Consider the following 113,725-nt stretch of genomic DNA (forward strand, 5'->3'; position numbering starts at 1 on the left):
AACTTCCATCCGGCCCACCAGAGCGGCGTCGTGCACACGAGGAAGATGAGGCCCAGCATCCAGTTCATCGACATGAGGATGCCGACGCCGACCACGATGATCACCAGGTTCGCACCGGTCAGCACGAGGCCGAAGCTCAACCAGCGCCGGATGAGGCCGAGGTCGCTCACCGCGCGCGAGAGCAGCTGGCCGCTCGGCCAGCGATCGTGGAAGCTCACGGGCAGGTCCTGCAGCTTCGCGTAGAGGGCGTTGCGCATGCGCGCCTCGACCTTGGTGCCCGGCCCGACGACGAGCCAGCGGCGCAGGGCGTAGAGCAGCGACTCGGCGGCGCCGAGTCCGAAGACGAGGAGCGCCAGCGGGATGACGGCGTCGGCCTCGCCGTCGGCGAGCGGGCCGTCGACGATCTGCTGGAGGACCTGCGGGATCGTCAGCGCGATGAGCTGCGCGACGAGCGCAGCGGCCATGCTCGCGCCGAACGCCGGCATCGCGGGTCCTGCGTATTCGCGCAGGCGCCAGAGCGCGCGGAGCGCTCCGAGCTGCTCGTGCGCGGGAGGTTCGGTCGCAGCGGGCTGCTGCGGCTGGACGGTGTCGGACAAAAGCCGGATTCCTCTCGGAGGAGTGGCCGATGGGGTCGCGGCGCGACCGGACTCGGCGTGGAGTGAACGGAGATCATGGACGCGGAACACGCGTCGGGCGCGGCACGGCCGCGCAACGTGCAGGCAGAGCGCCTGCGGCTGTCGGGGGCGCTACCCCGCGGACGGCGCGACCGGGGACGGACGGCGGGCAGCGCCATCGACCGCGACCTGGCGGGCGTTGATGTCTGTCTGCATGGTGTCCTCCTGCGTCATCGTCTTCGATACCCTCGAGGCCGCCCGCGTAGGGATGCGGCGGCCAGCCCTTCAGAATATGGGGATCTCGCGCTGGTATGCAAGACCGGCTTCAGGAGTAGAGTGTCCGAATTCGTCGCCACGCGGGACCGCGTGCCGCCGCCGCATCGAGGCGACCGCATGCCAGGCCCTGCACCGCCCGCGTGCCGTCCCGATCGATGAGGAGAGCCCGCGTGGGAACTGCACGGACGGCGTTCGCCCGCGCGAACGCCCGTCTCGGGGTGCTCGGCGGCATCGCGGCCGTGGTGCTGCTGCTCTCCGGCTTGGGCACGGCGGCGCTCGACACCCTCGCCGGGGCCGCGACGAGCGGGCTGCGCACGGGCCTCGAGTCGGCGACCGGCGTCGCCGGGGCGGCGAGGTGGCAGATCCGGCTCGCGAGCGATGCGGCCGCCCAGTCCGAGGCGGCCGCCGCCGTGCTCGACCGCATGATCGTGCCCCACGGCGCGCGCTGGCAGCGGAGTGCGCAGGCCCTGCCGTCGCCGGCGAGCGCCGGCGACGAGGACTTCGAGGCCGTGCTCACCGCCGATCCCGCCGTCGCGGACCGTGCGGACCTCCTCGCGGGCGAGTGGCCCGGCGCCGGCACGTCGGCCGAGGACGCGAGCGCGGAGGGTGCGGTGCCGACCGCGGTCAACGCGGCCGCCGCGACGGCGCTCGGCCTCGAGCCCGGCTCGCTCGTGACGGTCGACGACGGCCCGACCCTGCTCGTCGTCGGCATCTGGGAGCCCCTCGACCCAACCGACCCGTTGTGGTTCGGCGAGGCGGTCGTGGCGACCGGCGTCGCCGACGGGGGCGCCGGCCCGTTCCTCGTCGACGAGGCCGCCGTCGTCGCGGCGCCCTCCGCCGCGATCGTGCGCTGGACCGCGATCGTCGACCCCGCGACGACATCGCCCGACGAGGCGGCCGCCCTGCGTGCCGCGCTGCCCGACGTCGAGCCGGCCTTCCGCAATCAGGACGCGCTCGGCACGAGCGGGCTGGCCGCGTCCGGGGGCCTCCACGGCACGCTGAGCCGCCTGCTCGCCGGACTCGGCGCCGTGCGCGCGCTCGCCCCGGTGCCGGTCCTGCTGCTCGCCATCGCCGGCATCGCGGCGCTCTCCCGCCTCGCCGCGCTCCTCGGGGCGGCGCGCCGCGGCGAGACCCTCCTGCTCCGCGCGCGGGGGGCCTCGGCGACGCGCCTCGCCCGCGACACGGCGGTCGAGGTGCTCGCGGTGGGCGTCCCGGCCGCGGCGATCGGCGCCGCCTCGGCGGCGGTCGCCCTCTCGATGCTGCGCCCGGGCGAGGCCCGCGACGCCGTCATCGGCTGGCTCGTCGCGGCGGCGAGCGTCGTGATCGCGGTGCTGCTCGTCGCCGGCCGCGCGTTCGGCGACGCGCGTCGACCGGTCCAGCGCGGTTCGGGCGACGAACAGGGCCGGATGCCGCGGACGGCCGTCGCGGGCGGCGTCGTGCTGATCGCGGTCGCCGCCGCGATCTCCCTCTGGCAGTTCCGGCTCTACGGCTCGCCCCTCGTGACCGGCGCCTCGGGCGCGGTCGAGGTCGATCCGCTCGCGGTGCTCGCCCCCGTCCTCGTGCTGCTCGCGCTGTCGCTCCTCGCACTCGGCCTCTCGCGCCCGATCGGGGTGCTCTTCGAGCGGCTGGCCGCCGCCCGCCCGGCGCTGATCCCGGCTCTGCCGATGCGGCAGCTCGCGCGACGCGGTTCGCTGTTCGCCTCCGCCTCCCTCGTCACGATGCTCGCGGTCGCCGGCCTCACCCTCGCCGCGGTGTTCGCGGGCGCCTGGCAGTCCGTCGACCGTCAGGCCGCGGCGCTCGCGACCGGGGGCGAGGTCCGCGTCTCGTTCCCGGGGCGCGACGTCGTCCGCGGCGTCGACCCGCTCGCGTCGGGCGAGCTCTTCGCCGAGGTCCCCGGCGTCGTGGCCGACGGCCCGGTCTTCCGCGGCGAGGTGCGGCTCGGCTCCGACGCCGCGACCCTGGTCGCCGCGCCCGCGAGCGGCTTCGAGGCGATCGCCCCTGGCACCGGCCTCGCACGGGCCGCCGGCGAGCTGGCCCCATCCGCCGGGGCCGCCGCGGTGCCGCTGCCCGATAAGGCCGCCACGCTCGAGATCGAGGTCGGCGTCCGCGCTCCCGGCGGCACGCCGGGACAGGTCGGCGTCTGGGTGTGGCTCCTCACCGAGGATGGCGCCGCGACGCGCCTGCCCGCGGGCTCGGTCGGCATCGCCGAGGGCGGCGGCCTCGCCCGGCTCGAGCTCCCCGATGCCCCCGGACTCCGCCTCCTCGGCCTCACGGCCGGTCTCGTCGACTCCCCCGGCGCCCGCGGCGTGCAGGTCTCGTTCGGCGGCATCGGCGTCGATGGCGAGGCCCCGTCGCGCGAGCTCGCCGGCGCGTTCGAGACCGTCGAGCTCTCCGCGAGCGACCCCGAGGTACGGGCGCCCCTCGCCGGCGGCGGGGAGCCGCTGCAGATCGTGCTCGGCTCCGAGCTCGCGACCCGGATCTCGGCGGAGGCCGGCGACGAGGTGGACTTCCGGATCGTGACGGGCGGCGCCGAGATCGACGCCGTCGTCGTCGGGATCGTCCCCGCAGTGCCCACCGCCGGCGGCGACGCGATCCTCGCCGATCTCGGCGCGCTCGAGCGGGCCGCCTTCGACTCGGGTGCCGGCGTTCCGCAGTTCGGCGAGCGCTGGCTCGCGTCGAGCGACCCGTCGGAGACCGCGGAGTCGATCGATCGCGGGCAGCGCACCGCCGCGACCTCGACGACCCGGGCCGACGCCTCCTCGGCCGAGCTCATCACCCCGGCGATCGCGACGTTCTGGCTCGGCGCGGCCGGCGCCCTCCTGTTCGCCCTGATCGCGCTCACGGCGCTCGCGAGCGCGCTCGCCGGCAGCCGATTCGGCGAGATCGTCGTGCTGCGCGTGCTCGGCGTCGCCCCCGGGGTGCAGGCGCGCGCACGTTTCGCCGAGCTGGCCGCGACCGTGGTCGCGGCGATCGCGATGGGCGCCGTCATCGGAGTCGCGACGGCGTGGCTGACGGCACGCGAGCTCGCCCGCGCGACCGTCGCCGACGCCCCGGCCTCGCTCGTGGCCGACTTCGGGTTCGAGCTCTGGCCCTGGCTCGCCGTGCTCGCGGCGTTCACGCTGGTCGCAGCGCTCATCGCGGCGGCGGCGGCTCGCGCGGTCCGACGGACGGCAGGACGCCCCGGGCTCCGGGAGGAGGAACGATGAGCGCGCGGCACCACTCGACGCTGACCTCCGTCGGCCTCTTCCGCCGGCAGTTCTTCGCCGCGCCGGTCGCCTCCGTCATGCTCGCCCTGCTCGTCGCGGCGGGCGCGCTCCTCGCGACCGCGCTCCCCCGGGCCGTCGCGGCGATGCACACCGCGGCGCTCGCCGAGCACCTCGCCGAGTTCCCGGCCCGCGAGCTCGACCTCCTGTCGGCGAACCGCTCCGCCCTTCCCGAGCTCGGTCCGTCGACGGGCGCCACGACCCTCGCCGACGACGTCGATGCGGTGTGGGGCGGTCAGGAGGAGCGCCTCCTCGCGATCCGCGACCAGATGCCCGCCGAGCTCGCGCGGGTGACCGACGACCCCCTGCAGGCGGTCATCGCCGGACCGAACTCCGCGAAGCCCGACGGCGCGGGCCCCGGCTCGACCGACTACGTGCTCTACGCCGGCTTCGACCCCCGGCTCGACGAGCACATCGAGCTGACCGCCGGCGCCTGGCCGACCGCGCTCGACGCGCCCGAGCCGGTCGAACCGACCGAGAGCGATCCGGGCGTGCCGGCCGTCTACGAGGAGCCGGCCGGGCCGGCCCCGAGCGCCGAGCCGCTCGAGTTCGTGGCCTCCGAGGCGTTCGCGCGCGAGATGCACTGGGAGATCGGCCAGGAGCGAGGCATCCCGCTCGGCGCCGACTCGCAGCGGGTCGTCCTCGTCGGCACCTTCGCGGCGAAGGACCCCGACGACGGGTTCTGGACCCACCTGCCCGTGCCGCTCGAACCCTCGGTCGCCTTCACGGCCGACGGCACCCTGCGCATCACCGGTCTCGGCTTCGCGCACCCGAACTCGTGGGCGGCGCTCGAGCGGTCGCAGCTGCCGACCACCCTCGAGATGTGGTTCCCGGTCGCCGACGATCGCATCCGGGCCGACCGCTCGGCCGAGCTCCGCAGCGACCTCGACGAGTTCACGAGCGTGGGCTACCCGGTCGGCTCCGGCGAGTGGGAGTACTACTTCTCGACGATCGGGGTCGTCGGGTTCTCGAGCGGGCTCGGCGACGCCCTCGCGACGGCCGCGACGGCGGCCGGAGCGAGCGACACGGTGCTCGCGACCGTCGCCTCTGGCCCCATCGGCGTGATGGTCGCGGTGCTCGTGCTCGGCGCGCGGGTCGTGTTCGAACGGCGCAGGCAGGGGCTCGAGCTGGCCGCGGCGCGCGGCGCGTCGACCGGGCAGCTCCGTGGCATCCTCGCCGTGGAGGGCGCCGTCATCGGCGTGCCCGCCGCCGCGCTCGGCGCCGTGCTCGGCACCCTCGCCGTGCCCGCCGACGGCGGCTCGGCCGGCCTCGTGATCGCCGCGCTCTTCGCCCTGACCCCGGCCGCGCTCCTCGTGAGCTCGGCGCCCGCGCTGAGCCCGCTGCGCCGCGCCCGCGCCGACTTCGCCGCTCGCGGCGGCGGGCGTCTCAGGTGGATCCTCGAGGCTCTCGTCGCGATCGTCGCCGTCGCGGCGGTCGTGCTCCTCCTCCGGCGCGGCCTCGCGACCTCGGCGGCCGACGTCGGCGTCGATCCGCTGCTCGCGGCGGTGCCGCTGCTGCTCGCCGTCCTCACGTGCCTCATCGTGCTGCGGCTCTACCCGATCCCGCTCGCCGCGATCGTGCGCGCCGCCTCGCGCGGCCGAGGGCTCGTGGCGTTCCTCGGCTCGGCCCGGGCGCTCCGCGACCCCTCCGCGGGCGTCGTGCCCGTGCTCACCGTGGTCGTGGGCGTCTCGATCGCGATGTTCTCCGCCGTGCTGCTCGGCACCGTGCAGACCGGCGTCGACGACGCCGCCGACGCGCGGGTCGGCGCCGACGCCGCCGTGGCGGGCACCCCCTTCACGCTCGAGCAGCAGGAGGCGTTCGCGGCGGTGCCCGGGGTCGAGGCGATCGCGCCGGTGTACGCGACGGACTCGATCCAGGTCGGCATCGACGGGCGGCTGCGCACGACGACGCTGATCGTCGTCGACGCCGACGAGATGCGCGCCGTGCAGGCCGGGCGCTCTGGCGCGACCCCGCTGCCCGACGAGCTGTCGGAGACGGGTGCCGACGCCGTCCCCGTCGTCATCTCGAAGGTCATCGCCGACTCCATCGAGGGTGCGGAGGACGTCGAGCTCGACCGGGACGCGTTCGAGGTCGTCGGCGTCGTCGACGGGCGCACCGCCTACTGGCCGCGCACCAGCTGGGTGCTCATGGACCGCGACAACGCCGACGGCTTCGTCGGCACCTTCGTGCCCGATCGCGTGCTCGTGCGGTTCGAGCCCGGCGCCGATGCGGCTGCCGTGACCGCCGCGCTCGGCGAGATCGCCGGCGAGGACGCCACCGTGACGACGCCGACGATGCTCCGCGACGAACTCGCGTCGACCTCGGTGACGCAGGGGCTCGTGGTCTCGCTCGTCGGCGCCATCGTGCTGTCGAGCCTGCTGACGGCCCTCGCGATCGTGCTCACGCTCGTGGTCGGGCGGCCCGCCCGGGAACGGCTGCTCCCGCTGCTCACGACGCTCGGCCTGCGCCGTCGCGGTGAGCGCGCGCTCGTCGCGTGGGAGGTCTGCCCGGTCGTCGTCGTGGCGCTCGTCGCCGGAGCGCTGCTCGGCGTCGTGCTGCCCTTCGTGGTGTTGCAGGGCATCGACCTGCGCGCCTTCACCGGGGCGGACCAGCAGCCCGGGGTCGTGTTCGACCCGTGGCTGATCGGCGCGGTGCTCGTGGGCTCCGTGGTCGTCACCGGTCTCGCGGTGCTGCTGGCGTCGCGCGTCGGCGGCGAGGCGAGCGCGGCACGCGCCATGCGCAAGGAAGAGGAGGGCTGACCCATGCCGATCGACCAGGAACCGCACATCCTGTGCACCGACCTCGTGCGCATCTTCACCGCCGACGGCGTCGAGGTGCAGGCCCTGCAGGGGCTGAACCTGCGGGTCGAGTCGGGCGAGATGGTCGCCGTCGTGGGTGCCTCGGGCTCGGGCAAGTCGACCCTGCTGACGATCCTCTCCGGGCTCGACACCGCCACCGCCGGTGTCGCCCGGGTCGCGGGCCACGACCTGCTCACGATGGGCTCGCGCGAACGCGTCGCCTACCGCCGGCGCACCGTCGGCTTCGTCTGGCAGCAGACCTCCCGCAACCTCCTCCCCTACCTCACGGCAGCCGAGAACGTCGCGCTCGCGATGAACGTCGCCCGCACGCGCCGCGGGGCCGAACGCGCCCGCCGCGTCGACGAACTGCTCGAGCTGCTCGAGGTCGGCGCCGAACGCGACCGCCGGCCCGGCGAGCTCTCGGGCGGTCAGCAGCAGCGGGTCGCGATCGCCGTCGCGCTCGCGAACGACCCCCTGGTGCTGCTCGCCGACGAGCCGACCGGCGAGCTCGACGAAGCCATGTCCGCGGCCGTGCTCGAGGCGATGCGGAGCGTCAACGAGGAGCTCGGCGTCACCACGCTCATCGTCACGCACGACCCGACCGTGTCGGGTCACGTCCGGCGCACCGTGCAGATCCGCGACGGCCGCACCTCGACCGAGGTGCTGCGCTCGACGCGCGTCGACGAGCACGGCGAGGAGCAGCACGTCGCCGAGGAGTTCGCGGTGCTCGACCGCGTCGGGCGGCTCCAGCTGCCGCAGGACTTCATGCACAGCCTCGAGCTGCGCGATCGCGTGCGACTCGCGCTCGAGAGCGATCACGTCGGCGTCTGGCCCGGTCATGAGCGACGGCCGGAGACCCCCGCGCCTGCGCCGACCGCGACGCCCGGCGGGGAACCCGCCGCTCCCGGCGCCCGGGCGCACGGGCGACGGGCGCGGCACGCCGCCGAGCCCGCCACCGGGCCCGCGTCCGAGGCCGAGGCCGAGGCCGAGGCCGAGGCATCCGATCGAACCGAGGAGGAGCGATGAGCGCGCTGCGCGCAGAATCCGTCAGCCGGGTCTTCGAGGGCCGCGGCGGCGCCGTGCACGCGGTCGACGGCGTGTCCCTCGAGGTGCACCCCGGCGAGCTCGTCGTGGTCACCGGCCGCTCGGGCGCCGGCAAGACGACCCTGCTGAACCTGCTCGGCGGGCTCGACCGCCCGACCTCGGGCACGGTGCGGCTCGGCGACGACGACCTGTCGAAGCTCGGCGAGGAGGCGCTCGCCGCCGTGCGGCGCGACCGGGTCGGCTACGTGTTCCAGTCGTTCGGGCTCATCCCCGTGCTGTCGGCCGCGGAGAACGTCGAGGTGCCGCTGCGGCTCCAGCGCACGCCGCCCGCCGAACGCTCCGCACGCGTCGCCGAGGCGCTCGAGCTCGTCGGGCTCGGCGGCCATGCCGCCCAGCGGCCGTACGAGTTGTCCGGCGGCCAGCAGCAGCGCGTCGGCATCGCGCGTGCGCTCGCGGCGCGTCCGCAACTGCTCCTCGCCGACGAGCCCACCGGCCAGCTCGACAGCGGCACGGCGAGCACCGTCATGGATCTCATCGGCGATCTCGTGCACGCCCGGGGCGTCGCCGCCGTCGTCACCACGCACGACGCGGCGCTCGTCAGTCGCGCCGATCGCGTGATCGAGCTGCACGACGGGCGCGCCGTCGGCTGAACCCCGCCTGCTGCTCGTGCAGGAGAATGGTCGACATCCCCGCGGTGGGGCAGGCATCGGGCCCATTCTCCTGCAGGAGCAGCGCGCGCAGCGCACGCAGCGCACGCAGCGCACGGCGAGGCCCGGATCGCGGCGTCAGCGCACCCGCACCGACAGGCAGGTCACGCAGCCCTCGAGCTTCTCGAACTCGCTGATGTCGACGGTCACGACCCGGTAGCCGAGCCCGGCGAGCATCGCCGCGGTCCGCGGGGCCGACGCCGACATGAGCAGCGACGTCGCCGACAGCGCGACGACCGCGACGCCCTCGGGCTCGGGCACCGGCAGGAACCGCGGGAACAGCTCGGTCACGTCGAGGAGCGCCGGGTCGCCGATCACGGTGCCGTCGGGCAGAGCCGTCGCGGCGCTCTTGAGGTGGAGGGCCTTCGACATCGGCACGCCGACGACGGTGTAGCCGTGCGGTGCGAGGAGCCCGCGGAGCTGACGGATGCCCTCGGCGTTCGTGCGCGAGGAGGCGCCGACGTAGACGACGTCGCCGACCTTCAGCACGTCTCCGCCGTCGAGGGTGCCCGGAGCCTCGATGCGCGCGACGCTCACGCGCGAGATCGAGCGCACCGCCCGCTCCACGGCCTCGACCTCGGGGCGGCGCGACTCAGCACCGGGCAAGGTGATCAGGGCGAGGTCGTCGAACATCACGACCGTGTCCTCGACGAAGACCGAGTCGGCCAGCTCGGGCGCGGCGTCGACCTCGACGGTCTCCCATCCCTCGGCGACGAGGGCGGCGCAGTAGTTGTCCCACTGCTCGTCGGCGAGCGACTGGTCGACGGGACGGCGCTCGACGTGGGTCAGCTCGGCCTCGTCGAGGTTCGACGCGGGGATGCGCACCAGCGCGATCCGCCGCGGCTCGCGCACGGGCGCGTAGCTCAGCACGCCGTGGACGACGCGGGGCGCGAGCAGCACCTGGCCGAGCACGACGGCGATCACGAAGATCAGGTTGAGGCTCACGAGCGAGCCGATGACGAAGAGGAACGCCTGCGGCCCGAACGGCGAACGCGCGGTCAGGGCGACCATGATCGTCGTCGCGATGAGGGCCGCGAGGCAGGCCGAGGTGATGCCCGTGATCAGGGCGAGGAACCACGCGCGCGTGGCGCCGAGCGCGTTCGCGATCGAGAGCAGCGCCCAGGCGAAGAACGCCGCGAGGGCGAAGTGGCCGAACACCTGCGCGAAGACGGTCGGCGACTGGCCGTTGCCGATGAAGAACGCGAGCACCGCGACGCTCATCGCGATGATCGCGACGACGGCGGCGGAGACGAGGGCCGCCGCCGTCCGGCGCCCGCGGGTCGCGGCGGGCGTGAAGCGAGCCGCGAGGCGGGTTGCGGGCAGGGGGGAAGCCGGCGGGACGGGGGAGGTCATGGCACGAGCCTAGCGGCGCGGGCGGGCGCCGCCTCGCGGTCGACGGCTCGGGGCGACGGCCGAACGCCTGCGGAACGCCCGTCCGGTGGGCACGCCGTGGCATGCCCACCGGAGGCGATCAGCGACCGGCGTCGAGGCGGGCGCGGGCGAGCCGCTCGGCGGCGTCGAGCGTCGTCGACCCGGTCGACACGGCGTCCTGCAGCACATCGGCGACGACGTCGCCGATGCCGGCGATGCGCGCGTCGAGGGCGGCCTGGTCGGCGCCGGGCTGGCCGGCGACGTCGAGGTAGATCACACCGCCGGCGTTGACGACGAAGTCGGGCGCCCAGACGATGCCGCGATCGCGCAGCAGCTCGGCCACGTCGCGCGAGGCGAGCTGGTTGTTCGCGGCGCCGACGACGGCGGCGACGCGCAGCTCGCCGACGACCTCGGGCGTGAGCACGCCGCCGAGCCCGCAGGGCACGAAGACGTCGGCCTCGACGCGGTGCGCCTCGGCGGGGTCGACCCATGCGGCACCGAGCTCGTCGGCGAGCGCACGCTTCGACTCCGCGACATCCGTCACGGTCAGGCGCGCGCCCGCGGCCGCGAGGCTGCGCGCGAGGCGGCCGCCCACCTGGCCGAGACCCGAGATGACGAAGTGGCGGCCGGCGGCGTCCTTCGAACCGAACACGTGGCCGAGCGTCGCGAGGATCGAGGCGTGCACGCCGGCCGCGGTCGCGTCGGCGGGCTCGCCGACGCCGCCCTGCTCGGGCGGCAGTCCGCAGACGTGCTCGGTGCGCTCGTGCACGACGGCCATGAGCTCGGCGCTCGTGCCGACGTCTTCGGCGGTCATGTACGCACCGCCGAGCGACTCGACGGCGTCGCCGAGGTCGAGCATCGCGTCGCGGCGCTGCACCTCGTCGAGCACGACGCCCGAGGGCACGACGACGACCGACTTGCCGCCGCCGCGCATGAGGCCAGCTGCGGCGTTCTTCATCGTCATCGCCTGAGAGAGGCGGAGCGCGTCGGCGAGGCCGTCGGTCCAGTGCCCGTAGTTCCAGACTCGGGCACCGCCGAGCGCCTGGCCGAGGCGCGTGGAGTGCACGGCGACGATGACGGTGAGCCCCGAGCGGGGACCGCGGGTGATGAGCACCCGTTCGTGGTCGGGGGCGTCGCTCGGCAGGGTGGCGCTGACCTCGGCGGCTCGCGCCGGGGCGTGGGTGATCGACATCGATCGTTCTCCTCGAATCATCCGCTTCGTGGGCGGAACCTGGCCCGCGCGTGGTGTGCGCAGGGTCGATTCAAGGGTACCGCCGGGCGGATGCCGCGGGGCGCATGCCGTGCACCCCGCGGAACCCGGCCGATCAGTGGAAGAAGTGCCGCTCGCCCGTGAAGTACATCGTGACGCCGGCCGCCGCGGCGGCGGCGACGACCTCGTCGTCGCGCACCGAACCGCCCGGCTGCACGACGGCCTTCACGCCTGCGTCGAGCAGGATCTGCAGCCCGTCGGCGAACGGGAAGAACGCGTCGGACGCCGCGACCGAACCGGCGGCGCGGTCGCCGGCCCGCTCGACCGCGAGCTTGCACGAGTCGACGCGGTTGACCTGCCCCATGCCGACGCCGACCGAGGCGCCGCCCGAGGCGAGCAGGATCGCGTTCGACTTCACCGCGCGGCACGCGCGCCAGGCGAACTCGAGGTCGGCGAGGGTCTCGGCGTCGGCCGCCTCGCCCGCGGCCAGCGTCCACTCGGAGGCCGCGGCGAAGTGCCGGTCGGCCTGCTGCAGCAGGACGCCGCCCGAGATCTGCTTGAGCTCGACCGCGGTGGGCGCGAAGCCCTCGGGCAGGGTGAGCAGGCGGATGTTCTTCTTCTGCGTGAGGAGCTCGATCGCCTCGGCCTCGAACGCCGGCGCCACGAGCACCTCGGTGAAGATGCCGGCGACCGTCTCGGCCATCTCACGGGTGACGACGCGGTTCGCCGCGATCACGCCGCCGAACGCCGAGACCGGGTCGCACTCGTGCGCGCGGCGGTGGGCGTCGGCGATCGTGTCGGCCGCGCCGGCCGCGGCCACGGCGATGCCGCACGGGTTGGCGTGCTTGATGATCGCCACGGCGGGCTCGTCGAAGTCGAAGGCGGCCCGCACCGCGGCATCCGCGTCGACGTAGTTGTTGTAGCTCATCTCCTTGCCGTGCAGCTGCACCGCCTGGGCGATGCCCGGCCGCCCGCCCTGCGAGGAGTAGATCGCCGCCTGCTGGTGCGAGTTCTCCCCGTAGCGGAGGTCGGCGTCCTTCGTCCAGGTGCCGCCGACCCACGCCGGGAACGGCGAGACCTCTGCCGCCTGGTCGGGGGCGACGACGCTGCCGATCCACGAGGCGACCGCGACATCGTACGAGGCGGTGTGCCGGAACGCCTCGCGGGCGAGCTCGCGCCGCTGCGCGAGGGTGGTGCCGCCCGCGGCGAGCGCGGCCACGACCTCGTCGTAGCGCTCGGGCGAGACCACGACCGCGACGTTCGCGTGGTTCTTCGCGGAGGCGCGCACCATCGCGGGCCCGCCGATGTCGATCTGCTCGACCACGGCGTCGGGCTCGGCACCCGAGGCCGCCGTCTCGACGAAGGGGTAGAGGTTCACGACGACGAGCTCGTAGGGCGCGATGCCGAGGCCGGCGAGCTCCTGCTCGTGCGACTCGAGGCGCAGGTCGGCGAGCAGGCCGGAGTGCACGGCCGGGTGCAGCGTGCGCACGCGGCCGTCGAGGTGCTCGGGGTAGCCCGTGACCTCGGCGATCTGCGTGACCGGCAGGCCGGCGTCGGCGATCGCCTTCGAGGTGCCGCCGGTCGAGACGATCTCGACGCCGGCGCCGACGAGTGCGGTCGCGAGTTCGACGAGGCCGCGCTTGTCGCTCACGGCGATGAGCGCGCGACGCACGGGCACGAGGTCGCGTTCGCGGTAGAGGCTGGGGTCGATGGCGTGGCCGCTCATGATCGTGCGAGGTCCTTCAGGTCGAGGTGCGAATTGGCGATGTCGAGCACGGCCTGGATGAGGAGGCGCCGCTCGACGGGCTTGATGCGGTCGTGCAGGGTCGACTCGGTGTCGCCCGGCAGCACGGGGATGCGCTCCTGCGCGATGATCGGGCCGCCGTCGACGGAGTTGTCGACGACGATCAGGCTCGCGCCCGTCTGCGCGACGCCCGCGGCGAGCGCGTCGCGCACGCCGTGCGCGCCCGGGAACTCGGGCAGGTACGCCGGGTGCGTGTTGATGAGCTGCGGCGAGAAGGCGTCGACGACCGTGGGCGGCACGAGCCGCATGAGCCCCGAGAGCACGACGAGGTCGGGCTCCCAGCGGCGTACGGCCTCGATCAGCGCGGCGCCCCACGCGTCGCGGTCGGGGTAGGCGGTGTAGGGCACGGTGAAGGTCGGCACTCCGAACTCCTCGCCGAGCACGAGACCGGATGCCTCGCGGTCGGCGCCGATCGCGACGACGCGGGCCGGGAACTCTGCGTCCTCGGCGGCTTCGAGCAGGGCCCGGAGGTTGGAGCCTCCGCCGGAGATGAGGACGACGAGCTTCAGCACCCCTCGAGCCTACCGGCCGCCGGAGGCGGCCACGACGGCGCCGGACGCCGCCTAGCGGCCCGAGTACTCGGGAGCGCGCTCGCGGAGGCGCACCCATGCCGCCACGCCGCCCGCGACGGCGCCCACACCGACCGTCACGGCGGCGACGAGGCCGACGGCCCACGGGTCGGGGCCCACGACGGCCAGTCGGCCGGGACCGGCCGCGCCGCCCGACCACCAGGCGAGGAGCGCCATCACGATGCCGGCGACGGCGCCCGACCCCACGCCGACGGCAACCGGGTACCACCACGGCTCCGAGCCGACGTCGCCGCGGGCATCGGTGCTCACCAGGGTCGCGGCGTCGCGCCCGAGCACGAACCACGCGCCCGCGAAGCCGAGCACCACAGGGACGAGGAGCCAGAGCACCCCGAGCACGGGGGCGTCGCCCGGCAGGGCCCCGAGCAGCGGGACGCCGGGGATCGGCCCGAGCACCGTGCCGCCCGGCGCGACGGTCGTGCCCGCGCCGATCGCGAAGCCGGGGCCGAGCAGCCACGCCGCAGCCCAGATCACGAAGTTCGGGATGAACGCGAGCTCGACGACGGTGAGCAGGATGCCGCCGTCGACGCCGGCGCCGAGCGACTGGCCGAGGCCCGCGATGGTCGCGTAGTCGACGGCGATGAGCGAGGCAACGAGCACCGCCGCGACGCCGAGCACGCCGAAGGCGGCCGCGCCGCCGATGCGCGCCGCCCGTCGCACGGCGTCGACCCAGGCCGGCGGGAGGTCGTCGAGGCGCTCGCGCACCCAGCCGCCGGCGAGGTCGCCGAGGTTCGCCTCGCGCAGCGTCTCGAGCACGGCGCCGATGACGACGCCGAGGGCCATCACGAAGGCGGGGAGCACGATCGCCTGCCAGAACGAGGCCCGCGCCGCCTCGGATCCGGCGGCGAGCCCGAGCACCGCGCCGATGAGCGCGTAGACCGCGATCGCCGAGACCGACCCGGTGATCGAGTGCCCGGCGGCGGCCGAGCGGCGGCCGATGCGGCGGCCGACGGCGACTGAGGCGAGCGCGAAGCCGAGCAGCGCGATCGTGATCGGGAACGGATCGCCCGCACCCGGGAGCGCCATGCGCGCCGCGGTGACGGGGTCGAGCTGGAGCACGAGGTCGACGCCGTGGCCGAGCAGCCAGAGATCGGCCGCGGCCCGGAAGAACGCGGCGGCATCGACCGCGAGGCCGAAGTGCACCGCCCAGACGATGAGCAGCGGCACGAGCACGACGCCGAGACCGATGAGCGCGGAGACGGCGGCTTCGAGGGCGGCCAGCAGGGCGATCGTCGTACGTCTCATGACCTCGCCGAGCCTAGCGGAACCCGGCGCCGAAGCCGCCCGCCACGGCGACGGGCGGTCAGTTGGTGCGGCCCGACACGCGGTCGCCCGTCACGAGCGCCCCTCGGCCATGAGCGCTTCGTCCGACTCCTCATCGTCGGCGCGCGCCGAATCCGCGTCGCCATCCCCGATCTCGGCGGTCTCACCGGTCTCGCCCGTATCGGCCACCGGAACGGTCGCATCCGCGGCCTCGGGCTCGTCGACCGGTCGACGCAGGATCTCGAGGACGAGGAGCGCGAGGAGCGCGAGGAGCACGGTCGTCACGACCGTCGCCGTGGTCACGGGGCGGTTGAACAGGATGACCGCCGCGGCGATCAGCGCGATCGCCCCGGCGATCAGCCCGTGGGAGCGGTCGAGCGCACGGCCGAACGCCCCGGTCGAGAGCCCGTGCCGGTCGCCCGCTCGGCGGAGCGCCGCGAAGCCGCTGCCGGCGAAGCCGCGGAGCGAGCGCGCCGGCGCCCAGGGGCCGGCGAGCCACGCGATCAGCGCGGCGAACAGGCCGAGCACGAGCAGTGCCACGGTCGTCGAGCGCATCAGCTCGGTGAGCTGCGCGTAGATCGCCTCGGCGGCATCGCCCGGAATGGGGCTCGGGCTGACGGTCGCGATGAAGACGACCTTGCCGATCTCGAAGCCCGCCGCGAGGAGGGCCATCACGAGGGCGAAGCCGCCGGCCGTCCAGACGAATGCCGTCGAGCGTCGCTTCGCGACGAGGACGCCCGCGACGAGGAAGGCGAGCGCCACCCACGGCAGCCAGGTGCCGATGCCGACCGCGACCGCGTACAGCGTGGTGACCAGCGCGAGGGCGTCGCCCTGGGCGATGACGATGCTCTGCTCGACCACGGGGATCGCGTCGGCGAACCCGACGCCGCGGTCGGAGAGCCGCTGCTTCACCGCCTCGATGATCGGCCCGATCTGCACCGCCAGCGTGCCGTCGCCGCCGACCTCGAGCATCGCGTCGGGGTCGCCCTGCATCGCCGCGATGAACTGCGTATGGCTCGTCTGGAGCGCCGTGCGCCAGATGTCGGCGAACGCGTCGGAGGCGACGAGCCGGTTGACCACGTCGGCGACGAGCGACTGCAGGCCCTGGGTCGCGGGCGCCTCGAGGAGGCCGAGTGCCGCCTCCGCGCGGGGCGGCAGGTCGAGGGCGCGGATGCCGTCGAACAGGTCGGCGGTCAGCTGCGGGATGTCGACCTCGCGTTCGATGGCCGCGGTCACCTGGTCGGCGACGAACTCCTGCACCTCGGGGTCTTCGGCGAGGGGCGCGAAGGTCTGCACGAACCGGTCGGTGTCGACGAGCTCGAGCCGGGCCCACCCCGCGACGACCGCGACAGGCGCGAGCAGCAGCCCGATCACGACGAGCAGCACCGCGGCGACGGTGCGGCCGCGCCCGCGACCGCGCGGCTTCTCGACGACGACGGCGTCCGGCGTGCCGGGCACCTCGATCGTCTCGGCGGTCCGCAGTCGTGCGTTCTCGGCCTCGAGCTCGGCGATCCGCGCTTCGAGGTCGGCATTCGTCATCTTCGGCATCGTGGCCCCCCTTGGCATGACGATAGCGGTTCGGGGCCCGCCCGCGCATCAGTGGATGAAGGCCTTCAACACGATCATGACGAGGCCGAACGCCGCCGTGGTGAGCGCGCCGAGGAGCTGCATGTGCAGCGGCGCACCCCGCCGGCGGTACGCGACGAATCCGAGCACGGCGAGCACCAGGACGCCCGCCCAGAGCGCCAACCAGATCGTGAGCGCGTCAGGCACCACCCGCAGGGCGCCGAGCAGGAGGATCAACGACGGCAGCGTCGCCGAGGCGAGCAGGCCCAGCGAGTGGTTCAGCGCCGCATCGAACGCCTGCCGCAGCGGCATCACGTTGTCGATCGCGAGGCCGTGCCGGGAGACGGTGCCGGCGTAGACGTGGGCGGCCCAGAACACGACGACGGTGGTCGCCACGATCCAGAAGACCTGCCACGAGGTCGAGCCGTGGGTGCCGGCCACCACGATCATGCCCGAGACGAGGACGACGCCGTAGACCGACTCCTCGGTCACGAAGGCGGTTCTGACGAGATGGTCCCGCAGCTCGGCGGGTTTCCTGCGGGCCGACCGATCGCGCGGGGCATCCGATTCTTCGATGCTCATGCCGTCACTCTCTCACGCCGACGCCGCCGTGACCCCCGTTCTGGGTTATGAGAAATACTCAGATACTCTGTCGGGGCGGTGCCCATCGGAGTAGCGTGCGTGGTGAAAACCTGAGACTCCCCCCGGGTCTGATGCATCCCGCCCCGCCTCACCCACGGCGGCGGGAGACGACCGTCACCCGCACGCCCTGCCACGCCCGCGCACTGCCGCCCCCAACACATCGCTCCCGCCGGGACCGTCCGGTCCGCCCGGCCCGGACGACGTTGCGCAATCCCTGGAGGCGACGATGCCCATGCGCACCCAACCCGAGTCCTGTCCCACCCCGCCCCCACAGCGTCGACGGAGATCTCCGCTGATCGCCGTGGCCGCTGCGGCAGGGCTCGTCATCAGCGGCCTCGCGGTCGCCCCGGCCTATGCGAGCCATGTCCCGTTCGGCACGAGCACGTTCGAGATCGACACCAATGCGAACCTCGTCGTCGACCATACGGGGAACCTCGACTGGGCAGCCGTCACCGAGGAGCGGACGACCGATATCGCCAACCCGAAGACCGACAACTCGTTCGGCCAAGGAACGAAGGAAGACACCGAGATTCCCTCGGTCGTGACCGGCAGCATCCCGCCGAACAAGAGCGACCTCAAGAACTTCGGGTTCTACCTCGAGACGACCGCTGGCGGACACCAGTACCTGCACCTGTTCTGGCATCGCGTCCAGGATCCGACCGGCACGACGAACATGGACTTCGAGTTCAACCAGTCAGGCGAGGACTCGGGCAACGGCGTCACACCGGAACGGACCCACGGCGACGTGCTGATCCAGTACGACCTGTCGAACGGCGGCGTCAACCCCCAGCTCTCGGTGTCGAGATGGCTCACCGCGTTCGAAGCGTCGCCGCTCAACGCCTGCGAGGCGGGGAGCCTTCCGTGCTGGTCGACGAAGGTCAACTTCACCGCACAGGGACTCGCGACCGGGTCGATCAACACCTCCGCGATCACGAGCGGCAACGCCGACGGGCTCGGCTCGATCTCGGCACGCACCTTCGGGGAGGCGACGCTCGACTTCACGGCGCTCGCCAGCACCCTCGACGAGTGCGCGACGTTCGGCAGCGCGTACCTGAAGAGCCGGTCCTCCGACGCCTTCACCGCCGCGCTGAAGGACTTCATCGCCCCGATCGACACCAACTTCCCGACCTGTGGCGGCGTCATCATCAGGAAGCAGACCGACCCTGACGGCGCGACGAAGCTCTTCGATTTCACGAAGTCCTTCTCGAGCGATCCGGCTGATGCGAGCTTCCAGCTCGCCGATGGCGAATCGAAGTCGTTCGCGAAGGTGCCGATCGGTGAGACCGGAACGGTGACGGAGACCGCTCCTACCGGCGGCTGGGACTTCGACAGCATCGACTGCAGCGCCAGCACCGACGGAGCGAACTTCCAGATCAGCGGGAGAACGGTCACCTTCGACCTCGAGAGCGCCGACGATACGCTCGACTGCACCTACCACAACAAGGCGCGTGGAACCCTCGTGGTCGAGAAGGTCACTGATGACGGAACGGGCACGTTCGGCTACACGTCGAACACGCTCAGCCCGGCATCGTTCGACCTGACCACCGTCGCTGCAGATACCGCGGTGTCGAAGACCTTCACGAACCTCGTGCCCGGTGCCTTCGACGTGAGCGAGGTCGTCCCTGCGAACTGGCACCTCGTGAGCGCGAACTGCGACGGGGGCTCGCCCTCCGGAACGGGAACGGCTGCCTTGACCGGCATCGACGTCGGCCCGGGTGAGACGGTCACGTGCACCTTCCACAACGCACGCGACGTCGGCGCGATCAAGATCGTGAAGACGCGCAAGCACGCGGCCGCAGGCATCGGAGGGGACCACCCGCACGCGGGCGTCACCTTCACCGTCTTCGGCGGCGAACTGCCCGACGCCGGAACGACCGTCCAGACGAACAGTGAGGGCGTCGCATGCGTCCCTGGCCTGCTCGTGAGCGCGTTGCTCGAAGCGGGTGACGAGTACGTCGTCCACGAGACCGTACCCGCCGGGTACGTACTCGATACGGGCGATCAGGATCAGGTGGCCACGGTCGTCGAGAGCGACTGCGCCGAGAACATCTCGGATGCCGATCTGGTCGCATTCCACAACACGCCGTTGACGAACATCACGGTGAGCGTCAACTCGCAGGTGGATGGCGGCACGTTCTCGAGCGTCGACTGCGAACCCAGCGCCGTCGACCCCGATCTGCCACTCACCAGCGGTGACGGCGACGGGAGCGTGACGCTGCCGAACCTCCTGCCCGGCACCTACGTGTGCACGGTCGTCGTGGACCCGTGATCGGAGGCGCAGCAACGGAAATGAGGTGATCGACGCGACGGGCGCCCCCGATTCAGCCCGTCGTACGCAGAACCCCGCAGGCCGGTGGCCTGCGGGGTTCTGTCGTTCCAACCGGGATGCCCCGGCTGCGGTCTCGTGCTTACGCGCCGAGCGCCGCGTACACCTCGCGGAGGAGCTGCGCCGTCTCGGACGGCGTCTTGCCGACCTTGACGCCGGCGGCCTCGAGGGCCTCCTTCTTCGCCTGGGCGGTGCCGGCCGAGCCGGACACGATCGCGCCGGCGTGGCCCATCGTCTTGCCCTCGGGGGCGGTGAAGCCCGCGACGTAGCCGACGACCGGCTTGGTCACGTTCGCCTTGATGAAGTCGGCAGCGCGCTCCTCGGCGTCGCCGCCGATCTCGCCGATCATGACGATCGCCTTGGTCTCGGGGTCGGCCTCGAAGGCGGCGAGCGCGTCGATGTGCGTGGTGCCGATGATCGGGTCGCCGCCGATGCCGATGGCGGTCGAGAAGCCGAGGTCGCGCAGCTCGTACATCATCTGGTACGTCAGCGTGCCCGACTTCGAGACGAGGCCGATCGGGCCCTTGCCGGTGATGTTCGCCGGGGTGATGCCGACGAGCGACTCACCGGGGCTGATGATGCCGGGGCAGTTCGGGCCGATGATGCGGGTCTTCGCGCCCTTCTCCTTGGCGTAGGCCCAGAACTCGGCCGAGTCCTGCACGGGCACGCCCTCGGTGATGATGACAAGGAGGGGGATCTCGGCGTCGATGGCCTCGACGACCGCGTCCTTCGTGAAGGCCGGGGGCACGAAGGCGATCGAGACGTCGGCACCGGTCTGCGCCATGGCCTCGGCCACGGAGGCGAAGACGGGGAGCTCGACGGGGTTGCCCGAGGCATCCGTGTGCAGCACCGTGGTGCCGGCCTTGCGGGCGTTCACGCCGCCGACCACCTGGGTGCCGGCCGCGAGCATGCGCGCGGTGTGCTTCGAGCCCTCGCCGCCGGTGATGCCCTGGACGATGACCTTGGAGTCCTTGTTGAGGAAGATCGTCATTTCTCGTACGCCCCTTACGCGTTCGCCAGCTCGGCGGCCTTGTCGGCGCCCTGGTCCATGTTCTCGGCGAGGGTGACGAGCGGGTGCGCCGCCTCCTCGAGGATGCGGCGGCCCTCGACGACGTTGTTGCCGTCGAGGCGCACGACGAGGGGCTTGTTCGCGGCCGAGCCGAGCTCGGCGAGCGCGCCCACGATGCCCTTCGCGACCTGGTCGCACGCGGTGATGCCGCCGAAGACGTTGACGAACACGCTCTTGACCTGCGGGTCGCCGAGGATGATGCCGAGTCCGTTGGCCATGACCTCCGCCGAGGCGCCGCCGCCGATGTCGAGGAAGTTCGCGGGCTTCACGCCGCCGTGGTTCTCGCCCGCGTAGGCGACGACGTCGAGCGTCGACATGACGAGGCCCGCGCCGTTGCCGATGATGCCGACCTCGCCGTCGAGCTTGACGTAGTTGAGGTCGAGCGCCTTCGCGGCGGCCTCGAGCGGGTCGGCCGCGGCCTTGTCTTCGAGCAGCGCGTGGTTCTGGTGACGGAACTCGGCGTTCTCGTCGAGCGTGACCTTGCCGTCGAGGGCGATGACGTTGCCGTCCTCGTCGAGGATGAGCGGGTTGACCTCGACGAGCGTCGCGTCCTCCTTGTCGTAGACCTCGTAGAGCTTCACGAAGACCTCGGCGACCTTGTCGACGAGCTCGGCCGGGAAGTTCGCGGCGACCGCGATCTCCTTCGCCTTGTCGAGCGTGACGCCGGCGATGGGGTCGACCTCGATACGCGCGAGCGCCTCGGGCTTCTCGACGGCGAGCTGCTCGATCTCCATGCCGCCCTCGACGCTCGTGAGCGAGAGGTACGAGCGGTTGGCGCGGTCGAGCAGCACCGAGAAGTAGAACTCCTGCGCGATGCGGGCGCCGCCGGCGACCATGACGCGCTTGACGACGTGGCCCTTGATGTCGAGGCCGAGGATCGCCTTCGCGGCCTCGTATGCCTCATCGGGGGTCTTCGCCACCTTGACGCCGCCGGCCTTGCCGCGGCCGCCCGTCTTCACCTGGGCCTTGACCACGACGACGCCGCCGAGCTTCTCGGCCGCGGCACGCACCTCGTCGGGGGTGTCGGCGACGATGCCCGGGAGCACCGGGACCCCGTACTGCTCGAACAGGTCTCTGGCCTGGTACTCGTAAAGATCCACGCTCTACTTCCAATCGGTCCGCACGCGCGGTCGCGCACAGGGGCTGGTGGGTTTCGGCCCGGAGGGCGACGAAAAACATCTCGACGTCAAGATAAGTGGGCCACCCTCCATGCTACTCCCCGTGCAGCGGGGCCGAGAATCGGGCGGATGCCGCGGTGTCCGGCCGGCCGGACGGCAATCCCCTGTGCACTCCGGCGGCATCGCGCGAGACTGGCCGGATGCTCTCCACGCGCGAACGTGCACAGCCGCCCGAGGTGCGGATCGGCATCTCCGGCTGGGTGTATCCGCGATGGCGGCGCGCCTTCTATCCGCCGGGCCTCCGCCATGCGGACGAGCTCCCGTACGCCGCGGCCCGCATGACGGCGATCGAGCTCAACGGATCGTTCTACTCGCTCCAGCGGCCGAGCAGCTGGGCGCGCTGGCGGGCATCGGTCCCCGACGGCTTCATCTTCGCCGTGAAGGGCCCGCGCTTCATCACCCACATCAAGCGGTTGCGCGAGTTCGACGCTCCGCTCGCGAACTTCTTCGCCTCGGGCGTGCTCGACCTCGGCCCGAAGCTCGGCCCGGTCCTCTGGCAGCTCCCGCCGACCTTCCCGTACGACAGTGCGCTGCTCGACCGCTTCATCGGTGCGCTCCCGGCCTCGCGCGCGCAGGCTGCGCGCCTCGCCGCCCGGCATGACGAGCGGATGCGCGGCCGCGCCTCCTTCTCGGTCGGCGACGACGCCCCGATCCGGCACGCGATCGAGGTGCGACATCCCTCGTTCGAGGCGACGATCGACGAATGGGCCGACCTCCTCGCCGCACGCGGGGTGGCAAGCGTCGTCGCCGACACTGCAGGCCGGTACCCGCGCATCGATCGCGTGACCGCGGACTTCGCGTACGCCCGCCTGCACGGCGAGGAGGAGCTCTACGCCTCCGGCTACGACGCCGAGTCGCTCGACCGGTGGGCGGAGTGGGCACGCGGGCACCTCTCCACCGGCCGCGACGCCTACCTGTTCTTCGACAACGACGCCAAGGTGCGCGCACCGTTCGACGCGATGGCCCTGATCGAGCGACTCCCCCGCCCCGGCTGAGGCGAGCCTCGCCATGCTGGCGCGCCGCATGCACGGCTGCGAGACTGCCGACATGACGGATGCCACGACCGAACCGGTGCACGGCGCAGACCCCCACGACGCCAAGGTGCACGAGAAGCTCAACTGGCTGCGCGCGGGGGTGCTCGGTGCGAACGACGGAATCATCTCGGTCGCCGCCCTCGTCGTCGGCGTCGCCGCCGCGACCACCGACCTCGGGGCGATCCTCGTGGCGGGCGTCGCGTCGGTCGTCGCCGGCGCCATCTCGATGGGACTCGGCGAGTACGTCTCGGTGTCGACGCAGCGCGACACCGAGCGTGCGCTCATCGCGAAGGAGACGCGCGAGCTCGCCGAGATGCCCGACCAGGAGCTCGCCGAGCTCGCGGGCATCTACCGCGCGAAGGGCCTGAGCGACGAGACCGCCGACCGGGTCGCGCGCGAACTCACGGCGCACGACGCGCTCGCGGCGCACCTCGAGGCCGAGCTGCACATCTCCGAGGACGACGTCGTGAACCCGTGGCACGCGGCCGGGGCATCCGCCCTGTCGTTCCTCATCGGCGCGGTGCTGCCCATGCTCGCGATCCTGCTGCCGCCGCCCGAGTGGCGCATCGCGACGACCTTCGTCGCCGTCGTGCTGGCACTCGCGATCACCGGGTGGCTGTCGGCGTGGATCGGCGGCGCCCCCCGCGGTCGGGCGGTGCTGCGCGTCGTCGTCGGCGGAGCGCTCGCGCTCGTCGTCACCTGGGCGATCGGTGCGGCGCTCGGCGGGGTGGTCTAGCCCCGATCCAGCACGTCAATCGCGCAGCGGGCCGATGCTCGGGGTCGCCGTCGTCGGAGGCGGCATGGGCACGACCTCGACGAAGCGCCGCGCGGCGAGCACCATGACGACGCCCGCCGCCGCGCCGAGCACGGTCTCGAGCACGCGGTCGCCGATGAGCCCCGCGATCGGCGCCGGCGAGGCGAGATGGGCGACGGTGAGCGCGAGCGGGGTCACGAACACGAGCGCCGTGCCGTAGTGCTTCGTGACGAGCAGTTCGGCGCCGAACTGGCAGACCGCGACGACCACGACGAGCACCCAGACCGACGGCTCGGGCCACAGCACGAGCGCGGTCACGATCACCCCGCCGATCGTGCCGAGCACCCGGTGCACCGCGCGCGAGACGGTGTGCGCGGCGCGTGCCGGCGGGATGACGGCGATCGCGCTGACCACCGCCCAGTACGGATGCCCGATGCCGAGCGCGAGCGCGGCGGCGCCGGCGAGGAGGGCGGCCAGCACGTTCTGCGCGACATTGAGCCAGAGGCGCGGATCGGCGTGTCCTCGACGCCGTGTCGGCGTGCGTCGCGGCAACGACTTGAACGCGCGCTCGGCGCGGCGCCCTGAGAGCCGGCGCAGCAGCCAGCCCGACATCGCGAGCAGCCAGGCGAACGCGGCCGCCGCCCATGCGACGCCCCAGCGCTGCCAGCCGGTGCCGTCGTCGACGGGCTGCGCCGCGCAGACGAGCAGCCCGAACACGGCGAACAGCGGCGTCGACGGAGTCACGCCGAGGAGGTTGAAGGCGACGATCACGACGATGATGACGAGTGCGAGCGCACCGGCCTCGACCACGACCGGCGCGTCGGCGATCGACAGCAGGATGCCGAGTCCGGTCGCGGCGAGCTGGGCCGCCGCGGCCACGCTCACGGTGCGCAGCCGGGTGCGGTAGGGCTCGCTGCGCCCGAAGATGGCGACCATGCCGCCGAACGCGGCGTACGAGGCCAGGTCGACCCGGCCGACGGCCACGAGGATCGCGAGCGGCACCGCCGCCGCGATCGCCGCCCGCAGCGCCACCTCGACGTCGAGCGCGCGCACCGTTCCCGCCCAGCGGACGAGTCGGTCGCGGGCCGCGCTCACAGCTTCTCGATGGGTGCGATCTTGATGAGGAGCTTCTTCTGCCCGGCGCGGTCGAACGACACATGTGCGATGCGCTTCGTGCCCTCGCCGGTGACCTGCGTGACCTTGCCCTCGCCGAAGTCGGCGTGCCGGATGCGGTCTCCGGCCTCGAGGGTGAGGTCGCCGTTGTCGCGCACGGTGCCGGTCACCTTGTTGGCCCACTCCGTCTTCGGCTTCTCGGACCGCGTGACGCTGAAGCGCTCGAGGTCGCGGTCGCGGGTGCCCCACGCGCCGCCCTGCCCGAAGCCGCGTCGGGCGTTGAGCGCACGCGGCTGCGAACCGCCGCGGCTCGTCGCCATGCCGGGCGACTGGCGCCAGTCGATGAGCCCTTCGGGGATCTCCTGCAGGTATCGCGACGGCATCGCCACGGCGACCTCGCCGAACTGGGCGCGGCTCATCGCGAGCGAGAGGTAGAGGCGCTTGCGCGCGCGTGTGATGCCGACGTAGAACAGGCGTCGCTCCTCGGCGGGGCCGCCGGGCTCGGAGGCCGACATCTGGTGCGGGAGCAGCCCCTCTTCGATGCCGGTGAGGAAGACGGCGTGGTACTCGAGCCCCTTCGCGGTGTGCAGCGTCATCAGCGAGACCGTGCCCGAGGCGTCGTCGAGCTCGTCGGCCGCGGCCACGAGCGACACCTGGGTGAGGAAGTCGACGAGCGTCGCGCCGGGGTTCTCGCGATCGAAGTCGCGGGTCTGTGCGACGAGCTCCTCGACGTTCTCGGCGCGGGTCTCGTCTTGCGGGTCGCGGCTGTTGCGCAGCGCGTCGAGCAGCCCCGAGCGCTCCATCAGGAAGACGAGCACCTCGGAGATCTTCGACGCGCCCTCGTTCGTGCCCGCATCGATGCCGGCCTGCGAGGGAACCAGCATCGCGGCGGCCTCGTCGAGCACGTCGGCGAGCGCGGAGATGGCCGCGGTGACCTTCGGCCCGAGCCCGAGCCCGCCGGCCGAGCGCATCGCCTGCCGGAACGTGAGCTCGTTCTGTTCGGCGAACTGCGCGATCGTCGTCTCGGTCGCCGGACCGATGCCGCGCTTCGGCGTGTTCAGGATGCGGCGGAGCGCCAGCTCGTCGAGCGGGTTCGCGACGGCGATGAGGTAGGCCATCGCGTCCTTGATCTCGGCCCGCTCGTAGAACTTCGTGCCGCCGACGACCCGATAGGGCAGCGCCGAGCGCACGAAGATCTCCTCCAGTGCACGGGTCTGCGCGTTGGTGCGGTAGAACACGGCGATGTCGCGGTAGGCGACGCCCGAGCGGTGCAGCGACTCGATCTCGTCGGCGATGAACTGGGCCTCGTCGTGCGCCGTGTACCCGGTGTAGCCGACGATCCGATCGCCGTCGCCGTCGGCCGTCCAGAGCTTCTTGTCTTTTCGGTCGAAGTTGTTCGAGATGACCGCGTTCGCCGCCGACAGGATGTTCTGGGTCGAGCGGTAGTTCTGCTCGAGGAGCACGACTCGCGCGCCGGGGAAGTCGCGCTCGAACTCGACGATGTTGCGGATGTCGGCGCCGCGGAACGCGTAGATCGACTGGTCCGAGTCGCCGACCACCGTCAGCGAGGCGCCCGGGATCGCCCCCGCCGCATCGGTCATGCCGCGCACGAGGATGCCGTGCTCGTCGAGCTCGCGGACGATCGGAGGCTCGACGGGACGGGTGAGCTCGCGGATGAGCGAGTACTGCGCGTGGTTCGTGTCCTGGTACTCGTCGACGAGGATGTGCCGGAACCGACGCTGGTAGAGGGCCGCGACCTTCGGGAAGGCGCGGAACAGGTAGACCGTCTCGGCGATCAGGTCGTCGAAGTCGAGGGCGGATGCCTCGCGCAGGCGCCGCGTGTACTGCCGGAAGATCTCGAGGAACATGACCTCCTGCGGGTCGTTCATGTTCGCATTGCGCGCGTAGGTCTCGACGTCGGCGAGCTCGTTCTTGAGCTTCGAGATCTTCGCCTGCGCGCTCGCGGGCGTGAAGCCCATCGTGTCGGCGTCGAGGCCCTTGATGATGCGCTTCAGGATGGTGCGCTGGTCGGCCGAGTCGTAGATCGTGAACGTCGACGAGAGGCCGAGCGACTCGGCCTCTCGACGCAGGATGCGCACGCACGCGGAGTGGAACGTCGAGATCCACATGCCGGAGGCGCTGTCGCCGAGGAGCGCCTGCACGCGCTCGCGCATCTCGGCGGCGGCCTTGTTCGTGAAGGTGATCGCGAGGATCTGGCTCGGCCAGGCCTCGCGCGTCTCGATGAGGTGCGCGATGCGGTGCGTGAGCACGCGGGTCTTGCCCGAGCCCGCACCCGCGACGATGAGCAGCGCGGGGCCGCGGTACTCGACGGCCTCCTTCTGCTGCGGGTTGAGGCCCTCGGTGAGGGGCGAACCGGCACCGGAGGGGTCGTCGGAGCGTGCCGGGGGCGCCTCGCGCCAGCCGGCCGGGTCGTCGGGGTCGAGGATCAGCGTCATGTCGCCTTCAAGTCTAGGCGCGGCCTCCGACACCCGGCCCTGCACGGCCGCCGGCGCTCAGGCGCGTGCGGCCAGCCAGTCGCCGCGCGCCTCGACGCCGAGGTCGGGGTGGTCGACGAAGACGCCGTCCACCCCGGTCGCGAGGACCTCTCCGAACTCGGCGGCCCAGTCGCCGTAGCCGGCCCGGGAGGTGCCGCGACGGCGCGACGGCGTCAGGAATCGGTTCTCGGGCCGCAGGGTCCACGTGAAGACCTCGAGGCCGGCGGCGTGCGCCGCGGCGACGAGGGCGGCGCCGCGCAACGGCGACCCCGTGGCATCCGGCGAGCGCTTGGGCGTGCCGACGAGCCGAGGGGTGCCGACGCTCACGCCGTCGAAGCGGCCGGCGAGGCCGCGCAGCCCGCGCTCGGTCACGAAGTCGTCGTAGCGCGGCGCGCGGCGCCCCTCCGCCAGCACGAGGTCCCATGGGGATCCCGAGTTCTCGATGAGGAACACCCGGCGCCCCCGGATGCCGCGTTCCCCGAGCCGGTCGAGCAGGGTCGGCTCGAACGCCTCCATGATCAGGCGCTCGTCGCCCGTGCCCCAGCCGGCCGCGGCGAGCTCGGCGGCGAACAGCTCGTCGAGCGGCAGCCCGAGCGCGGCGAAGTGGGCGGCGTGCTTGAACTCGGCGACCATCCGCAGCATCCGCCGCTGCTCGTCGGCCGCCCGGTCGATGAGGGCGAACAGCTCGCGGAGGCGGATGATCGGATAGCGCCCGTCGAAGCTCGCGCTCGCGTGCCTGATCGCGCCCAGCCGTTCGCGGGAGCGCAGGGTCGAGAGCTCGGCCCACGTGAAGTCCTCGGTGAACCAGCCGGTGAGCGGGGTGCCGTCGATCTCGCGGGTCGTGCGGCGACCCGCGAACTCGGGGCGCGTCGCGACATCCGTGGTGCCCGAGATCTCGTTCTCGTGCCGCAGCACGAGCACGCCGTCGCGCGTCGCGACGAGGTCGGGCTCGACGGCGTCGGCGCCGAGCGCGAACGCGAGCTCGTACGCCGAGCGGGTGTGCTCGGGGCGGTATCCCGGTGCGCCGCGGTGGCCGATGACGAGCGGGCGCGGGGCCAGGTCGGGCTGCATGGGCCCAGCGTAGCCAGCGCCGCCGTCGCCGCCGCGGAATTCCGCGAGAACTCACGGCGTTGTCACGGAGTATTCGGGTAGGTTTGTCACTGGCGCGGATGCCGCATCCGGTCGCCGATCCCCCGCATCCGACGACAGCCGAAAGCAGAGGAACCCATGGCTCTCGACAATCCCGCGTTCTCGCGGAACTCCGCCTTCTCGCAGCAGGGAGCCGTGGCCGCAGCGCAAGACATCTCGGCCCAGCAACTGCAGGAGATGTACAACCAGCCCTCGACGCCGCCCGCGGGCGAGACGATGTCGGTGGAGTCGACGATCGGCAAGTCCGTCGCCGGCTTCGGACTGCTGCTCGTCGGCGCCGCGCTCGGCTGGCTCACGGTCGAGAGCGTGCCGTTCCTCTGGATCGGCGCCGGCATCGTCGGCTTCGTGCTCGCCCTCGTCAACACGTTCAAGCGCGAGCCGTCGCCCGCGCTGATCCTCGCCTACGCGGGCGTGCAGGGCGTCTTCGTCGGCGGCATCTCGGCCTGGTACGAGATGATGTACGGCGGCGGCATCGTCGCCCAGGCCGTCATCGCGACGCTCGTCGTCGTGGGCGTCACGCTCGCGCTCTTCGCCTCGGGCAAGATCCGCGCGTCGAAGAAGGCGACGAAGGTCTTCCTCATCGCGATGGTGGGCTACCTCGTGTTCTCGCTCGTCAACTTCGGCATCATGATCTTCGGCGGCGCCGACGGCAACCCGTGGGGCCTGCGTGGCGTCGACTTCTTCGGCACCGGCATCCCGTTCGGCCTCGTCCTCGGCGTCCTCGTCGTGATCATGGCCGCCTACTCGCTCGTGCTCGACTTCGACTTCATCCAGCAGGGCGTGCGCAACCGCGCCCCGAAGAAGTACGAGTGGACCGGCGTGTTCGGCATCATGGTCACCGTGATCTGGCTCTACCTCGAGATCCTGCGGATGCTCGCGATCGCCCGCGACTAGCGATCCTCGCACCCAATCGAACGGCCGCCCTCGGGCGGCCGTTCGTCGTTTCCGGGTGTGCCGGCAGCCGGCCCGGGCGAGTGACGCGCACCGGATGTCGGACCGATGTCCCGACGCGCCGCCGGAACTGGATCGCCGGCGGCGTGTCGCCCGACCCGTCCGACAACTGGCACGGCGAGTCCCGTCACGTCAGCGTCGTCGCCGCGCCTCAGTACCCGAAGAGGACCGCCGCCGCCCTGATCGCGTCGGCCGAGGCGGCGAGCTGCGCCCGCTCGCGCTCCGAGAACGGGGTGCCGTGGATCGGCCGCGCGCCCTCGCCGTCGACGATGCTCGGCAGCGACAGCGCGACCCCCTCGAGCTCGGGGATCTCGGGCCCGTGCACGGTGCTCACCGGCAGCACCGCGTGCTCGTCGCGGAGCACCGCCTCGACGATGCGCGCGCCCGTGAGTCCGATCGCGTAGTTCGTCGCGCCCTTGCCGCGGATCACCGCATAGGCGGCGTCGCGCACCTCGTGGGCGATGGCGTCGAGCTCGCCGGCCGTGAACCGCTCGCCGCCCGTCCAGTCGAGGATGGGCACCGGGCCGATCCGGGCCTCCGACCAGAGCGGGAACTCGGTGTCGCCGTGCTCCCCGACGATGTTGGCGTGCACGCTCGAAGTCGAGACGCCGGCGCGCTCGGCGAGCAGCCAGCGCAGCCGCGAGGTGTCGAGCACCGTGCCCGAACCGAAGACCCGCTCGGGCGGCAGCCCGGTGATGCGCTGGGCGGCCACGGTGAGCACGTCGACCGGGTTCGTCACGAGGACGATCACGGCGCCCGGAGCCCGCTCGACGAGGGTGGGCAGCAGCCGCTCGAGGATCCCGACGTTCGTCGCCGCGAGATCCATGCGGCTCTGGCCGGGCAGCTGCTTCGCGCCGGCGGTGACGACGATGACGTGCGAGCCCTCGACGACCGCCGGATCGGCTCCGCCCGTCACCCGTGAGCGGGTGAACTGGGTGCCGTGGGCGAGGTCGAGCACCTCGGCCTCGACCTTCTCGGCGGCGATGTCGTAGAGCGCGACCTCCGCGGCGGAGTCTCGGATGAGCGCGGCATAGGCGAGGCTCGACCCCACCGCGCCCGCGCCGACGACGGTCAGCTTGCTGTTCTCGACGACACCCATGGGACCATCCTCTCGAACACGGACGCCGGCGGCCACCGACGAGACCTCATCCGTGCGGACCCCGCACCCGCGCCCCGGCGCCCCGGCGCCCCGGCGAGTCGCAGGACCGGACGGGCGACGCGCCGCCCGACCTCCTGGGATCCCCCGTCCCATCCTGCGACCCCGCCACCATGCACTCGCGCCTCGGACGTCCGCAGACGCCGAAGGGCGCCGGCCGCACGGCCGGCGCCCTTCGCGCACGTCAGGAGCGGGTCACTCCCACTCGATGGTCCCCGGCGGCTTCGACGTGACGTCGAGCACGACGCGGTTGACCTCGCGCACCTCGTTGGTGATGCGGTTCGAGATCTTCGCGAGCACGTCGTACGGCAGGCGGGTCCAGTCGGCGGTCATCGCGTCTTCGGAGGAGACGGGACGCAGCACGATCGGGTGACCGTAGGTGCGGCCGTCGCCCTGCACGCCCACCGAGCGCACGTCGGCGAGCAGCACGACGGGGCACTGCCAGATCTCCTGGTCGAGCCCGGCGGCGCTGAGCTCTTCGCGGGCGATCGCGTCGGCGTCGCGCAGCAGCTCGAGCCGGTCGCGCGTGACCTCGCCGACGATGCGGATGCCGAGGCCGGGGCCGGGGAACGGCTGGCGGCCGACGATCGCCTCGGGGAGTCCGAGCTCGCGGCCGATCGCGCGCACCTCGTCCTTGAAGAGGGTGCGCAGGGGCTCGACGAGCTCGAACTGGAGGTCTTCTGGCAGGCCCCCGACGTTGTGGTGGCTCTTGATGTTCGCGGTGCCCGAGCCGCCGCCCGACTCGACGACGTCGGGATACAGCGTGCCCTGTACGAGGAACTTGATCGGCTGGCCGTCGGCGGCGGCCTCCGCGATGAGGTCGCGCTCGGCGGCCTCGAACGCGCGGATGAACTCGCGGCCGATGATCTTGCGCTTCTCCTCGGGGTCGGTGACCCCGGCGAGGGCGTCGAGGAAGGTGTCCTCGGCGTCGATCGTGACGAGGCGGACGCCGGTCGCGGCGACGTAGTCGTTCTGCACCTGCTCGCGCTCGCCCTTGCGGAGGAGGCCGTGGTCGACGAAGACCGCGGTGAGCTGGTCGCCGACCGCCTGCTGCACGAGCGCCGTCGAGACCGCCGAGTCGACGCCGCCCGAGAGCGCCGAGATGACGCGGGCCGAGCCGACCTGCTCGCGGATGCGCGCGACCTGCTCGGCGATGACGTTGCCCGGGTTCCAGTCTGCGGGGATCCCGGCGGCACGGTGCAGGAAGTTCTCGATGATGCCCTGGCCGAACGGCGAGTGCTTCACCTCGGGGTGCCACTGCACGCCGTAGAGCTTGCGCTCGTCGTTCGCGAAGGCGGCGACCGGGGTCGACTCGGTCGAGGCGAGCACCTCGAAGCCCTCGGGCGCCCGCGAGACCGAGTCGCCGTGGCTCATCCACACCGTCTGCGCGGCGGGCTGCTCAACGACGAGGGGGTTGCCCGAGGCATCCGTCACCGTCGCCGACGTCGCGCCGTACTCGCGCTGGCCGGTGTGCGCGACCTCGCCGCCGAAGTGCTGGGCCATCACCTGGAAGCCGTAGCAGATGCCGAGCGTCGGCACGCCGAGCTCGAGCACCGCGGGGTCGAGCGCGGGCGCACCCTGCTCGTAGACCGACGACGGCCCACCGGACAGCACGATGCCGATCGGGTTCTTCGCGCGCACCTCGTCGGCGGTGATCGTGTGCGGCACGATCTCGGAATAGACGGATGCTTCGCGCACGCGTCGTGCGATCAGCTGCGCGTACTGCGCGCCGAAGTCGACGACGAGTACCGGCCGGTGCTCGGTCTGCTGCTCGGTCACTGCTGGGCCTCCACGGAGTCGGGGGTGGTTTCTGGTGCCTCGGGGGCGGCGCTCGCGGCGGCCGCCTCCGCGGCTTCGCGGCGGTCGAGGTAGGCGGTCACCTCACGGGCGACGCGGACCTCGAGGAAGAACGAGAGGAAGGGGATGATGCCGCCGAGGGCGATCAGGACGAACCGGCCGAAGTGCCAGCGCATGAGGCTCCAGAGCCGGAAGTCGCTGAAGAGGTAGACGACGTAGAACCAGCCGTGGGCGATGAGGATGCCGGTGGAGAGGTTGACGCCGGAGCCGGTCGACTCGAGGCCCGCGGCCGTCTCGATGACCGGCTCGAAGCTCAGGAGGCCGTTCGGGCCGAAGGCGTAGAGCTCGAGGTGCCACACGTACTTCAGCAGCATCTCGGCGCAGAGCAGCAGCAGCATGACGCCGGTGATCACCGAAGCGACCTTGTAGAACTTCAGTGCCCCGCGAATGCGCGGCAGATCGGCGGATTTCGGCTCGAGGGGCATGCGTACAGTCTACGTGGCCGCGGCTGGGCGCAGACCCAGCAGGAACCGGCCCAGGGTCTCGACGGCGTCGTCGATGCCGCGGGCGGGGTCGGACGAGGCGGCGTTCGCGATCGCGACCTCGTTGAGGGCGCCCGAGAGCATCGTCGAGACGGTGCCGAGCGAGCGAGCGTCGATGAGTCCGGCGGCGGCGAGCTCGGCGACGCCCTCGTCGAGCAGCCGCACGCTCGTCTCGAGGTCGCCCTCGCGCCAGTCGCCCCAGCCGAGCACGGCCGGGCCCTCGATGAGCAGGATGCGCCGCACCTCGGGGGCGAGGCTCGCCTCGAGGAAAGCGCGGCACCCCGCGAGGAAGTCGTCGAGCACGTCGTCGTGGCCGGTCGACGCGTGCTCGACCGCCTGCGCGACGCCGCGCTGCGCGTGTTCGACGACGGCCTGGAACAGCCCCTGCTTGCTGCCGAAGTGGTGGTAGAGCGCGCCGCGGGTGAGCCCCGCCTCCGACATCAGCTCCTCGAGCGCGACGCCCGCGTAGCCGTGCTCGGCGAAACGCGCCGTCGCGAGTCGCACGATCTCGGCGCGCGTGCGTTCGCGCTGCTCGGCCTTGGTCGCCATCGCACCCTCCCACTTGACATACACACTGTACGTCAGTCACGCTGGACGGGGATACATACACACTGTATGTATCTCTGAAGGGAGAGATCCATGCTCACCGGTTGCTACCCCGTCCTCTGCACCGACGACGTTTCGGCGAGCGCCGCGTTCTACCGCGAGCACTTCGGCTTCGCGACCGCCTTCGAGTCCGACTGGTACGTGAGCCTCCGCCACCCCGACCGCGGCCACGAGCTCGCGCTGCTCGACGCCGGCCACGAGTCCATCCCCGCCGGGTACGGCGAGGTCGCCCGCGGCATGCTCGTGAACCTCGAGGTCGACGACGTCGACGCGCTCGCCGAACGGCTCGCCGCGGCGGGAGTGCCGACCGTGCAACCGCTCCGCAGCGAGGCCTTCGGGCAGCGTCACGTGATCGTGCGCGACCCGGGCGGGGTGCTCGTCGACGTGATCACGGAGATCGAGCCCGCCCCCGAGTTCGCGGCCGCGTTCGGCGGCTGACCGGCGAGCGCCGGCACGAGGACTCAGCCGGCGTCGACGGGCGTGCGATCCGCGGCGGCGGCGGCCTCGGCCGCCTCCTCGCGCTCGCGCTCGACGGCGTCGCGCACGAGCCGGTACCAGAGGTAGATCGCGAAGCCCGCGAACACGACCCACTCGACCGCGTAGAAGATGTTCAGCCAGTTGAGCTCGGTGTTCTGCTGGGGCGGCGGCGAGTAGATCGCCTCGAGCCCGTCGACCGGCTCGGCCGCGGTCACGTACCCGAAGTACACGGGCCGGTCGTCGTAGTCCGCCCAGACGTTCACGAGCTGCGCGACCGCCACCGAGCGCATGAGGAACGGGTCCTCGTCGTCGGCGGGTGCGACCGGCGCTTCGCTCGGCAGGAAGCGACCGACGATCGCCACCGTCTCATCGGGATCGATCGCGGCGTCGAAGCGGTCGGCGGCGGCTTGGGCCGCCGCCGCATCCGGGGCCCAGCCGAGTGCGACCGGCAGGCCTCCCTGCGGGGCATCCGCGACCTCGAGATGCGCGACCGCCCAATACCCGGAGGCGCCGTCGTTGCGACGGTCGGCGACGAGCACGGTGTCGCCCGGGACGAACGCTCCGGCGACCTCGACCTTCTGGCCGGTGACGGCCTGCGCGGTCGGGGTGCCGGGTTCCGCGACGCCCGCGAAGGGCCTGAGCTCCTCGGTCGGATGCTCGACCACTTCGGCCTGCTCGACGGCCCGCTCGAGCTGCCACTGGCCGAGCACCGCGAACGCCGCCGCGATCCCGAGTGCGAGGAGGAGCGCGAGCACCCAGCGAGGGCGCACCATCATGCGCACGGTGGCGCGTCGGGACTCGGCTGACACGATGGACAAGCCTACCCGGCCGCACCTGTGCCGCCGCTGCGGGCGCCGGGAGACGGCAGCGCCTCAGCGGCGACGCGGAGGCGAGCCGCGAGCGACGGCCGTGCCCCTCAGTCGACCTTCACGATGTCGGGCGCCTCGAGCCGCACCCGGTCGGCCGACTCGTCGTCGGGCTGCTCCTGCGAGGCGCGCTCCGCGGCGACGCGCTGCAGGTAGCGCTCGACCTCGAGCGTCTCGCGGGCGGCGTCCCAGCCGAGGACCTCGCCCATGAGCTTCGCCGCGACCGGCGCGGCCGAGACCCCGCGGTCCCACGCCTCGATCGAGATGCGGGTGCGCCGCGCGAGCACGTCGTCGAGGTGCAGGGCGCCCTCGTGCGAGGCGGCGTACACCACCTCGGCCGCGAGGTAGTCGTCGGCGCCCGGCAGCGCCTCGCCGAGGCGGGGGTCGCTGCGGATGAGGTCGAGCAGCTCGTCGGTCATGGTGCCGTAACGGTTCAGCAGGTGCTCGATGCGCACCTTGTGCACGTCGAAGGCCCGTGCGATCTTGCCCCGCTTGTTCCACGCCGCCTGGTACCCCTCGGCGCCGAGCAGCGGGATGTCCTGCGTCGTCGACGGCGGGACGCGCCCGTCGAGGGCGTCGACGGCCGCGTCGATCGCGTCCTTCGCCATCACCCGGTACGTGGTCCACTTGCCGCCCGCGATGACGACGAGCCCCGGCACGGTGTGCGCGACGAGGTGCTCGCGCGAGAGCTTCGAGGTCTGGTCGCTCTCGCCCGCGAGCAGCGGGCGGAGCCCCGCGTACACGCCTTCGACGTCTTCGCGCGTGAGCGGGATGGAGAGCACCCGGTTGACGTGCTCGAGCAGGTAGTCGATGTCGGCCGCGGTCGCAGCCGGGTGCGCCTTGTCGAGGTTCCAGTCGGTGTCGGTCGTGCCGATGAGCCAGTGCCGGCCCCACGGGATCACGAACAGCACGCTCTTCTCGGTGCGGAAGATCATGCCCATCGCCGACTGGATGCGGTCGCGCGGCACCACGAGGTGGATGCCCTTCGACGCCCGCACCTTGAAGGTGCCGCGCTCCCCGACCATCCGCTGGGTGTCGTCGGTCCAGACGCCGGTGGCGTTCACGACCTGCTTCGCGCGCACCTCGAAGTGCTCGTCGGTCTCGAGGTCGTGCGCCGTCACGCCGACGACCCGCTCACCCACCTTGATGAAGCCGTCGACCTTCACCCGGCTCGCGACGTGCGCGCCGTAGAAGCTCGCCGTCCTCGCGAGGGATGCCACGTAGCGGGCGTCGTCGACCTGGGCGTCGTAGTACGTGAGCCCGCCGACGAGCGCGTTCGGCGAGAGCGAGGGGATCGCCTTCTGCACCTGCCGCTTCGAGAGGTGGCGGTGGTGCGGCACCCCGGGCGGGCGGCCGCCCGTGTAGCTGAAGATGTCGTAGAGCAGCATGCCCGCGCCGACATAGCAGCGCTCGATGACGCGCTTCTGCAGCGGGTACAGGAATCGGACGGGCTTCACGAGATGCGGCGCGATGCGCTGCAGCAGGAGCCCGCGCTCGATGAGCGCCTCGCGGACGAGCCGGAAGTCGAGCTGCTCGAGGTAGCGGATGCCGCCGTGCACGAGCTTCGACGAACGGCTCGACGTGCCGGAGGCCCAGTCGCGGGCCTCGAGCAGCCCGGTCGACAGCCCGCGGGTGACGGCGTCGAGCGCGGCACCCGTGCCGACGATGCCGCCGCCGACCACGAGGATGTCGAGCTCCTTCTCCTTCAGGCGGGCGATCGCCGCCGCCCGCTCTTCAGGGCCGAGCTTCTGCGACCGCGTCACCGACTTGTTGCTCGCCATCGTGCCACCCCATCCCCGCGGCCTCGTGGCTGGGCCGCGTGATCCGTTTCCACGCTACCCGAGACCTCGGTGATCGAGTAGGGGGTGGCTACGAACCCAGGTACGGCTCCACGATGACCTCGACGCGCTGGAACTCCTTCAGGTCGGAGTACCCGGTCGTGGCCATCGAACGGCGGAGGGCGCCGACGAGGTTGGCGGTGCCGTCGGCGGCCGGGGCCGGCCCGTAGAGCACCTCTTCGAGCGGAGCGACCTGGCCGACGTGCACGCGGCGGCCGCGCGGGAGCTTGGGGTGGTGCGCCTCGGCGCCCCAGTGGTAGCCGCCGCCCGGGGCATCCGTCGCGCGCGCGAGCGCCGCACCGAGCATGACCGCGTCGGCGCCGCAGGCGATCGCCTTCACGATGTCGCCGCCGGTGCCGACGCCGCCGTCGGCGATGACGTGCACGTAGCGGCCGCCCGACTCGTCGAGGTAGTCGCGGCGGGCGCCCGCCACGTCGGCGACCGCGGTCGCCATGGGCGCGTGGATGCCGAGGGTCGCACGGGTCGTCGAGGCGGCGCCGCCGCCGAAGCCGACGAGGACGCCTGCCGCACCGGTGCGCATGAGGTGGAGCGCGGCCGTGTAGGTCGCCGCACCGCCGACGATCACCGGCACGTCGAGCTCGTAGATGAACTTCTTGAGGTTCAGCGGCTCCTGGTTCTTCGAGACGTGCTCGGCCGAGACCGTCGTGCCGCGGATCACGAAGAGGTCGACGCCCGCGGCGACGACGGTCTCGTAGAGCTCCTGGGTGCGCTGCGGAGAGAGTGCCGCGGCGACCGTGACGCCCGCGGCGCGGATCTCGGCGAGGCGGGCGGTGACGAGCTCGGGCTTGATCGGCTCGGAGTAGAGCTGCTGCATGCGCTCGGTGGCACGCTCGGCCGGGAGGCTGCGGATCTCGGCGAGGACGGGCGCCGGGTCGTCGTACCTGGTCCAGAGGCCCTCGAGGTCGAGCACGCCGAGACCGCCGAGCTTGCCCATCATGATCGCCGTCTGCGGCGAGACGACCGAGTCCATCGGCGCGGCGATGAACGGGATGTCGAACTGGTAGGCGTCGATCGCCCAGCCCACCGAGACGTCTTCGGGGTCGCGGGTGCGCCGGCTCGGCACGATCGCGATGTCGTCGAATGCGTATACGCGCCGGCCCCGCTTGGAGCGGCCGATCTCGATCTCTTGGCTCACCGTCCCAGCCTACCGGTCGTGCCGCGAGGCGCCCGAGCCCCCGATGGCGGGACTCAGCCAGGCGGCCGCGGGGCGTGCACGAGTCTCGCGGCGACCGCGCGGGCGAGCGCGTCGGGTCGATCGCCTGGATCGGCCTCGATCGCCCCCGAGTTCCAGAGAGTGGCGAAGCCGTGCACGATCGACCAGGCGGCGAGGCGGTCGGCCCGGTCGTCGCCGAGGGCGCCGACCGCGCCCGACGCGAGGATGGCGCCGGCCCGGTCGCGCGCCGCCTCGAGCGCGGGGTCGCCCCGGCGCAGGAGCTCGGTGCGGAACATCACCGCGAATCGGCCCGGCTCCGCGTTCGCGAAGCGCACGTACGCGACCCCGGTCTCGACGAAGTCGGGGCCGGCGGTGCCGAGCGCATCGGCGAGACGTTCGAAGCCATCGGCGGCGATCGCCGTGAGCAGGCCGGAGCGGTCGCCGAAGTGATGGGCGGGCGCGGCGTGCGAGACGCCGGCGCGTCGGGCGAGCTCGCGGAGGCTCAGGGCGTCGATGCCGTGCTCGTCGATCGCCGCCGCCGCCTCGTCGATCAGCGTCTCGCGGAGCCGTCCATGGTGGTACGCCATGCGCCAAGACTAGAGCGGTGATCTAGTCATTGACAAGTTCACTTGGCCGGCCTATCTTGTCACTGACAAGATCACCGACGGGAGCCTCCATGAACCGCAGCACTCCGAGCAGCGCACCCCTGACCGACGGCGGCCGAACCGGCCGCACCGACCGCTCCGCCTCGACGTCGCGCAACCCCTGGGCGACGACGTTCCTCTCCCCCGTGCCGATCGCCTTCGCCGTCGGCATCGCCGCGACCGCATTCCTCGGCCTGCTCGGCGTCGCCGCCCTCGCCTCGTGGCAGGCCTGGCTCACCGGGGGCCTCGTCCTGATGTTCCTCATGGGCGCGTTGGGGCGGCTCGTTCCCGCCGTGCGGGCCGAGCTGATCGCCATGGTCCCGCCGCGGCTGCCGCGGCCCGAGCTCATCGTCGCGGCGACCGGGGTGCTCGAGACCGCGGGGGCGGTCGGGCTCCTGATCCCGGCGACGCACCACCTCGCCGCACTCTGCCTCGCGCTGCTGCTCGTGGCGGTGTTCCCGGCGAACGTGCACGCCGCCCGCACGAACAGCGCCGCGTCGCCACTCCTGCCGCGCACGATCGAACAGCTCGTGTTCGTCGCCGCCTGCCTCGCCGTCGCGCTCGCCTGAGCGGCGGCGAACGCGACGGCTCGTGCCCCGGGGGCGCGCTCCGGGCCACGCCGGGTCAGCGCGCGCTCCGGGGCGCCCCGGGTCAGCGCGCTCCGGGGCTCCCCCGTCAGCGCGTGCGCTGCACCCGGCCCTCGTCCCACACCGGGGCATCCGTCTCGACGACGTCGCCCGACTCGGCGAACACGACGAAGCGATCGAAGCTGCGCGTGAACCACCGGTCGTGCGTGACCGCGAGCACCGTGCCGTCGAAGCGCTCGAGCGCCTCCTCGAGCGCCTCGGCCGACACGAGGTCGAGGTTGTCGGTCGGCTCGTCGAGCAGCAGCAGGGTCGCCCCCGAGAGCTCCAGCAGCAGGATCTGCATGCGCGCCTGCTGCCCGCCCGACAGCTGCTCGAAGTTCTGCAGCGCCGCGCCCGCGAGGCCGTAGCGGTCGAGCGCCGAGCTCGCGGCCTCGCGCGCCATCCCCTCGCGGTTCGCGTCGCCGCGGTGCAGGATGTCGAGGAGCGTGCGCCCCCGGAACTCGGGGTGCTCGTGGTTCTGCGCGAACCAGCCGGGCACGACCCGCGCGCCGAGCACGGCGCGCCCCTCGTGCGGCACCCGCGCGAGCGTCTCGCCGACGCTCGTCACGTGCCCGAGGGTGCGGTCGGGCTCGGTGCCGCCGCCCGCGAGCAGCCGCAGGAAGTGCGACTTGCCCGAGCCGTTCGAGCCGAGCACCGCGACCCGGTCGCCGTACCAGACCTCGAGGTCGAACGGGCGCATGAGCCCGGTCAGCTCGAGCCCCTCGCAGACGATCGACCGCTTGCCCGTGCGGGAGCCGCGCAGCCGCATCGAGACCGCCTGCGCGGGCGGGCGCTCCTCGGGCGGGCCGGCCTCCTCGAACTTGCGCAGCCGGGTCACCGCCGCCTGGTACCGCGAGGCCATGCCGTCGTTGTAGGTCGCCTTCACCTTGAGGGTGTTGACGAGCGCCTTCAGCGCTGCGTGCTGCTCGTCCCAGCGGCGTCGCAGCTCTTCGAGCCGCGCGAACCGCTCGTCGCGGGCCGCGTGGTACCCCTCGAAGCTGCCCCCGTGCACCCACGCGGTGTTGCCCGCGGCGCCGAGCTCGATCGTGACGATCCGGTCGGCGGCGCGCGCGAGCAGCTCGCGGTCGTGCGAGACGAGCAGCACCGTCTTCGGGGTCAGCCGCAGCTGCTCCTCGAGCCAGCGCTTGCCCGGCACGTCGAGCGAGTTGTCGGGCTCGTCGAGCAGCAGCACCTGCTCGGGTCCGCGCAGCAGCGCCTCGAGCGCGAGCCGCTTCTGCTCGCCGCCCGAGAGCGTCGACAGCTCACGCCACCTCGCCCGCTCGAACGGGATGCCGAGCGCCGCGAGGGTGCAGTGGTCCCACACGACCTCCTGCTCGTAGCCGCCGGCCTCGGCGTACTCGGCGAGCGCGGTCGCGTAGCGCATCTGCGCCTCGGTGTCGTCGCGCTCGATGAGGGCGTTCTCGGATGCCTCGAGCTCGAGTGCGGCGGCCCTGATGCGAGCGGGGGCGACCGAGACGAGCAGGCCCGCGACCGTGGCATCCGCGCCCTCGATCGCCCTGCCGGTGCCGACGAACTGGTCCATCACCCCGAGGCCGCCGTCGACCTGCACGCTGCCCTCGTCGGGGCGCAGCTCGCCGCGGATGATGCGCAGCAGGGTCGACTTGCCCGCGCCGTTCGCGCCGATGAGCGCCGTCGTGGCGCCGTCGGTGACGCGGAAGGCGAGGCGGGCGAGCAGCGGCCGCCCGTCGGGGAGGGAGAAGGAGACGCCGTTGACGTCGATGAAGCCCATGAGTCGGATCCGATCGGTTCGCGACCGGTATCGGATGTCCCGCGGCCGCGCCGCCCGATGGGCAGCCGATCAGGATACAAGCATCGCGCCACCCCCTGCCACCCCGATCCGATCTGCGGCAAGCTGGAGGCATGCATCGCATCGCCGCTGAGCCGCTCGACGTCCTCCGCCATCGCACCAGTGCCAAGTGGCGTCTCTACGACGCCGACGTGCTGCCGCTGCCGGTCGCCGAGATGGACTACCCGCTCGCCGAACCGATCGCCGCGGCCCTGCACGCCGCCGTCGACCGCTCCGACACGGGCTACGCGGCCGGCAGCCGCGGCGTGGCCGAGGCCTTCGTCCCCTTCGCCGCCGAGCGCTTCGACTGGCAGGTCGACCCGGCGCGCGTCACCTGCACCGGCGACGTCGCGATGGGCCTCGTCGAGGTGCTCAGGCAGGTCACCGAGCCGGGCGACGGGGTGATCATCACCCCGCCGATCTATCCCCCGTTCTTCGACATCGTCACCGAGGCCTCGGCGAAGGTCGTCGAGGTGCCCATGGGCGGCGGCATCGACGAGGGCTGGTCGCTCGACCTCGACGGCATCGACGCGGCGTTCGCGGCAGGCGCGAAGGCGATGGTGCTCTGCAACCCGCACAACCCGATCGGGCACGTCCCGCCGCGCGAGACGCTCGCGGCGCTCGCCGAGATCGCGGCGAGGCACGGTGCGACGATCGTCTCCGACGAGGTGCACGGTCCGCTCTCGCAGCCGGGCACGATCTACACGCCCTTCCTCACCGTGTCCGACGCCGCCCGCGAGCAGGGTGTCGCAGTGACGGCGGCGTCGAAGGCGTTCAACCTCGCCGGGCTGAAGGCCGCCATGGTGGTGACGGCCTCCGAGCGGGGCGACGCGGTGCGCAGGGCCTTCCCGTACGAGGTCGAGTGGCGCATGAGCCAGTTCGGGTCGATCGCCTCGATCGCGGCCTTCCGCGAGGGCGGTCACTGGCTCGACGGCGTGCTCGCGAGCCTCGACGACAACCGGCGACTGCTCGCCGAACTCATCGCCGACGAGCTGCCGGGCGTGCGCTACCGGGTGCCCGACGCCACCTACCTCGGCTGGCTCGACCTCACCGCGCTCGGCTGGGGGGACGACCCGGCGGCCTATGCACTCGAGCACGCGCGCGTCGCGCTCGGCATCGGGCCCGAGTTCGGCGCCACCGTCGGCCGCGGGCACGTGCGGGTGAACTTCGCGTGCACCCCCGAGGTGCTCGGCGAGGCGATCACTCGGCTCGCCGACGCGGCGGGCCGCTGACGCCGAAGGGCGGCACGACCGAGGTCGTGCCGCCCTTCGACGGTGCGCGCGGCGCGCGCCGCGCCGACGTCAGCGCGTGTAGTTCGGCGCCTCGACGACGATCTGCACGTCGTGCGGGTGCGACTCCTTGAGCCCGGCGGGCGTGATCCGCACGAAGCGGCCCTTCGTCTTCAGCTCTTCGATGGTGCGCGCGCCGACGTAGAACATCGACTGGCGCAGGCCGCCGATGAGCTGGTACGCCACTGCGGAGAGCGGGCCGCGGTACGGCACCTGGCCCTCGATGCCCTCGGGGATGAGCTTGTCGTCGGTCGGCACGTCGGCCTGGAAGTAGCGGTCCTTCGAGTACGAGGTCTTCTTGCCGCGGGTCTGCATCGCGCCGAGCGATCCCATGCCGCGGTAGGCCTTGAACTGCTTGCCGTTCTGGAAGACGAGCTCGCCCGGGCTCTCGGCCGTGCCCGCGAGGAGCGAGCCGAGCATGACGGTGTCGGCGCCCGCGACGAGCGCCTTCGCGATGTCGCCCGAGTACTGCAGGCCGCCGTCGGCGATGAGGGGCACCCCGACGGGCTTCGTCGCCTTGGATGCCTCGTACACGGCCGTGACCTGGGGCACGCCGACGCCGGCGACGACGCGGGTGGTGCAGATCGAGCCGGGCCCGACGCCGACCTTGACGGCGTCGGCGCCGGCCTCGACGAGCGCCTTGGCGCCCTCGTAGGTCGCGACGTTGCCGCCGATGACGTCGATGTGCGCGAAGCTCGGGTCGGCCTTCAGGCGGCGGATGATGTCGAGCACGCCCGCCGACTCGCCGTTCGCGGTGTCGACGACGATGACGTCGACGCCCGCGTCGCGGACGGCCTCGGCGCGCTCCCACGCCTCGCCGAAGAAGCCGATCGCGGCACCGACCCGCAGGCGGCCCTCGGCGTCCTTCGTGGCGTTCGGGTACTGCTCGGACTTGTCGAAGTCCTTGACCGTGATGAGGCCGGTGAGGTGGCCCTCGTCGTCGACGAGCGGCAGCTTCTCGACCTTGTGCTCGGCGAAGATCGCGAGCGCCTCGTCGGGGTTCATGCCGACGCGGCCGGTGATGAGCGGCATCTTGGTCATGACGTCGCTGACCTTGGTGGACGGCTTGTCGAAGTCGGAGACGAAGCGCATGTCGCGGTTCGAGATGATGCCGACGAGCTTGCCCTCGTCGTCGACGACGGGGAGCCCGCTGACCCGGTAGGTCGCGCACAGCGCGTCGACGTCGGCCACCGAGGCATCCGGCGTGGTGGTGACGGGGTTCGAGACCATGCCCGACTCGCTGCGCTTCACGCGGTCGACCATCTCGGCCTGGTCGGCGATCGAGAGGTTGCGGTGCAGGATGCCGATGCCGCCCTGGCGCGCCATGGCGATCGCCATGCGCGACTCGGTGACGGTGTCCATCGCGGCCGACAGGAGCGGCGTCGCGACGGTGATGCGACGCGTGAGCCGCGAGCTCGTGTCGGCGTCGCTCGGGATCACGTCGGTGTGACCGGGCAGGAGGAGGACGTCGTCGTACGTGAGTCCCGTGAATCCGAACGGATCTGCCTGATCCATGACTTCCCTTCGTGTGGAGTGCCCGCGCTGAGCGCGTCGTGGGCGTGTTGGCGGTGCATCAATGTTAAGCGAGTTTGCACCGCGGGCATTCCCCGGATAACAATCGAGGGCCTGTTGTGCCCATGTCCGAAACACATGGGACATAATCGGCACGTACCGTCGACGACGTCGTCAACGGGAAAGGATCGGTCCCGGAGGTCCAACATGCCTCCGGTGACCCCTTGGAGGTGCAGTGGAACCCACGAGAACAATCCAGACACGCTCTCGCGGGAGGTGGCTTCTCCTCCTCGGAATACTTCTGTCCGCACTCACTCTGTCCGGCATCGCAGCGTCCCCTGCGATGGCGGAGGATGGGAGTACGGCCGCGGAGTCCGAGGAGTACGAATACCACTTCCGTGGAAACGTGCAGTACAACGGCGAGCCGCTCGAAGGAGTGGGCATATCGCTCGAAGGGAACGGCTTCGAAGCCGAGACCGAGACGGATGCCGACGGTCGCTGGGAGATCGGCGTACCCGAGAAGGGCACCTACGAGGTGACCCTCGACGAGGACACGCTGCCCGAGGGTGTGGTCGTCGCCGAGGGCGGCGCGACCCGTGAGGCCGAGTTCGGCCTCACGAAGAACGCCTCGGTGAACTTCTTCCTCGGCGAAGGCACCCGCACCACGGTCAGCTTCTTCGACCAGTTCGCGCAACGCCTGTTCAACGGCATCAACTTCGGGTTGCTGCTGGCGCTGGCGGCGATCGGCCTCTCGCTGATCTTCGGCACGACCGGTCTCTCGAACTTCGCGCACGCCGAGCTCATCACCTTCGGTGCGCTCATGGTGCTCACGTTCGGGTCGAACCTCGGCTGGCCGTTGTGGGCGGCGATCGGCATCGCCCTGCTGTTGAGCGCGGCCCTCGGCTGGGGGCTCGACGCCGCCATCTGGAAGCCGTTGCGACGGAAGGGCGTGGGCGTCATCCAGTTGATGATCGTCAGCATCGGCCTCTCGCTCGCCCTGCGGTACACGTACCAGTTCTTCTACGGCGGCTCGACGAGCCAGCTGCCGGGCGCGACCCTGCCGAGCGACATCCGCATCGGGCCCATCGCGCTCTCGTGGGTCGACCTCGTGAGCATGGGCGTCAGCATCGTGGTGCTCCTCGCGGTCGCGTTCTTCCTGCTGCGCACCCGCATCGGCAAGGCGACCCGCGCGGTCTCCGACAACGCCAGCCTCGCCTCCGCGAGCGGCATCGACGTCGACGGGGTCATCCGCATCGTCTGGGTGCTCGGCGCACTGCTCGCCGGCCTCTCGGGCATCCTCTGGGCGTACTTCCGTCCGGGCGTCAGCTGGGACATGGGCTTCCAGATCCTGCTGCTCGTCTTCGCCGCGGTCACCCTCGGCGGTCTCGGCACCGCGTTCGGCGCCCTCGTCGGCTCGCTCATCGTGGGCGTGTTCGTCGAGCTGTCGACGCTGTGGCTGCCGAGCGACATGAAGTACGTGGGCGCCTTGGTCATCCTGATCCTGGTGCTGTTGTTCCGGCCGCAGGGCATCCTCGGCCGTCGAGAGCGAATCGGATAAGGAGGGGACGACCATGATCGACTGGGGAGCAATCTTTGGAAACGCGGCCGTCGAGCTGATCAGCCCGACGACAGCCGCCTACGCGCTCGCCGCGCTGGGTCTGGCGATCCACTTCGGCTTCACCGGCCTGCTGAACTTCGGCCAGGCGGGATTCATGCTGCTCGGCGCCTACGGCTACGCCATCCCGGCACTGAAGCTCGGCTGGCCCTGGTGGGCCTGCCTGCTCAGCGCCCTGCTGGCCTCCGTGGTGTTCGCACTCATCCTCGGTATCCCGACGCTGCGATTGCGCGCCGACTATCTCGCGATCGTGACGATCGCCGCAGCCGAGGTGCTGCGGCTCGTCTTCACGACGAACGAGTTCCAGCCGGTGACCGGTTCGGCGAACGGACTCTCCGAGTTCCAGACCGGGCTGCTCGCGTTCAACCCGTTCCCGCCCGGGCGCTACGGCATCGGCCCGTGGGTGTTCGACAACCGCGTGTGGTTCTTCCTCGTGCTGGGCTGGGTCGTCGTGGCGCTCGCCGCGCTGCTCACCTGGCTGCTGATGCGCAGCCCGTGGGGCCGCGTCATCAAGGGCATCCGCGAAGACGAGGACGCCGTGCGCTCGCTCGGCAAGAACGTCTACTCGTACAAGATGCAGAGCCTCATCCTCGGCGGACTCTTCGGCACCCTCGCCGGCATCATCTTCGTGATGCCGCGCGCGGTCGTGCCGTCGTACTTCCAGCCGACGCTGACCTTCATGGTCTACGCCATCCTGCTCCTCGGCGGAGCCGCGACCATCCTCGGGCCGATCGTCGGCTCGATGGTGTTCTGGGTGCTGCTGTCGTTCTTCTCGGGCTTCATCTCCCGGGCGGTCGAGGCGGGCTGGTTCCCGTTCATGACGCAGGTGCAGGCCGGTCAGCTCCGCTTCATCCTCGTCGGCATCGCGATCATGCTGATCGTCATATTCATGCCACAGGGCCTCCTCGGAAACCGGAAGGAGCTGGCTTTTGTCAAGTGACGCCACTCCCACGTCCAAGCCGGTGAAGACCACCGGTCTCCACGTCGGCGACGCCGCTCCCGGCGTCAAGAAGCACGATCCGATCCTGATCGCCGACGGCGTGAAGCGCACCTTCGGCGGCCTCACCGCCGTCGACGTCGAGCACGTCGAGATCCCGCGGGGCGCCATCACGGCGCTCATCGGGCCCAACGGCGCCGGCAAGACGACGTTCTTCAACCTGCTGACGGGCTTCGACAAGCCCGACACCGGCACCTGGTCGTTCGACGGACGAGCGCTCGCGCACGTGCCTGCGTACCGGGTCGCCCGCATGGGCCTGATCCGCACGTTCCAGCTCACGAAGTCCCTCGGCCTGCTCTCGGTCATGGACAACATGAAGCTCGGCGCGAAGGACCAGGTCGGCGAGAACCTCTTCCGCTCCCTCATCCCCTCGCTCTGGCGCAAGCAGGACGCGGCGATCGAGGAGAAGGCGCTCGAGATCCTCACCAGGTTCAAGCTCGACGTCAAGAAGGACGACTACGCGGCAAGCCTCTCCGGCGGGCAGCGGAAGCTCCTCGAGATGGCACGGGCGCTCATGAGCGACCCGACGCTCGTCATGCTCGACGAGCCGATGGCGGGTGTGAACCCGGCGCTCACGCAGTCGCTGCTCGACCACATCCTCAACCTGAAGGCCGAGGGCATGACCGTGCTCTTCGTCGAGCACGACATGCACATGGTCCGGCACATCGCCGACTGGGTGGTCGTGATGGCCGAGGGCCGCGTCGTCGCCGAAGGCGACCCGCACACGGTCATGGAGGATCCGGCGGTGATCGACGCCTACCTCGGTGCCCACCACGACACCGACCTCGGCTCGACCGACACCGGCCACGTCGAAGCGCTGAAGGAGCTCATCGATGACGAACAGTAGCCCCGCCCCGTCCGTCGCGGAGCCGCCCGCCGGCGAGCTCGTCGTCGAGGTGCGCGATGTCGTCGCCGGGTACCTGCCGGGGGTGAACATCCTCAACGGGTGCTCGCTGACGGCCGCCCAGGGCGAGCTCATCGGCATCATCGGCCCGAACGGCGCCGGCAAGTCGACCCTGCTGAAGTCGATCTTCGGCCTCGTCAAGGTCCGCGAGGGCGGCATCTACCTGCACGGAGAGGAGATCACGAACCTCAAGGCGAACAAGCTCGTCGCCCAGGGCGTCGGCTTCGTGCCGCAGACGAACAACGTGTTCCCCTCGCTCACCATCCAGGAGAACCTCGAGATGGGCATCTTCCTGAAGCCGAAGGGCCTCAAGGAGCGGCTCGAGTTCGTCACCGAGATCTTCCCCGAGCTCGGCAAGCGACTCGGCCAGCGCGCCGGATCGCTGTCGGGCGGCGAGCGGCAGATGGTCGCGATGTCGCGCGCGCTCATGATGGGGCCGCACGTGCTGCTCCTCGACGAGCCGAGCGCCGGCCTCTCCCCCGTCCGCCAGGACGAGGCGTTCCTCCGGGTGAAGGAGATCAACCGTGCCGGCGTGACGACCATCATGGTCGAGCAGAACGCCCGCCGCTGCCTGCAGATCTGCGACCGCGGCTACGTGCTCGACCAGGGTCGCGACGCCTACACCGGCACCGGCCGCGAGCTGCTGAACGACCCGAAGGTCATCGGGCTGTACCTCGGCACCCTCGGTCAAGACGAGGAGTAACGACCGGACGAACGACGAAGGGGCGGATGCTGCGGCATCCGCCCCTTCGTCGTTTCACAGCTTCTGGGCCTGTCTCCGCCGGTTGCGACCCGACTTTGCACGGGCGCCCGACGGGATTGCGCCGGCCGGCCGCGCAGCCGCTCCGTCGGCACGCGCCGTGCATGGCGCGCCGTGCCTGGCGCCGTGCCGCGGCGCGCCGGCGATCGCCTGTACGAGGCCGGAGGGCGCTCCCGGGCGTCCGGAACCCGGTCCTTGGCGGTCTTGACCGGGCCCCTGCCGGCCGCGGAACGGCGACGCCATCGCGCGCACCACTTCGGCGCCCTCTGCACCAGCAGAAGTGGTGCAGAGGGCGCCGAAGTGGCGCAGGCGAGGCGGCCGCGTCGACGCTCCGGCCGTCCGAGAAGACTCCCGCGCACGGGAAAGGGCCCCGGCCGAAGCCGGGGCCCTTCACCTTCGCGCGTTGGATCAGCCGTCGCCGATGCGCTCGTAGGTGTTGTCGTCGAGGTACTGGAAGATACCGATCGTCGCCTCGGTGGGGTCGCCGTTCTCGTCGAACGTGATCGGACCCGACGGACCGTCGTAGTCGATCTGCTGACCCTCGGCGAGGAGCGCGATGCCGTCCTCGTACGAAGTGACCTTCTCGCCGTCGCCGGTGCCGCCCGAGACCTGCTGGAGGTACTTGGCGATCTCGGCGCCGTCGGTGCTGTTGGCCGCGTAGGCCGCCAGCGCGAGCAGCACGACGGCGTCGTACGACTCGGCCGCGTAGCTGTAGTCGGTCAGGTCGGGGTCGATGCCGAGCAGACGGTCGGTGAAGTCACCGAGCGTGCCCGTGTCGAGACCCGGCAGCGTGCCCTTCGAGCCGGCCACGAGGCCCGGAGCGAAGTCGGCGCTGTAGTCGGACAGGTTGCCGTCGACGAAGTACAGCTGGTCGCCGGGGTAGCCCGAGCCGACGAGGGCCGGCGTGATGATCTTGGCCTGGTCGAACGTGACCAGCGCGATCGCGTCGGGGTTGGCCGCCGTGACCTCGGCGATCTGCGCGTCGAAGCTCGAGTCGCCCTCGTTGAAGAGCGCCTCGGCGACGACCTCGCCGCCGGCCGCCTCGAAGGCGTCCTTGGTGAACTGCGCGAGACCGGTGCCGTACGAGTCGTTCAGCACGATGAGGCCGAGCGTCGCGTTGCCGTCCTCGGCGATCAGGTTGCCGAGCACCTCGCCCTGCAGCACGTCGGACGGAGCCGTGCGCCAGTACAGGCCGTTGTCGTTGTAGTCGGTGAAGTCGGCCGAGGTGTTCGCGGGCGAGAACTGGATGACGCCCGCCGCCACGATCTGGTCGATGACGGTCTTCGAGACGCCCGACGACGCGGCGCCGATGATGGCCGAGACGTCCTGCGAGAGGAGGTCGGTCACCGAGACGGTCGCGGTGTCGGTCGTGGTGTCGCCCGAGTCGCGGAAGACGACCTCGACGGCGAGGCCGGAGTCGACCGCGTTGACGTCGTCGGCACCGAGCTGGACGCCGGCCTCTTCGGGCGGGCCGAGGAATGCGAGCGCACCACTCTGCGGCAGGATCGTTCCGAGCTTGAGCGCGAGGTCGCGCTCGCCCTCGGCGATGGGCAGGGCGTCGCCGGCGTCCGTGGCCGGTTCTTCGGATTCGGCAGGGGCCGGTGAGCCCGTGCTGCACGCAGTGAGGAGGAGGGCACTGACGCCGGCGATGGCGATGCCCGTCCAGGCTGCGCGAGCCGAGCGCGTGGCCGTGGCCTTCGCGAAAACGCTCATGTTGCTCCTTGGGACTGAAGGAAATTGGTACACAATGCAGCGCCGTGGTGACGCCGTTGTCTGACAGTATTCCGGGGCCCCGGCGGAAACAAGTGACCCCGGTCACAACCCTGTAACACCCGCCCGAATCGTTACCTCATCGACATCCTGACGCGGATCTGCGCACGAAATCCGCGTCATCCGGCGTCATCATGCGCTGATTCCGCAATCGCGGCGGGGGCTCAGACGGGCTCGGCGACCACGCGCTTCGACGCTCGCCGGGCGCCGCGGATGAGGTCGACCGTGAGCACGGCGAGGGCCGCCCACACGAGCGCGAAGCCGATCCACCGCTCGGGCGGCATCGGCTCGCCGAGCAGCACGACGCCCACCAGGAACTGGATGAACGGGGCGAAGTACTGGATGAAGCCCATGTAGATGAGCGGCAGCCGGCGCGAGGCCGCCGCGAACAGCAGCAGGGGCACGGCCGTGACGGCGCCGGCGCCGAGCAGCAGCACGGTGTGCCAGGTGCCCTCGGTCCCCATCGTGAGCCCCGTGGTCGCGGCGACCCACCACAGCTGCACCGCGGCCAGGGGCGCGAGCCAGAGCGTCTCGAGCGTGAGACCCGAGACGGCGTCGACGCGAGGGCCGACGCGCTTCTTGATGAGGCCGTAGAAGCCGAACGAGAAGGCGAGCAGCAGCGCGATCCACGGGAACTGCCCGTGGCCGACCGCGAGCACGATCACGGCGACGATGCTGATGCCGACCGCGACCCACTGCGTCGTGTTGAGCCGTTCGCGCAGCACGAGCACGCCGAGGAAGACGGTGACGATCGGGTTGATGAAGTAGCCGAGCGAGGCCTCGACGACCTGCTCGGAGACCGCCGCGTACACGTAGGTCTGCCAGTTGACGAAGATGAGGGCGCCCGCGGCGGCCATCGTGAACAGCACCCGGCGGTCGCGGAGCAGCGCGAAGAACGCGCCCCATCCGCGGGTGACCGTGATGAGCAGCGCGCAGAACACGAGCGAGAGCAGGATGCGCCAGGCGACGATCTCGAGCGAGCCGGTCGGCGCGAGCGCGATGAAGTAGATGGGGAGGAAGCCCCACAGCAGGTAGGAGGAGATCGCGTACGCGAGTCCCGGCCGGCTGATGCCCTGCTGCGTCGTCGCGTCGGGGAGCTCAGGGCGGGGATTCACCGATACAGACTACGCCCGTGCGAAGCGATGGCCAACGCGGCCGCGGGTGCGGATGCAGAACGGCCCGGATGCGAGGCATCCGGGCCGTTCTGGAGGTTCGAGTCGCTCAGCGGACGACGACCGCGAGCACGTCGCGGGCCGAGAGCACGAGGAAGTCCTCGCCACCGAACTTGACCTCGGTGCCGCCGTACTTCGAGTAGATCACCTTGTCGCCGACGGCGACGTCGAGCGGGACGCGGTTGCCGTTGTCGTCGATGCGGCCGGGGCCCACGGCCACGACCTCGCCCTCCTGGGGCTTCTCCTTGGCGGTGTCGGGGATCACGAGGCCCGACGCGGTGGTCTGCTCGGCCTCGACCTGCTTGATGACGATGCGATCCTCGAGCGGCTTGATGGAAACCGACACGGTTGCCCCTATCTCTCTGATGAAGAAACTGTCTTGCGAAGACTGATTAGCAGCCTCTGAGTGAGAGTGCTAAGCCGAGTCTAGGCGCGTTTTGGCACTCGTGCAACGTGAGTGCCAGTCCGTTCACGCGCGGCGAACACCGGGGCCGGATGCCCCGTGCGATCGCCGCTCGGCGGCCGCTCGGCGCGGTGCTAGCGTGGCCGGGTGGAACGCTCCGAGCTCGTCGAACTCCTCTCGCCCGAGGGGCTGCGCCTCCTCGACGGCCTGCCCGAATGGGACTCGAAGGCCGACATCGTGAAGACCGTCGCCGCGCTCCGCCGCCAGGGGCACCCCGCCTCCCTGGTCGCGACCGTCCTCAGCCAGGCGAAGCTCCGCGCGAAGGCCGCCGCGAAGTTCGGCCCGTTCGCCGCCCGGATGCTCTTCACCGAGGCAGGTCTCGAGCAGGCGACCCGCCTGCAGGTCGCCGCGCTCCACGCCGGCCGGTTCTCGCGCGCCGGCGTCCAGCACGTCGCCGACCTCGGCTGCGGCATCGGCGGCGACGCGCTGGCCATGGCCGCGATCGACCTCGAGGTCACCGCCGCCGACGCCGACGAGGTCACCGCCGCGATCGCGGCCTACAACCTCACCCCCTTCCCGCACGCCCGGGTGCTGCACGAGCGCGCCGAGACGGTCGCGCTCGGCGGCATCGGGGGCGTCTGGCTCGATCCCGCCCGGCGCACCACCGCGGGCGGCACCACGACGCGCATCGCGGATGCCTCGGCGTACTCGCCGAGCCTCGACTTCGCGTTCGGCCTCGCCGAGCGGCTTCCCGTGGGCGTGAAGCTCGGCCCGGGCACCGACCGCGACGTGATCCCGGCCGGTGCCGAGGCGCAGTGGGTGTCGGTCGACGGCGACGTGGTCGAGCTCGGCGTGTGGCTGGGCGCGCTCGCCCGCCCGGGCGTCGGCCGCTCCGCGCTCGTCATCCGGGGCGAGCTCGCGCACGAGCTCACCGCACCGGCCGACTCCCCCGACGCCCCCGACGGCCCGCTCGGCGACTATCTCTACGAACCCGACGGCGCGGTCATCCGGGCACGGCTCATCGGCGACCTCGCCCGGGCGAACGGCGCCTGGATGCTGAGCCCGGGCATCGCCTACCTCACGGCCGACACCGCGTTCGACTCACCGTTCGCACGGGGATTCCGCGTGCTCGAGCGGCTGCCCGCCGACGAGCGCGGGCTGCGTCAGGCCCTGCAGGCTCGCGGGGTCGGCACCCTGGAGATCAAGAAGCGGGGCGTCGACGTCGACCCGGCCGCACTGCGCACCCGGCTCAAGCTGAAGGGCGCCGAACGGGCGACCGTCGTGCTGACCCGGGAGCAGGGCCGCCACGTGACGCTGCTCGTCGAACGGATCTGACCCGCTGCGCCCCGAGCCGAGGGCCCGCACCGCCGCGAGGCGCGATCAGGCGGGCAGCGCGCCGAAGACGATCGCGTAGTAGCCGATCCAGAGGGCCGAGAACACGAGCCCTCCGAGGCCGGTTCCGATGCCGATGAACGCGAGCGTGCGTCCGTGCTCCTCGCGGCGGAGGCCGAGCACGCCGAAGACGATGGCCGCGATCGAGAGCGGCAGCATCCACCCGACGAACAGCGACGCCGTCGCGCCGATGATGCCCGTGACCGCGGCGACCCAGCTGTACGCGCGTCGCTGCTCGAGCTGTTCGACGACCTCGCGCTGGTCGTACTCGGGCCGGTGGACGACGAGCAGCTGCCCCGTCGAGATGCGCCGGAGCTGCCCCGTGTCGACGGGCACGTCGAACTCGCGCACGACCGGGTCGGCGCGCAGGGTCGGCTCCGCCGGGCGGTACGGCGCCAGCGGATCGTCGAGCCCGGGGCCGCCGTCGGCGGGCGGCCGGACCACGGGCTCGCCCGAGCGCTCGCCCGTCGGCTCGGGCGACCCGATCGCCGTCACGTCGAAGGACGGGGCGGCGGGTTCGCCGGGCTCGCCGTGGTCGGGAGCGGGCGCGGGCGCGACGCCGGACGATTCGCCGACGTCGCGCGAACCGTGCTCGGGCTCGACGGGACGAGCAGAGGGAGCCCCGCCCTTCGGCGGGACTCCCTCTGCTTCAGCCATCTCAGGGCTCACGTTCGCTTCGTCGTACTGAGGTCGTCGCTCAGTACCCGACCGAGCTGCTGGCGGCCGCGAGGACCACGAACAGCACGATGAAGCCGATCCACAGGAGGCTGAACGCGATGCCGGCGAAGCCGGTGATGATGCCGGTGAGCCAGAACCCCTTGGCCTCGGGCTCCTTCTTCTTGCCCATGAATCCGAGCACGACGGCGGCGATCGAGAAGAGCGCGCCGAAGCCGTAGAAGAAGCTGCCGAAGATTCCGACGATGCCGCCGATCATCGAGATGATGCTCAGCGTCGGGGTCGGCTTGGCCTGCGGTGCGTAGGCCGGGTAGGCCGGTGCGCCGTACGCGGGCTGCGCACCCGCGGGTGCGCCGTAGCCGGGTGCGGCGGGCGCACCGTAGGCGGGCGGCGGCGGAGGCGTCGCCGCGCCGTAGCCTGCGGCGGGCGCACCGTACGCCGGAGGCGCCGGAGGCGCGGGCGGAGCCGGCGGCGCGGGCGGCGCGACGGGCGCCTCGGGAGCTCCGGGCGGCTCGGGCGCCGAGGGCACCTCGGGCCCCGACGCCGCGGCGTCGACCGGCACGATCGGCTCGGGCGCGTCGGGGATCGACGGCTCGGGCTCGCCGGGCACCACGGGCTCGGGCGCATCGGGGGTGACGGGCTCGGGAACGCTGGGAACCTCGGGCTCGGCCGGCACGCCGGGAACCTCGTCGGGATTCTTCGGATCACTCATGGGTGCTCCCCTGGTCTGCTGGTACGGGTCTCGGCGCGGCTCAGTACGTGCTGTAGCTCGCCGAGAAGCCGCCGGCCGCCGCGATCGCGATGATCACGATGATCCAGATGATGCCGACGACGAGGCCGATGTACCCGAGGATGAGACCCGCGATCGCGAGGCCGCGGCCCTGCTCGCCCGTCTTCTTGATCTGGCTCAGCGCGATGTGGCCGGTGATCACCGCGACGAGCGAGATGAAGAACGCCGAGACGAGCGAGACGATCGCGAGCACGTTGGTCTTGGTCGACGCCGGGGCGCCGTAGGCGGGCGCGGCGTAGGCCGGAGCGGCGGGCGCGGCCGGCGGCGTGCCGTACGCGGGGGCTGCGGGAGCGGCCGGAGGCGTGGGCGGGACGGCGCCGGCGGGCTGCTCGGGAAGGTTCGGGTCGGTCACGGTGGTTCCCCTCGAATGCTGTGTGATCGCGCGCCTCGGGATGAGGGCTCGCGCCGGGCGCGCACGATCGACGCCGCTCTCCGGTGATTTCGTCCCCACACTATCGCGCGAGGGCGCGGCTGCACAGGATTCGGGCGTCACACGACCTGGATGTCGGTCACGGGCAGCGTCGAGTCGGCGCCGAAGCCGAGCTCGGACGGCGCATGACCCGCCATGACGAGCTGCGCGCCGAGCGCGGCGATCATGGCGCCGTTGTCGGTGCAGAGCGAGAGCGGCGGGATGCGGAGCGCGATGCCCGCGGCCTCGGCCCGCTCGGCGGCGACCTCCCGCAGGCGCGCGTTCGCGATGACTCCGCCGCCGAGGAGGAGCCGCGGCACGCCGAGCTCGGTGCACGCGTCGATCGCCTTCGCGACGAGCACATCGACGACCGCCTCGCGGAAGCTCGCGGCGACGTCGGCGACCGGCACGGGCTCGCCCGCGGCCTCGCGCTGCTCGACCCAGCGGGCGACGGCGGTCTTCAGGCCCGAGAAGCTGAAGTCGTAGCGGTGCGCCAGGAGGTCTTTCGGTCGCGTGAGGCCCCGTGGGAACCGGATGGCCTTCGGGTCGCCGCCGATCGCGGCGCGGTCGATCTCGGGGCCTCCGGGATAGGGCAGGCCGAGCACCCGCGCGACCTTGTCGAACGCCTCGCCCGCGGCGTCGTCGATGGTCTCGCCGAGCAGTTCGACGTCGGAGACGAGGTCGCGCACGAGCAGGAGCGAGGTGTGCCCGCCCGAGACGAGCAGCGCCACCGTCGGCGTCTCGAGCGGGTCGGCCGCGTCGAGGAGATCGGCGCCCACGTGCCCGACGAGGTGGTTCACCGCGTAGATCGGCACCCCCTGCGAGAGCGCGAGCGCCTTCGCGGCCCCGACGCCGACCATGAGCGCCCCGGCGAGGCCGGGACCGCTCGTGACGGCGACCGCGTCGATCTCGTCGAGCGTGACGGATGCCTCGGCGAGCGCCGCACGGATCGTCGGCCCCATCGCCTCGAGGTGGGCGCGGGCCGCGACCTCGGGCACCACGCCGCCGTAGCGGGCGTGCTCGTCCATCGACGACGCGATGGTGTTCGCGAGCAGGGTCGTGCCGCGCACGATGCCCACGCCGGTCTCGTCGCAGGAGGTCTCGATGCCGAGGACGAGCGGCTCGGTGGTGTTCATCGGGCCGCTCCTCGGATCGCCGTGCCGTCGGTGCCTTCGCCTGCCGGCCGGGTGACGGCGGGCGGCACGGCGAGCTGCATCATGATGGCGTCGACGCCGTGCCGGTAGTAGCCGCGGCGCACGCCGATCTCGGCGAAGCCGAGCGACTCGTAGAGTGCGCGGGCGATCGGATTGTCGGCGCGCACCTCGAGGAAGAGCTGGGCGATGCCGCGGCGTCGCGACTCGGTGATGAGCGCGTGCATGAGCCCGCGGCCGAGGCCGATGCCGCGCGCGGCGGGATCGACCGCGATGGTCTGGATGTCGCCCTGGTCTCCGCCGGAGGGCGCCAGCAGCCCCGCGTAGCCGAGCAGCGGCGGCCACGAGGCATCCGGCTCGTCGTGCGACCCCTCGGCGGCACCGTCCGCACCCTCGGCGGTCTCGCCCGACCCGGACGGCGCGCCACGTGAGGCGAGCTCGTCGTCGACGGCCACCAGGTAGTAGCCGTGCGGGCTCTCGAGCTCGCGACGCATCGCGTCCTCGGGCCAGGCGTCGTCGGTGAACGTGGACCGCTCGAGCCGCATGATCGCGTCGAGGTCGCCGATCCTGGCGCGACGCATGAACACGCTCACTGGAGCACCCGCTTGCCCGCCGAGGGCGTGACGTCGGGCGCACGGAGGTACAGCGGCGCGTCGTCGGCGAGGGGAAGGCGGCCGGCGACGAAGGCGAGCTCGGCCACGAGGCCCACGGCCGCGGCCGAGACGACGACCGCCTCGAACCTGGCGCCGGCCGGCTCGGGCAGCTCGTCGCGCGGGGCCAGGAGCGGACCGGTCACGCGGATCGGCAGCCCCGCCTCGTCGAGCCCGGCGTACTCGGAGACCGCGAACTCCCGCCGTCGTGCGTCGGTGACCACCTGCAGCGGGCCGGTCTCGCCGGCCGTGTAGCGCGCCCAGGCGATCGCGTCGTGACTCGGCACCGGCACGAACGGCCGGTCGATGCCGAGGGCGAAGGCGTGCGCCGCCGCGATGCCGACTCGGAGTCCGGTGAAGGGCCCAGGGCCCATGCCTGCGGCGACGCCCGAGAGCCGGCCGGGGGCGACGCCGGATGCGTCGAGCGCGTCGCGGATGAACCCGCCGATGACCTCGGCGTGGCGCATCGTGTCGTCGGTGCCGGTCTCGGCGAGGACACGGAACTCACCGCTCACCGCGTCGCGATCGACGATCGCGACACTCGTGCCCGTCGAGGTGTCGATCGCGAGGAGCATGAGGACAAGCCTACGCCGAGACGGCGTACGGGGTGCCCGCCCACCGGGGGCCGAAGCCGCGCACGGTGACGGTGCGCGGCTCGTCGGCGTCGAGCTCGTCCTCGTCGTCGGGCGCGCCCGCTGCGCTCGCCTCGCTCGCGCCGGTCGGGCGCTCGATCACGATCTCGAGCCGCGAGTCGCTGAGCTCCTCGACGAGACCGGCGCCCCACTCGACGACGACGACCGAGCGGGCGACGTCGAGATCGAGGTCGTCGACCAGCGCGGCCTCGCCGAGGCGGTAGGCGTCGACGTGGATGAGCGGCGGGCCGTCGCCGAGGTTCGGGTGGGTGCGCGCGATGACGAAGGTCGGGCTCTGCACGGGGCCGCGCACGCCGAGCCCCGCGCCGATGCCGCGCGTGAGGGTGGTCTTGCCGGCGCCGAGCGGCCCGGTGAGCACGAGGAGATCGCCGGCGCGAAGGCCTGCGCCGAGGTCGCGACCGAACTCCGACATCTCCTCGGCGGTGGCGAAGGTGGCCGACCGCGTCACGATCGCGCCTCGCCGTCGCCTGCGCCCTCGCCTGCGCCGTCGCCTGCGCCCTCGCCCGCGGCGTCTGCCTCGTCCCCGGCGTCGGCCTCGGCCTCGGCGCCGCCGACGTAACGGCGCGGTACGCGCGGCCCGATGCGGGTCACGATCTCGTAGCCGATCGTCCCGGCGGCCGCGCCCCACTCGTCGGCGGTCGGCGCCCCGGTGGCCGGGTCGCCGAAGAGCACGACCTCGTCGCCGACCGTCACCTCGTCGTCGCCGACGTCGACGATGAACTGGTCCATGGCGATACGGCCCGCGACCGGCCGGCGCCGGCCCGCGAGGAGCGCCTCGGCCCCCTTGCCCGACGCCTGGCGCGGCACGCCGTCGGCGTAGCCGAGCGGCACGAGGGCGAGCGTGCTGGGCCGTTCGGCGTGCCAGATGTGGCTGTACGAGGCGCCCGTGCCCGCCTCGACCCGCCGCACGGCCGCGACCCGCGCACGCAGCGTCATCACGGGCGTGAGCCCGAGCTCGGTCGAGGTCGTGCCGTCGCCGAAGGGGGTGAGCCCGTACATCCCGATGCCGATGCGGACGGCGTCGTAGCGCGAGCCCGGGTCGCGCAGCGCCTGCTCGGTCGACGCGATGTGCCGGATCCGCGGTGCGAGGCCGGCGGCTCGAGCGGTGACGAGGGCGCGCTCGAAGGCCTCGAGCTGGTCGGCGTCGACCTCGCGCGAGGTGTTCGCGAAGTGGCTGAACACTCCGACGACCTCGACCAGTCCGTCGCGCTCGAGCCGCGCCGCCCGGGCGACGGCGTCGGCCCATTCCGACTCGGGGACGCCGTTGCGGCTGAGGCCGGTGTCGATCTTGAGGTGCACCTGCGCACGCGCCGGGGCGCCTGCGGCCGTGCCGCCTGCGACCGCTGCCGCGGCCCGCTCGAGCTGGAGCGTGCTGGAGATCCCGAGCTCGATGCCCGCGCGCACCGCACGCGCGAAGTCCGCGTCGGGGCCGTGCAGCCAGGCCAGGACGGGGGCGTCGATGCCGGCGTCGCGCAGCTCGTGGGCCTCGTCGAGGTCGGCGACGCCGAGCCGGGTCGCGCCTCCGGCGAGCGCGGCACGGGCTGCGGCCACGGCGCCGTGGCCGTAGGCGTCGGCCTTCACCACCGCGATGACCTCCGCCGGCGCCATGCGAGCCGCCAGCGTGCGCACGTTCGCCGTGAGGGCGTCGAGGTCGACGACGGCCTCGCGGAACGGGAGCCCCGCGACCTCATGGGGCGTCATCGGCCGCCGGCCTTCTCGAGCACGACGAAGGCGCTCGCGATGCCCGCGTCGTGGCTCATGGAGAGGTGCACGCGGTCGATCCCGAGCTCGGCCACGTGGCGGGCGAGCGCCCCCGAGAGCGCGAAGTCGGGGTTGCCCTCGGCGTCCTGGACGATCCGCATGTCGTGCCAGCGGATCACCGCGTGGCCGCCGAGCGCCTTGATGAGCGCCTCCTTCGCGGCGAAGCGCGCGGCGAGGGAGCGAGCGGGGCGCTCGCGTTCGCTCTCGGCGAACAGGCGCTCGAGGAGCGCGGGGGTCCGGGTGATCGAGCGCTCGAAGCGCTCGATGTCCACGACGTCGATGCCGATGCCGGCGATCACTCGGCCCCCGCGCCTCTGGTCACTCGACCGTCACCGACTTCGCGAGGTTGCGCGGCTGGTCGACGTCGAGGCCCTTCGCCTGCGAGAGCTCCATCGCGAAGATCTGCAGCGGCACGACCGCGAGCAGCGGCTCGAAGAGCGGGGCCGCGAGCGGGATGCGCACGACCTCGTCGGCGAACGGCAGCACGGCGGCGTCGCCGGCCTCGGCGATCGCGATGACGCGGGCGCCGCGGGCACGGATCTCCTGGATGTTCGAGACGACCTTCGGGTGCAGGCTCCGATCGTGGCGCGGGCTCGGCACGACGACGAACACGGGCTGGCCCGGCTCGATGAGCGCGATCGGCCCGTGCTTCAGCTCGCCGGCGGCGAAGCCCTCCGCGTGGATGTAGGCGAGCTCCTTCAGCTTCAGCGCGCCTTCGAGCGCGATCGGGTACCCGACGTGGCGGCCGAGGAAGAGCACCGAGCGGGTGTCCGCCATCCAGTGTGCGAGCTGTGCGACCTTGTCGGCCTCGCCGAGCACCTGCTCGATCTTCGCGGGCACCGCGGTGAGCTCGGCGAGCTGCGCCGCGAGCTCGGCGTCGCCGAGAGTGCCGCGCACCCGAGCGACGTGCAGGCCGAACAGGTAGAGCGCCGTGATCTGCGCCACGAACGCCTTCGTCGAGGCGACCGCGACCTCCGGGCCGGCGTGGGTGTAGACCACCGCGTCGGACTCGCGCGGGATCGTGGCGCCCTGGGTGTTGCAGATCGAGATCGTGCGCGCACCCTGCTCGCGGGCGTACTTGACCGCCATCAGCGTGTCCATCGTCTCGCCGGACTGGCTGATCGAGACCACGAGCGTGTCGGCGTCGAGCACCGGCTCGCGGTAGCGGAACTCGTGACTGAGCTCGACCTCGACCGGGATGCGGGCCCATTGCTCGATGGCGTACTTGGCGACCATGCCCGCATACGAGGCGGTGCCGCACGCGATCACGGTGATGCGACGGATGCCGCGGAGCTCGTCGTCGCCGAAGCCCTCGAGCTCGGGGATCACGACGGCGCCGTCGACGACGCGGCCGCGCAGGGTGTTCGCGACGGCGTCGGGCTGCTCCGACACCTCCTTGCGCATGAACGACGACCATCCGCCCTTCTCGGCGGCCGAGGCATCCCATGCGACCTCGAACGCGTCGAACTCGACGGGCTCGCCCGAGAAGTCGGTGACGACGACCTCGTCGGCGGTGATCGCGACGATCTGGTCCTGGCCGACCGCGACGGCCTGCTTCGTGTACTCCACGAACGCGGCGACGTCGGAGCCGAGGAAGTTCTCGCCCTCGCCGAGCCCGATGACGAGCGGCGAGTTTCGACGGGCGCCGACGACGACCCCCGGCTCGGCCCGGTGCACGGCGAGCAGGGTGAACGCGCCCTCGAGGCGCGAGACGGTGTTGCGGAACGCCGTGCGGAGGTCGCCGGCGGCGCGGTACTCGCGGCCGAGGAGCACGGCGGCGACCTCGGTGTCGGTCTCGGACTCGAAGGCGTGCCCCTCGGCGAGGAGCTCCTCCTTCAGCTCGGAGAAGTTCTCGATGATGCCGTTGTGGATGAGCGCGAGCCGGCCCTCGTCGCCGAGGTGCGGGTGCGCGTTGCGATCGGTCGGGCCGCCGTGGGTCGCCCAGCGGGTGTGTCCGATGCCGGTGCCGCCCTGGTGCAGCGGGTTCCGCTCGAGCTCGTCCGCGAGGACCTTCAGCTTGCCGGCGCGCTTGGCGGTCTCGATGGCGCCGTCGTCATCGACGACCGCCACCCCCGCCGAGTCGTAGCCACGGTATTCGAGGCGGCGCAGGCCACCCATGAGGACGTCGAGGCTGTTGCGCTCTCCGACGTATCCGACGATTCCACACATGGGGGCGATTCTACTGGCGCGCGGCTGTGCGGCCGCCCCGAGCCCCCAGCCGGTGGCCCCGCCGGGTCGCCACTACACTGGCACGGTGCCGGATCAGCAGAGCCCGTCGTCGCACCCGACGCAGATCTCGCCGTTCATCGAACTCGATCGAGCCGATTGGGCGGCCCTCGCGCCGTCGATGCCGTCGCCGCTCCGAGAGACCGAGATCGTGCAGCTGCGCGGCCTCGGCGAGCCGCTCGACCCGACCGAGGTGGCCGAGGTCTACCTTCCGCTCAGCCGCCTCCTGAACCTCTACGTCGGCGGCACGAAGTCGCTGCACAAGGTCGCGAGCGAGTTCCTGCGCGAGCGCTTCGAGTCGACTCCGTTCGTGATCGGCGTCGCGGGCTCGGTCGCCGTCGGCAAGTCGACGATCGCGAGGCTCCTGCGCGAGCTCCTCGCCCGTTGGGAGCACACGCCGCGCGTCGAGCTCGTCACGACCGACGGCTTCCTCTTCCCGAACGCCGAGCTCGAGCGCCGCGGGCTCATGGCCCGCAAGGGGTTCCCCGAGTCGTACGACCGTCGCGCGCTCCTGCGTTTCGTGAGCGAGGTGAAGGCCGGCGCCGCCGAGGTCAGGGCGCCGTTCTACTCGCACCTCGCGTACGACATCGTGCCCGACGCGCAGGTGACCGTCCGCAGGCCCGACGTCCTCATCGTGGAGGGCCTCAACGTGCTGCAGCCGCCCGGCCCCGGGCATCGCCTCGCGGTGAGCGACCTCTTCGACTTCACGATCTACGTCGACGCCCGCACGAGCGACATCGCGCGCTGGTACGAGGAGCGCTTCCTGAAGCTCCAGCGGGGCGCGTTCGCGAACCCTCGCTCGTACTTCCACCGCTACGCCTCGCTCACCGAGGAGGAGGCGCGCCACCGCTCGCGCGAGATCTGGCACTCGATCAACGAGCCCAACCTGCTGCAGAACATCCGGCCGACGCGCTCGCGCGCCTCGCTCGTCCTCCGCAAGAGCGCCGACCACACCGTGTCGAGCGTGCTGCTGCGCAAGCTCTGAGCGGGCCGCCCCGCGAACGCCGAACGCCGCGTCCCCTCACGGTGACGCGGCGTTCGAGACGTCGGACGACCCGACGAGCGGCTGCTACTGGGCGAGCTCGGCCTTCACGACCTCGGCCAGCGCGGCCGCGTGGCGGTCGGCCTCGGCCTGGTCGGATGCCTCGACCATGACCCGCACCATGGGCTCGGTGCCGGACGGCCGGAGGAGCACGCGACCGGACTCGCCGAGCTCGGCCTCGACCTCGGCGACGGCGGCGGCGATGGGCTCGTTGCCGCCGAGGCGGTGGTGATCGACGCCGCGCACGTTCACGAGGACCTGCGGATAGACCGTCATGGCCGACGCGAGCTCGGCGAGCGTCTTGCCGGTGCGCGCCATCTCGGCGACCAGGTGGAGGCCGGTCAGCACGCCGTCGCCGGTCGTCGCGTACTCGCTCATGATGACGTGGCCCGACTGCTCGCCGCCGAGCGCGTACCCGCCGGCGCCGAGGGCCTCGAGCACGTAGCGGTCGCCGACCTTGGTCTCGACGACGTTGATGCCGTGCTCGGCCATCGCGCGCTTCAGCCCGAGGTTCGACATGACCGTCACGACGAGCGTGTCGTCGGTGAGCTTGCCGCGCTCCTTCATCGAGAGCGCGAGGATCGCCATGATCATGTCGCCGTCGACGATGTTGCCGTCCGCATCGACCGCGAGGCAGCGGTCGGCGTCGCCGTCGTGGGCGATGCCGACGTCGGCGCCGTGCTCGAGCACGGCGGCCTGCAGCTTGTCGAGGTGCGTCGAGCCGACGCCGTCGTTGATGTTGATGCCGTCGGGGTCGGCCCCGATGACGACGAGCTCGGCGCCCGCGTCCCTGAAGGTCTCGGGGGACACGCCCGCCGCGGCGCCGTGGGCGCAGTCGAGCACGACCTTGAGGCCGTCGAGGCGGTGCGGGAGCGTGCCGAGCAGGTGCACGACGTAGCGGTCCTCGGCGTCGGCGAAGCGCCGGATGCGCCCCACACCGTCGCCGACCGGAGCGAGCTTCTGCTTGCCGAGGTACGACTCGATGCGGTCCTCGACCTCGTCGGGCAGCTTCGTGCCGCCGAAGGAGAAGAACTTGATGCCGTTGTCGGGCGCGGGGTTGTGCGACGCCGAGATCATGACGCCGAAGTCGGCCTTGATCGAGTCGATGAGGAAGGCGGTCGCGGGGGTCGGGATGACTCCGGCGTCGAGCACGTCGACGCCGGAGCTCGCGAGGCCCGCGGCGACCGCTGCGGTGAGGAACTCACCGGAGACACGGGGGTCGCGCGCGACGACGGCGACCGGCCGCCGGCCGGCGGCGCGGTTCTCGTCGGCGTGACGCCCCTGCGTGAGGACGGCCGCAGCCGCCTGGGAGAGGCCCAGGGCCAGGTCAGCCGTGAGTTCACGGTTGGCCAGGCCCCGGACCCCGTCCGTTCCGAAAAGCCGAGGCATACGGATTCGCGGAGCGGATCAGCGCTTCGAGAACTGCGGCGCCTTGCGGGCCTTCTTGAGACCGGCCTTCTTGCGCTCGATGACGCGGGCGTCGCGCGTGAGGAAGCCGGCCTTCTTCAGGGTCGGGCGGTTGTTCTCGCGGTCGATCTCGTTGAGCGCACGCGCGATCGCGAGGCGCAGCGCACCGGCCTGGCCCGAGGGGCCGCCGCCGGTGATCTTCGCGATCACGTCGTACGAGCCGGTGAGCTCGAGCACGGTGAACGGGTCGGTGATGAGCTGCTGGTGCAGCTTGTTCGGGAAGTATGCCGCGAACTCACGGCCGTTGACCGTGATGGTGCCGGCGCCGGGCACGACGCGCACGCGGGCGATGGCCTGCTTGCGACGGCCGACGGCTGCGCCCGACACGTTGAGCACGGGGCGGGGGGTGGTGGGAGCGGCCTCGGGGGCGCTCTCGGTCGTGTAGCTCTCGGGAGCCGCTTCGATCTGGTCTGCGATCTTCGCCATTTTGGTGTGAATCCTTATTTCGAGAACGTCGAGGGTGCCGGAATTACTGGGCGACCTGGGTGAGGGTGTACGGCTTGGGCTGCTGCGCGGCGTGCGGGTGCTCGGGGCCTGCGTAGACCTTGAGCTTCTTCAGCTGTGCCCGACCGAGCGAGTTCTTCGGGAGCATGCCGCGGATCGCCTTCTCGACGGCGCGAACGGGGTTCTTCTCGAGGAGCTCGGCGTAGCCGACGGCCTTGAGGCCGCCCGGGTAGCCCGAGTGGCGGTACGCCTTCTTCTGCTCGAGCTTCTGGCCGGTGAGGGCCACCTTGTCGGCGTTGACGATGATGACGAAGTCACCGGTGTCGACGTGGTTGGCGAAGATCGCCTTGTGCTTGCCGCGCAGCAGGGCTGCGGAGTGGCTCGCGAGACGACCGAGGACGATGTCGGTCGCGTCGATGACGACCCAGTCGCGCTGGATCTCGTTCGACTTCGGGGTGTAGGTGCGCGTCACGGAAGTGCTGCTTTCTGATCGAGTGAGGGGTTCGTGAATCCCACTCCGGGGGAGTTCGAACGCGATGCGGGCGAACGCCTGGTGGAGGGCTCAACTTCGGGCGCCGCTGCAGTGAACGGCACCAAAGGGAGATTCTAGCAGCTTCGACCGGCGATTCAGAATCGCGGCTCCGCCGACGGGTCGGGGACGCCGCGCGCGGCGAGCTGCCGCCGTGCCCGGGTCTGCACGGCGCGGGCCTCGAGCTCGGCGTCGTCGGGATAGCCGACCTCGGTGAGCACGAGTCCCTTCGCCGGCATGACCTTGAACGCGCTCGTGCGCTCCGCCTCGGCGAGCAGTCGTTCGGGGTCGTCGTCGGCGAGCCGCCCCTCCCCCACCGCGACGCACGCGCCGACGAGGGCTCTGACCATCGAGTGGCAGAACGCGTCGGCCTGCAGCGTCGCGACGAGCACCCCGCCCTCGGCCCGGCGCCAGCCGTAGGACTGCAGGGTGCGGATCGTCGTCGCCTCCTCGCGCGGCTTGCAGTACGCCGCGAAGTCGTGGAGGCCGAGCATGCGGCTCGCCGCGCGATCCATCGCCTCGACGTCGAGCTCCCGCGGGTACCGGACGGTGCGGTTCCGCACCAGCGGGTCGTGCAGGGCGTTCGCGTCGGCGACCCGGTACTCGTACCGGCGCCAGACCGCCGAGAACCGCGCGTCGAAGCCGGCGGGCGCCGACTCGGCGTGCGTGACGACCACGTCGGCGTCGGCCGTGCCGAGGATGCCCGTGACGCGGCGCAGCAGGACGGCGGCGGGATCGCCGTCGGGGCCGCTCGCGGCGTCGCCGCGCCGTCGCCTGGTCACGTTCGCGTACGCCGCCGCGGGCACGTCGAGGTGCGCCACCTGGCCGAGCGCGTGCACGCCGGCGTCGGTGCGGCCCGCGACCGTCAGTCGGGGCGCCACGCGTTCGCGGCGGAAGAGCGTCGCGAGGGCGCCCTCGAGCGTGCCCTGCACGGTGCGCAACCCGGGCTGTGCGGCCCAGCCCTTGAAGTCGGTGCCGTCGTAGGCGATGCCCAACCGGATGCGCACGGTCTCGTCGGCTCCCCCGTTCGCGTCGACCGGTGTCGCGTCCGCGGCATCCGCCTCGCTCGTGTCCATACCGCCAGCCTAGGTGCGCGCCGTCGCGGCGAGCGCGTCGACCTCCTCGGCGCGCGGGCGCCGGGCGCGCGGACCGGGGCCTCCCACGATGAGGGCGACCACCGCGGTCGTCACGAGCGCCCAGCCGAGCAGGCCGTGCACGAGCGGCACGTAGCCCATCGTCAGGAACACCCCCACCCCGGCGACGGCGCAGAGGGTCCAGACGATCACCATCGCGAGCGGGGTCCGGCGCTCGACCGGCGCCGGCCACCGCGACTCGAGTCGCGGCACGACGAGGCAGCAGCCGGCGACCACGAGGGCGATCGCGAGGATCCAGAGCGGCCGCGTCGCCCACCACGCCGGCGAGAGCACCGGCGGGAACGGCAGGCCGAGGGCGAGCTGGCCCGCCGTCACGACCGCCATCGCGAAGGTGTGCCAGAGGTAGATGACCATGCCGTACACGCCGAACACGAACACGGCGCCGAGCACCGCCCGATGGGCGACGAACCGCCGGATGGCCGGCTGCAGCAGGGCGAAGAGGGCGACCTGACCGAGGGCGAGGGCCATGATCGCGAGGCTCGGCGGGTTCAGGTTGTCGAGCATGTCGTGCGAGTAGCCGAAGACCGCGACGAGCATCGCGATGAACCCGTAGGCGAACACGGCGAGCCCCGCGAGCACCGGCCACGAGCGCCGAGCGAACCAGCCGTCGCGCAGCCCGAATCCGAGCTGCTGCGCGAACAGCCAGACGAAGAGCCAGTTGAGGGCCCCGAGCGGGAGGCCGAGGCCGCGGGCCAGCACGTCCACGAGCACGGCTGCGGCCGCGAGGCCGAGGTAGGTGGGCCAGGGGGCGTGCCGGTGCAGCCACGACATGGCGGGCACGAGCGCGGTGCAGATGAGGTACACCGGGATGAACCAGAGCGGTTCGGCCAGGCGCACCGCGAAGCTCTGGACGAAACCGACGTCGACGCCCGCGAGCAGCATGCCCGCGAGGACGAGCCCGACCGCGGCCGTCACCGAGACGACGGGCTGCGCGAGCCGGACGGCTCGCACCCGGAGGTAGTGCGCGCCCGTCTCGCCGTGCCCGCGGAGCCGCCGCCACTGCGTGATCGAGGCGAAGCCGCCGCAGATGAAGAACACGGGCATGATCATGAGCGGCCACGTCGCCCAGGCGAGCGGCTCGAAGCCGTCGAGGGCGTTGAACGCCCGCAGCGGATCGCCGCCGATGCCCATCTGGAGCGCGTGCAGCAGCACGACGACCGGGAGGCAGAGCGCCCGGGCGAAGTCGATCGAGAGGTCGCGATCCTCGGGGATCCGCACCGGTGCGCGCACGAAGCTCCTTCAGCTCGGAGGCGGCGGCGCGTTCGGCAGCCCGGCCCTCGGCGAGCCGGCCCGCCGCCTCGCGACGACGATTGTGGCACAGATGCGAACGGGCCCCTGTGCGCAGTGCACAGGGGCCCGTCGGCGATCCGGTCGAGGCTACTTGGCCTCGGCCGCCTCGGTCTCCTCGGCGGGAGCCTCGGTCGACTCCTCCGACGCCTCGGCGCCGGCGGCCTCGTCGACCGCGGCCTCGGCCTCGGTCACGACCTCGTCGGCAGCCGTCTCGTCGGCGGGGGGCGCCTCGTCGGCGACCGGCGCGGCGGCCGGCTTCGCGGCGCGCTGCTTCTTCACGACCGGCTCGAGCACGAGCTCGATGACCGCCATGGGCGCGTTGTCGCCCTTGCGGTTGCCGATCTTCGTGATGCGGGTGTAGCCGCCCTCACGGTCGGCGACCTGCGGGGCGATGACCGCGAACAGCTCGTGGACGACGGCCTTGTCGCCGATCACGGCGAGGACGCGACGGCGAGCGTGCAGGTCGCCGCGCTTGGCGAACGTGATGAGGCGCTCGGCGAGCGGGCGGAGCCGCTTCGCCTTGGTCTCGGTGGTGGTGATGCTCTTGTGCGTGTAGAGCGCAGCCGCGAGGTTCGCGAGCAGGAGTCGCTCGTGCGCGGGTCCGCCTCCGAGGCGGGGGCCCTTGGTGGGCTTCGGCATGGTTCGTTATCTCCAGTGTGTGGGGTCGGTGCTACGTGCGCGAGCGACTAGTTCTCGTCGTCGAAGCCGGTGTAGAAGTGGGCGCCGTCGAAACCGGGCACCGAGTCCTTGAGGGACAGGTTCATCTCGGTGAGCTTGTCCTTCACCTCGTCGACCGACTTCTGACCGAAGTTGCGGATGTTCATGAGCTGCGACTCGCTCAGGGCGACGAGCTCCGACACCGTGTTGATGCCTTCGCGCTTCAGGCAGTTGTAGCTGCGCACCGAGAGGTCGAGGTCTTCGATCGGGATCGAGAGCTCGCTCGAGAGCACGGCGTCGACCGGCGCGGGGCCGATCTCGATGCCCTCTGCCGCGGTGTTCAGCTCGCGGGCGAGACCGAACAGCTCGGTGAGCGTGCGGCCCGCCGAGGCGATGGCGTCGCGCGGCGAGATGGCCGGCTTCGACTCGACGTCGACGACGAGGCGGTCGAAGTCGGTGCGCTCGCCGGCACGGGTGGCCTCGACGCGGTAGGTGACCTTGAGCACCGGCGAGTAGATCGAGTCGACCGGGATCTGGCCGGCCTCGGAGTACTCGTTGCGGTTCTGCGAAGCCGAGACGTAGCCGCGGCCGCGCTCGATCGTGAGCTCGAGCTCGAACTTCGCCGAGTCGTTGAGCGTCGCGATGACCAGCTCGGGGTTGTGCACCTCGACGCCCGCCGGAGCGGAGATGTCGGCTGCGGTGACCTCACCGGCGCCCTGCTTGCGCAGGTAGGCGGTGATGGGCTCGTCGTGCTCGCTCGAGACGACCAGGTTCTTGATGTTCAGGATGATCTCGGTGACATCCTCCTTCACACCGGGAACCGTCGAGAACTCGTGGAGCACGCCGTCGATGCGGATGCTCGTCACGGCCGCGCCGGGGATCGAGGAGAGGAGGGTGCGGCGAAGCGAGTTGCCGAGGGTGTAACCGAAGCCCGGCTCGAGGGGCTCGATCACGAAACGCGAACGGAACTCCGAGATGTTCTCTTCGGTGAGCGTCGGGCGCTGTGCGATCAGCACTGTTGATTCCTTTCGGCAGGGTGTCCGCTATATGACACCTGCGAGGTCGAGGATCTTGAGTTGTGTGAGAACGGATGCCCGGTGGCCGGGCCCGCTCCGAGGAGCGGGGCCCGACCACCGGTCCGGAGAGCCTTAGACGCGGCGGCGCTTCGGGGGGCGGCAGCCGTTGTGCGCCTGCGGCGTCACGTCGTTGATGCTGCCGACCTCGAGGCCGGCGGCCTGGAGCGAACGGATTGCGGTCTCACGGCCCGAGCCGGGGCCCTTGACGAAGACGTCGACCTTCTTCATGCCGTGCTCCTGCGCCTGGCGCGCAGCCGACTCGGCGGCGAGCTGCGCGGCGAACGGGGTCGACTTGCGCGAGCCCTTGAAGCCGACGCCGCCCGAGGAGGCCCAGCTGATCACGGCACCGGTGGTGTCGGTGATCGAGACGATCGTGTTGTTGAACGTCGACTTGATGTGGGCCTGGCCCACGGCGATGTTCTTCTTTTCCTTCTTGCGCGGCTTGCGAGTAGCCGCCTTGGGTGCTGCCATGTGTGAAATCTCCTAGATCTGGCGACGAGCGGTTACTTGCGGCCGGGCTTCTTCTTGCCGGCGACGGTACGCTTCGGGCCCTTGCGGGTACGAGCGTTGGTCTTGGTGCGCTGACCGCGGACCGGAAGGCCGCGACGGTGGCGGAGGCCCTCGTACGAGCCGATCTCGACCTTGCGGCGGATGTCGGCGGCGACCTCACGGCGGAGGTCGCCCTCGACCTTGAAGTTGGCCTCGATGTAGTCGCGGAGCGCGACCAGCTGGTCGTCGCTGAGGTCCTTCACGCGGATGTTGCCGTCGATGCCGGTCTCCGCGAGCGTCTGCAGCGCGCGAGTGCGGCCGACGCCGAAAATGTAAGTCAGTGCGATCTCCACGCGCTTCTCGCGCGGGATGTCGACTCCTGCCAGACGTGCCATGTGTGGCTTCTCCTGATTCGAAGTGGAGGTGTGGAGCACTGCCGGTGCCCGGGCCTCCGTCCCGAGGTGTCCCCCGCGTGAGCGGGATCTGGCAGTGCCGATTCGTATTCAGTTGTGGATTCAGGGCTGCGCGCGCGGCGCGGCCCCGCGTCGGGCGCTCAGCCCTGTCGCTGCTTGTGGCGCGGGTTCTCGCAGATGACCATCACGCGGCCGTGGCGGCGGATGACCTTGCACTTCTCGCAGATGCGCTTGACGCTGGGGTTGACCTTCACAGTGGTTCCTCTGATTCGCTGTCCTCGTACCCGCGGGATGCCGCGGGCCGTTACTTTCCGGCAGCCCTTACTTGTAGCGGTAGACGATGCGCCCGCGCGTCAGGTCGTAGGGGCTCAGCTCCACGATCACGCGGTCCTCGGGGAGGATGCGGATGTAGTGCTGGCGCATCTTTCCTGAGATGTGCGCGAGGACCTTGTGTCCGTTCGTGAGCTCCACCCGGAACATCGCGTTCGGGAGAGCCTCGATGACCGAGCCTTCGATCTCGATGACGCCGTCTTTCTTGGCCATAGCCTCACTATCGCTTGGAGTTTGGGATGCTGGTCGTGCGATGACTGCTGCGCGCGAGCCGTGCGCGACGCCCTCTGACGAGTCATCGGGCATGCCAAGGCAGGCGTGCAGAACACCAAGGGTCAACTTTAGGTCATTTCCGCGGTTTTCGCCAGTCGGGGCCGCGACCGCACCGCGCGCCCGCCCGGGTCGGCGCTCCGCGCGGCTCAGGCGAACGCCGCAGCAGCAGCCTCCGCGGCCGAACGGGCCGATCCTGCGCCGTCCGCCGCGAGCGCGGCCTCGGCGATCGACCGCGCCTGCACCGCCGAGTACCGGAGGAGCCGCGCCCGCACTCCCGCGAGGGCCGACGGCGACATCGAGAGGCTCGTCGCGCCGAGACCGACGAGGACGACCGCGAGCAGCGGGTCCGCGGCGGCCTCGCCGCAGATGCCGACCGGCTTCCCGAGCGCGGCACCGGCCTCCCCCACCGCCGCGACGAGCCCGAGCACTGCCGGGTGCCACGGGTCCTGCAGTTCGGCGACCTCGCCGAGCACCCGGTCGGCCGCCATGGTGTACTGCGTGAGGTCGTTCGTGCCGATCGAGGCGAAGTCGACCGCGGCGAGCACCCGGTCCGCGAGCAGCGCGGCGGCCGGCACCTCCACCATGACGCCCGCGACCGGGAGCCCCGTCGCATGGACGATCCCCGCGAACCAGGCGGCCTCCTCGACCGTCGCGATCATCGGCGCCATCACCTCGAGCCGGGCGTTCGTCCGCGACGCGGCGACCGCGAGGGCATCGAGCTGCTCGCGCAGCACGGGCTCGGTGCGTCGCAGGGCACGGATGCCCCGCACCCCGAGCGCCGGGTTCTCCTCGTGCTGCCCGCCGAGGAAGGCGAGTGGCTTGTCGGCCCCCGCGTCGAGCACCCGCACCACGACCTTGCGCTCGGGGAACGCCGCGAGGAGCCGTTCGTAGGCCTCCTGCTGCACCGCGCCCGAGGGCGCGGACTCCGAGCCGAGGAACAGGAATTCGGTGCGGAACAGACCGACGCCCTCGGCGCCGAGGCGGACCGCCTCCTCGGCTCCGGCGGGGTCGCCGAGGTTCGCGAGGAGCGGGACCGGCGTGCCGTCGGCGAGACGTCCGGGTGCGATCGGAGCTGCGGCCTCGGCCGCCAGCTCCTCCTGGCGCGCGACCGCGGCGGCGACCTCGTCGGCGGTGGGGGCGCGCACGATGCGCCCGTGTTCCGCGTCGACGATCACCGTCTCCCCCTCGACGAGCCCCGCGGCATCCGCGCCGACGATCGCGACGAGGGACTTCTCGCGGGCGAGGATCGCCGTGTGCGACGTGGGGCCGCCCTCGAGGGTGACGACCGCGAGGACGCGTTCGAGGTCGAGCGTCGCCGTGTCGGCGGGGGCGAGGTCGTGCGCCACGAGCACGAACGGGTGACCGGGGTCGGGGATGCCGGGCGCGGCCGCCCCCGACAGCTCGGCGATCACCCGATGCGCGACGTCGGCGAGATCCGCCGCACGTTCGGCGAGGTAACCGCCCATGCCCGTGAGCAGCTCGCGGTAGCCGGCGAAGGCCTCGAACACGGCGCGCTCGGCCGTGGCGCCCCGCCCCACGTGCTCGGCGATGCTCCCGTGCACCGCGGGGTCCTCGAGCATGAGCGCCTGCGCCTCGAGCACCTCGGCCGCCGTGCCCTCCACGGCCGCCGCGCGGCTCCGCAGCTCCCGGGCGACCTCGGCTGCTGCGGCCTCGGCCCGCTCGAGCTCCAGCTCGGGGCCGCGGCCGCTCGCCGCGGTCGACGGCTCGGGCGGCGGCGGCGACATCCAGGCCACCGGGCCGATCGCGATGCCGCGTCCCACCCCGATCCCGATGAATTCCACCTCGACCACCCCCGGCTCGATCGGCATCCGGCGCCTCCCGGCACCCGCGATCAGCCTATCCCTCGGGCGGAGCGCTCAGTCGGGAATCCCTCAGTCGACGGGCGTCGGGACGATGCCGAACGGGGCGAGGCCCTCGGCTCCCCCGTCGGGGGCGGTGAGCACCCAGATGCCTCCGGCGTGCACGGCCACGCTGTGCTCCCAGTGCGCCGCGTCGGCGCCGTCGGCGGTCGTGACGGTCCAATCGTCGTCGCGCACGAAGGTGTCGACCGCGCCGGCGACGAGCATGGGCTCGATCGCGACGACGAGGCCCGGCTTCACGGCGGGGCCGCGGCGGTCGACGCGGTAGTTGAACACCGGGGGCTCCTCGTGCATCGTGCGGCCGATGCCGTGGCCGACGTAGTCGGTCAGGATGCCGTACTCCCCCTCGCCGCGCACGTAGTCCTCGATCGCCGCGCCGACCTCGTTGAGGTGCGTCGCCCGGGCGAGCGTCGCGATGCCGTGCCAGAGCGCGTTCTCGGTGACCGTCGAGAGCGTCTCGCGCGCCGCCACGATCTCGGGTCGCGACGGGTCGGGCAGCACGATCGTGAACGCCGAGTCGCCGTTCCACCCCTCGACCTCGGCCCCGCCGTCGACCGAGACGATGTCACCGGGCTGGAACCTCCGCTCGCCCGGGATGCCGTGCACCACGTCGTCGTTCACCGAGACGCACAGGGTGTGGCGGTAGCCCGGGACCAGCTTGAAGTTCGAGCGGCCGCCCGCGGCCGTGATGGTGCGCTCGGCCGCGGCGTCGAGCTCGAGGCCGGTCGCGCCCGCGACGGCCAGCCGACGCGCCTCGGCGAGGGCCGAGGCCGTCGCGCGGCCAGCCGCGACCATCGAGCGCAGCTGGGCCGGCGACTTGTAGATCGAGCGCCGGAACACGCGACTCAGGCCGCGGCGCCGGGGTGCCGCGGAGCGAGGCCCCGTGCGGCGAGCGCCTCGAAGATGCGCCCCGTGACCTCGGCGAGCGTGCCGACGCCGTCGATGCGGACGACGAGGCCGCGCGCGCGGTACACGTCGAGGATCGGCGCCGTCTCGCGCTCGTAGATCGCGAGACGGTTGGCGATGACCTCTTCGGTGTCGTCGGTGCGCCCCTGCTCGATCGCACGCTGATGGATGCGGCGGATCGACTCGTCGCGCGGGACCTCGAGCTCGATGACCGCGTCGAGCGACTCGCCGCGGCCCGCGAGGAAGGCGTCGAGGTCGTCGACCTGGCCGCGGTTGCGGGGGTAGCCGTCGAGCAGGAACCCGGCCGAGGCATCCGCCTGCTGGAGCCGGTCGCGCACGAGCTCGCTCGTGAGCGCGTCGGGCACGAGGTCGCCCGCCTCGATGATCGCCTGGACGCGCTTGCCGAGCTCCGTGCCACCCGCGACATTCGCGCGGAAGATGTCGCCGGTGGCGACCTGCGGCACTCCGAAGGCCTCCGCGACGAGCACGCCCTGGGTCCCCTTGCCGGAGCCCTGGGGGCCGACGATGAGGAAGCGGGCGGAGCTGGTTGCGGCGGGGCCGTTCGAGGCGGCTGGCGTCATCGGAGAAGTCCTTCGTAGTGTCGCTGCTGGAGTTGGGCGTCGATCTGCTTGACGGTCTCGAGGCCGACGCCGACGATGATCAGGATGGATGCGCCGCCGAACGGGAAGTTCTGGTTGGCGCCGACCGCGACGAACGCGATCAGCGGGATCAGCGCGATGAGGCCGAGGTAGAGCGAGCCGGGCGCGGTGATGCGCGTCAGCACGTAGTCGAGGTACTCGGCCGTCGGTCGGCCGGCGCGGATGCCGGGGATGAAGCCGCCGTACTTCTTCATGTTCTCGGCCACCTCGTCGGGGTTGAAGGTGATCGCGACGTAGAAGTACGTGAAGCCGACGATGAGCAGGAAGTACAGGAGCATGTAGAGCGGGTGGTCGCCCTTGGTCAGGTAGTTCGTGATCCAGAGCACCCACGGCTGCGGGTCCTCGCCGGCGGCGGGCTGGTTGAACTGCGCGATGAGCGCCGGCAGGTACAGCAGCGACGAGGCGAAGATGACGGGCACGACGCCGGCCATGTTGACCTTGATCGGGATGTACGTGTTGTTGCCGCCGTAGGTGCGTCGGCCGACCATGCGCTTCGCGTACTGCACGGGGATGCGCCGCTGGCTCTGCTCGACGAACACGACGAGGACGACGACCGCGAGGCCGATCAGGAGCACGATCGCGAAGACGTCCCAGCCGCGGGCGATGCCGATGGCCCAGAGCGAGCCGGGGAAGGTCGCGGCGATCGAGGTGAAGATGAGCAGCGACATGCCGTTGCCGATGCCGCGCTCGGTGATGAGCTCGCCCATCCACATGATGAGGCCGGTGCCGGCCGTCATCGTGATGACCATGAGGAGGATCGCGTACCACGCGTCGTTCGTGATCAGCGCCGAGCACGAGGGGTCGCTGTTCGGGAACAGCGCGCCGGAGCGGGCGACCGTGATGAGCGTGGTCGACTGCAGCACGCCGAGGGCGATCGTGAGGTAGCGGGTGTACTGCGTGAGCTTGCCCTGGCCCGCCTGGCCCTCCTTGTAGAGGGTCTCGAAGTGGGGGATGACCACGCGGAGCAGCTGCACGATGATCGACGCGGTGATGTACGGCATGATGCCCAGCGCGAAGATCGAGAGCTGCAGCAGCGCACCGCCCGAGAAGAGGTTCACCAGGTCGTAGAGACCGGATGCCCCGGCGGCCTGGTTGGCCGCGAGACACTGCTGCACGTTGCCGAAGTCGACGAACGGCGCGGGGATGAAGGATCCGAGCCGGAACAGGGCCACGATGCCCAGCGTGAACCCGAGCTTGCGGCGAAGATCCGGCGTGCGGAAGATCCGCCCGATGGCGTTGAACACTCGTCCTCCTGTTGCTCCGTGCGATGCGTCTGCGCCGCGCAGGGAGTTGGTTCGTTATACGACTCGAGCCAGTCGAGACCCCGCTTATCCTACGCGAGGTCCCGACTGGCTCGAACCAATCGTGTTTCGGTCTTACTTGACCGAGCCGCCGGCGGCGACGATCTTCTGCTCGGCCGAGCCGGAGACCTTGTCGACGGCCACGTTGAGCTTGACCTGGATGTCGCCGTTGCCGAGCACCTTGACGCGCTCGTTCTTGCGGACGGCGCCCTTCTCGATCAGGTCGGCGATGGTGACGTCGCCGCCCTTCGGGTAGAGCTCGGCCAGCTTGTCGAGGTTGACGACCTGGTACTCGACGCGGAACGGGTTCTTGAAGCCGCGGAGCTTCGGCGCACGCATGTGGTACGGAAGCTGGCCGCCCTCGAAGCCGGGGCGGATGTTGTTGCGGGCCTTCGAACCCTTGGTGCCGCGACCGGCGGTCTTGCCCTTCGAACCCTCACCGCGTCCGACGCGGGTCTTGTCCTTCTTGGCGCCGGGGGCGGGGCGGAGGTGGTGGACCTTCAGCACCTGCTCGCGCTTCTCCGCGACGTCGGCCTTGGGGGCCGCCTTCTTCGCGGGAGCCTTCTTCGCGGGGGCCTTCTCGGCCTTCGCGTCGTCGGCCTTCGCGGCAGCGGCCTTGGCCGGGGCCTTCTTCGCTGCGGCAGCCTTGGGGGCGGCCTTCTCGGCGGCGGGCTTCGCGGCGGCCTTCTTCGCCGGGGCCTTCTTGGGGGCCTCGGTGGTGGCGTCGTTCTTCTCGTCAGCCATTAGTCAATCTCCTCAACCTTCACGAGGTGAGCGACGGTGTTGACGTACCCGCGGTTCTGCGGGGTGTCCTCACGCACGACCGACTGGCCGATTCGCTTGAGCCCGAGGCTGCGCAGCGTGTCACGCTGGTACTGCTTCTCGCTCACCTTGGACTTGATCTGGGTCACCTTCAGCTGCTTGGCCATCAGGCACCTGCCTTCGCTGCTGCGGCGGCCTCGGCCGCCTGTGCCTCGGCACGGATGAGGCGCGCGGGGGCGACCTCGTCGTAGTCGAGACCACGACGAGCGGCGACCGCACGGGGCTCCTCGAGCTGCTTCAGCGACTCGACCGTGGCGTGCACGATGTTGATCGTGTTCGACGAGCCGAGCGACTTCGACAGCACGTCGTGGATGCCGGCGCACTCGAGCACGGCGCGCACCGGACCACCGGCGATGACACCGGTACCGGGCGACGCCGGGCGCAGGAGCACCACACCGGCGGCAGCCTCACCCTGAACGGGGTGGGGGATGGTCGAACCGACGCGGGGGACGCGGAAGAAGTTCTTCTTCGCCTCCTCGACGCCCTTCGAGATCGCGGTCGGGACCTCGCGCGCCTTGCCGTAGCCGACGCCGACGAGACCGTTGCCGTCGCCCACGACGACGAGCGCCGTGAAGCTGAAGCGACGGCCGCCCTTGACGACCTTCGACACGCGGTTGATGGTGACGACGCGCTCGAGGAACTGGCTCTTCTCAGCGTCGCGACCGCCACGGTCACGGCCCTGGTTGCGGTCGCGACCGCCGCCACGGCGCGAGTCGCGCTCGTTGCGGGCCGGCTCGGACGCCGCTGCCGTCTCGACGGGTGCCTCTGCGGTCACCTCGGTCTCCTTCACAGTGTTCTCGCTCACAGGCTCAGTCCTGCCTCTCGCGCTCCATCGGCGATCGCGGCGACGCGACCGGCGTACTTGTTGCCGCCGCGGTCGAAGACGACGGACTCGACACCGGCCTGCTTGGCGCGCTCGGCGACGAGCTCGCCGACCTTCTTCGCCTTGGCGGTCTTGTCACCGTCGAACGCGCGGAGGTCGGCCTCCATGGTCGACGCCGACGCGACGGTGTGACCCTTGGCGTCGTCGACGACCTGCACGAAGACGTGGCGGGCCGAGCGGGTGACGACGAGACGGGGGCGGAGCTCCGTGCCGACGATCTTCTTGCGAAGGCGGGTGTGGCGGCGCGAACGCGCGGCCGTCTTGCTCTTCACAGCCATGATTACTTACCTGACTTTCCGGCCTTGCGACGCACGACCTCGCCGGCGTAGCGGATGCCCTTGCCCTTGTACGGCTCGGGCTTCTTGATCTTGCGGATGTTGGCGGCGGTCTCGCCGACGGCCTGCTTCGAGATGCCGGCGACCGTGATCTTGTTGTTGCCCTCGACGGTCAGCGTGATGCCCTCGGGCGCCTCGACCGTGACCGGGTGCGAGAAGCCGAGCGCGAACTCGACCGCGCTGCCCTTCTGCGCGACGCGGTAACCGGTGCCGACGATCTCGAGGCCCTTCGAGTAGCCCTCGGTGACGCCGATGATGTCGTTGGCGATGAGGGTGCGCGTGAGGCCGTGCAGCGAACGCGAGGCGCGCTCGTCGTCGGGACGGGTCACGACGACCTGGTTCTCCTCGAGCTTGACCTCGATGGGGGACGCGACGTTGAGCGAGAGCTCGCCCTTCGGGCCCTTGACGGTGACGGCGGAGCCGTCGATCTTGACGTCGACACCCGCGGGGATGTCGATGGGAAGTCGTCCGATTCGTGACATGGGGTTACCACACGTAGGCGAGGACTTCCCCACCCACGCCCTTCTTCTCGGCCTGGCGGTCGGTCAGCAGACCGCTGGAAGTGGACAGGATCGCGACGCCGAGGCCGCCGAGGACCTTGGGCAGCTCGGTCGACTTCGCGTACACGCGGAGGCCGGGCTTCGAGACGCGCTTGATGCCTGCGATCGAGCGCTCGCGGTTCGGGCCGAACTTGAGCTTCAGCGTGAGCGTCTTGCCCACGCGAGCGTCGGTGACCTCGAAGTCGGCGATGTAGCCCTCGAGCTTCAGGATCTCGGCGATGTGCGCCTTGAGCTTCGAGTTCGGCATCGACACGGAGTCGTGGTGTGCGGAGTTCGCGTTCCGCAGACGGGTCAGCATGTCAGCGACCGGGTCGGTCATCGTCATGACGATTCGTTCCTTACGTTCACCAGGTTTCAGGACCCGTTACACGGGGACTGACCTGTGGTGTGGTCTCAGCGATTGCATGAGACCGGAGTCCCGCACCCGCCGGCCCCCGAGTGATCGGGGACCGGCAGGCGCGAGCACAAACTCGTAGAGTCTACTACAAGCAGTTACTACTACGCAGCGTCGTTCGACTTGAACGGGAAGCCGAGCGCCTTGAGCAGCGCGCGACCCTCCTCGTCGTTCTTGGCGGTGGTCACCACGGTGATGTCCATGCCGCGAACGCGGTCGATCTTGTCCTGGTCGATCTCGTGGAACATCGACTGCTCCGTGAGGCCGAAGGTGTAGTTGCCGTTGCCGTCGAACTGCTTGTCGCTGAGACCGCGGAAGTCGCGGATGCGGGGCAGGGCGAGCGAGAGCAGGCGGTCCAGGAACTCCCACATGCGGTCGCCGCGGAGCGTGACGTGCGCACCGATCGGCTGACCCTCGCGCAGCTTGAACTGCGCGATCGACTTGCGGGCCTTGGTCACCTGCGGCTTCTGGCCGGTGATCTTGATGAGGTCGGCGATCGCGCCGTCGATGACCTTGCCATCGCGGGCGGCCTCGCCGACACCCATGTTCACGACGATCTTCACGAGGCCGGGCACCTGGTGCGGGTTCGTGTACTCGAACTGCTCGGTGAGGCCCTTGGCGATCTCGCCGCGGTACTTGGTCTTCAGTCGCGGCTGGATTTTGCCAGCCTGCGTTGCCGTGTCGGTCATTACAGGTCCTTACCTGACTTCTTGGCGTAGCGGACGCGGACGGTCTTGGTGACGCCGTCCTTCGTCACCTGCTCGGTGCGGAAGCCGACGCGGGTCGGCTTCTTCGTCTCGGGGTCGACGATCGCGACGTTGGAAACGTGGATCGGCGCCTCGTGGGTCTCGATGCCACCGGTCTTCGAGCCGCGCTGCGTCTGACCGACGCGAACGTGCTTCGTGACGAAGTTGATGCCTTCGACGACGACGCGGTTCTCGGCGACGAGCACCTCGAGGACCTTGCCCTGCTTGCCGCGGTCTCCGCCGCGAGCCTGGCTGCGGCCCGAGATGACCTGGACGAGGTCGCCCTTCTTGATCTTGGCCATGTTTTACAGCACCTCCGGTGCCAGCGAGATGATCTTCATGAACTTCTTGTCGCGCAGCTCGCGACCGACCGGACCGAAGATACGGGTGCCGCGGGGGTCACCGTCGTTCTTCAGGATGACCGCGGCGTTCTCGTCGAACTTGATGTACGAGCCGTCGGGACGACGGGTCTCCTTGACGGTGCGGACGATGACGGCCTTGACCACATCGCCCTTCTTGACGTTGCCGCCGGGGATCGCGTCCTTGACGGTGGCGACGATGACGTCACCGACACCGGCGTAACGACGCTTCGATCCACCGAGAACGCGGATCGTGAGCAGCTCCTTGGCGCCGGTGTTGTCGGCGACCTTGACTCGTGATTCCTGCTGAAGCACTTCGAACTCCTTCTCTCAAGCAAGCCCGAGGCTTACTTGGCCTTCTCGACGATCTCGACGAGACGCCAGCGCTTCGTGGCGGAAAGGGGGCGGGTCTCGCTGATCACGACGAGGTCGCCGATGCCGGCGGTGTTCTGCTCGTCGTGCGCCTTGACCTTCGAGGTACGGCGGATGACCTTGCCGTACAGCGGGTGCTTCACGCGGTCCTCGACCTCGACGACGATGGTCTTGTCCATCTTGTCGCTGACGACGTAGCCGCGACGGACCTTGCGGTAGCCGCGGACGAGCTCGGCCGCGGTGTCGACCTCGGCCGGAGCCTTCTTGGTCTCAGCCATGATCAGGCCTCCTTCGTCTCTGCGGCCTCAGCCGGGGCATCCGCCTCGGCCTTGGCCTTCTTCGTCTTCTTCTCGGCCTTGGCGGGAGCCGCCTCGACCGGCGCGGGCGTGGCACGGATGCCGAGCTCGCGCTCACGGATGACCGTGTAGATGCGGGCGATGTCGCGCTTGACCGCACGGAGGCGGCCGTGGCTCTCGAGCTGACCGGTGGCCGACTGGAAGCGCAGGTTGAACAGCTCTTCCTTGGCCTTCTTCAGCTCGTCGACGAGTCGCTCGTCTTCAAAGGTGTCGAGCTCTGCGGGGCTGAGCTCCTTGGTGCCGACGGCCATTATGCGTCGCCCTCCTCGCGCTTGATGATGCGTGCCTTGAGGGGCAGCTTGTGGATGGCACGGGTCATGGCTTCGCGGGCGAGCTCCTCGGAGACGCCCGAGACCTCGAAGAGGACGCGACCCGGCTTGACGTTGGCGACCCACCACTCGGGCGAACCCTTACCGGAACCCATTCGGGTCTCGGCGGGCTTCTTCGTGAGCGGACGGTCGGGGTAGATGTTGATCCACACCTTGCCGCCGCGCTTGATGTGACGCGTCATCGCGATACGAGCGGACTCGATCTGACGGTTGGTCACGTAAGCGGGCGTCAGCGCCTGGATGCCGAACTCACCGAACGACACCTTGGTGCCACCGGTGGCCTGGCCCGAGCGGCCGGGGTGGTGCTGCTTGCGGTACTTGACTCGACGGGGAATCAACATGGTTATGCCTCAACTCCTGCGGTCGCCGGCTCGGCCTTGGGGGCGCGGTCGCGACGGGGACGGTCGTTGCGGTCGCGAGACGGCTTCTGGGCCGCCTGCTCGCGCGCGAGTTCCTTGTTGGTGATGTCGCCCTTGTAGATCCAGACCTTCACGCCGATGCGGCCGAAGGTGGTCTTGGCCTCGTAGAACCCGTAGTCGATGTTCGCGCGGAGGGTGTGCAGGGGCACACGGCCTTCGCGGTAGAACTCCGAGCGGCTCATCTCGGCGCCGCCGAGACGGCCCGACACCTGGATGCGGACGCCCTTGGCGCCGGCGCGCTGCGCGCCCTGCAGGCCCTTGCGCATCGCGCGGCGGAACGCCACGCGAGCGGAGAGCTGCTCGGCGATGCCCTGCGCGACGAGCTGGGCGTCGGCCTCGGGGTTCTTCACCTCGAGGATGTTGAGCTGGATCTGCTTGCCGGTGAGCTTCTCGAGGTCGGCGCGGATGCGCTCGGCCTCGGCGCCGCGGCGGCCGATCACGATGCCGGGACGCGCCGTGTGGATGTCCACGCGGACGCGGTCGCGGGTGCGCTCGATCTCGATGCGCGAGACACCCGCGCGGTCGAGCGACGTCTGGAGCAGACGACGGATCTTGACATCCTCGGCGAGGTAGTCGGCGTAGCGCTGTCCGGGCTTCGTCGAGTCGGAGAACCACCGCGACACGTGGTCGGTGGTGATGCCGAGACGGAAGCCGTACGGGTTGACCTTCTGACCCATTACTTCGTACCCTCCTCGGGCGTGGCGAGCACGACGGTGATGTGGCTCGTTCGCTTGTTGATGCGGAAGGCACGACCCTGCGCACGCGGCTGGAAACGCTTGAGGGTGGTGCCCTCATCGACGAATGCGCGGCTGATGTAGAGGTCCTGCTCGTCCAGATAGGTGTTCGTTGCATCGGCCTTGACGCGAGCGTTCGCGATGGCCGAGGCGACGAGCTTGTACACGGGCTCGCTCGCACCCTGGGGGGCGAACTTCAGGATGGCCAGGGCCTCCTGAGCCTGCTTGCCGCGGATCATGTTGACGACACGACGGGCCTTCATGGGGGTCACGCGGATGTGACGCACGCGTGCGATCGACTCCACCATTTCTTTCCTCCTTCACGCCACCGCGTCAGCGGCGGCGGCCCTTCTTGTCGTCCTTCACGTGACCACGGAAGGTGCGGGTGGGGGCGAACTCGCCGAGCTTGTGACCCACCATGGTCTCGGTGACGAACACCGGGATGTGCTTGCGGCCGTCGTGCACGGCGATCGTGTGGCCGAGCATGGCCGGGATGATCATCGAGCGGCGCGACCACGTCTTGATGACGTTCTTCGAACCGGCTTCGTTCTGGACGACGACCTTGCGAAGCAGGTGCTCGTCGACGAAGGGGCCCTTCTTGAGACTGCGAGGCATCTTCTCTTACTCCTACTTGCGCTTCTTGCCGACGGTGCGACGACGGACGATGAGCTTGTCGCTTTCCTTGTTGGGGCGACGAGTGCGGCCCTCGGCCTGACCCCACGGGCTGACCGGGTGACGACCACCGGAGGTCTTGCCCTCACCACCACCGTGCGGGTGGTCGATCGGGTTCATCGCGACACCGCGGACGGTCGGGCGGACGCCCTTCCAGCGCTTGCGGCCGGCCTTGCCCCAGTTGATGTTCGACTGCTCGGCGTTGCCGACCTCGCCGACGGTCGCGCGGCAGCGCGCGTCGACGTTGCGGATCTCGCCCGACGGCAGACGGAGCTGCGCGTAGGGGCCGTCCTTGGCGACGAGACGCACCGAGGCGCCGGCCGAGCGAGCCATCTTGGCACCGCCACCGGGGCGCAGCTCGATGGCGTGCACGACGGTACCGGTGGGGATGTTCTTCAGCGGCAGGTTGTTGCCCGGCTTGATGTCGGCGCCGGGGCCCGACTCGACGATGTCGCCCTGCGAGAGCTTGTTCGGAGCCAGGATGTAGCGCTTCGTGCCGTCGACGAAGTGCAGCAGCGCGATGCGCGCGGTGCGGTTGGGGTCGTACTCGATGTGAGCGACCTTGGCGTTGACGCCGTCCTTGTCGTTGCGACGGAAGTCGATCACGCGGTACTGGCGCTTGTGGCCACCACCGATGTGACGGGTCGTGATGCGGCCCTGGTTGTTGCGACCACCGGTCTTCGACAGGGGGCGGAGCAGCGACTTCTCAGGAGTCGAACGCGTGATCTCCGCGAAGTCGGCGACCGACGAACCGCGACGACCCGGGGTCGTGGGCTTGTACTTACGAATAGCCATTTTCTACCTCTGCTCCTTAGCCGACAGCCGTGAAGATGTCGATCGAGCCGGACTTGAGGGTGACGATCGCGCGCTTCGTGTCCTTGCGCTTGCCCATGCCGAACCGGGTGCGGCGGGTCTTGCCCTGACGGTTCAGGGTGTTGATCGACGCCACCTGGACGTTGAAGATCTTCTCGATGGCGAGCTTGATCTCGGTCTTGTTCGAGCGGGGGTCCACGATGAACGTGTACTTGCCCTCGTCGATCAGGCCGTAGCTCTTCTCCGAGACGACCGGCGCGATGATGATGTCGCGCGGGTCCTTGTTGTGAGCGGCGCTCATGCGGAGACCTCTTCCTTCTTCGCCGACTTCGCGGCCACGAAGGCCTCGAGCGCGGCGGCGCTGAAGACGATGTCGTCGGCGACGAGCACGTCGTAGGCGTTGAGCTGGTCGACCGGCAGCACGTGCACGGTCGGGATGTTGCGGACGGCGCGCTCGGCGAGCTCCTCATCGCGCGTGAGCACGACCAGGAAGTGCTTGGCCGGGGCGATGCCGCCGAGGAGCGCGATCGCATCCTTCGTGCGGGGGGCCTCACCGGGGACGAAGCCCGAGACCGCGTGGATGCGGCCGCCGCGAGCGCGGTCGGAGAGGGCGCCGAGCAGAGCCGCGGCGATCATCTTCTTGGGGGTCCGCTGCGAGTAGTCGCGCGGCTGCGGGCCGTGCACGACGCCACCGCCGGTCATGTGCGGAGCGCGGATCGAGCCCTGACGAGCGCGGCCGGTGCCCTTCTGCTTGAACGGCTTGCGACCGGCACCCGAGACCTCGCCGCGGGTCTTGGTCTTGTGCGTGCCCTGGCGCGCCGCAGCGAGCTGCGCGACGACGACCTGGTGGATGAGCGGGACGTTGGTCTGCACGTCGAAGAGCTCGGCGGGCAGCTCGAACGAGCCGGACTTCTTGCCGGTCGCGTCGAGCACGTCGATGGTGTTGGCGGTAGCCATGGACTACGCCCCCTTCACTGCGTTGCGGACGAAAACGAGACGGCCGCGAGCACCGGGAACCGCGCCCTTGACGAGCAGCAGGCCCTTCTCGGCGTCGACGGCGTGCACGCGGAGGTTCAGCACGGTCACGCGCTCGCCACCCATGCGACCGGCCATGCGCATGCCCTTGAAGACACGGCTGGGGGTCGACGAGGCACCGATCGAACCGGGCTTGCGGTGGTTGCGGTGAGCACCGTGCGAGGCCGAGACGCCCTTGAAGTTGTGGCGCTTCATGACACCGGCGAAGCCCTTGCCCTTGCTCGTGCCGACGACGTCGACGAGCTGGCCGGCCTCGAAGGCGCCCTCGACCGCGAGCTCCTGGCCCAGCGAGTACGACGCGGCGTCCGCGGTGCGGATCTCGGTCACGTGGCGACGCGGCGTCACGCCTGCGGCCTGGAAGTGGCCGGCGGCGGGCTGGTTCACCTTGCGCGGGTCGATGGCGCCGGCGGCGATCTGCACGGCCTCGTAGCCGTCCTTCTCGACGGTGCGGAGCTGCGTGACCACGTTCGGAGCGATCTCGATGACGGTCACGGGGACGAGCTTGTTGTTCTCATCCCAGACCTGGGTCATGCCGAGCTTGGTGCCGAGCAGACCCTTCACGTTCTTGGTAGCGGAAGACATCTGTTACCTCAGAGCTTGATCTCGATGTTGACGTCGGCCGGCAGGTCGAGACGCATCAGCGAGTCGACGGCCTTGGGCGTCGGGTCCACGATGTCGATGAGACGCTTGTGGGTGCGCATCTCGAAGTGCTCGCGGCTGTCCTTGTACTTGTGGGGCGAGCGGATGACGCACACCACGTTCTTCTCCGTCGGAAGCGGCACGGGGCCGACGACCGTGGCGCCCGCGCGGGTCACCGTGTCGACGATCTTGCGCGCCGAGGTGTCGATGACCTCGTGGTCATACGACTTCAGTCGAATGCGGATCTTCTGTCCCGCCATTGCTGACTCTCTCTCTGTCAAGGCGTCTTACCCCTTCCGAGGGCATCGGACGCCGCGTAGCTACTCCGTGTGAAGCACCACTGTTCTTCTGTCAAAGGCCGGTGATCGAGCCTGTCGAAGCCACCCGCCCGGATGACCCGGGGCGGTGCCCTCGACACGCTCGACCTTCGAGCCCCAACCGGCGCGCACGCAGCATGGGAAGGCCCATGCCAGGTGGTTGTCGGTTGTGTGTTCTGCTGCCTGCCGCCTAACCTGACCCCGGAGCTGCGCTTCGAGTGGTTATGCACTGCCTGACAGTGATTCGAACGCGCGCACGAGGGCACGCGTTCGAAATGTTGAACTCATCGAGTTTGCCACAGTCGGGACCTCCGTGCAACCCGGGCGTGTCGCGCCCGGCGGTCCTCACAGGGACGTCGCAGGATCGGGCCCCGTTCCGCGTGATGGCGCATGATGGATGCAGAGTCCACGACCCCCTCTGGAGGCGGAATGAGCGAGCACGCACATCAGGTCAGCGAACGGATCGGACGGGGCAGCGTCTCGGTCACGCGCACCGGCCCGCGCCGCTACGAGGGCCTGAACGAGCGGGGCGCCACCGTGCGCATCGGCGGCGACGAGCTCGAGGGCGAGCACTTCTCGCCCGGCGAGCTGCTGAAGCTCGCCCTCATCGGCTGCGCGGGCCTCAGCACGGACCGCGTCGCCGCGCGGCGACTCGGGGACGACTACGCGATCACGATCTGGGCGCACGGGATGAGCGACCCCGAGACGAACCGGTACACCCGCGTCGAGGAGGAGCTGCTCGTCGATCTCGGCGGGCTCGAGGCATCCGACCGCACCAAGCTCATCGAGATCATGGCGAGGGCGATCGAGCGGGGATGCACCGTGGCGCGCAGCGTCGAGGGCAGCATCGACCTCGACACCACCATCGACGGTTCCCCGGCGTAGCCCGGCTCAGTCCTCGACGGAGCGCTCGCAGGCCACCGCCCGCTCCCCCGCCACGCTCGGCGCGACGACGCCCGCACCCACGATGACGGCGATCAGGCCGGCGAGCCCGCTGATCAGGAACACCGGCCGCAGCCTGAGCCCCCGGCGCCCGTGGCGGAACGGATCCTCGATCCAGCGCTTCGACAACCCTGCGACGAGGACCGAGAGCGCGACGAGGATCACCATCAGCCACGGCGGGCTCGGCACCCCCGTCAGGTACGGGGTGAACATGAAGATCGGCCAGTGCCAGAGGTAGAGCGAGTAGGAGACGTCGCCGGTCCACTGCACCGGTCGGAGGCGCGCGACGACCGCGGGCGACCAGGCTCGCTCCGGCATCCCGGCCCAGATCACCGCGAGCGTGCCGATCACCGGGAGGAGCACGACCAGTCCGGGGAACACCTCGGGCGAGCGGAATGCGACGATCGGGACCGCGATCATCACGAGGCCGGCCCACGAGACGACCGAGCGCAGTGCCGCGCGCCCGGTGAGCGGCGCTCGGCTCACGATCGCGAGGACTCCGCCGATGCCGAACTCCCAGGTGCGGGCGAAGGTCGAGAAGTAGGCGAGGTTCGCATCCTGAGCGGTGAGGAGCACCGAGTGCACGAAGGAGGCGACGGTCACGACGGACAGCAGCACGAGCACCACGGTGGTGGATGCCGCTCCCCGCCTGGCCGCGATCCACAGCGCGACGATGATGAGCAGCGGCCAGAACAGGTAGAACTGCTCCTCGACCGACAGCGACCAGAAATGCTGCACCGGGGTGGACTCGAGATCGGCGCGACGCGGGATCTGGGAGTCGACGGCGAGCTGCCAGTTCTCGTAGTAGAGGGTCGAGGCGACGATCTCGCGGAACCAGGGACGCCACTCGCGCTGCGGCACGAGCAGCAGGGTCAGCGCGGAGACCGCTGCGAGCGTCGCGATCGCCGCGGGCAGGATGCGCCTGGCCCTGCGCAGGTAGAAGTCGCGAAGCGAGAGCCGGCCGGTCCGCTCAATCTCCCGCATGAGGAGGCCGGTGATGAGGAATCCCGAGACGACGAAGAAGACGTCGACGCCCATGTAGCCCGCGGGGGCGACGGCCGGCCATCCGTGATGGAGCACGACGGCCCCCACGGCGACGGCCCGGAGAGCCTGGATCTCGGGACGTACCGTGGATCGAGCGAATGGCGAGGGTGATTCGGCCATCGGCTCAACACTACGGCTGAGGGGATCGTTCCCCCAAGGGGTTGCGGAATCCGGGAACGACGAAGGGGGCCGGGCCGAAGCCCGACCCCCTCACAGGTCGCGTATCGCGAAGATTACTTGATGATCTTCGTGACGGTACCGGCGCCGACGGTGCGGCCACCCTCGCGGATGGCGAAGCCGAGGCCCTCCTCCATGGCGATCGGCTGGATCAGCTCGACGACCATGTCGGTGGTGTCGCCGGGCATGACCATCTCGGTGCCCTCGGGCAGCGTGATGACGCCGGTGACGTCGGTGGTGCGGAAGTAGAACTGCGGACGGTAGTTCGCGTAGAACGGGTTGTGACGGCCGCCCTCGTCCTTCGAGAGGATGTAGGCAGTGCCCTCGAAGTTGGTGTGGGGGGTGACCGAACCCGGGGCCACGACGACCTGGCCGCGCTCGACGTCCTCGCGCTTGGTGCCGCGGAGCAGGAGACCGCAGTTCTCGCCGGCCCATGCCTCGTCGAGCTGCTTGTGGAACATCTCGATACCGGTGACGGTGGTCTTCTGCGTCGGGCGGATGCCGACGATCTCGACCTCGGAGTTGATCTTCAGCGTGCCACGCTCGGCGCGGCCCGTGACGACCGTGCCACGGCCGGTGATGGTGAAGACGTCCTCGACGGGCATGAGGAACGGCTTGTCGCGGTCGCGCACCGGGTCGGGCACGGACGAGTCGACGGCCTCCATGAGCTCGAGAACCGAGTTGACCCACTTCTCGTCGCCCTCGAGCGCCTTGAGGCCCGAGACGCGAACGACCGGAGCGTCGTCGCCGGGGAAGCCCTGCGACGAGAGCAGCTCGCGGACCTCGAGCTCGACGAGCTCCAGGATCTCCTCGTCGTCGACCATGTCGCTCTTGTTGAGCGCGACCAGCAGGTAGGGGACGCCGACCTGCTTGGCGAGCAGCACGTGCTCACGCGTCTGAGCCATCGGGCCGTCGGTGGCGGCGACCACGAGGATCGCGCCGTCCATCTGAGCCGCACCGGTGATCATGTTCTTGATGTAGTCGGCGTGACCAGGGGCGTCGACGTGCGCGTAGTGGCGCTTCGGCGTCTCGTACTCGACGTGCGAGATGTTGATCGTGATGCCGCGCTGACGCTCTTCGGGAGCCGAGTCGATCGACGCGAAGTCGCGCTGAACGTTGGTCGCCGAGGGGTACTTGTCAGCAAGCACCTTCGAGATCGCAGCGGTGAGCGTGGTCTTGCCGTGGTCGACGTGACCGATCGTTCCGATGTTGACGTGCGGCTTGGTCCGCTCGAACTTGGCCTTAGCCACTGTGGGTCCTCCTCAGGACTCGTGTAGAGCCGCCGGGCGCTGGATTGCGACCGGTGGCCTACGGGGGTTGTGTTGATATGTTACGCGAACCGGAAGGTTCGTGCGGGCAGGGCTATTCGCCCTTGTTCTTCTGGACGATCTCGTCGGCGACAGCCTTCGGGACCTCCGCGTAGCTCTCGAACTCCATCGAGTACACCGCGCGGCCCGAGGTCTTCGACCGCAGGTCACCGATGTAGCCGAACATCTCCGAGAGCGGGACGTGCGCACGCACGACCTTCACACCGGCGGCGTCCTCCATGGACTGGATCTGGCCGCGGCGCGAGTTCAGGTCGCCGATGACGTCGCCCATGTACTCCTCGGGAGTACGGACCTCGACGCTCATCAGCGGTTCGAGCAGAACGGGGTTCGCCTTGCGAGCGGCTTCCTTGAAGCCCATCGAGCCGGCGATCTTGAACGCCATCTCCGAGGAGTCGACGTCGTGGGCGGCACCGTCGATGAGGCGCGCCTTGACGCCCACCATCGGGAAGCCCGCGAGGATGCCGTACTGCATGGCGTCCTGGAAGCCCGCGTCGACCGAGGGGATGTACTCGCGGGGGATGCGACCGCCCGTGACCTCGTTCGAGAACTCGTAGATCTTGTCGCCCTCGACCTCGAGCGGCTCGAGCGCGAACTGGATCTTCGCGAACTGGCCGGAACCACCCGTCTGCTTCTTGTGGGTGTAGTCGTGGCGCTCGACCGCGCGACGGATGGTCTCGCGGTAGGCGACCTGGGGCTTGCCGACGTTCGCCTCGACCTTGAACTCGCGCTTCATGCGGTCCACGAGGATGTCGAGGTGCAGCTCGCCCATGCCCTTGATGACCGTCTGGCCGGTCTCCTGGTTGAGCTCGGTGCGGAACGTGGGGTCTTCCTCGGCGAGCTTCTGGATCGCGGTGCCCAGCTTCTCCTGGTCGGCCTTGGTCTTCGGCTCGATGGCGACCTCGATGACGGGCTCGGGGAAGGTCATCGACTCGAGCACGACCTGGTTGTCGGGGTCGCACAGGGTGTCGCCCGTGGTCGTGTCCTTGAGGCCGATGACCGCGTAGATGTTGCCCGCGGTGACCGAGTCGACCGGGTTCTCCTTGTTGGCGTGCATCTGGAAGATCTTGCCGATGCGCTCCTTCTTGCCCTTGGTCGAGTTGACGACCTGGGCACCCGAGTCGAGCTGACCCGAGTAGACGCGCACGTAGGTGAGGCGGCCGAAGAAGGGGTGCACCGCGACCTTGAACGCGAGCGCCGCGAACGGGTCGGTGGCGTCGGGGTGACGCTCGATGACCTCGTCCTCGTTGCGGGGGTTGCGGCCCTCGATGGCGGGGACGTCGAGCGGCGACGGCAGGTAGTCGATGACCGCGTCGAGCATCGGCTGCACACCGCGGTTCTTAAACGCCGAGCCGCAGAGCACGGGGTAGATCTCCGAGTTGACGACCATCTTGCGGATGGCGCCCTTGATCTCGGCGACCGTGAGCTCCTCGCCGCCGAAGAACTTCTCGAGGAGGGCGTCGTCGGTCTCGGCGACGGTCTCGAGCAGGGTCTGGCGGTACTCCTCGGCCTTCTCCTTGAGGTCGGCGGGGATCTCCTGGACCTCGTACTTGGCGCCCATGGTCACGTCGCCCTTGGCGTCGCCGGGCCACACGAGGGCGCGCATCTCGATCAGGTCGACGACGCCGATGAAGTCGTTCTCGGCACCGATCGGGAGCTGCAGCACCAGCGGCTTGGCGCCGAGGCGGCTGACGATCGTGTCGACCGTGAAGTAGAAGTCGGCACCGAGCTTGTCCATCTTGTTGACGAAGCAGATGCGCGGCACGTTGTACTTGTCGGCCTGACGCCACACCGTCTCGGACTGGGGCTCGACGCCCTCCTTGCCGTCGAAGACGGCGACGGCGCCGTCGAGCACGCGGAGCGAGCGCTCGACCTCGACCGTGAAGTCCACGTGGCCGGGGGTGTCGATGATGTTGATCTGGTTCTTGTTCCAGAAGCAGGTCACGGCGGCAGACGTGATCGTGATGCCGCGCTCCTTCTCCTGCTCCATCCAGTCGGTCGTCGAGGCACCGTCGTGCGTCTCGCCGAGCTTGTGGTTGACGCCCGTGTAGAACAGGATGCGCTCGGTGGTGGTGGTCTTGCCGGCATCGATGTGGGCCATGATGCCGATGTTGCGGACCTTGCTCAGGTCGGTGAGCACGTCTTGTGCCACGGGGGTTCCTCCGGAAGGTTCAGGAACGGAAGTGAGGGGGAGAGCGGATGCCCCGGCGCGAGCCGAGGCATCCGCTCGGCCCGACTACCAGCGGTAGTGGGCGAAGGCGCGGTTCGACTCGGCCATCTTGTGGGTGTCTTCGCGGCGCTTGACCGCAGCACCCAGGCTGTTCGACGCGTCGAGGATCTCGTTGGTGAGACGCTCGGTCATGGTCTTCTCGCGACGGGCCTTGGCGTAGCTGGTGAGCCAGCGGAGCGCCAGGGTGTTCGCGCGGTGGGGCTTGACCTCGACGGGGACCTGGTAGGTCGAGCCGCCGACGCGGCGCGAGCGCACCTCGAGGGTGGGGCGCACGTTGTCGAGCGCCTTCTTGAGGGTGGCGACCGCGTCCTGGCCGGACTTGGCGGCGACGTTCTCGAGCGCCTCGTAGACGATGCGCTGGGCGAGGTCCTTCTTGCCGTCGACGAGGATCTTGTTGACGAGCTGGCTGACGACCGGCGAGCCGTAGACGGGGTCTGCGACGACGGGGCGCTTCGGAGCGGGTCCCTTGCGAGGCATTACTTCTTCTCCATCTTCGCGCCGTAGCGGCTGCGAGCCTGCTTGCGGTTCTTCACGGCCTGCGTGTCGAGGGCGCCGCGGATGATCTTGTAGCGGACACCCGGGAGGTCCTTCACACGACCGCCGCGAACGAGCACCATCGAGTGCTCCTGCAGGTTGTGGCCCTCACCGGGGATGTAGGCGGTGACCTCGGTGCCGTTGGAGAGCTTCACACGTGCGACCTTGCGGAGCGCGGAGTTCGGCTTCTTCGGGGTGGTGGTGTACACACGCGTGCACACGCCGCGCTGCTGGGGGTTGGCCTTCAGGGCGGGAGCCTTGGTCTTGGTGACCTTCGGCGAGCGACCCTTGCGGACCAACTGCTGAATGGTTGGCACTGCTTCTCCTTGTTGGTGCTGCACGGTGACAGCGTTTGATGGATTTCACATCACGACCCACCGGCACCGCGGAGCCGCGGAGCCTTCAGTGGTGGGTATGCCGTGGGGGCGATCCGCTGAACATCGCGGGCACCCGAATGCGCACGCCGGAGCGCACACACCCGATCAATGGTAATGCCACGTAACCTTGCGGTCAAATGAGGCCCGGTGGCGCAGCCGTCCGCGCCGGCGCGATCAGCCCGGCCACCCCGGGGCGTCGAGTTCGCGGTCGAGATCGGCGAGCATCTCGGCGACCTGCGGCTCGACGAGTCGCTCGATCGCGTTGCCGATGCGGTAGCGGTGCTGGGCGAGCTCGATGCAGATGCGTCGGCCGAGCTGCTTCGCGAACTCGTCGGCGAGGCGCACCTCCTCGCGGAGCGCCTCCTTCTCCTCCAGCGTGAACGGGCGCGGCGCCGGCTCGTTCGCCTCGGCTGCGGTGACCGCCTCGAGCCCGCCGAGCGTGAAGAGGAACGGCTGGTCGGGCACCGGCTCGGGATCGACCTCGAGGCCGAGGTACTCGGGGTCGAGCCCCTCCCCCGCGCGGTACGGGCGCCGCGCCTTGCGCTCTTCGGCGAGCCGGATCTCGCGGTGCAGCATCGGCAGGTTGCGGGCGGTGTAGTCGTCGACGGAGACGTCGATGACCCCCTTCATGCGCATCGAGAAGGCGTGCTGCACGGGGTGCGGGATGTCGACGTCGAGCCCGGCCGCGGCGAGGATCGGCGAGCCGAAGCAGCGCTGGCACAGCCGCACGCGGGCGCGATGGGTGCCCGGTCGCCACCGCGGCAGCCACTGCAGCCAGCGGTCGACCTCGTGGCTCACGCGCGCCTCGACCGAACCCTCCATCGGGTTCACGATACTGCGCCGGATGCCGCGGCGTCCCCAGCCGGCGAACGAGTGGCGCGCCGCGACCCGCCCGCGCGGGGGCGCGGGGCAGCCCCTATTCCTCCTCGTCGCGCTCCCACGGCCAGCGAGGGCGCTCCATCCCGCCCCGCCTGCCGCGGGCGACGAGGACGGCGAGCGACGCGGTGAGCGCCGCGCACGCGGGCACGAGCAGGCCGAACCAGCCGACCCCGAAGACCAGCGCGAAGCGCAGGCTCGCGAGCACGGCCGACGACGAGCCCAGCAGGTGCCCGATCGCGGCGACGCCGACGAAGGCGAGCCAGCTCGCCGCCGCGGCGACGACGACCGTGCTCGCCATGCGCTCGGGGCGGCGCAGCAGCACACCCAGGGCGACGAAGAGCACGACGACGGATGCCCCGACCGCCGCGGGCCCGACGAAGAGGCCGACCGTCGGATCCCCCACGACCTCGAGGTCGAGCAGCAGGCTGACGAAGCCGAACCCGCAGACGACAAGCGCGAGGTCCAGTGCGGCCGCGAAGCTCGCGACGACCCACGCGTCGCGCGTGCGCTGCGACTCGGTGCCGCGCGGTTCGGAGCTCATGCTCCGAGGCTACGCCGGTTCGGCCGGCCGGCGGACGCTCAGTCGACGAGGCGCAGCGAGGCGACGATCTTCGCGAGCGAGGGCGCCGCGTGCGCGACGAGCTCCTGGGGGGCGGGGCTCGCCATGACCCGCACCGTCGCCCGCTCGCCCTGGAGGAGGTACGCGAGGCCGGCCGCCGGCTTCCGCTCGGGTGCCGGCGCGAACAGGCAGCGCACCGAGATGCCGTCGCCGAGTCCGGGCACCTGCACCGGGTCGACGATCGGGCGCCCGACGAGCTCGGCGTCGCCGAGGAGCGCTCGGACGAGCGAGCCCTCGATCACCTGCGGCGCGGAGACGCCCATGCTCACGACGAGCCCGAAGGGCCTGGGCTCGGGCAGGTACACGAGGCCGACCGCGGCGCCGGGCAGGAGCTGCTCGCGCACCTGCCCCAGCATGCGGCGGACGGCCTCGAGCTGCTCGGCCGACGCGTCGGCGTGCCGGCGGCGGACCGCGTCCATCGCCTCCTCGAGCCAGGCCTCGGCGCCCTCGCTCGAGGGCTCGGTGGGCACGCGCACCCAGGCGCTGCTCGGGGCATCGAGTTCGAGTCTCATCAGGACAGCATCGCACGCGGGCCCTCGCCGCGCGTCACCCCGAGGCGAGTTCGGCCCGCAGATCGCCCGTGCGCCCCGCCGAGCGCCAGTCGGCCGCCGCGATGATCGCGTCGAAGAGCTCGATCATCATGGGGCCCGCGTCGACGAGGATCGTCGAGAATCCGACGAGGACGGCGGCGGCACGACCCGGCTCGGTGAGCCAGTAGTCGACCTGCAGCGCCTCCGCCTCGTCGCCGCCGGTCCCGGACGCGATGCGGCGCGAACGGCGCAGCACGATCGAGTCGCCCTTCTCGAAGGCCACGCCCCCGTCGGCGGCGAAGTCGGACCACAGGCGATCGGAGTCGGCGCCCGCGGTTCCGCCGAACAGGCCTGCGACGAGCCCCTCGGCGACGAGTGCGGGCTCGGCGCGATCGCCGAGCGGAAGCGCCGGCCGGTACTCGATGAGCGTCGTCGCGAGCGTCGCCCGCGAGGCCATCCGCAGCGCGATGTGCTGCTGAGTCGCGCCGGCGGAGATCGCCCGCCCCGCGGCATCCGTCAGCCTGCGTCGGTGCTCGGCACGGACCGCCGCGTCCTCGTCGCGCCGGCCGTACTCGCGTCGGACGAGCGCGCGGATCGACTCGGCGGCCTCCGCCTGCGAACCGAGCGGCACCTCCCACCACTCCCCCGGAAGCCGGAACTCCAGCGCGGGCTGCTCCGCCGTCACCCGGCGGCCTCGGCGAGCTCGTCGTCGGTGAGCACGAGCCCGCTGCCGCGATAGGCGCCGACCTCGATGGGGATCTCGGTCCGCCGGTCCTCGAGCCGTTGCTCGACCGGGACGTCGCCGCCGGCGGGGTCGGGCGCCGCCACGTGGAAGGCGTACGTCGTGAATCCGTCGGCCCCCGCATCGACCGCGCGCACCGCGCCGACGAGCACGTCGCCGAGGGCGGCGTCGCCCTGCTCGTCGACCTCGATCTTCGCGCTGAGCCGGTACGAACCCGGCGTGCCGGTGCTCGCGGTGCCGATCGTCGCCGCGGCGACCCCGTCGATCGACTCGATCTCGCGCTCGATCTCCGTGGCGTCGATCTTCATCTCGGTTCCCTCCGTGGTGGGCGCGGTGCACCCGGTCAGCGCGGCGAGCACGACGGCTCCGCCGAGCAGCATGCGCGAGCTGCGGCCGCGCATCTAGTCGCCCCTCGTGTAGGCGTAGTCGGTCGTGCTGGTCGGCTGCCTGAAGTAGTCGGAGATCTGGATCCCGTCGTCGGCGTCGGGATCGTCGGCCATGAACGCGGTGCCCTGCGGCGAGCCGCCCTTGTCGACCTGGTCCTGCATGGTCGTCTTGTACTTCTCCGAGTCGTGGCCGAGCGCATCGGCGCCGCCGGGGGGCGGGACGTCGATCTTGTAGCGGTTCGACTGGTTCGAGTAGTCGGGCGCCCACGGGTTCTCGGTACGCGGCACGGGGTCGGTCGTGTGCGAGACGTCGAGCACCCTGACGCTCGGCGGAATCGGGAGGTCGTCGACCGACGAGCCGGCGACGGCGATGGCATCGACCTTGTACGTCGAGGTGAAGTCGGGGTCGGAGGCGAGGTTGCCCGCGGTGATGCCGCCGAGGCTCCAGCCGGCGAGCATCACGTGCGACCCCGGGGGGATGCCGTGCTCCTTCATCGCCGCGATCACCATCTTCTCGAGCTGCGTCTGCTGCGCCTGGTCCATCTTCGCGACGATGTCGCTCGTGACGTCGTTGCCGCTCTCGCCGCCCGGCGTCCACTGCTGCGTGCTCGGAATGTGCACGCGGTAGACGATGGTGCCGTCGGCGGCGACGCACGGCACGATGCGCACGACCGACTCGTGGTTGGTGTCGGGGTCGTTCGGGTCGAGGTGACCCGCGTCGTCGATGTCCTGGAGGTCGTCGAACATGTCGGCGAGGCCCTGGTTCTGCTCGGGCTTCCACCCCCGCGTGCGATCGACGAAGACCGGGTCGCCGGCCTCGGCCCCGGAGGCGAGCTTCACGACGAGCCAGAGCGCGGGCGCGAGCGTGAACAGTGCCACGATGAGCGCCTGGGTGAGCGCTTCCATCGGGTCCATGCCGGTCATGAGATTCACCACGGTGAACATCACCACGGTGAGGATCAGGCCGATCACCGCCGCCGTCACGAGGGCGACGAGCAGCAGCACGACCGCGACGAGCGCCATGCCGATGGCCAGCAGGACGACCGCGGCGAAGGCGATCAGGGCGATCGCCGCGATGAGCGCGATGACCGCCAGGGCGAGGACCGCCAGCGCGAGCAGCGCGAGCACCCCCAGGAGGACGAGCGCGGCGATGACGATGAGCACCGCGGTGATGAGCTCGACGATGGCCTTGACGATGGCCGTGATCGCCTCGAAGACCGCCTTGACCGCGTCGCGCACGAAGTCGAAGAGGCCGTCGAGCGCGCCGGTGAAGCGGTCCCAGAGCGAGTCGTTGAGGTCGCTGCCCTCGACGACGTTCTCGATCCGCTCCATCGCGCGGCGGGCCGCGCGTTCGAACTCCTCGACGGCTTGGGCGTGCCGACGCTGCGCGGCCGCCGCGTCGGCACCGTGCTCGTCGGCGGCGGCGCCGGCGCGGCCGAGCTTCCGCTCCGCGGCCCGGCGTTCGTCGGCGTCGGAGGCGGGCGGGAGCGCCTGCAGTTCGAGGAGCGCGGAGCGGCGCGCGACCGCGGCCCGGTCGGCCGCGGCCTCGGCCTCCTCGGCGTCGTCGATCGCCGCCGCGGCGTCGGCCTGCACGCGCTCGTGGACCGCGGCGAAGTCGAGCAGCGCGCGCCCCGTCTCGGAGTAGCGCGACTCGGCCCGCTTGATCTCGCCGGCGAGGGCGCCGGCCTCGCGCCGGATGCGGTCGAGGGCGAGGCTGCGCATGTCGTCGGGGCTCGCGATCGCCTCGAGCTCCGCGACCGCGTTGCGGATCGCGTCGGCGGTGTCGACGAGCCGTGCGCCGCTGCGACGGACGATCGCGGGCTCTCCGTGGATCGGTTGCATCACCCCTCCGATGCCAGGTCGCGGTCGAGCGTCGTGAATGCCTCGTGCACCGCACCGAGGGCGGCGGCGACGGTGTCGAGCTGCTCGGCGAACTCGTCCCGCCGGTGCGACCAGGTCGACTCGAAGTCGCGGATCGTGCCGGCGAGGTCGCCGTGGCCGCACGCGTCGGCGGCCGCTCCGGCCACGCCGTCGGTGCCGTCGAACGCCTTCGCGAGCGAGCTCGCGTTGCGCGCCCCCTCGCCGATCACGGCGAGGTCGAGTCTGATCATGCCCATCTGCGGCTCCTGTCGATGCGGGCGCGGTGTCCGGCCGGGACGGTCCTCGGCGGGCGCGGCCGTTGCCGCGCCCGCCGGAATGCCGAGGACTAGTTGCCGGCGAGCGCCTGGTCGGTGTCCTTGATCGCCTGCATCATCTTGCGCAGCGACTCGCCCATGTCGGAGATGCCCTCGATCGCCTTCTCCAGACCGGTCGTCAGCTCGGTGTAGCCCTCGCCGAACTTGCCCGACGCGTGCTGCGTCTTGAAGTCGTCACCCAGGAGACGGTCCACATCGTCCTTCAGACGACGCAGCACGTCGCCGATCTCCTCACGGCCCGAGTCGAGACGACCGGCCATCGACTCCATCTCACCGTACGACGCCTTGAAATCAGCCATCATCAACCCCATCCATCAGAATTCTCCGCCACCCGGACGGGCGACCTCCATGAGACTAACCGCACCCCCCGAACCACGAGAATGGGCAGCACTCCCCATCCCGAGCACCACCGCGCCCGGCGCGGCACACGCCCGGCTGGGCCGGCCGCGGCTCAGAGCAGCCCGCGCGCCAGGCACTCCTCCGCGAGCTCGGCGTCGAGGCGCCCGCGCAAGTAGAGCACGCCCAGTCCGTCCACGACGGCGGCGCGCCGGAACAGCGCGTCATCGGCGGGTTCGGCGGCGAGCACGGCTCCGAGCGCGGCGAGGGACTCCACGTCGAGCCGCGCGAACTCGGCATCGGCGTCGGCGAGGGCCTGCTCGGCGAACGCCGTGGCCTCGGGGGCGTGGCGACGATGCCAGGCGCGGAACTCCGCGAACGCCCGGAGCTCGAGCACGATCGCGCCCAGGAACATGAGCGAGCCCACGACGACGGGCCAGGTCACCCACCAGCCGTCGCGCGCGACCTGCCACCACAGCATGCCGAGGCCGACGCCGGCGACCACCGCGAGGAGGACGAGGAACCTCGGCGGGTAGTGCAGCGCGAGCACGTCGCGCCGTCGCGGCTCGGCGAACGCCATCCAGGCCGCCGCAGCGAGCGAGACCGCGCCGCCCCACATCGCCGCCGACTCGGCGTCGAGCAGGAAGCCGCCGTTCTTCGCGGGGAAGGCGAGCACCGGCCCGGCGATCGCGGCGATCGTCGCGAGGGCGATGGGCCACATCGAGCGGGCCGCCGTGCGGCCCGACCCCGAGCCGGCGACGCCGGCGACGAACTGCTCGTCCGAACGGCGGATCGCCTCGATACGCGCCTCCGCGTCGCGCTCGGCGAGCGCCTCGAGCGACGGGCGGAGTGCAGGCGCGGCGGCCTCGCGCTGGAGCGCCAGCACGATGGGGACGATTCCGAGTCCGTCGTCGACGCCGTCGCCCTCGGCGTACCCGCGCACGGAACGGCGACGGGCGTCGCCTCGGTCGCCGAGTTCGGCGACGACGTGCGCGGCCGCCGGGACGCGCTCGACGACGGAGATCCACGGCGCGGTCGTCGCCGCGCCGACGTCGCCGGCCTCGCCGCTGCCGCCGCGGCGGCCGCCGCTCATCGTGCGACCTCGACCAGGGGCAGCTGCACCGTCACGAATCGGCCGTTCTCGACGAAGATGCCGCGACCGGCCGGGAACTCGTGTCGCGCGACCTTCGGGAACGGCACCTTGAAGAGCGAGTCGCCGTCGTAGGTCTCGGGGCGCAGGGCGATGCCGCGACGGCCCGCCTTGAGCTCGCCGACGAGTCCGTAGCCGCTCGAGAGCTGCGAGACGTCGCCGTCGCCGATGAGGAAGTGCTCGCTGCGGTTGACCGCCTGGAACAGCTCCTTCATCGGGCGCTCGGCGTCGGTGTCGCCGAACTCGGTGATGTTCTCGACGACGATCATGATGCGCTTCGTGATCGACTCGTCGGCGACGAGCTCCTTGAGCTCCTTCGCGAGCGCCCGGGCGTCCTCGATCGACGATGCCGTGCGTCGCCAGGGCCGTGCCTCGCGAAGTGCGGCCCGTCGCCCGCCGAAGTGGAAGAACTCGGTCTCGGGATCGAAGCGGGCGACCGCCCCGATGAGCGCCCGCAGTGCGTTGGTCTTGCCGCTCTGCGGCGGACCCGCGACCACGAAGGTGCCCATCGGCTCGAAGCCCTTGGGGCCGAGCACGTCGTCGGCGACGCCGATGACCGGCGCGCCGTCGATCGAGTCGGGCAGCTCGGCGGTGCTGAGCTCGGTCGGCAGCGAGCCGATCTCGGGTGCCTCGGATGCCCCGCGCTCGCGCAGCGCGGCGGCGAAGGCCTCCATCGCCTGCGTCTGCTCGGCGACGTTCGTGGTGCCGCCGAGCACGGCGATCTGCGTCTCGAGCCCGTCGACGATCGCGCGACCGGGCGCGCTGCGCTCGTTGAGCACGTCCTTCGGGGCGCCGAGGATCGCGTACGAGCTTTCGTCCGCGAGCCGGAGCACCACCCGGCGGTTGACGTTGGCGCTCACCGCCGTGGGCACGGCGCCGTAGCGGTCGGCCGTGGCGACGGCGTGGATGCCGAGCGGGCGGCCCTCGCCGAGCATGCGCATGAACACGTTGTAGAACGGCGCGCGGGCCGACGTGCCCTCCCACTCCTGCTTGAAGGTGCCGAACCCGTCGATGAGCACGAGGATCCGAGGCTCGTCACGACCGGTGATCGCCCGATACTCCGTGAGGCTCGCGGCGTTGACCGCGGAGAACCGCTTCGCACGGTCGTCGAGCATGCCGCGCAGGGTCTTCAGCAGTCGTTGCACGCGCTCCGCGTCGTCGCCGGGCACGATCGAGCCGACCTGCGGGAGCGACTCGAGCGATCGCAGCGATCCGGTGCCGAAGTCGAGGCCGTAGACGTGCACGCGACCGAGTTCGGGCCGGGCGCCCGCCGCGACCGCGATCGTGCGCAGCACGGTCGTCTTGCCCGCGCCGCTCGTTCCGTAGACGAGCAGGTGCCCGTCGGTGTCGGGCTCGAAGTAGACGGCCTCCTGCAGCTGCCGCTCGGGGATGTCGGCGCGCCCGAGCGGGATGCGGGCGTCGCCGTCGAGTGCGAGCTCCGCGAGGTCGACGGTCGACGCGAGCTCGTCGAGCCACGGGCGCCGCGGCGCGGGGATGCGGCTGTCGGCCGCCGCCGTCACGAGCGACGCGACGAGCCGCTTCTGGTCGTTCGGGCCGAGGTCCTCGTCGTGCGAGTCCGACTCCTGCTCGTTGTCGGACTCCCAGAGGGTGATCGAGCCGAAGCGCAGCTCGGCGACCTTCACCTGCGCCTGTTCGGGCGTGTCCGTCGTCCATCCGCCGGCGTAGCCCGACTGGAAGGGCACGAGCCGGCCCGGCCCCGTCTTCGCGATGCCGCGACCGGGGATCGACGGGTCGAACGTGCCCGCGACCGGGTCGCCGACGACGTCGTTCGAGTCGGACTCGTCGGCCATGCGCAGCGCGACGCGGAGATTGGTGTTCGCCCGCAGGTTGTCCTTGATGACGCCGGCCGGCCGCTGGGTCGCCATGATCAGGTGGATGCCGAGCGAGCGACCGCGCTGGGCGATGTCGACGACGCCGTCGACGAACTCGGGGACCTCGCCCGCGAGCGCCGCGAACTCGTCGATCACGAGCACGAGCGCCGGCGGCGTCTCGGGGTCCTGGCGCTTCTCGAGCTCGAGCAGGTCCTTCGCCTTCTTGCGATTGAAGAGGTGCTCGCGATGGTGCAGCTCTGCGCGGAGGCTCGTGAGCGCGCGCCGCACGAGGTGCGGGCTCAGGTCGGTCACGAGTCCGACGCAGTGCGGCAGCTCGACGCAGTCGGCGAAGGCCGAACCGCCCTTGTAGTCGACGAAGAGGAAGGTCACGCGGTCGGGACTGTACTCGGCGGCCATGCCGAGCACCCACGCCTGCAGGAACTCGGACTTGCCCGAACCGGTGGTGCCGCCGACGAGGGCGTGCGGGCCCTGCGTACGCAGGTCGAGCGACATCGCGTCGGGACTGCCCTGGCCGATGTAGGCCTTCAGGGTGCCGGCGCGCTTCAGCCGGGGGCGGTGGCCGCGCGACCGGTCGAGGATCGAGTTGTTCTGGCGCCAGCGCTCGGCCACCGAGAGCGGCTGCGCGGCCATCTCGGTGCCGATGAGCTTCAGGAACGACACGCTCCGCGGCAGGTCCGACGAGTCGGCGGTGACCGAGCTGGAGTCGGCGACAGGAGCCAGCCGTTTCGCGAAGACCTCGGCGTACTGGTTCGAGACCCCCTCGATCGCGACCTGCTCGTACTGCTCGCCCGCGCGGACGTAGCCGACCTTGGCGCGGTCGAGCCCCTCCGAGGCGTCGATGTAGGTACGGCACGCGGCCGGCAGCGACTCGACCGTCGGGGCGAGGAAGATCGTGTACACGCCGACGTCGGCGCCGCGCTCGATCAGCTGCGTGAGGCGGGGGCGGTCGACGGGCGCGTCGTTCGACGCGACGAGCACGAGGGCGAGGTCGGAGGCGGCCTCCCGGTTGGATCCGATCTCCTCGCCGACCTTGGCGCCGCGCTCCATGCTCGTCTCGGGCAGCCGCAGCGGCCCGCGCCGGCCGGGCGAGCCCGACAGCCGCGACATGATCGACTCCTCGAGCCCGTTGAGGAGCGCAGTGCCGGCCGACTGGCTGTCGGCCAGGGCCATCTCGGCGAACGGCGAGCGGGGGCTCGTGGTGTGCGGGAGCCACTTCATCCACTCGAGCTCCTTCGCCCACGCCGGATCGACGATCGCGGTGGTGATGAGCTCGTTCGGGGCGTGCAGGCCGAACAGCTGCACACCGAGACCGCGCAGCACGTCGGCCGCGAGGTGCCGCGGGCCTGCGATGCCGATCGCGCCTGAGGCGGGCAGCAGCTCGATGAGCGGCACGTCGTCGATGCGCGCGTGGCGGTTGCGGAGCACGTCGACCTGCTTCGCATAGCGGGCGATGCCGCGCTGGTCGTTCGACTCGGCGATCGTGTTGCGGCTGCGCGCCCGGCCCACGCCGAGCCGCAGTCCGAGGAAGTTCCAGTGCTCGGGCCGGCGCGTCCAGAGGAGCGGGCCGAGCCGCATGGCCTGCTCGTACACGTGCGCGACCGCGGGAGCCTCGTCGTGCCGGCGCTCGCGTTCGACGATCGTCTCGGTGCGGAGCGACTCCTCGAGGTCTTCGATCTGCGTCTCGAAGGTCTCGATCTCGAGCCGCAGCTTCTTGCCCTGCTGGGTGCGCTGCCCCACGAAGTTGCCGAGCATCATGAGCGGGGCCATGACCACGATGAGCAGCGACGTCGGCCGCTGGGTCATCGCGAACATCGCGAGGCCGAGCAGCACGGGCGCCATGATCATCGGCCACGGGAACATCCGCGGCTCGGCCTCGGACGGGATCACCGGGTGCCGGTGCTCGGTGCCCGGGTAGCGCACCTCGACCCTCGGAGAGCGGTTGAACATGAGCGCGCCGCCGCGCTCGAGCACGGAGGCGTCGGGTGCGCCTGCGGCGCTCGCGGCGAGGTCGAAGGAGACCTCGGTCGCGCCGATGGTGATGATCTGCCCAGGGATGACGCGCACGCGCTGCACGAGTCCGCCGTCGACGAGGAGCCCGTTCGCCGAGTTGAGGTCGACGAGCTCGATCGAGTGGTCGACCTCGATGCGGGCGTGCCGCTTGGAGACGAGGGAGTCGGCGAGCACGAGGTCGGCGTCGGCGCCGCGCCCGACGATGCTCGCCCCGCGGGGCAGCCCGAACTCGCGCCCGGCGTCGGCACCCGAGTGCACGCGCATGACGGCGACCGCCTCGGCGGTCGCGCCGTTCGGACGGGGCGCGTGCGCCACGACGGCGGCGTTGAAGCCGGACCCGATCGGGGCGTCGCCGATGAGCACCTGCGGATCGAGCACGACCGGCTCGCTCGAGGTCGGGGGCGCGACCGCGAGCGTCACCCCCGAGACGCTGCCGAGCACCGCGGTGCTCGGATCGTTCGTGGCGATCGCCCTGGCGACGTCGCCGACGGTCGCGGTCGCGTCGGCCGTGATGACGAGGTCGACCGGGGCTCCCTGCTGACGGCGGAGTCCGAGTTTGAGCTTCATGCCTTACCTTCCGGGCTCGCTCGTGATGGTGAAACTGCGACCGCCCACGACCACGAGCGCACCGGGCGCGAGCGGCGTGCGCACGCCCGGAACCAGGTCGACGACCCGCCCGTCGGGCAGGCGCACCTCGGTGCCGTTGGTCGAGCCCCGGTCGGCGATCCAGAAGCCGCCGTCGACGGCCCCGAACTCCGCGTGCACCTTCGAGATCCGCTTCGACGGGTCGTCGACGGGCAGCAGCTGGGCGGTCGCGCCCGGTCCGGCGTCGGGGGCGCGGCCGAGCAGGCCGAACGCGGATGCCTCGACGACGGTGCCGTCGTCGAAGCGGAGCACGACGCGGGCGGGCGCCGAGGGCCCCGCGGGCTGCGAGACGGCGGGCGGGACGACCGCGGGCGGCGTCGGGGGCGATGCCGGCGCTGCGCGGGGCGGAACAGCCGGGGCCGGGGGAAGCGTCGACGGTACGGACGGCATCGCCCCCGGAGCCGGCGCGGCCGGAGGAACGGGGCCGGCCTCGCCGCCGATCGGCGGCGGCGTCCACGCGTCGTGGCTCGCCACCCCGGGCGACACGACGCCCGAGCTCGAGCGCTCGGCGGGAATCTGGAACACCTCGCCGAGCGGCCGGTCGCTCGCGAGCGACGGAAGCCGGACCGCCTCCGCCTCGGGCGGTGCGGCCGCGACGCGGCGCGCGCGCCGCATGGCCCGGGCGTCGAACGGGTCGAGTGCTCGCCGCGCGTCGACCACGTAGCATCCGCCCACCCGGTCGAGCCACGAACGCCCGCGCTGCTCGGGATCCCACGAGCCGGAGGCGAAGAGGATCGCCGGGCCGATGAAGGGCAGGACGAGCTTGGCCGCCCAGAGCACGAGCGCGCGCAGCACGACGCGCCAGAAGCCGGCCGGCCCGAAGTCGCGCACGCTCACCGAGCGGAGCCCGGCCGCGGCCTTGCCGAGGGTCACGCCGAACCGGCCGTGCAGGATGAGCTGCACGAGCCCGAAGACGAGGGTGAGCGCCTGGCCGACGGCGATGGCGATGAGCGGCCCCGCCGCAGCGCCGCCGAGACGCGTCGGGTCGCCGCCCGAGGCGAGCACGGGTTCGGCCAGCAGGAGCACCCCGACCACGGTCGGCGTCGCGAGCACCGCCCAGACCGCGGCGTCGAGCGCGAAGGCACCCGCCCGTCGACCGGCGGGGGCGGGCACGAGGCCGAGCGCCCTCGCGTACGCGGGATCGGGACGACCATCGGGTCGGAGACCGGGCGTGGGCTCGTCATCGATGTCCATGGTGACGCTCACGTCGCTCCTCGAGTCGGCAGGTCGGCAGGGTGGTCCAAGCTGCTACCCAACCCGATCGTGGGCACGCTGTCGATGGGGAGGGCTCACCATCCCCGTCTGACGAGCGTACCCGCAGCCTCCGGCTCCGCCGTGCGTTGTGCACAGCCCCCGCGGCGAACGGGATCAGCGCAGCGGCTGCGGCTGCGGCCCGGCGGCCAGCTCGCGGTCGTACGCCTCCAGCGCGACGCGGTTGCGCTCCGTCACCGTGCGCCCGCGGGCGGCGATCCACCCGCCGAGCCAGATCGGGATCTCGCGGGCGATCAGCGCCGCGACGATCGCGAACGGGTCGAGCCAGCGCTGGGCGATGAACGACTGCGCCTCGTCGAAGGTGAGCGTCCACGCCTCGACGGTGAGCAGCGCTCCCCCGAGGTACGAGAAGTACACGAGCACGCCGACGAGCAGGCCGAAGACGACATACGCCCACCAGCGTCCGCGATTGACGATCGCGGCCAGCAGCGCGAAGCCGGCGAAGAAGGCGACGATCGGCACCCAGTACACCGGCTTCGCCAGGAAGCGTTCGAGGAAGACCGTGTTCACCTGGGCCGGGTCGCCCTGGCTGAGGAGCAGCAGGTAGGCGATGCCCGCGTACAGCGCCGCGAAGAGGGCTGAGCCGGTGAGCGCGACGAGGACGCCGAACCCGCGGTTGCCCTTCGCCCGCGGCGGCTCGGGCGCCTGGACGTAGACGGTCTGCGCGCCGAGCGCGGGTGCCGGCTCGGCGACCGGCTCGGGCGCGAGCGTGGCCGCACCCGAGGCGGTCGCGACGGCGGCCGTCGAGGCGGGCACGTAGGTCTCGCGACGGACGGAGCCCGCCGCCACCGGCTGCGGCGTGGCATCGGCGTCGTCGATGCCGTTGCGGTCCTCGTCGTCGGCGGAGCGGTCCGCACCGGCGTTCGCGCGCAGGACGGCCGCGTCGAGCGCGCTCGTCTCCGACGCTCGGGATGCCTCGGGCTCGGGCTCCTCGAACGCGGCGGGAGTCGTGGCATCCGGAGTCGTGGCATCCGGCTCGACGGCTCCCGCGCCGTGCACCGGCGCGGGCTCGTCGTCGGCGGCGGGCGCGACCGGCTCCGCGGGGACCGCATCGGTCTCGGCCGGGGTCACGTCAGCGGCGGTCTCGGCGCGATCGTCGGCCCACTCGTCGGCGGGCCGCTCGTCGGCGGGCCGTGTCTCGTCGTCGCTCGCGACCGGAGTCTCGTCGACGCCGCTCGCGGCGGCGGCCGCCTCGGGCTCGCCGGCCTCGTCGCGGCGCACGTCGTCGTCGGACCCGGATCCGGGAGTCGTGCTGCTCATGATCGCGCTCCTTCCGGGCGCCCACGCGCCCGCGGTGCGCCAACTGTATCGCCGCGAGGGCCGTCGCGGGCCCGCGCCGCGCGGATCCTGCGGGGTTTCCCCGGAGACGGCGAAGGGCCCCGGATCGCTCCGGGGCCCTTCGTCTGGATCACGCGACGGCGTTGCGCGCCGCCGCGATCACCGGGTTCAGCTGTAGTTGCCGGGCGTGAAGTCGTCGCTCGAGAACGCGTCGAAGTCGACGAAGCTGAGGTCGCCCTCGCTGAAGGCCGCGTCGTCGGTGAAGATGCGGTTCGGGTACCGCTCCGCCTTCGCCTCCTCCGTGGCCTCGACCGCGACGTTCCGGTACTTGCCGAGGCCCGTACCCGCCGGGATCAGCTTTCCGATGATCACGTTCTCCTTGAGGCCGACCAGCGGGTCGCTCTTGCCCTCCATGGCGGCCTGCGTGAGCACGCGGGTCGTCTCCTGGAAGGACGCGGCCGACAGCCACGACTCGGTCGCGAGCGAGGCCTTGGTGATACCCATGACCTCCTGGCGGGCCGAGGCCGTCTTCTTGCCCTCGGTGAGCGACGCGCGGTTGATCTCGTTGTACTTCAGGCGGTCGACGAGCTCACCGGGCAGCAGGTCGGTGTCGCCGTGGTCGACGACGGTGACCTTGCGCAGCATCTGGCGCACGATGACCTCGATGTGCTTGTCGTGGATCGGCACGCCCTGCGAGCGGTAGACGTCCTGCACGCCGTTCACGAGGTGCTTCTGCACCTCGCGGACGCCCTTGACCCGGAGGACCTCCTTCGGGTCGACGGTGCCGACGATCAGCTGCTGGCCGAGCTCGACGTGCTGGCCGTCCTCGACGAGCAGCGTCGAGCGCTTGAGCACGTTGTACGCGATCGGCTCGTCGCCGTTGTCGGGCGTGAGGATGACCTTGCGCTGCTTGTCGGTCTCGTCGATCGTGATGCGACCGGGGGCCTCGACGATCGGCGACGCACCCTTGGGGGTACGGGCCTCGAAGAGCTCCTGCACGCGGGGAAGACCCTGCGTGATGTCGTCGGCCGAGGCCGAACCACCGGTGTGGAAGGTACGCATCGTCAGCTGCGTGCCGGGCTCACCGATCGACTGGGCCGCGATGATGCCGACGGCCTCGCCGATGTCGACGAGCTTGCCGGTCGCGAGCGAACGGCCGTAGCACTTCGCGCAGACGCCGACGGCGGACTCGCAGGTGAGCACCGAGCGGACCCGGATCGACTCGACGCCCGCGGCGATGAGCTCGTTGATGAGCACGTCGCCGACATCGCTGCCGGCCTCGGCCACGACCTCGCCCTTGGCGTTCACCGCGTCGGCGGCGAGCGAACGGGCGAACACCGAGTTCTCGACGTTCGGGTCGCGGACGAGCTCGCCCGAGGAGTCGACGGTGGCGATCGGGAGCTCGAGGCCCTTCGACGTGCCGCAGTCCTCCTCGCGGATGATGACGTCCTGCGAGACATCCACCAGACGACGCGTGAGGTAACCCGAGTCGGCCGTACGGAGGGCCGTGTCGGCCAGACCCTTACGGGCACCGTGCGTCGCGATGAAGTACTCGGCGACCGAGAGGCCCTCGCGGTAGCTCGAGATGATCGGGCGAGGGATGATCTCACCCTTCGGGTTGTTCACGAGGCCTCGCATGCCGGCGATGTTGCGCACCTGCAGCCAGTTACCACGAGCGCCCGAGGTCACCATGCGGTTGATGGTGTTGTCGGTCGGGAAGTTCTCCTGCATGGCCTTGGCGACCTCGTCGGTGGCCTTGGTCCAGATCTGGATGAGCTCCTGACGACGCTCGAGGTCGGTCGTGAGACCCTTCTCGAACTGCGACTGCACCTTGGCGGCCTGCTTCTCGTACTTCGACACGATCTCGCCCTTGGTGGGGGGCGTGATGATGTCGGAGAGCGCGACGGTCACGCCCGAACGGGTCGCCCAGCGGAAGCCGGCGTCCTTGATGCGGTCGAGGGTCGCGGCCACCTCGGTCTTCGGGTAGCGCTCGGCGAGGTCGTTGACGATCTCCGAGATCTGGCCCTTGCCGGCCTGGCGGTTGAAGTACGGGTAGTCGACCGGGAGCGCCTCGTTGAAGAGCGCGCGACCGAGGGTCGTCTCCATGAGGAACGGCTTGCCCTGCTCGAAGCCCTCGGGCTCGTCGCCCTCGCCGAAGTAGAGACCGTCGAGACGGATCTTCACCTTGGCGCCGAGGTCGAGCTCGAGGTCGCCGGGGCGGTTCTGGTCGAACGCGAGGATCGCCTCGGCGATCGACGAGAACGCGCGGCCCTCGCCGGCTGCGCCGGGCTTCTCGGTCGTCAGGTGGTGCAGGCCGATGATCATGTCCTGCGAGGGCAGGGTCACCGGACGGCCGTCCGACGGCTTCAGGATGTTGTTCGAGGCGAGCATGAGGATGCGCGCCTCGGCCTGGGCCTCGACCGAGAGCGGAAGGTGCACGGCCATCTGGTCGCCGTCGAAGTCCGCGTTGAAGGCGGCGCAGACGAGCGGGTGGAGCTGGATGGCCTTGCCCTCGACGAGCTGCGGCTCGAACGCCTGGATGCCGAGACGGTGCAGCGTGGGCGCACGGTTCAGCAGCACGGGGCGCTCGCGGATGATCTCCTCGAGGACGTCCCACACCTGCGGGCGCGAACGCTCGACCATGCGCTTGGCGGCCTTGATGTTCTGAGCGTGGCTCAGGTCGATCAGGCGCTTGATCACGAACGGCTTGAAGAGCTCGAGCGCCATCTGCTTGGGCAGACCGCACTGGTGCAGCTTCAGCTGCGGGCCGACGACGATGACCGAACGGCCCGAGTAGTCGACGCGCTTGCCGAGCAGGTTCTGGCGGAAGCGACCCTGCTTGCCCTTGAGCATGTCGCTCAGGGACTTGAGGGCACGGTTGCCGGTACCCGTGACCGGGCGGCCACGACGGCCGTTGTCGAACAGCGCGTCGACGGCCTCCTGCAGCATCCGCTTCTCGTTGTTGACGATGATCTCGGGGGCACCGAGGTCGAGCAGGCGACGAAGGCGGTTGTTGCGGTTGATCACACGACGGTAGAGGTCGTTGAGGTCGGAGGTCGCGAAGCGGCCGCCGTCGAGCTGCACCATCGGGCGGAGCTCGGGCGGGATCACCGGCACGACGTCGAGCACCATCGCGGCGGGCGAGTTGCCCGTGGCGAGGAACGAGTTGACGACGCGCAGGCGCTTGATCGCTCGGATCTTCTTCTGGCCCTTGCCCTCGGCGATCTGCAGGTGCAGGTCCTCCGCCTCGGCGGCCAGGTCGAACGCCTCGAGGCGCTTCTTGATGGCCTCGGCGCCCATGTAGGCGTCGAAGTACATGCCGAAGCGGTCCTGGAGCTCGTGGAAGTCGGAGTCCTCGGGCTTGAGGTCGCCGACCTTGAGGGTGCGGAAGGCCTCCCACACGCGCTCGAGGTGCGCGATCTGCTCGTCGCCCGACTTGCGGACCTGCGTCATCTCCTTGTCGGCGGCGGCCTCGGCGCGCTTGCGCTGGTCGCTCTTGGCGCCCTCGGCCTCGAGGGCTGCGAGCTCCTCCTCCTTGCGGGCCATGAGCGTCGCGATGCGGGCGTCGCGCTGGTCGCCGATGGTCTTGATCTCGAGCCGGAGCTCGTTCTCGAGGCCGGGCATGTCGGCGTGACGGCCCTCGTCATCGACGTCGATCACCATGTAGGCGGCGAAGTAGATGACCTTCTCGAGGTCCTTCGGCGCCATGTCGAGCAGGTAGCCGAGTCGGCTGGGCACACCCTTGAAGTACCAGATGTGCGTGACGGGGGCGGCGAGCTCGATGTGGCCCATGCGCTCGCGGCGGACGGAGGACTTGGTGACCTCCACGCCGCAGCGCTCGCACACGATGCCCTTGAAGCGCACGCGCTTGTACTTGCCGCAGGCGCACTCCCAGTCGCGGCTCGGTCCGAAGATCTGCTCACCGAACAGACCGTCCTTCTCGGGCTTGAGGGTGCGGTAGTTGATGGTCTCGGGCTTCTTCACTTCGCCGTAGGACCACTTGCGGATGTCCTCTGCGGTGGCCAGGCCGATCCGAAGCTCGTCAAAAGTCGTTGCGTCGAGCAATTTCTCTCCTTGGAAAGTCTCTGTAGTCGTCTACTGGCCTGGCTTAGATCTCGTCGATGTTCGACGACTCGAAGCGCGCGGAGATGTTGATGCCGAGCTCTTCCGCAGCGCGGAAGGCCTCGTCATCGGTGTCGCGGAGGGAGACCGCCGTGCCGTCGGCCGAGAGCACCTCGACGTTCAGGCAGAGCGACTGCATCTCCTTCATGAGCACCTTGAAGGACTCGGGGATTCCGGGCTCCTGGATGTTCTCGCCCTTGACGATCGCCTCGTACACCTTGACGCGGCCGAGGATGTCGTCGGACTTGATCGTGAGGAGCTCCTGCAGCGCGTAGGCGGCGCCGTAGGCCTGGAGCGCCCAGACCTCCATCTCACCGAATCGCTGGCCACCGAACTGCGCCTTACCACCGAGCGGCTGCTGGGTGATCATCGAGTACGGGCCCGTCGAACGCGCGTGGATCTTGTCGTCGACGAGGTGGTGCAGCTTCAGGATGTACATGTAGCCGACCGAGACCGGGTACGGGAAGGGCTCGCCCGAGCGGCCGTCGAAGAGCTGCGTCTTGCCGCTCGAGTCGATGAGTCGCTCGCCGTCGCGGTTGGGGAGGGTCGAGTCGAGCAGACCCGCGATCTCCTCCTCGAACGCGCCGTCGAACACCGGGGTGGCGACCTTGGTGCCGGGTGCGGCCTCGTGGGCGGCCTCGGGCAGGCGCTTGGCCCACGCCGGCTTGCCCTCGACCTTCCAGCCCTGCTTCGCGACCCAGCCGAGGTGGGTCTCGAGGACCTGGCCGAAGTTCATTCGACCGGGGATGCCGAGCGGGTTGAGCACGACGTCGACCGGCGTGCCGTCCGCGAGGAACGGCATGTCCTCGACGGGGAGGATCTTCGAGATGACGCCCTTGTTGCCGTGGCGGCCGGCGAGCTTGTCGCCCTCGGTGATCTTGCGCTTCTGGGCGATGTAGACGACCACGCGCTGGTTGACGCCCGAGCCGAGCTCGTCGTCGCCGTCCTGCGAGTCGAACACCTTGACGGCGATGATCGTGCCCTGCTCGCCGTGAGGCACCTTGAGCGAGGTGTCGCGCACCTCGCGGCTCTTCTCGTTGAAGATCGCGCGGAGGAGGCGCTCCTCGGCGGAGAGCTCGGTCTCGCCCTTCGGCGTGACCTTGCCGACGAGGATGTCGCCGGGGCGGACCTCGGCGCCGATGCGGATGATGCCGCGCTCGTCGAGGTCGGCGAGCAGGTCGGGGCTCACGTTGGGGAGGTCCCGGGTGATCTCCTCCTTGCCGAGCTTGGTGTCGCGGGCGTCGACCTCGTACTCCTCGATGTGGATCGAGGAGAGGACGTCGTCCTTCACCAGGTTCTGGCTGAGGATGATCGCGTCCTCGAAGTTGTGACCCTCCCACGGCATGAACGCGACGAGCAGGTTCTTGCCGAGCGCGAGCTCGCCGTTGTCGGTCGCAGGGCCGTCGGCGATGACCTCGCCGGCCTCGATGCGGTCGCCCGCGTTCACGATGACGCGGTTGTTGTACGAGGTGCCCTGGTTCGAGCGGTCGAACTTGCGCAGGAAGTAGGTCTGCGTGCCGCCCTCGTCGAGCTGGACGGTGACGGAGTCGGCCGAGACCTCGGCGACGACACCGGCCTTGTCGGCGGTGATGACGTCACCGGCGTCGATCGCGGCGTAGCCCTCCATGCCGGTGCCGACGTACGGCGAGTCGCTGCGCAGCAGCGGCACGGCCTGACGCTGCATGTTCGCACCCATGAGGGCGCGGTTCGCGTCGTCGTGCTCGAGGAACGGGATGAGCGAGGTGCCGACCGACACCATCTGGCGCGGCGAGACGTCCATGTAGCCGATCTCGTCGGCGGGGATCAGGTCGACCTCGCCGCCCTTCTGACGGGCGAGCACGCGCTCCTCCGAGAAGTGGCCGTCGGCCTTGAGCGGCGCGTTGGCCTGGGCGACGATGAAGTCGTTCTCCTCCATCGCGGTCAGGTAGTCGATCTGGTCGGTGACCTTGCCTGCGACGACCTTGCGGTACGGCGTCTCGATGAAGCCGAAGGAGTTGATGCGCGCGAACGACGCGAGCGAGCCGATCAGGCCGATGTTCGGGCCTTCAGGGGTCTCGATCGGGCACATGCGGCCGTAGTGCGAGGGGTGGACGTCACGGACCTCGACGCCGGCGCGGTCTCGCGAGAGACCGCCGGGGCCGAGCGCCGAGAGACGGCGCTTGTGGGTCAGACCCGCGAGCGGGTTGTTCTGGTCCATGAACTGCGACAGCTGCGAGGTGCCGAAGAACTCCTTGATCGCCGCGACGACGGGTCGCACGTTGATCAGGGTCTGCGGGGTGATCGCCTCGATGTCCTGCGTCGTCATGCGCTCGCGGACGACGCGCTCCATGCGGCTGAGGCCCGTGCGCACCTGGTTCTGGATGAGCTCGCCGACCGCGCGGATGCGACGGTTGCCGAAGTTGTCGATGTCGTCGACGTCGAGGCGGAGGTCGACCGCCTTGCCGCCACGGCGGCCGGGCAGCGTCTCGCGCTCGTCGTGGAGGGCGACGAGGTACTTGATCGTGGCGACGATGTCCTGGACCGTCAGCACCGAGTCGGTGAGGGGAGCCTCGAGGCCGAGCTTCTGGTTGATCTTGTACCGGCCGACCTTCGCGAGGTCGTAGCGCTTCGGGTTGAAGTAGAAGTTGTCGAGGAGCGCACGCGCGGCCTCGGCGGCGACCTGCTCGCCCGGACGGAGCTTGCGGTAGATGTCCTTGAGCGCCTCTTCCTTCGTGAGGATGTTGTCCTTCTCGAGGGTGAGGGCGATCGACTCGTAACCGGCGAACTCCTCGAGGATCTCCTCGGAGGTGAGGCCGAGGGCCTTCAGGAAGACCGTGACCGACTGCTTGCGCTTGCGGTCGATGCGGACGCCGACCTGGTCGCGCTTGTCGATCTCGAACTCGAGCCACGCGCCGCGGCTCGGGATGACGCGGGCCGAGTAGATGTCCTTGTCGGAGGTCTTCTCGGGGGTGCGCTCGAAGTAGACGCCGGGCGAACGGACGAGCTGCGAGACGACGACGCGCTCGGTGCCGTTGATGACGAACGTGCCCTTGGGGGTCATGAGCGGGAAGTCGCCCATGAAGACCGTCTGGGTCTTGATCTCACCCGTGAGGTGGTTCATGAACTCCGCGTTCACGTAGAGCGGGGCGGAGTAGGTCTTCGACTTCTCCTTGCACTCGTCGATCGTGTACTTCGGAGGCTCGAGCTCGGGGTTCGTGAACGAGAGCTGCATGGTCTCGCCGAGGTCCTCGATGGGCGAGATCTCCTCGAAGATCTCCTCGAGGCCGGTGGTCTCGGGCAGGTCGGTGCGACCGGCGGACTGGGCCTCGGCGACGCGTGCCTTCCACGCGTCGTTGCCGACGAGCCAGTCGAAGCTCTCGGTCTGGAGTGCGAGAAGGTCGGGTACCGTGAGGGTATCGGCGATCTTCGCGAACGAGAGGCGGCTTGCACCGCGTCCGTTCTTGGGGGTGGGCGTGGTTGCGTTGCGCGCAGCAGCCAAGTGAATAACCTCCATGGCCCCGTCGGGCCGGTTCACTGTCGGTAGCGGAGTGAGTTCAGTACCCCTCAGACATGGTGGGACGTCGGAGATCACGGGATCTCGACACACACGAAGCCGACCGCAATATGAAGGCATGCAGGGTCTGGGAGCGCAAACGTCAACTATATGCGATCCGACGCGCCAAGTCCAGCCTGATTCTTGATTTGTTCGCGGATGTCCGGTATAACCACGCGTCCAGCCCGTTTCCAGGATGCCACGAGGGGCCGAACTCGGCAGAGATCGGCCCCTCGTGACGTGGTTCAGCGGGTGCTGCCGCGCCGGCGGACCCGGGCGGCGGCGAGCGCCGCGAACCCCAGCAGCAGGGCGAGGGCCGATGCCTCCACCGCGCCCCGCGCGTCGGCGCCGGTCTCGGCGAGGCCCGTGCCGGCGGCCTCCTCGGCACCGGACGCCGCCCGGGCCGGGGCCGCATCCTCGGGCCTCGCCGGCTCCGGCTCCGGGTCGCCCGGCCCGGTGGGGTCGCCCGGCTCCGCGGGAGTGCCCGGCTCCGCAGGGGTGCCCGGCTCGGTCGGCGAGCCCGGCTCGGTCGGCGTGCCCTCGCCGGGCGTCGCGGTTTCGGCGACGACCTGCAGCCGGACGACCGGGTACTGCCATTCGTCGTCGGCGTGGAGGGTGTAGCTGAACTCGTCGGGGCCGAGGTATCCCTCGTCGGGGGTGTAGGCGAAGGAGCCGTCGGCCTTCCAGGTCACGGTGCCGTGCTGCGGCGCGACGCCGATGCCGGCGAGCTCCTTCACCGCGGAGGCCGGCGCGAGGTCGTTGGCGAGCACGCCGGGGGCGTCGACCTCGAGGGTCTGCCCCGCGACCGCGACGTAGAAGTCCTCGGCACCGATCACGGGCTCCTGCCCGGGCTCGACGACCTCGATCCAGAGCCGGGCGGTGCGGTGCTCGAGCCCGTCGGTGATCGTGACGTCGACGTTGTCGGTGCCGACGAAGCCCGGTACCGGCGTGTAGCGGTAGCCGCCGTCGGCGTCGA

At 71.0% G+C, this 113,725-nt stretch carries 109 protein-coding genes (2 of these 109 only partly in view); 18 read left to right on the top strand and 91 right to left on the bottom strand.

The window, feature by feature from the left end; all coding sequences use genetic code 11:
- A protein-coding gene (locus ACFVTH_RS02515) for an ABC transporter ATP-binding protein (RefSeq protein WP_387088690.1) crosses the window boundary here: on the bottom strand, positions 1-485 show its 5' end (the start). 1,300 nt of this gene lie to the left of the window's left edge; the window shows 485 of its 1,785 coding nt (coding positions 1-485); it begins with the start codon at positions 483-485; the stop codon falls past the left edge of the window.
- Between the two features lie 575 nt (positions 486-1,060).
- Here ACFVTH_RS02515 and ACFVTH_RS02520 point away from each other — a divergent pair.
- Genes ACFVTH_RS02520 through ACFVTH_RS02535 form a run of 4 tightly spaced genes read left to right on the top strand, consistent with a single transcriptional unit; the run spans position 1,061 to position 8,645 of the window.
- Positions 1,061-4,096, top strand: a complete 3,036-nt coding sequence (locus tag ACFVTH_RS02520; RefSeq protein WP_387086490.1) for a hypothetical protein — start codon at positions 1,061-1,063, stop codon at positions 4,094-4,096.
- A complete protein-coding gene (locus tag ACFVTH_RS02525; protein WP_387086492.1) occupies positions 4,093-6,912 on the top strand; it encodes an FtsX-like permease family protein in 2,820 nt (939 codons plus the stop codon). The genes ACFVTH_RS02520 and ACFVTH_RS02525 overlap by 4 nt, the downstream gene beginning before the upstream one ends.
- A 3-nt stretch (positions 6,913-6,915) precedes the next feature.
- Positions 6,916-7,977, top strand: a complete 1,062-nt coding sequence (locus ACFVTH_RS02530; protein WP_387086494.1) for an ABC transporter ATP-binding protein — start codon at positions 6,916-6,918, stop codon at positions 7,975-7,977.
- Positions 7,974-8,645 (top strand): ABC transporter ATP-binding protein, encoded by a 672-nt coding sequence (locus ACFVTH_RS02535; RefSeq protein ID WP_387086496.1) that lies wholly within the window; start codon positions 7,974-7,976, stop codon positions 8,643-8,645. Before ACFVTH_RS02530 ends, ACFVTH_RS02535 begins: the two co-directional genes overlap by 4 nt.
- A 135-nt stretch (positions 8,646-8,780) precedes the next feature.
- Here ACFVTH_RS02535 and ddaH read toward each other — a convergent pair whose 3' ends face one another.
- The 7 genes from ddaH to ACFVTH_RS02570 form a co-directional block, all read right to left on the bottom strand.
- The gene (gene ddaH, locus ACFVTH_RS02540; RefSeq protein ID WP_387086498.1) at positions 8,781-10,055 is read right to left on the bottom strand and encodes a dimethylargininase; all 1,275 of its coding nucleotides are present in this window, start codon (positions 10,053-10,055) and stop codon (positions 8,781-8,783) included.
- Positions 10,056-10,173: 118 nt separating this feature from the next.
- Positions 10,174-11,265 carry a Glu/Leu/Phe/Val dehydrogenase dimerization domain-containing protein gene (locus tag ACFVTH_RS02545; protein WP_387086500.1) on the bottom strand — a complete coding sequence of 364 codons (1,092 nt, stop codon included), beginning with the start codon at positions 11,263-11,265 and terminating at the stop codon, positions 10,174-10,176.
- A 133-nt stretch (positions 11,266-11,398) separates the two neighbouring features.
- Positions 11,399-13,009, bottom strand: coding sequence for a bifunctional phosphoribosylaminoimidazolecarboxamide formyltransferase/IMP cyclohydrolase (purH, locus tag ACFVTH_RS02550; protein WP_387086502.1), 1,611 nt, complete (start codon positions 13,007-13,009; stop codon positions 11,399-11,401).
- Positions 13,006-13,599, bottom strand: a complete 594-nt coding sequence (gene purN / locus ACFVTH_RS02555) for a phosphoribosylglycinamide formyltransferase (RefSeq protein ID WP_387086504.1) — start codon at positions 13,597-13,599, stop codon at positions 13,006-13,008. The genes purH and purN overlap by 4 nt, the downstream gene beginning before the upstream one ends.
- 51 nt (positions 13,600-13,650) lie before the next feature.
- Positions 13,651-14,919: a DUF6350 family protein gene (locus ACFVTH_RS02560; RefSeq protein WP_387086506.1), complete on the bottom strand. Its 1,269-nt coding sequence runs from the start codon at positions 14,917-14,919 to the stop codon at positions 13,651-13,653.
- A 90-nt stretch (positions 14,920-15,009) separates the two neighbouring features.
- A complete protein-coding gene (locus tag ACFVTH_RS02565) occupies positions 15,010-16,476 on the bottom strand; it encodes a hypothetical protein (protein WP_387086507.1) in 1,467 nt (488 codons plus the stop codon).
- 57 nt (positions 16,477-16,533) lie between these two features.
- Entirely contained in the window at positions 16,534-17,085 is a 552-nt protein-coding gene (locus tag ACFVTH_RS02570) for a hypothetical protein (RefSeq protein ID WP_387086509.1), read from the bottom strand.
- A 361-nt stretch (positions 17,086-17,446) separates the two neighbouring features.
- On the opposite strand from ACFVTH_RS02570, the gene ACFVTH_RS02575 reads away from it, so the two are divergent.
- On the top strand, positions 17,447-19,414 hold the full coding sequence (locus tag ACFVTH_RS02575) for a collagen binding domain-containing protein (RefSeq protein WP_387086511.1): 1,968 nt from the start codon (positions 17,447-17,449) through the stop codon (positions 19,412-19,414).
- A 139-nt stretch (positions 19,415-19,553) separates the two neighbouring features.
- Here ACFVTH_RS02575 and sucD read toward each other — a convergent pair whose 3' ends face one another.
- The gene (sucD, locus tag ACFVTH_RS02580) at positions 19,554-20,462 is read right to left on the bottom strand and encodes a succinate--CoA ligase subunit alpha (protein WP_386939781.1); all 909 of its coding nucleotides are present in this window, start codon (positions 20,460-20,462) and stop codon (positions 19,554-19,556) included.
- 14 nt (positions 20,463-20,476) lie between these two features.
- Positions 20,477-21,640, bottom strand: a complete 1,164-nt coding sequence (sucC, locus tag ACFVTH_RS02585) for an ADP-forming succinate--CoA ligase subunit beta (protein ID WP_387086513.1) — start codon at positions 21,638-21,640, stop codon at positions 20,477-20,479.
- 218 nt (positions 21,641-21,858) lie between these two features.
- Here sucC and ACFVTH_RS02590 point away from each other — a divergent pair, with 218 nt between their 5' ends.
- Both ACFVTH_RS02590 and ACFVTH_RS02595 read left to right on the top strand, forming a co-directional pair.
- Positions 21,859-22,713: a DUF72 domain-containing protein gene (locus ACFVTH_RS02590; RefSeq protein ID WP_387086515.1), complete on the top strand. Its 855-nt coding sequence runs from the start codon at positions 21,859-21,861 to the stop codon at positions 22,711-22,713.
- Between the two features lie 52 nt (positions 22,714-22,765).
- Entirely contained in the window at positions 22,766-23,488 is a 723-nt protein-coding gene (locus tag ACFVTH_RS02595) for a VIT family protein (protein ID WP_387086517.1), read from the top strand.
- Positions 23,489-23,503: 15 nt separating this feature from the next.
- Here ACFVTH_RS02595 and ACFVTH_RS02600 read toward each other — a convergent pair whose 3' ends face one another.
- From ACFVTH_RS02600 to ACFVTH_RS02610, 3 genes are read right to left on the bottom strand one after another with little or no spacing between them, the layout of a single operon-like run.
- Positions 23,504-24,601, bottom strand: coding sequence for an FUSC family protein (locus ACFVTH_RS02600; protein ID WP_387086519.1), 1,098 nt, complete (start codon positions 24,599-24,601; stop codon positions 23,504-23,506).
- A complete protein-coding gene (locus ACFVTH_RS02605; RefSeq protein ID WP_387086521.1) occupies positions 24,598-27,075 on the bottom strand; it encodes an ATP-dependent helicase in 2,478 nt (825 codons plus the stop codon). The genes ACFVTH_RS02600 and ACFVTH_RS02605 overlap by 4 nt, the downstream gene beginning before the upstream one ends.
- Positions 27,076-27,132: 57 nt before the next feature.
- Complete coding sequence (locus ACFVTH_RS02610; RefSeq protein WP_387086523.1) at positions 27,133-28,185, bottom strand: glycerophosphodiester phosphodiesterase family protein; 1,053 nt, start codon at positions 28,183-28,185, stop codon at positions 27,133-27,135.
- Positions 28,186-28,341: 156 nt separating this feature from the next.
- Here ACFVTH_RS02610 and ACFVTH_RS02615 point away from each other — a divergent pair, with 156 nt between their 5' ends.
- Positions 28,342-29,157: a Bax inhibitor-1/YccA family protein gene (locus tag ACFVTH_RS02615; protein ID WP_387086525.1), complete on the top strand. Its 816-nt coding sequence runs from the start codon at positions 28,342-28,344 to the stop codon at positions 29,155-29,157.
- A 208-nt stretch (positions 29,158-29,365) separates the two neighbouring features.
- On the opposite strand, the gene ACFVTH_RS02620 is transcribed toward ACFVTH_RS02615, so the two are convergent.
- The 4 genes from ACFVTH_RS02620 to ACFVTH_RS02635 all read right to left on the bottom strand — a co-directional run bounded on the left by ACFVTH_RS02620 (position 29,366) and on the right by ACFVTH_RS02635 (position 33,258).
- Positions 29,366-30,313 carry an L-lactate dehydrogenase gene (locus tag ACFVTH_RS02620; RefSeq protein ID WP_387086527.1) on the bottom strand — a complete coding sequence of 316 codons (948 nt, stop codon included), beginning with the start codon at positions 30,311-30,313 and terminating at the stop codon, positions 29,366-29,368.
- A gap of 252 nt (positions 30,314-30,565) precedes the next feature.
- Complete coding sequence (gene guaA / locus ACFVTH_RS02625) at positions 30,566-32,149, bottom strand: glutamine-hydrolyzing GMP synthase (protein WP_387086529.1); 1,584 nt, start codon at positions 32,147-32,149, stop codon at positions 30,566-30,568.
- Positions 32,146-32,652, bottom strand: a complete 507-nt coding sequence (locus ACFVTH_RS02630) for a DUF3817 domain-containing protein (protein ID WP_387086531.1) — start codon at positions 32,650-32,652, stop codon at positions 32,146-32,148. Before ACFVTH_RS02630 ends, guaA begins: the two co-directional genes overlap by 4 nt.
- A gap of 9 nt (positions 32,653-32,661) precedes the next feature.
- Entirely contained in the window at positions 32,662-33,258 is a 597-nt protein-coding gene (locus ACFVTH_RS02635; RefSeq protein WP_387086533.1) for a TetR/AcrR family transcriptional regulator, read from the bottom strand.
- Positions 33,259-33,348: 90 nt separating this feature from the next.
- Between ACFVTH_RS02635 and ACFVTH_RS02640 the strand changes: the two genes are divergently transcribed.
- The gene (locus tag ACFVTH_RS02640) at positions 33,349-33,753 is read left to right on the top strand and encodes a VOC family protein (RefSeq protein ID WP_387086535.1); all 405 of its coding nucleotides are present in this window, start codon (positions 33,349-33,351) and stop codon (positions 33,751-33,753) included.
- Between the two features lie 23 nt (positions 33,754-33,776).
- On the opposite strand, the gene ACFVTH_RS02645 is transcribed toward ACFVTH_RS02640, so the two are convergent.
- From ACFVTH_RS02645 to ACFVTH_RS02660, 4 genes are all read right to left on the bottom strand, one after another.
- The gene (locus tag ACFVTH_RS02645; RefSeq protein WP_387086537.1) at positions 33,777-34,601 is read right to left on the bottom strand and encodes an SURF1 family cytochrome oxidase biogenesis protein; all 825 of its coding nucleotides are present in this window, start codon (positions 34,599-34,601) and stop codon (positions 33,777-33,779) included.
- A gap of 107 nt (positions 34,602-34,708) precedes the next feature.
- Positions 34,709-36,439: a glycerol-3-phosphate dehydrogenase/oxidase gene (locus tag ACFVTH_RS02650; protein ID WP_387086539.1), complete on the bottom strand. Its 1,731-nt coding sequence runs from the start codon at positions 36,437-36,439 to the stop codon at positions 34,709-34,711.
- Between the two features lie 88 nt (positions 36,440-36,527).
- The gene (locus ACFVTH_RS02655; protein WP_387086541.1) at positions 36,528-37,652 is read right to left on the bottom strand and encodes a GuaB3 family IMP dehydrogenase-related protein; all 1,125 of its coding nucleotides are present in this window, start codon (positions 37,650-37,652) and stop codon (positions 36,528-36,530) included.
- A 53-nt stretch (positions 37,653-37,705) separates the two neighbouring features.
- On the bottom strand, positions 37,706-38,257 hold the full coding sequence (locus ACFVTH_RS02660; protein ID WP_387086543.1) for a TetR/AcrR family transcriptional regulator: 552 nt from the start codon (positions 38,255-38,257) through the stop codon (positions 37,706-37,708).
- Between the two features lie 89 nt (positions 38,258-38,346).
- On the opposite strand from ACFVTH_RS02660, the gene ACFVTH_RS02665 reads away from it, so the two are divergent.
- A complete protein-coding gene (locus ACFVTH_RS02665) occupies positions 38,347-38,883 on the top strand; it encodes a DoxX family protein (RefSeq protein ID WP_387086545.1) in 537 nt (178 codons plus the stop codon).
- A 106-nt stretch (positions 38,884-38,989) separates the two neighbouring features.
- On the opposite strand, the gene ACFVTH_RS02670 is transcribed toward ACFVTH_RS02665, so the two are convergent.
- Complete coding sequence (locus ACFVTH_RS02670; RefSeq protein ID WP_387086547.1) at positions 38,990-40,690, bottom strand: ABC-F family ATP-binding cassette domain-containing protein; 1,701 nt, start codon at positions 40,688-40,690, stop codon at positions 38,990-38,992.
- A gap of 131 nt (positions 40,691-40,821) precedes the next feature.
- Here ACFVTH_RS02670 and ACFVTH_RS02675 point away from each other — a divergent pair, with 131 nt between their 5' ends.
- On the top strand, positions 40,822-41,979 hold the full coding sequence (locus tag ACFVTH_RS02675; RefSeq protein WP_387086549.1) for a MalY/PatB family protein: 1,158 nt from the start codon (positions 40,822-40,824) through the stop codon (positions 41,977-41,979).
- A 69-nt stretch (positions 41,980-42,048) separates the two neighbouring features.
- Here ACFVTH_RS02675 and guaB read toward each other — a convergent pair whose 3' ends face one another.
- Positions 42,049-43,551, bottom strand: a complete 1,503-nt coding sequence (gene guaB / locus ACFVTH_RS02680) for an IMP dehydrogenase (protein WP_387086551.1) — start codon at positions 43,549-43,551, stop codon at positions 42,049-42,051.
- Between the two features lie 403 nt (positions 43,552-43,954).
- Between guaB and ACFVTH_RS02685 the strand changes: the two genes are divergently transcribed.
- From ACFVTH_RS02685 to ACFVTH_RS02700, 4 genes are read left to right on the top strand one after another with little or no spacing between them, the layout of a single operon-like run.
- Complete coding sequence (locus ACFVTH_RS02685; RefSeq protein ID WP_387086553.1) at positions 43,955-45,106, top strand: branched-chain amino acid ABC transporter permease; 1,152 nt, start codon at positions 43,955-43,957, stop codon at positions 45,104-45,106.
- A 16-nt stretch (positions 45,107-45,122) separates the two neighbouring features.
- Positions 45,123-46,103: a branched-chain amino acid ABC transporter permease gene (locus tag ACFVTH_RS02690; RefSeq protein WP_386941120.1), complete on the top strand. Its 981-nt coding sequence runs from the start codon at positions 45,123-45,125 to the stop codon at positions 46,101-46,103.
- Complete coding sequence (locus tag ACFVTH_RS02695) at positions 46,093-47,007, top strand: ABC transporter ATP-binding protein (RefSeq protein WP_386939737.1); 915 nt, start codon at positions 46,093-46,095, stop codon at positions 47,005-47,007. The genes ACFVTH_RS02690 and ACFVTH_RS02695 overlap by 11 nt, the downstream gene beginning before the upstream one ends.
- Entirely contained in the window at positions 46,994-47,767 is a 774-nt protein-coding gene (locus ACFVTH_RS02700) for an ABC transporter ATP-binding protein (RefSeq protein WP_386939736.1), read from the top strand. Before ACFVTH_RS02695 ends, ACFVTH_RS02700 begins: the two co-directional genes overlap by 14 nt.
- Before the next feature lie 465 nt (positions 47,768-48,232).
- Here the strand turns inward: ACFVTH_RS02700 and ACFVTH_RS02705 are convergent, their stop codons facing one another.
- The 3 genes from ACFVTH_RS02705 to groES all read right to left on the bottom strand — a co-directional run bounded on the left by ACFVTH_RS02705 (position 48,233) and on the right by groES (position 51,112).
- Positions 48,233-49,537 (bottom strand): ABC transporter substrate-binding protein, encoded by a 1,305-nt coding sequence (locus ACFVTH_RS02705; RefSeq protein WP_387086555.1) that lies wholly within the window; start codon positions 49,535-49,537, stop codon positions 48,233-48,235.
- Between the two features lie 221 nt (positions 49,538-49,758).
- A complete protein-coding gene (gene rarD, locus ACFVTH_RS02710; protein WP_387086557.1) occupies positions 49,759-50,709 on the bottom strand; it encodes an EamA family transporter RarD in 951 nt (316 codons plus the stop codon).
- A gap of 106 nt (positions 50,710-50,815) precedes the next feature.
- Positions 50,816-51,112: a co-chaperone GroES gene (gene groES / locus ACFVTH_RS02715; RefSeq protein WP_022889766.1), complete on the bottom strand. Its 297-nt coding sequence runs from the start codon at positions 51,110-51,112 to the stop codon at positions 50,816-50,818.
- A gap of 204 nt (positions 51,113-51,316) precedes the next feature.
- Here groES and ACFVTH_RS02720 point away from each other — a divergent pair, with 204 nt between their 5' ends.
- Positions 51,317-52,504 carry an SAM-dependent methyltransferase gene (locus ACFVTH_RS02720; protein WP_387086559.1) on the top strand — a complete coding sequence of 396 codons (1,188 nt, stop codon included), beginning with the start codon at positions 51,317-51,319 and terminating at the stop codon, positions 52,502-52,504.
- A gap of 45 nt (positions 52,505-52,549) precedes the next feature.
- Here the strand turns inward: ACFVTH_RS02720 and ACFVTH_RS02725 are convergent, their stop codons facing one another.
- The 10 genes from ACFVTH_RS02725 to glmS all read right to left on the bottom strand — a co-directional run bounded on the left by ACFVTH_RS02725 (position 52,550) and on the right by glmS (position 60,819).
- Positions 52,550-53,218, bottom strand: coding sequence for a hypothetical protein (locus ACFVTH_RS02725; RefSeq protein WP_387086561.1), 669 nt, complete (start codon positions 53,216-53,218; stop codon positions 52,550-52,552).
- A 40-nt stretch (positions 53,219-53,258) separates the two neighbouring features.
- Positions 53,259-53,948 carry a hypothetical protein gene (locus ACFVTH_RS02730; RefSeq protein ID WP_387086563.1) on the bottom strand — a complete coding sequence of 230 codons (690 nt, stop codon included), beginning with the start codon at positions 53,946-53,948 and terminating at the stop codon, positions 53,259-53,261.
- 40 nt (positions 53,949-53,988) lie between these two features.
- Complete coding sequence (locus ACFVTH_RS02735) at positions 53,989-54,378, bottom strand: DUF4190 domain-containing protein (RefSeq protein ID WP_387086565.1); 390 nt, start codon at positions 54,376-54,378, stop codon at positions 53,989-53,991.
- A 137-nt stretch (positions 54,379-54,515) separates the two neighbouring features.
- Positions 54,516-55,571 (bottom strand): tRNA (adenosine(37)-N6)-threonylcarbamoyltransferase complex transferase subunit TsaD, encoded by a 1,056-nt coding sequence (gene tsaD, locus ACFVTH_RS02740; protein ID WP_387086567.1) that lies wholly within the window; start codon positions 55,569-55,571, stop codon positions 54,516-54,518.
- Positions 55,568-56,179 (bottom strand): ribosomal protein S18-alanine N-acetyltransferase, encoded by a 612-nt coding sequence (gene rimI, locus ACFVTH_RS02745; RefSeq protein ID WP_387086569.1) that lies wholly within the window; start codon positions 56,177-56,179, stop codon positions 55,568-55,570. Before rimI ends, tsaD begins: the two co-directional genes overlap by 4 nt.
- Positions 56,176-56,811, bottom strand: a complete 636-nt coding sequence (tsaB, locus tag ACFVTH_RS02750; RefSeq protein ID WP_387086571.1) for a tRNA (adenosine(37)-N6)-threonylcarbamoyltransferase complex dimerization subunit type 1 TsaB — start codon at positions 56,809-56,811, stop codon at positions 56,176-56,178. Before tsaB ends, rimI begins: the two co-directional genes overlap by 4 nt.
- Positions 56,812-56,821: 10 nt before the next feature.
- Entirely contained in the window at positions 56,822-57,301 is a 480-nt protein-coding gene (gene tsaE, locus ACFVTH_RS02755; RefSeq protein ID WP_387088693.1) for a tRNA (adenosine(37)-N6)-threonylcarbamoyltransferase complex ATPase subunit type 1 TsaE, read from the bottom strand.
- Positions 57,302-57,333: 32 nt separating this feature from the next.
- Positions 57,334-58,590, bottom strand: coding sequence for an alanine racemase (gene alr / locus ACFVTH_RS02760; protein ID WP_387086573.1), 1,257 nt, complete (start codon positions 58,588-58,590; stop codon positions 57,334-57,336).
- Positions 58,587-58,949 carry a holo-ACP synthase gene (locus tag ACFVTH_RS02765; RefSeq protein ID WP_386939717.1) on the bottom strand — a complete coding sequence of 121 codons (363 nt, stop codon included), beginning with the start codon at positions 58,947-58,949 and terminating at the stop codon, positions 58,587-58,589. Before ACFVTH_RS02765 ends, alr begins: the two co-directional genes overlap by 4 nt.
- Positions 58,950-58,968: 19 nt before the next feature.
- A complete protein-coding gene (gene glmS / locus ACFVTH_RS02770; RefSeq protein ID WP_387086575.1) occupies positions 58,969-60,819 on the bottom strand; it encodes a glutamine--fructose-6-phosphate transaminase (isomerizing) in 1,851 nt (616 codons plus the stop codon).
- Positions 60,820-60,904: 85 nt separating this feature from the next.
- On the opposite strand from glmS, the gene coaA reads away from it, so the two are divergent.
- Entirely contained in the window at positions 60,905-61,861 is a 957-nt protein-coding gene (coaA, locus tag ACFVTH_RS02775) for a type I pantothenate kinase (protein WP_386939713.1), read from the top strand.
- A gap of 84 nt (positions 61,862-61,945) precedes the next feature.
- On the opposite strand, the gene glmM is transcribed toward coaA, so the two are convergent.
- The 35 genes from glmM to rpsJ form a co-directional block, all read right to left on the bottom strand.
- Entirely contained in the window at positions 61,946-63,307 is a 1,362-nt protein-coding gene (gene glmM, locus ACFVTH_RS02780; protein ID WP_387086577.1) for a phosphoglucosamine mutase, read from the bottom strand.
- A gap of 18 nt (positions 63,308-63,325) precedes the next feature.
- Positions 63,326-63,811, bottom strand: coding sequence for a 30S ribosomal protein S9 (rpsI, locus tag ACFVTH_RS02785; RefSeq protein ID WP_386939709.1), 486 nt, complete (start codon positions 63,809-63,811; stop codon positions 63,326-63,328).
- A gap of 43 nt (positions 63,812-63,854) precedes the next feature.
- Positions 63,855-64,301, bottom strand: a complete 447-nt coding sequence (gene rplM / locus ACFVTH_RS02790; protein ID WP_157423236.1) for a 50S ribosomal protein L13 — start codon at positions 64,299-64,301, stop codon at positions 63,855-63,857.
- Between the two features lie 155 nt (positions 64,302-64,456).
- Entirely contained in the window at positions 64,457-65,434 is a 978-nt protein-coding gene (truA, locus tag ACFVTH_RS02795; protein WP_387086579.1) for a tRNA pseudouridine(38-40) synthase TruA, read from the bottom strand.
- A 9-nt stretch (positions 65,435-65,443) separates the two neighbouring features.
- Entirely contained in the window at positions 65,444-66,742 is a 1,299-nt protein-coding gene (locus tag ACFVTH_RS02800; RefSeq protein ID WP_387086581.1) for an acyltransferase, read from the bottom strand.
- A gap of 147 nt (positions 66,743-66,889) precedes the next feature.
- Positions 66,890-67,441 (bottom strand): 50S ribosomal protein L17, encoded by a 552-nt coding sequence (gene rplQ, locus ACFVTH_RS02805; RefSeq protein ID WP_387086583.1) that lies wholly within the window; start codon positions 67,439-67,441, stop codon positions 66,890-66,892.
- 47 nt (positions 67,442-67,488) lie between these two features.
- The gene (locus tag ACFVTH_RS02810) at positions 67,489-68,475 is read right to left on the bottom strand and encodes a DNA-directed RNA polymerase subunit alpha (protein WP_022889750.1); all 987 of its coding nucleotides are present in this window, start codon (positions 68,473-68,475) and stop codon (positions 67,489-67,491) included.
- A gap of 132 nt (positions 68,476-68,607) precedes the next feature.
- Positions 68,608-69,006, bottom strand: a complete 399-nt coding sequence (gene rpsK / locus ACFVTH_RS02815) for a 30S ribosomal protein S11 (RefSeq protein WP_092668574.1) — start codon at positions 69,004-69,006, stop codon at positions 68,608-68,610.
- Positions 69,007-69,038: 32 nt separating this feature from the next.
- Positions 69,039-69,419, bottom strand: coding sequence for a 30S ribosomal protein S13 (rpsM, locus tag ACFVTH_RS02820; RefSeq protein ID WP_386939700.1), 381 nt, complete (start codon positions 69,417-69,419; stop codon positions 69,039-69,041).
- Between the two features lie 158 nt (positions 69,420-69,577).
- Entirely contained in the window at positions 69,578-69,691 is a 114-nt protein-coding gene (gene rpmJ, locus ACFVTH_RS02825) for a 50S ribosomal protein L36 (protein ID WP_022889747.1), read from the bottom strand.
- Between the two features lie 67 nt (positions 69,692-69,758).
- A complete protein-coding gene (infA, locus tag ACFVTH_RS02830) occupies positions 69,759-69,980 on the bottom strand; it encodes a translation initiation factor IF-1 (RefSeq protein ID WP_011186713.1) in 222 nt (73 codons plus the stop codon).
- Between the two features lie 206 nt (positions 69,981-70,186).
- Positions 70,187-71,869: a phosphoenolpyruvate--protein phosphotransferase gene (ptsP, locus tag ACFVTH_RS02835; protein ID WP_387086585.1), complete on the bottom strand. Its 1,683-nt coding sequence runs from the start codon at positions 71,867-71,869 to the stop codon at positions 70,187-70,189.
- A 63-nt stretch (positions 71,870-71,932) separates the two neighbouring features.
- A complete protein-coding gene (gene map / locus ACFVTH_RS02840) occupies positions 71,933-72,760 on the bottom strand; it encodes a type I methionyl aminopeptidase (protein WP_387086587.1) in 828 nt (275 codons plus the stop codon).
- 5 nt (positions 72,761-72,765) lie between these two features.
- Positions 72,766-73,407 carry an adenylate kinase gene (locus ACFVTH_RS02845; protein WP_387086589.1) on the bottom strand — a complete coding sequence of 214 codons (642 nt, stop codon included), beginning with the start codon at positions 73,405-73,407 and terminating at the stop codon, positions 72,766-72,768.
- Positions 73,404-74,729, bottom strand: a complete 1,326-nt coding sequence (secY, locus tag ACFVTH_RS02850; RefSeq protein WP_387086591.1) for a preprotein translocase subunit SecY — start codon at positions 74,727-74,729, stop codon at positions 73,404-73,406. The genes ACFVTH_RS02845 and secY overlap by 4 nt, the downstream gene beginning before the upstream one ends.
- A 132-nt stretch (positions 74,730-74,861) precedes the next feature.
- Positions 74,862-75,530 (bottom strand): 50S ribosomal protein L15, encoded by a 669-nt coding sequence (gene rplO / locus ACFVTH_RS02855; protein WP_022889742.1) that lies wholly within the window; start codon positions 75,528-75,530, stop codon positions 74,862-74,864.
- A complete protein-coding gene (gene rpmD, locus ACFVTH_RS02860; protein WP_022889741.1) occupies positions 75,530-75,715 on the bottom strand; it encodes a 50S ribosomal protein L30 in 186 nt (61 codons plus the stop codon). The genes rplO and rpmD overlap by 1 nt, the downstream gene beginning before the upstream one ends.
- Positions 75,715-76,413, bottom strand: coding sequence for a 30S ribosomal protein S5 (gene rpsE, locus ACFVTH_RS02865; protein ID WP_157423227.1), 699 nt, complete (start codon positions 76,411-76,413; stop codon positions 75,715-75,717). The genes rpmD and rpsE overlap by 1 nt, the downstream gene beginning before the upstream one ends.
- On the bottom strand, positions 76,410-76,769 hold the full coding sequence (rplR, locus tag ACFVTH_RS02870) for a 50S ribosomal protein L18 (RefSeq protein WP_386939690.1): 360 nt from the start codon (positions 76,767-76,769) through the stop codon (positions 76,410-76,412). The genes rpsE and rplR overlap by 4 nt, the downstream gene beginning before the upstream one ends.
- 2 nt (positions 76,770-76,771) lie before the next feature.
- Positions 76,772-77,308, bottom strand: coding sequence for a 50S ribosomal protein L6 (rplF, locus tag ACFVTH_RS02875; protein ID WP_376944312.1), 537 nt, complete (start codon positions 77,306-77,308; stop codon positions 76,772-76,774).
- Between the two features lie 4 nt (positions 77,309-77,312).
- Entirely contained in the window at positions 77,313-77,711 is a 399-nt protein-coding gene (gene rpsH / locus ACFVTH_RS02880) for a 30S ribosomal protein S8 (protein WP_022889737.1), read from the bottom strand.
- 173 nt (positions 77,712-77,884) lie between these two features.
- Complete coding sequence (gene rplE, locus ACFVTH_RS02885) at positions 77,885-78,469, bottom strand: 50S ribosomal protein L5 (protein ID WP_387086593.1); 585 nt, start codon at positions 78,467-78,469, stop codon at positions 77,885-77,887.
- Positions 78,469-78,828 (bottom strand): 50S ribosomal protein L24, encoded by a 360-nt coding sequence (rplX, locus tag ACFVTH_RS02890; RefSeq protein WP_386939685.1) that lies wholly within the window; start codon positions 78,826-78,828, stop codon positions 78,469-78,471. The genes rplE and rplX overlap by 1 nt, the downstream gene beginning before the upstream one ends.
- A gap of 3 nt (positions 78,829-78,831) precedes the next feature.
- Positions 78,832-79,200, bottom strand: a complete 369-nt coding sequence (gene rplN / locus ACFVTH_RS02895; RefSeq protein ID WP_157423221.1) for a 50S ribosomal protein L14 — start codon at positions 79,198-79,200, stop codon at positions 78,832-78,834.
- Between the two features lie 32 nt (positions 79,201-79,232).
- Complete coding sequence (gene rpsQ, locus ACFVTH_RS02900; protein WP_386939683.1) at positions 79,233-79,535, bottom strand: 30S ribosomal protein S17; 303 nt, start codon at positions 79,533-79,535, stop codon at positions 79,233-79,235.
- Between the two features lie 2 nt (positions 79,536-79,537).
- Positions 79,538-79,864: a 50S ribosomal protein L29 gene (rpmC, locus tag ACFVTH_RS02905; protein ID WP_386939681.1), complete on the bottom strand. Its 327-nt coding sequence runs from the start codon at positions 79,862-79,864 to the stop codon at positions 79,538-79,540.
- Positions 79,864-80,283: a 50S ribosomal protein L16 gene (rplP, locus tag ACFVTH_RS02910; protein WP_149161171.1), complete on the bottom strand. Its 420-nt coding sequence runs from the start codon at positions 80,281-80,283 to the stop codon at positions 79,864-79,866. Before rplP ends, rpmC begins: the two co-directional genes overlap by 1 nt.
- A gap of 2 nt (positions 80,284-80,285) precedes the next feature.
- Entirely contained in the window at positions 80,286-81,038 is a 753-nt protein-coding gene (gene rpsC / locus ACFVTH_RS02915; RefSeq protein WP_157423219.1) for a 30S ribosomal protein S3, read from the bottom strand.
- Positions 81,038-81,403, bottom strand: a complete 366-nt coding sequence (gene rplV, locus ACFVTH_RS02920) for a 50S ribosomal protein L22 (protein WP_026378675.1) — start codon at positions 81,401-81,403, stop codon at positions 81,038-81,040. Before rplV ends, rpsC begins: the two co-directional genes overlap by 1 nt.
- Before the next feature lie 25 nt (positions 81,404-81,428).
- A complete protein-coding gene (gene rpsS / locus ACFVTH_RS02925) occupies positions 81,429-81,710 on the bottom strand; it encodes a 30S ribosomal protein S19 (protein WP_022889728.1) in 282 nt (93 codons plus the stop codon).
- A 12-nt stretch (positions 81,711-81,722) separates the two neighbouring features.
- Positions 81,723-82,562, bottom strand: coding sequence for a 50S ribosomal protein L2 (gene rplB / locus ACFVTH_RS02930; protein ID WP_386939679.1), 840 nt, complete (start codon positions 82,560-82,562; stop codon positions 81,723-81,725).
- 16 nt (positions 82,563-82,578) lie between these two features.
- Positions 82,579-82,881 carry a 50S ribosomal protein L23 gene (gene rplW, locus ACFVTH_RS02935; RefSeq protein ID WP_153685731.1) on the bottom strand — a complete coding sequence of 101 codons (303 nt, stop codon included), beginning with the start codon at positions 82,879-82,881 and terminating at the stop codon, positions 82,579-82,581.
- A complete protein-coding gene (gene rplD / locus ACFVTH_RS02940; RefSeq protein WP_386939677.1) occupies positions 82,878-83,537 on the bottom strand; it encodes a 50S ribosomal protein L4 in 660 nt (219 codons plus the stop codon). Before rplD ends, rplW begins: the two co-directional genes overlap by 4 nt.
- Before the next feature lie 3 nt (positions 83,538-83,540).
- Positions 83,541-84,197: a 50S ribosomal protein L3 gene (gene rplC, locus ACFVTH_RS02945; protein WP_386939676.1), complete on the bottom strand. Its 657-nt coding sequence runs from the start codon at positions 84,195-84,197 to the stop codon at positions 83,541-83,543.
- Between the two features lie 8 nt (positions 84,198-84,205).
- Entirely contained in the window at positions 84,206-84,514 is a 309-nt protein-coding gene (gene rpsJ, locus ACFVTH_RS02950) for a 30S ribosomal protein S10 (RefSeq protein ID WP_017201594.1), read from the bottom strand.
- 486 nt (positions 84,515-85,000) lie between these two features.
- Here rpsJ and ACFVTH_RS02955 point away from each other — a divergent pair, with 486 nt between their 5' ends.
- Positions 85,001-85,456: an OsmC family protein gene (locus tag ACFVTH_RS02955; RefSeq protein WP_387086595.1), complete on the top strand. Its 456-nt coding sequence runs from the start codon at positions 85,001-85,003 to the stop codon at positions 85,454-85,456.
- A gap of 6 nt (positions 85,457-85,462) precedes the next feature.
- Here the strand turns inward: ACFVTH_RS02955 and ACFVTH_RS02960 are convergent, their stop codons facing one another.
- From ACFVTH_RS02960 to ACFVTH_RS03055, 20 genes are all read right to left on the bottom strand, one after another.
- Positions 85,463-86,677: an acyltransferase family protein gene (locus tag ACFVTH_RS02960; RefSeq protein ID WP_387086597.1), complete on the bottom strand. Its 1,215-nt coding sequence runs from the start codon at positions 86,675-86,677 to the stop codon at positions 85,463-85,465.
- Positions 86,678-86,790: 113 nt separating this feature from the next.
- Entirely contained in the window at positions 86,791-87,984 is a 1,194-nt protein-coding gene (tuf, locus tag ACFVTH_RS02965; RefSeq protein ID WP_376944293.1) for an elongation factor Tu, read from the bottom strand.
- Between the two features lie 112 nt (positions 87,985-88,096).
- Complete coding sequence (gene fusA, locus ACFVTH_RS02970; RefSeq protein ID WP_387086599.1) at positions 88,097-90,211, bottom strand: elongation factor G; 2,115 nt, start codon at positions 90,209-90,211, stop codon at positions 88,097-88,099.
- An 84-nt stretch (positions 90,212-90,295) separates the two neighbouring features.
- Entirely contained in the window at positions 90,296-90,766 is a 471-nt protein-coding gene (gene rpsG, locus ACFVTH_RS02975; protein ID WP_022889721.1) for a 30S ribosomal protein S7, read from the bottom strand.
- Positions 90,766-91,140: a 30S ribosomal protein S12 gene (rpsL, locus tag ACFVTH_RS02980; protein ID WP_022889720.1), complete on the bottom strand. Its 375-nt coding sequence runs from the start codon at positions 91,138-91,140 to the stop codon at positions 90,766-90,768. Before rpsL ends, rpsG begins: the two co-directional genes overlap by 1 nt.
- Before the next feature lie 234 nt (positions 91,141-91,374).
- Positions 91,375-92,022 (bottom strand): spermidine/putrescine ABC transporter substrate-binding protein, encoded by a 648-nt coding sequence (locus ACFVTH_RS02985; RefSeq protein ID WP_157423390.1) that lies wholly within the window; start codon positions 92,020-92,022, stop codon positions 91,375-91,377.
- A gap of 94 nt (positions 92,023-92,116) precedes the next feature.
- Positions 92,117-92,620, bottom strand: coding sequence for a DUF6121 family protein (locus tag ACFVTH_RS02990; protein WP_387086601.1), 504 nt, complete (start codon positions 92,618-92,620; stop codon positions 92,117-92,119).
- 38 nt (positions 92,621-92,658) lie between these two features.
- Positions 92,659-93,210, bottom strand: a complete 552-nt coding sequence (locus tag ACFVTH_RS02995) for a hypothetical protein (protein WP_387086603.1) — start codon at positions 93,208-93,210, stop codon at positions 92,659-92,661.
- A gap of 34 nt (positions 93,211-93,244) precedes the next feature.
- Entirely contained in the window at positions 93,245-93,913 is a 669-nt protein-coding gene (locus ACFVTH_RS03000; RefSeq protein ID WP_387086605.1) for a hypothetical protein, read from the bottom strand.
- Entirely contained in the window at positions 93,910-94,371 is a 462-nt protein-coding gene (locus tag ACFVTH_RS03005; protein ID WP_387086607.1) for a hypothetical protein, read from the bottom strand. The genes ACFVTH_RS03000 and ACFVTH_RS03005 overlap by 4 nt, the downstream gene beginning before the upstream one ends.
- Positions 94,372-96,198, bottom strand: coding sequence for a hypothetical protein (locus ACFVTH_RS03010; protein WP_387086609.1), 1,827 nt, complete (start codon positions 96,196-96,198; stop codon positions 94,372-94,374).
- Positions 96,198-96,473: a hypothetical protein gene (locus ACFVTH_RS03015; protein ID WP_387086611.1), complete on the bottom strand. Its 276-nt coding sequence runs from the start codon at positions 96,471-96,473 to the stop codon at positions 96,198-96,200. Before ACFVTH_RS03015 ends, ACFVTH_RS03010 begins: the two co-directional genes overlap by 1 nt.
- An 89-nt stretch (positions 96,474-96,562) precedes the next feature.
- Positions 96,563-96,853 carry a WXG100 family type VII secretion target gene (locus ACFVTH_RS03020; protein ID WP_246192102.1) on the bottom strand — a complete coding sequence of 97 codons (291 nt, stop codon included), beginning with the start codon at positions 96,851-96,853 and terminating at the stop codon, positions 96,563-96,565.
- A 149-nt stretch (positions 96,854-97,002) separates the two neighbouring features.
- Positions 97,003-97,980 carry a hypothetical protein gene (locus ACFVTH_RS03025; RefSeq protein ID WP_387086614.1) on the bottom strand — a complete coding sequence of 326 codons (978 nt, stop codon included), beginning with the start codon at positions 97,978-97,980 and terminating at the stop codon, positions 97,003-97,005.
- Complete coding sequence (locus tag ACFVTH_RS03030) at positions 97,977-102,467, bottom strand: FtsK/SpoIIIE domain-containing protein (RefSeq protein ID WP_387086616.1); 4,491 nt, start codon at positions 102,465-102,467, stop codon at positions 97,977-97,979. Before ACFVTH_RS03030 ends, ACFVTH_RS03025 begins: the two co-directional genes overlap by 4 nt.
- Positions 102,468-102,470: 3 nt before the next feature.
- Positions 102,471-103,751, bottom strand: a complete 1,281-nt coding sequence (locus ACFVTH_RS03035) for an RDD family protein (RefSeq protein WP_387086618.1) — start codon at positions 103,749-103,751, stop codon at positions 102,471-102,473.
- 162 nt (positions 103,752-103,913) lie between these two features.
- Positions 103,914-105,077 (bottom strand): hypothetical protein, encoded by a 1,164-nt coding sequence (locus ACFVTH_RS03040; RefSeq protein WP_387086620.1) that lies wholly within the window; start codon positions 105,075-105,077, stop codon positions 103,914-103,916.
- Between the two features lie 186 nt (positions 105,078-105,263).
- A complete protein-coding gene (rpoC, locus tag ACFVTH_RS03045) occupies positions 105,264-109,160 on the bottom strand; it encodes a DNA-directed RNA polymerase subunit beta' (protein WP_387086622.1) in 3,897 nt (1,298 codons plus the stop codon).
- Positions 109,161-109,203: 43 nt separating this feature from the next.
- The gene (gene rpoB, locus ACFVTH_RS03050; protein ID WP_386939650.1) at positions 109,204-112,695 is read right to left on the bottom strand and encodes a DNA-directed RNA polymerase subunit beta; all 3,492 of its coding nucleotides are present in this window, start codon (positions 112,693-112,695) and stop codon (positions 109,204-109,206) included.
- 299 nt (positions 112,696-112,994) lie between these two features.
- A protein-coding gene (locus ACFVTH_RS03055) for an Ig-like domain-containing protein (protein ID WP_387086624.1) crosses the window boundary here: on the bottom strand, positions 112,995-113,725 show its 3' end. 1,831 nt of this gene lie beyond the right edge of the window; only the last 731 of its 2,562 coding nucleotides appear in the window; its start codon lies beyond the right edge, outside the window; it ends in the stop codon at positions 112,995-112,997.

Origin of the sequence: Agromyces sp. NPDC058104, from assembly GCF_042884835.1 — a bacterium.
Lineage (GTDB): Bacteria > Actinomycetota > Actinomycetes > Actinomycetales > Microbacteriaceae > Agromyces.

Coding starts and splice junctions, on each gene's coding strand:
- ACFVTH_RS02525 (WP_387086492.1), top strand. CDS start 4,093: ATGAGCGCGCGGCACCACTCGACGCTGACCTCCGTCGGCCTCTTCCGC.
- ACFVTH_RS02530 (WP_387086494.1), top strand. CDS start 6,916: ATGCCGATCGACCAGGAACCGCACATCCTGTGCACCGACCTCGTGCGC.
- ACFVTH_RS02535 (WP_387086496.1), top strand. CDS start 7,974: ATGAGCGCGCTGCGCGCAGAATCCGTCAGCCGGGTCTTCGAGGGCCGC.
- ddaH (WP_387086498.1), bottom strand. CDS start 10,055: ATGACCTCCCCCGTCCCGCCGGCTTCCCCCCTGCCCGCAACCCGCCTC.
- ACFVTH_RS02545 (WP_387086500.1), bottom strand. CDS start 11,265: ATGTCGATCACCCACGCCCCGGCGCGAGCCGCCGAGGTCAGCGCCACC.
- purH (WP_387086502.1), bottom strand. CDS start 13,009: ATGAGCGGCCACGCCATCGACCCCAGCCTCTACCGCGAACGCGACCTC.
- ACFVTH_RS02560 (WP_387086506.1), bottom strand. CDS start 14,919: ATGAGACGTACGACGATCGCCCTGCTGGCCGCCCTCGAAGCCGCCGTC.
- ACFVTH_RS02565 (WP_387086507.1), bottom strand. CDS start 16,476: ATGACGAATGCCGACCTCGAAGCGCGGATCGCCGAGCTCGAGGCCGAG.
- ACFVTH_RS02570 (WP_387086509.1), bottom strand. CDS start 17,085: ATGAGCATCGAAGAATCGGATGCCCCGCGCGATCGGTCGGCCCGCAGG.
- sucD (WP_386939781.1), bottom strand. CDS start 20,462: ATGACGATCTTCCTCAACAAGGACTCCAAGGTCATCGTCCAGGGCATC.
- ACFVTH_RS02590 (WP_387086515.1), top strand. CDS start 21,859: ATGCTCTCCACGCGCGAACGTGCACAGCCGCCCGAGGTGCGGATCGGC.
- ACFVTH_RS02595 (WP_387086517.1), top strand. CDS start 22,766: ATGACGGATGCCACGACCGAACCGGTGCACGGCGCAGACCCCCACGAC.
- ACFVTH_RS02605 (WP_387086521.1), bottom strand. CDS start 27,075: ATGACGCTGATCCTCGACCCCGACGACCCGGCCGGCTGGCGCGAGGCG.
- ACFVTH_RS02610 (WP_387086523.1), bottom strand. CDS start 28,185: ATGCAGCCCGACCTGGCCCCGCGCCCGCTCGTCATCGGCCACCGCGGC.
- ACFVTH_RS02615 (WP_387086525.1), top strand. CDS start 28,342: ATGGCTCTCGACAATCCCGCGTTCTCGCGGAACTCCGCCTTCTCGCAG.
- ACFVTH_RS02620 (WP_387086527.1), bottom strand. CDS start 30,313: ATGGGTGTCGTCGAGAACAGCAAGCTGACCGTCGTCGGCGCGGGCGCG.
- ACFVTH_RS02630 (WP_387086531.1), bottom strand. CDS start 32,652: ATGCCCCTCGAGCCGAAATCCGCCGATCTGCCGCGCATTCGCGGGGCA.
- ACFVTH_RS02635 (WP_387086533.1), bottom strand. CDS start 33,258: ATGGCGACCAAGGCCGAGCAGCGCGAACGCACGCGCGCCGAGATCGTG.
- ACFVTH_RS02640 (WP_387086535.1), top strand. CDS start 33,349: ATGCTCACCGGTTGCTACCCCGTCCTCTGCACCGACGACGTTTCGGCG.
- ACFVTH_RS02650 (WP_387086539.1), bottom strand. CDS start 36,439: ATGGCGAGCAACAAGTCGGTGACGCGGTCGCAGAAGCTCGGCCCTGAA.
- ACFVTH_RS02660 (WP_387086543.1), bottom strand. CDS start 38,257: ATGGCGTACCACCATGGACGGCTCCGCGAGACGCTGATCGACGAGGCG.
- ACFVTH_RS02665 (WP_387086545.1), top strand. CDS start 38,347: ATGAACCGCAGCACTCCGAGCAGCGCACCCCTGACCGACGGCGGCCGA.
- ACFVTH_RS02670 (WP_387086547.1), bottom strand. CDS start 40,690: ATGGGCTTCATCGACGTCAACGGCGTCTCCTTCTCCCTCCCCGACGGG.
- ACFVTH_RS02675 (WP_387086549.1), top strand. CDS start 40,822: ATGCATCGCATCGCCGCTGAGCCGCTCGACGTCCTCCGCCATCGCACC.
- guaB (WP_387086551.1), bottom strand. CDS start 43,551: ATGGATCAGGCAGATCCGTTCGGATTCACGGGACTCACGTACGACGAC.
- ACFVTH_RS02700 (WP_386939736.1), top strand. CDS start 46,994: ATGACGAACAGTAGCCCCGCCCCGTCCGTCGCGGAGCCGCCCGCCGGC.
- ACFVTH_RS02705 (WP_387086555.1), bottom strand. CDS start 49,537: ATGAGCGTTTTCGCGAAGGCCACGGCCACGCGCTCGGCTCGCGCAGCC.
- ACFVTH_RS02725 (WP_387086561.1), bottom strand. CDS start 53,218: ATGGCTGAAGCAGAGGGAGTCCCGCCGAAGGGCGGGGCTCCCTCTGCT.
- ACFVTH_RS02730 (WP_387086563.1), bottom strand. CDS start 53,948: ATGAGTGATCCGAAGAATCCCGACGAGGTTCCCGGCGTGCCGGCCGAG.
- tsaD (WP_387086567.1), bottom strand. CDS start 55,571: ATGAACACCACCGAGCCGCTCGTCCTCGGCATCGAGACCTCCTGCGAC.
- tsaB (WP_387086571.1), bottom strand. CDS start 56,811: ATGCTCCTCGCGATCGACACCTCGACGGGCACGAGTGTCGCGATCGTC.
- tsaE (WP_387088693.1), bottom strand. CDS start 57,301: ATGTCGGAGTTCGGTCGCGACCTCGGCGCAGGCCTTCGCGCCGGCGAT.
- alr (WP_387086573.1), bottom strand. CDS start 58,590: ATGACGCCCCATGAGGTCGCGGGGCTCCCGTTCCGCGAGGCCGTCGTC.
- glmS (WP_387086575.1), bottom strand. CDS start 60,819: ATGTGTGGAATCGTCGGATACGTCGGAGAGCGCAACAGCCTCGACGTC.
- glmM (WP_387086577.1), bottom strand. CDS start 63,307: ATGCCTCGGCTTTTCGGAACGGACGGGGTCCGGGGCCTGGCCAACCGT.
- rpsI (WP_386939709.1), bottom strand. CDS start 63,811: ATGGCGAAGATCGCAGACCAGATCGAAGCGGCTCCCGAGAGCTACACG.
- truA (WP_387086579.1), bottom strand. CDS start 65,434: ATGGACACGAGCGAGGCGGATGCCGCGGACGCGACACCGGTCGACGCG.
- rplQ (WP_387086583.1), bottom strand. CDS start 67,441: ATGCCGAAGCCCACCAAGGGCCCCCGCCTCGGAGGCGGACCCGCGCAC.
- rpsK (WP_092668574.1), bottom strand. CDS start 69,006: ATGGCAGCACCCAAGGCGGCTACTCGCAAGCCGCGCAAGAAGGAAAAG.
- rpsM (WP_386939700.1), bottom strand. CDS start 69,419: ATGGCACGTCTGGCAGGAGTCGACATCCCGCGCGAGAAGCGCGTGGAG.
- infA (WP_011186713.1), bottom strand. CDS start 69,980: ATGGCCAAGAAAGACGGCGTCATCGAGATCGAAGGCTCGGTCATCGAG.
- ptsP (WP_387086585.1), bottom strand. CDS start 71,869: ATGCCGATCGAGCCGGGGGTGGTCGAGGTGGAATTCATCGGGATCGGG.
- ACFVTH_RS02845 (WP_387086589.1), bottom strand. CDS start 73,407: ATGACGCCAGCCGCCTCGAACGGCCCCGCCGCAACCAGCTCCGCCCGC.
- rplO (WP_022889742.1), bottom strand. CDS start 75,530: ATGGCTGACGAGAAGAACGACGCCACCACCGAGGCCCCCAAGAAGGCC.
- rpmD (WP_022889741.1), bottom strand. CDS start 75,715: ATGGCCAAGCAGCTGAAGGTGACCCAGATCAAGTCCAAGGTGAGCGAG.
- rplR (WP_386939690.1), bottom strand. CDS start 76,769: ATGGCTGTGAAGAGCAAGACGGCCGCGCGTTCGCGCCGCCACACCCGC.
- rplF (WP_376944312.1), bottom strand. CDS start 77,308: ATGTCACGAATCGGACGACTTCCCATCGACATCCCCGCGGGTGTCGAC.
- rpsH (WP_022889737.1), bottom strand. CDS start 77,711: ATGACGATGACCGACCCGGTCGCTGACATGCTGACCCGTCTGCGGAAC.
- rplE (WP_387086593.1), bottom strand. CDS start 78,469: ATGACCGACACGGCAACGCAGGCTGGCAAAATCCAGCCGCGACTGAAG.
- rplX (WP_386939685.1), bottom strand. CDS start 78,828: ATGGCCAAGATCAAGAAGGGCGACCTCGTCCAGGTCATCTCGGGCCGC.
- rpsQ (WP_386939683.1), bottom strand. CDS start 79,535: ATGGCTGAGACCAAGAAGGCTCCGGCCGAGGTCGACACCGCGGCCGAG.
- rpmC (WP_386939681.1), bottom strand. CDS start 79,864: ATGGCCGTCGGCACCAAGGAGCTCAGCCCCGCAGAGCTCGACACCTTT.
- rplP (WP_149161171.1), bottom strand. CDS start 80,283: ATGTTGATTCCCCGTCGAGTCAAGTACCGCAAGCAGCACCACCCCGGC.
- rpsC (WP_157423219.1), bottom strand. CDS start 81,038: ATGGGTCAGAAGGTCAACCCGTACGGCTTCCGTCTCGGCATCACCACC.
- rplV (WP_026378675.1), bottom strand. CDS start 81,403: ATGGTGGAGTCGATCGCACGCGTGCGTCACATCCGCGTGACCCCCATG.
- rpsS (WP_022889728.1), bottom strand. CDS start 81,710: ATGCCTCGCAGTCTCAAGAAGGGCCCCTTCGTCGACGAGCACCTGCTT.
- rplB (WP_386939679.1), bottom strand. CDS start 82,562: ATGGCTATTCGTAAGTACAAGCCCACGACCCCGGGTCGTCGCGGTTCG.
- rplW (WP_153685731.1), bottom strand. CDS start 82,881: ATGAGCGCCGCTCACAACAAGGACCCGCGCGACATCATCATCGCGCCG.
- rplD (WP_386939677.1), bottom strand. CDS start 83,537: ATGGCTACCGCCAACACCATCGACGTGCTCGACGCGACCGGCAAGAAG.
- rplC (WP_386939676.1), bottom strand. CDS start 84,197: ATGTCTTCCGCTACCAAGAACGTGAAGGGTCTGCTCGGCACCAAGCTC.
- rpsJ (WP_017201594.1), bottom strand. CDS start 84,514: ATGGCGGGACAGAAGATCCGCATTCGACTGAAGTCGTATGACCACGAG.
- ACFVTH_RS02955 (WP_387086595.1), top strand. CDS start 85,001: ATGAGCGAGCACGCACATCAGGTCAGCGAACGGATCGGACGGGGCAGC.
- ACFVTH_RS02960 (WP_387086597.1), bottom strand. CDS start 86,677: ATGGCCGAATCACCCTCGCCATTCGCTCGATCCACGGTACGTCCCGAG.
- rpsG (WP_022889721.1), bottom strand. CDS start 90,766: ATGCCTCGCAAGGGACCCGCTCCGAAGCGCCCCGTCGTCGCAGACCCC.
- ACFVTH_RS02985 (WP_157423390.1), bottom strand. CDS start 92,022: ATGGAGGGTTCGGTCGAGGCGCGCGTGAGCCACGAGGTCGACCGCTGG.
- ACFVTH_RS02990 (WP_387086601.1), bottom strand. CDS start 92,620: ATGAGCTCCGAACCGCGCGGCACCGAGTCGCAGCGCACGCGCGACGCG.
- ACFVTH_RS02995 (WP_387086603.1), bottom strand. CDS start 93,210: ATGAGACTCGAACTCGATGCCCCGAGCAGCGCCTGGGTGCGCGTGCCC.
- ACFVTH_RS03005 (WP_387086607.1), bottom strand. CDS start 94,371: ATGCGCGGCCGCAGCTCGCGCATGCTGCTCGGCGGAGCCGTCGTGCTC.
- ACFVTH_RS03010 (WP_387086609.1), bottom strand. CDS start 96,198: ATGCAACCGATCCACGGAGAGCCCGCGATCGTCCGTCGCAGCGGCGCA.
- ACFVTH_RS03015 (WP_387086611.1), bottom strand. CDS start 96,473: ATGGGCATGATCAGACTCGACCTCGCCGTGATCGGCGAGGGGGCGCGC.
- ACFVTH_RS03020 (WP_246192102.1), bottom strand. CDS start 96,853: ATGATGGCTGATTTCAAGGCGTCGTACGGTGAGATGGAGTCGATGGCC.
- ACFVTH_RS03025 (WP_387086614.1), bottom strand. CDS start 97,980: ATGAGCGGCGGCCGCCGCGGCGGCAGCGGCGAGGCCGGCGACGTCGGC.
- ACFVTH_RS03030 (WP_387086616.1), bottom strand. CDS start 102,467: ATGAAGCTCAAACTCGGACTCCGCCGTCAGCAGGGAGCCCCGGTCGAC.
- ACFVTH_RS03040 (WP_387086620.1), bottom strand. CDS start 105,077: ATGAGCAGCACGACTCCCGGATCCGGGTCCGACGACGACGTGCGCCGC.